114 protein-coding genes, 1 tRNA gene, 1 other RNA gene and 1 riboswitch (2 of these 117 running past the window's edge) are annotated in these 111,221 nt (G+C 61.8%); of the genes, 46 read left to right on the plus strand and 70 right to left on the minus strand.

Annotated features, from left to right (window positions below; translation table 11 throughout):
* Positions 1–1,084, minus strand: the 5' portion of a protein-coding gene (gene lepA, locus ABRA89_RS03790) for a translation elongation factor 4 (RefSeq protein WP_463671247.1). 737 nt of this gene lie to the left of the window's left edge; 1,084 of the gene's 1,821 nt are visible here — the first part of the coding sequence; it begins with the start codon at positions 1,082–1,084; its stop codon lies off the left edge, out of view.
* 125 nt (positions 1,085–1,209) lie between these two features.
* On the opposite strand from lepA, the gene ABRA89_RS03795 reads away from it, so the two are divergent.
* Entirely contained in the window at positions 1,210–1,686 is a 477-nt protein-coding gene (locus ABRA89_RS03795; protein ID WP_349940119.1) for a CYTH domain-containing protein, read from the plus strand.
* Positions 1,683–2,669 carry a CHAD domain-containing protein gene (locus ABRA89_RS03800; RefSeq protein ID WP_349940120.1) on the plus strand — a complete coding sequence of 329 codons (987 nt, stop codon included), beginning with the start codon at positions 1,683–1,685 and terminating at the stop codon, positions 2,667–2,669. The genes ABRA89_RS03795 and ABRA89_RS03800 overlap by 4 nt, the downstream gene beginning before the upstream one ends.
* A 37-nt stretch (positions 2,670–2,706) precedes the next feature.
* On the opposite strand, the gene ABRA89_RS03805 is transcribed toward ABRA89_RS03800, so the two are convergent.
* Positions 2,707–3,372 carry an outer membrane protein gene (locus ABRA89_RS03805; protein WP_349940121.1) on the minus strand — a complete coding sequence of 222 codons (666 nt, stop codon included), beginning with the start codon at positions 3,370–3,372 and terminating at the stop codon, positions 2,707–2,709.
* A gap of 407 nt (positions 3,373–3,779) precedes the next feature.
* On the opposite strand from ABRA89_RS03805, the gene uvrC reads away from it, so the two are divergent.
* Both uvrC and pgsA read left to right on the plus strand, forming a co-directional pair.
* Positions 3,780–5,831 (plus strand): excinuclease ABC subunit UvrC, encoded by a 2,052-nt coding sequence (uvrC, locus tag ABRA89_RS03810; protein WP_463671249.1) that lies wholly within the window; start codon positions 3,780–3,782, stop codon positions 5,829–5,831.
* 134 nt (positions 5,832–5,965) lie between these two features.
* Positions 5,966–6,547 carry a CDP-diacylglycerol--glycerol-3-phosphate 3-phosphatidyltransferase gene (gene pgsA, locus ABRA89_RS03815; RefSeq protein WP_349940123.1) on the plus strand — a complete coding sequence of 194 codons (582 nt, stop codon included), beginning with the start codon at positions 5,966–5,968 and terminating at the stop codon, positions 6,545–6,547.
* Between the two features lie 18 nt (positions 6,548–6,565).
* Here the strand turns inward: pgsA and ABRA89_RS03820 are convergent, their stop codons facing one another.
* The 3 genes from ABRA89_RS03820 to ABRA89_RS03830 form a co-directional block, all read right to left on the minus strand.
* Positions 6,566–7,141, minus strand: coding sequence for a copper chaperone PCu(A)C (locus tag ABRA89_RS03820; RefSeq protein ID WP_349940124.1), 576 nt, complete (start codon positions 7,139–7,141; stop codon positions 6,566–6,568).
* 229 nt (positions 7,142–7,370) lie between these two features.
* A complete protein-coding gene (locus ABRA89_RS03825) occupies positions 7,371–7,790 on the minus strand; it encodes a hypothetical protein (RefSeq protein ID WP_349940125.1) in 420 nt (139 codons plus the stop codon).
* Between the two features lie 97 nt (positions 7,791–7,887).
* Positions 7,888–8,373: an Lrp/AsnC family transcriptional regulator gene (locus ABRA89_RS03830; protein WP_349940126.1), complete on the minus strand. Its 486-nt coding sequence runs from the start codon at positions 8,371–8,373 to the stop codon at positions 7,888–7,890.
* Between the two features lie 146 nt (positions 8,374–8,519).
* Positions 8,520–8,747, plus strand: a riboswitch (cobalamin riboswitch).
* A gap of 35 nt (positions 8,748–8,782) precedes the next feature.
* Here ABRA89_RS03830 and ABRA89_RS03835 point away from each other — a divergent pair.
* Both ABRA89_RS03835 and ABRA89_RS03840 read left to right on the plus strand, forming a co-directional pair.
* The gene (locus tag ABRA89_RS03835; protein ID WP_349940127.1) at positions 8,783–8,965 is read left to right on the plus strand and encodes a CbtB domain-containing protein; all 183 of its coding nucleotides are present in this window, start codon (positions 8,783–8,785) and stop codon (positions 8,963–8,965) included.
* 15 nt (positions 8,966–8,980) lie between these two features.
* Entirely contained in the window at positions 8,981–9,682 is a 702-nt protein-coding gene (locus ABRA89_RS03840; protein WP_349940128.1) for a CbtA family protein, read from the plus strand.
* Here the strand turns inward: ABRA89_RS03840 and ABRA89_RS03845 are convergent.
* From ABRA89_RS03845 to folP, 3 genes are read right to left on the minus strand one after another with little or no spacing between them, the layout of a single operon-like run.
* Positions 9,679–10,050: a DUF1636 family protein gene (locus ABRA89_RS03845; protein ID WP_349940129.1), complete on the minus strand. Its 372-nt coding sequence runs from the start codon at positions 10,048–10,050 to the stop codon at positions 9,679–9,681. The genes ABRA89_RS03840 and ABRA89_RS03845 overlap by 4 nt on opposite strands.
* Positions 10,047–10,553, minus strand: coding sequence for a 2-amino-4-hydroxy-6-hydroxymethyldihydropteridine diphosphokinase (gene folK / locus ABRA89_RS03850; RefSeq protein WP_349940130.1), 507 nt, complete (start codon positions 10,551–10,553; stop codon positions 10,047–10,049). Before folK ends, ABRA89_RS03845 begins: the two co-directional genes overlap by 4 nt.
* Complete coding sequence (gene folP / locus ABRA89_RS03855) at positions 10,550–11,410, minus strand: dihydropteroate synthase (RefSeq protein ID WP_349940131.1); 861 nt, start codon at positions 11,408–11,410, stop codon at positions 10,550–10,552. The genes folK and folP overlap by 4 nt, the downstream gene beginning before the upstream one ends.
* Positions 11,411–11,597: 187 nt before the next feature.
* On the opposite strand from folP, the gene ABRA89_RS03860 reads away from it, so the two are divergent.
* The gene (locus ABRA89_RS03860; protein WP_349940132.1) at positions 11,598–12,218 is read left to right on the plus strand and encodes a DUF922 domain-containing Zn-dependent protease; all 621 of its coding nucleotides are present in this window, start codon (positions 11,598–11,600) and stop codon (positions 12,216–12,218) included.
* 177 nt (positions 12,219–12,395) lie between these two features.
* Here ABRA89_RS03860 and fdxA read toward each other — a convergent pair whose 3' ends face one another.
* The 7 genes from fdxA to ABRA89_RS03895 all read right to left on the minus strand — a co-directional run bounded on the left by fdxA (position 12,396) and on the right by ABRA89_RS03895 (position 24,493).
* Positions 12,396–12,734 (minus strand): ferredoxin FdxA, encoded by a 339-nt coding sequence (gene fdxA, locus ABRA89_RS03865; RefSeq protein WP_349940133.1) that lies wholly within the window; start codon positions 12,732–12,734, stop codon positions 12,396–12,398.
* 184 nt (positions 12,735–12,918) lie between these two features.
* Positions 12,919–13,395, minus strand: coding sequence for an RNA-binding S4 domain-containing protein (locus ABRA89_RS03870; RefSeq protein ID WP_349940134.1), 477 nt, complete (start codon positions 13,393–13,395; stop codon positions 12,919–12,921).
* A complete protein-coding gene (locus ABRA89_RS03875; protein ID WP_349940135.1) occupies positions 13,385–16,753 on the minus strand; it encodes a helicase-related protein in 3,369 nt (1,122 codons plus the stop codon). The genes ABRA89_RS03870 and ABRA89_RS03875 overlap by 11 nt, the downstream gene beginning before the upstream one ends.
* Positions 16,754–16,852: 99 nt before the next feature.
* Positions 16,853–18,487: a long-chain-fatty-acid--CoA ligase gene (locus tag ABRA89_RS03880; RefSeq protein WP_349940136.1), complete on the minus strand. Its 1,635-nt coding sequence runs from the start codon at positions 18,485–18,487 to the stop codon at positions 16,853–16,855.
* Positions 18,488–18,731: 244 nt separating this feature from the next.
* Positions 18,732–20,831: a 3-hydroxyacyl-CoA dehydrogenase NAD-binding domain-containing protein gene (locus ABRA89_RS03885; protein ID WP_349940137.1), complete on the minus strand. Its 2,100-nt coding sequence runs from the start codon at positions 20,829–20,831 to the stop codon at positions 18,732–18,734.
* A gap of 108 nt (positions 20,832–20,939) precedes the next feature.
* Positions 20,940–22,223, minus strand: a complete 1,284-nt coding sequence (locus ABRA89_RS03890; protein ID WP_349940138.1) for an acetyl-CoA C-acetyltransferase — start codon at positions 22,221–22,223, stop codon at positions 20,940–20,942.
* Positions 22,223–24,493 carry an acyl-CoA dehydrogenase gene (locus tag ABRA89_RS03895; protein WP_349940139.1) on the minus strand — a complete coding sequence of 757 codons (2,271 nt, stop codon included), beginning with the start codon at positions 24,491–24,493 and terminating at the stop codon, positions 22,223–22,225. The genes ABRA89_RS03890 and ABRA89_RS03895 overlap by 1 nt, the downstream gene beginning before the upstream one ends.
* 477 nt (positions 24,494–24,970) lie before the next feature.
* Between ABRA89_RS03895 and ABRA89_RS03900 the strand changes: the two genes are divergently transcribed.
* Positions 24,971–26,002, plus strand: a complete 1,032-nt coding sequence (locus ABRA89_RS03900; protein ID WP_349940140.1) for a sodium:calcium antiporter — start codon at positions 24,971–24,973, stop codon at positions 26,000–26,002.
* A gap of 12 nt (positions 26,003–26,014) precedes the next feature.
* Here the strand turns inward: ABRA89_RS03900 and xylB are convergent, their stop codons facing one another.
* Positions 26,015–27,478, minus strand: a complete 1,464-nt coding sequence (gene xylB / locus ABRA89_RS03905) for a xylulokinase (protein WP_349940141.1) — start codon at positions 27,476–27,478, stop codon at positions 26,015–26,017.
* A gap of 477 nt (positions 27,479–27,955) precedes the next feature.
* On the opposite strand from xylB, the gene ABRA89_RS03910 reads away from it, so the two are divergent.
* Positions 27,956–28,453 (plus strand): hypothetical protein, encoded by a 498-nt coding sequence (locus ABRA89_RS03910; protein ID WP_349940142.1) that lies wholly within the window; start codon positions 27,956–27,958, stop codon positions 28,451–28,453.
* 122 nt (positions 28,454–28,575) lie between these two features.
* Here ABRA89_RS03910 and ABRA89_RS03915 read toward each other — a convergent pair whose 3' ends face one another.
* Positions 28,576–29,541: a zinc ABC transporter substrate-binding protein gene (locus ABRA89_RS03915; RefSeq protein WP_349940143.1), complete on the minus strand. Its 966-nt coding sequence runs from the start codon at positions 29,539–29,541 to the stop codon at positions 28,576–28,578.
* An 87-nt stretch (positions 29,542–29,628) separates the two neighbouring features.
* Between ABRA89_RS03915 and ABRA89_RS03920 the strand changes: the two genes are divergently transcribed.
* The 12 genes from ABRA89_RS03920 to ABRA89_RS03975 all read left to right on the plus strand — a co-directional run bounded on the left by ABRA89_RS03920 (position 29,629) and on the right by ABRA89_RS03975 (position 41,391).
* Positions 29,629–30,576, plus strand: coding sequence for an ATP-binding cassette domain-containing protein (locus ABRA89_RS03920; protein WP_349940144.1), 948 nt, complete (start codon positions 29,629–29,631; stop codon positions 30,574–30,576).
* Complete coding sequence (locus ABRA89_RS03925; protein WP_349940145.1) at positions 30,566–31,387, plus strand: metal ABC transporter permease; 822 nt, start codon at positions 30,566–30,568, stop codon at positions 31,385–31,387. The genes ABRA89_RS03920 and ABRA89_RS03925 overlap by 11 nt, the downstream gene beginning before the upstream one ends.
* The gene (locus ABRA89_RS03930; RefSeq protein ID WP_349940146.1) at positions 31,384–31,812 is read left to right on the plus strand and encodes a Fur family transcriptional regulator; all 429 of its coding nucleotides are present in this window, start codon (positions 31,384–31,386) and stop codon (positions 31,810–31,812) included. Before ABRA89_RS03925 ends, ABRA89_RS03930 begins: the two co-directional genes overlap by 4 nt.
* A 189-nt stretch (positions 31,813–32,001) precedes the next feature.
* The gene (gene dps / locus ABRA89_RS03935) at positions 32,002–32,511 is read left to right on the plus strand and encodes a DNA starvation/stationary phase protection protein Dps (RefSeq protein ID WP_349940147.1); all 510 of its coding nucleotides are present in this window, start codon (positions 32,002–32,004) and stop codon (positions 32,509–32,511) included.
* A gap of 94 nt (positions 32,512–32,605) precedes the next feature.
* Entirely contained in the window at positions 32,606–34,834 is a 2,229-nt protein-coding gene (locus ABRA89_RS03940; RefSeq protein ID WP_349940148.1) for a primosomal protein N', read from the plus strand.
* A gap of 52 nt (positions 34,835–34,886) precedes the next feature.
* The gene (locus ABRA89_RS03945) at positions 34,887–35,495 is read left to right on the plus strand and encodes a hypothetical protein (RefSeq protein ID WP_349940149.1); all 609 of its coding nucleotides are present in this window, start codon (positions 34,887–34,889) and stop codon (positions 35,493–35,495) included.
* Between the two features lie 155 nt (positions 35,496–35,650).
* Positions 35,651–36,043, plus strand: a complete 393-nt coding sequence (locus tag ABRA89_RS03950) for an AGROH133_08824 family phage infection protein (RefSeq protein WP_349940150.1) — start codon at positions 35,651–35,653, stop codon at positions 36,041–36,043.
* 305 nt (positions 36,044–36,348) lie between these two features.
* Complete coding sequence (locus tag ABRA89_RS03955) at positions 36,349–36,909, plus strand: F0F1 ATP synthase subunit delta (protein ID WP_349940151.1); 561 nt, start codon at positions 36,349–36,351, stop codon at positions 36,907–36,909.
* Positions 36,909–38,438, plus strand: coding sequence for a F0F1 ATP synthase subunit alpha (gene atpA / locus ABRA89_RS03960; RefSeq protein WP_349940152.1), 1,530 nt, complete (start codon positions 36,909–36,911; stop codon positions 38,436–38,438). Before ABRA89_RS03955 ends, atpA begins: the two co-directional genes overlap by 1 nt.
* Before the next feature lie 94 nt (positions 38,439–38,532).
* Positions 38,533–39,420, plus strand: a complete 888-nt coding sequence (locus ABRA89_RS03965) for a F0F1 ATP synthase subunit gamma (protein ID WP_349940153.1) — start codon at positions 38,533–38,535, stop codon at positions 39,418–39,420.
* A 25-nt stretch (positions 39,421–39,445) separates the two neighbouring features.
* The gene (gene atpD / locus ABRA89_RS03970; RefSeq protein ID WP_349940154.1) at positions 39,446–40,900 is read left to right on the plus strand and encodes a F0F1 ATP synthase subunit beta; all 1,455 of its coding nucleotides are present in this window, start codon (positions 39,446–39,448) and stop codon (positions 40,898–40,900) included.
* Positions 40,901–40,986: 86 nt separating this feature from the next.
* On the plus strand, positions 40,987–41,391 hold the full coding sequence (locus tag ABRA89_RS03975; protein ID WP_349940155.1) for a F0F1 ATP synthase subunit epsilon: 405 nt from the start codon (positions 40,987–40,989) through the stop codon (positions 41,389–41,391).
* A gap of 88 nt (positions 41,392–41,479) precedes the next feature.
* Here the strand turns inward: ABRA89_RS03975 and ABRA89_RS03980 are convergent, their stop codons facing one another.
* The gene (locus ABRA89_RS03980; RefSeq protein WP_349940156.1) at positions 41,480–42,220 is read right to left on the minus strand and encodes an ABC transporter substrate-binding protein; all 741 of its coding nucleotides are present in this window, start codon (positions 42,218–42,220) and stop codon (positions 41,480–41,482) included.
* A gap of 157 nt (positions 42,221–42,377) precedes the next feature.
* On the opposite strand from ABRA89_RS03980, the gene ABRA89_RS03985 reads away from it, so the two are divergent.
* Complete coding sequence (locus tag ABRA89_RS03985; RefSeq protein WP_349940157.1) at positions 42,378–43,055, plus strand: haloacid dehalogenase type II; 678 nt, start codon at positions 42,378–42,380, stop codon at positions 43,053–43,055.
* A 21-nt stretch (positions 43,056–43,076) separates the two neighbouring features.
* Here the strand turns inward: ABRA89_RS03985 and ABRA89_RS03990 are convergent, their stop codons facing one another.
* The 7 genes from ABRA89_RS03990 to rsfS form a co-directional block, all read right to left on the minus strand.
* The gene (locus ABRA89_RS03990; protein WP_349940158.1) at positions 43,077–43,295 is read right to left on the minus strand and encodes a hypothetical protein; all 219 of its coding nucleotides are present in this window, start codon (positions 43,293–43,295) and stop codon (positions 43,077–43,079) included.
* Positions 43,296–43,513: 218 nt separating this feature from the next.
* Positions 43,514–44,026: an RNA pyrophosphohydrolase gene (locus ABRA89_RS03995; protein WP_349940159.1), complete on the minus strand. Its 513-nt coding sequence runs from the start codon at positions 44,024–44,026 to the stop codon at positions 43,514–43,516.
* A 147-nt stretch (positions 44,027–44,173) separates the two neighbouring features.
* On the minus strand, positions 44,174–45,244 hold the full coding sequence (locus ABRA89_RS04000; RefSeq protein WP_349940160.1) for a divergent polysaccharide deacetylase family protein: 1,071 nt from the start codon (positions 45,242–45,244) through the stop codon (positions 44,174–44,176).
* 238 nt (positions 45,245–45,482) lie between these two features.
* Entirely contained in the window at positions 45,483–46,850 is a 1,368-nt protein-coding gene (locus ABRA89_RS04005) for a S41 family peptidase (RefSeq protein ID WP_349940161.1), read from the minus strand.
* A gap of 20 nt (positions 46,851–46,870) precedes the next feature.
* Positions 46,871–48,664: a peptidoglycan DD-metalloendopeptidase family protein gene (locus ABRA89_RS04010; RefSeq protein ID WP_349940162.1), complete on the minus strand. Its 1,794-nt coding sequence runs from the start codon at positions 48,662–48,664 to the stop codon at positions 46,871–46,873.
* Positions 48,665–48,865: 201 nt separating this feature from the next.
* A complete protein-coding gene (gene rlmH, locus ABRA89_RS04015; protein ID WP_349940163.1) occupies positions 48,866–49,348 on the minus strand; it encodes a 23S rRNA (pseudouridine(1915)-N(3))-methyltransferase RlmH in 483 nt (160 codons plus the stop codon).
* Positions 49,349–49,466: 118 nt separating this feature from the next.
* Entirely contained in the window at positions 49,467–49,928 is a 462-nt protein-coding gene (gene rsfS, locus ABRA89_RS04020) for a ribosome silencing factor (RefSeq protein WP_463671248.1), read from the minus strand.
* A 498-nt stretch (positions 49,929–50,426) separates the two neighbouring features.
* Here rsfS and ABRA89_RS04025 point away from each other — a divergent pair, with 498 nt between their 5' ends.
* Complete coding sequence (locus ABRA89_RS04025) at positions 50,427–50,732, plus strand: hypothetical protein (RefSeq protein ID WP_349940165.1); 306 nt, start codon at positions 50,427–50,429, stop codon at positions 50,730–50,732.
* Between the two features lie 127 nt (positions 50,733–50,859).
* Positions 50,860–51,273, plus strand: coding sequence for a hypothetical protein (locus ABRA89_RS04030; protein WP_349940166.1), 414 nt, complete (start codon positions 50,860–50,862; stop codon positions 51,271–51,273).
* Here ABRA89_RS04030 and ABRA89_RS04035 read toward each other — a convergent pair.
* Positions 51,254–51,928, minus strand: a complete 675-nt coding sequence (locus tag ABRA89_RS04035; RefSeq protein ID WP_349940167.1) for a hypothetical protein — start codon at positions 51,926–51,928, stop codon at positions 51,254–51,256. The genes ABRA89_RS04030 and ABRA89_RS04035 overlap by 20 nt on opposite strands.
* A gap of 494 nt (positions 51,929–52,422) precedes the next feature.
* Here ABRA89_RS04035 and cysG point away from each other — a divergent pair, with 494 nt between their 5' ends.
* Entirely contained in the window at positions 52,423–53,868 is a 1,446-nt protein-coding gene (gene cysG / locus ABRA89_RS04040; RefSeq protein ID WP_349940314.1) for a siroheme synthase CysG, read from the plus strand.
* Positions 53,869–53,886: 18 nt separating this feature from the next.
* Here cysG and trhO read toward each other — a convergent pair whose 3' ends face one another.
* Positions 53,887–54,786, minus strand: a complete 900-nt coding sequence (trhO, locus tag ABRA89_RS04045; RefSeq protein WP_349940168.1) for an oxygen-dependent tRNA uridine(34) hydroxylase TrhO — start codon at positions 54,784–54,786, stop codon at positions 53,887–53,889.
* A gap of 96 nt (positions 54,787–54,882) precedes the next feature.
* On the opposite strand from trhO, the gene ABRA89_RS04050 reads away from it, so the two are divergent.
* On the plus strand, positions 54,883–56,319 hold the full coding sequence (locus ABRA89_RS04050; protein ID WP_349940169.1) for a hypothetical protein: 1,437 nt from the start codon (positions 54,883–54,885) through the stop codon (positions 56,317–56,319).
* Positions 56,320–56,368: 49 nt separating this feature from the next.
* On the opposite strand, the gene ABRA89_RS04055 is transcribed toward ABRA89_RS04050, so the two are convergent.
* Positions 56,369–56,854: a peroxiredoxin gene (locus ABRA89_RS04055; RefSeq protein WP_349940170.1), complete on the minus strand. Its 486-nt coding sequence runs from the start codon at positions 56,852–56,854 to the stop codon at positions 56,369–56,371.
* A 116-nt stretch (positions 56,855–56,970) separates the two neighbouring features.
* Entirely contained in the window at positions 56,971–57,909 is a 939-nt protein-coding gene (locus tag ABRA89_RS04060) for a sugar kinase (protein ID WP_349940171.1), read from the minus strand.
* 201 nt (positions 57,910–58,110) lie between these two features.
* On the opposite strand from ABRA89_RS04060, the gene ABRA89_RS04065 reads away from it, so the two are divergent.
* Both ABRA89_RS04065 and ABRA89_RS04070 read left to right on the plus strand, forming a co-directional pair.
* Positions 58,111–58,350 carry a type II toxin-antitoxin system Phd/YefM family antitoxin gene (locus ABRA89_RS04065; RefSeq protein WP_349940172.1) on the plus strand — a complete coding sequence of 80 codons (240 nt, stop codon included), beginning with the start codon at positions 58,111–58,113 and terminating at the stop codon, positions 58,348–58,350.
* Complete coding sequence (locus tag ABRA89_RS04070) at positions 58,347–58,775, plus strand: type II toxin-antitoxin system VapC family toxin (RefSeq protein ID WP_349940173.1); 429 nt, start codon at positions 58,347–58,349, stop codon at positions 58,773–58,775. Before ABRA89_RS04065 ends, ABRA89_RS04070 begins: the two co-directional genes overlap by 4 nt.
* Before the next feature lie 44 nt (positions 58,776–58,819).
* Here the strand turns inward: ABRA89_RS04070 and guaA are convergent, their stop codons facing one another.
* A complete protein-coding gene (gene guaA, locus ABRA89_RS04075) occupies positions 58,820–60,376 on the minus strand; it encodes a glutamine-hydrolyzing GMP synthase (RefSeq protein WP_349940174.1) in 1,557 nt (518 codons plus the stop codon).
* A gap of 101 nt (positions 60,377–60,477) precedes the next feature.
* Here guaA and ABRA89_RS04080 point away from each other — a divergent pair, with 101 nt between their 5' ends.
* A complete protein-coding gene (locus ABRA89_RS04080; RefSeq protein WP_349940175.1) occupies positions 60,478–61,140 on the plus strand; it encodes a hypothetical protein in 663 nt (220 codons plus the stop codon).
* Here ABRA89_RS04080 and ABRA89_RS04085 read toward each other — a convergent pair.
* The 14 genes from ABRA89_RS04085 to ABRA89_RS04150 form a co-directional block, all read right to left on the minus strand.
* Entirely contained in the window at positions 61,123–61,788 is a 666-nt protein-coding gene (locus ABRA89_RS04085) for a 5'-methylthioadenosine/S-adenosylhomocysteine nucleosidase (protein WP_349940176.1), read from the minus strand. The two genes, ABRA89_RS04080 and ABRA89_RS04085, sit on opposite strands and share 18 nt — an antisense overlap.
* Positions 61,785–62,234, minus strand: a complete 450-nt coding sequence (locus ABRA89_RS04090) for a TspO/MBR family protein (protein ID WP_349940177.1) — start codon at positions 62,232–62,234, stop codon at positions 61,785–61,787. The genes ABRA89_RS04085 and ABRA89_RS04090 overlap by 4 nt, the downstream gene beginning before the upstream one ends.
* Positions 62,234–63,535, minus strand: coding sequence for an RsmB/NOP family class I SAM-dependent RNA methyltransferase (locus tag ABRA89_RS04095; protein ID WP_349940178.1), 1,302 nt, complete (start codon positions 63,533–63,535; stop codon positions 62,234–62,236). Before ABRA89_RS04095 ends, ABRA89_RS04090 begins: the two co-directional genes overlap by 1 nt.
* 132 nt (positions 63,536–63,667) lie before the next feature.
* Entirely contained in the window at positions 63,668–64,780 is a 1,113-nt protein-coding gene (locus ABRA89_RS04100; RefSeq protein ID WP_349940179.1) for a YeeE/YedE family protein, read from the minus strand.
* 160 nt (positions 64,781–64,940) lie between these two features.
* Positions 64,941–65,459 (minus strand): DsrE family protein, encoded by a 519-nt coding sequence (locus ABRA89_RS04105; RefSeq protein WP_349940180.1) that lies wholly within the window; start codon positions 65,457–65,459, stop codon positions 64,941–64,943.
* Positions 65,460–65,590: 131 nt separating this feature from the next.
* Entirely contained in the window at positions 65,591–66,334 is a 744-nt protein-coding gene (locus ABRA89_RS04110; RefSeq protein WP_349940181.1) for a c-type cytochrome, read from the minus strand.
* The gene (soxC, locus tag ABRA89_RS04115; protein WP_349940182.1) at positions 66,318–67,607 is read right to left on the minus strand and encodes a sulfite dehydrogenase; all 1,290 of its coding nucleotides are present in this window, start codon (positions 67,605–67,607) and stop codon (positions 66,318–66,320) included. The genes ABRA89_RS04110 and soxC overlap by 17 nt, the downstream gene beginning before the upstream one ends.
* A 76-nt stretch (positions 67,608–67,683) precedes the next feature.
* Positions 67,684–69,378, minus strand: a complete 1,695-nt coding sequence (gene soxB, locus ABRA89_RS04120) for a thiosulfohydrolase SoxB (protein ID WP_349940183.1) — start codon at positions 69,376–69,378, stop codon at positions 67,684–67,686.
* A gap of 227 nt (positions 69,379–69,605) precedes the next feature.
* Positions 69,606–70,472, minus strand: a complete 867-nt coding sequence (gene soxA, locus ABRA89_RS04125; RefSeq protein WP_349940184.1) for a sulfur oxidation c-type cytochrome SoxA — start codon at positions 70,470–70,472, stop codon at positions 69,606–69,608.
* 110 nt (positions 70,473–70,582) lie between these two features.
* Positions 70,583–70,909: a thiosulfate oxidation carrier complex protein SoxZ gene (soxZ, locus tag ABRA89_RS04130; RefSeq protein WP_349940185.1), complete on the minus strand. Its 327-nt coding sequence runs from the start codon at positions 70,907–70,909 to the stop codon at positions 70,583–70,585.
* A 92-nt stretch (positions 70,910–71,001) separates the two neighbouring features.
* On the minus strand, positions 71,002–71,460 hold the full coding sequence (soxY, locus tag ABRA89_RS04135) for a thiosulfate oxidation carrier protein SoxY (protein ID WP_349940186.1): 459 nt from the start codon (positions 71,458–71,460) through the stop codon (positions 71,002–71,004).
* Positions 71,457–71,921 (minus strand): sulfur oxidation c-type cytochrome SoxX, encoded by a 465-nt coding sequence (soxX, locus tag ABRA89_RS04140; protein WP_349940187.1) that lies wholly within the window; start codon positions 71,919–71,921, stop codon positions 71,457–71,459. The genes soxY and soxX overlap by 4 nt, the downstream gene beginning before the upstream one ends.
* A 164-nt stretch (positions 71,922–72,085) precedes the next feature.
* The gene (locus ABRA89_RS04145; protein WP_349940188.1) at positions 72,086–72,673 is read right to left on the minus strand and encodes a thioredoxin family protein; all 588 of its coding nucleotides are present in this window, start codon (positions 72,671–72,673) and stop codon (positions 72,086–72,088) included.
* Between the two features lie 34 nt (positions 72,674–72,707).
* Positions 72,708–73,442, minus strand: coding sequence for a cytochrome c biogenesis CcdA family protein (locus ABRA89_RS04150; protein WP_349940189.1), 735 nt, complete (start codon positions 73,440–73,442; stop codon positions 72,708–72,710).
* A gap of 213 nt (positions 73,443–73,655) precedes the next feature.
* Between ABRA89_RS04150 and ABRA89_RS04155 the strand changes: the two genes are divergently transcribed.
* Positions 73,656–73,964 (plus strand): thioredoxin domain-containing protein, encoded by a 309-nt coding sequence (locus ABRA89_RS04155; RefSeq protein WP_349940190.1) that lies wholly within the window; start codon positions 73,656–73,658, stop codon positions 73,962–73,964.
* A 14-nt stretch (positions 73,965–73,978) separates the two neighbouring features.
* Positions 73,979–74,332, plus strand: a complete 354-nt coding sequence (locus ABRA89_RS04160) for an ArsR/SmtB family transcription factor (protein ID WP_349940315.1) — start codon at positions 73,979–73,981, stop codon at positions 74,330–74,332.
* A gap of 52 nt (positions 74,333–74,384) precedes the next feature.
* Here the strand turns inward: ABRA89_RS04160 and ABRA89_RS04165 are convergent, their stop codons facing one another.
* The gene (locus tag ABRA89_RS04165; protein WP_349940191.1) at positions 74,385–75,290 is read right to left on the minus strand and encodes a mechanosensitive ion channel family protein; all 906 of its coding nucleotides are present in this window, start codon (positions 75,288–75,290) and stop codon (positions 74,385–74,387) included.
* 201 nt (positions 75,291–75,491) lie between these two features.
* Here ABRA89_RS04165 and ABRA89_RS04170 point away from each other — a divergent pair, with 201 nt between their 5' ends.
* Positions 75,492–76,577: a YeeE/YedE family protein gene (locus tag ABRA89_RS04170; RefSeq protein WP_349940192.1), complete on the plus strand. Its 1,086-nt coding sequence runs from the start codon at positions 75,492–75,494 to the stop codon at positions 76,575–76,577.
* Between the two features lie 6 nt (positions 76,578–76,583).
* On the opposite strand, the gene ABRA89_RS04175 is transcribed toward ABRA89_RS04170, so the two are convergent.
* On the minus strand, positions 76,584–77,483 hold the full coding sequence (locus ABRA89_RS04175) for an MBL fold metallo-hydrolase (protein WP_349940193.1): 900 nt from the start codon (positions 77,481–77,483) through the stop codon (positions 76,584–76,586).
* Between the two features lie 88 nt (positions 77,484–77,571).
* On the minus strand, positions 77,572–78,366 hold the full coding sequence (pcaD, locus tag ABRA89_RS04180; RefSeq protein ID WP_349940316.1) for a 3-oxoadipate enol-lactonase: 795 nt from the start codon (positions 78,364–78,366) through the stop codon (positions 77,572–77,574).
* Between the two features lie 209 nt (positions 78,367–78,575).
* Here pcaD and tal point away from each other — a divergent pair, with 209 nt between their 5' ends.
* Positions 78,576–79,520 (plus strand): transaldolase, encoded by a 945-nt coding sequence (gene tal, locus ABRA89_RS04185; RefSeq protein ID WP_349940194.1) that lies wholly within the window; start codon positions 78,576–78,578, stop codon positions 79,518–79,520.
* 57 nt (positions 79,521–79,577) lie between these two features.
* Here tal and ABRA89_RS04190 read toward each other — a convergent pair whose 3' ends face one another.
* From ABRA89_RS04190 to ABRA89_RS04200, 3 genes are all read right to left on the minus strand, one after another.
* Positions 79,578–80,297 (minus strand): Crp/Fnr family transcriptional regulator, encoded by a 720-nt coding sequence (locus ABRA89_RS04190; protein ID WP_349940195.1) that lies wholly within the window; start codon positions 80,295–80,297, stop codon positions 79,578–79,580.
* 406 nt (positions 80,298–80,703) lie between these two features.
* On the minus strand, positions 80,704–81,525 hold the full coding sequence (locus ABRA89_RS04195) for a TIGR00282 family metallophosphoesterase (protein ID WP_349940196.1): 822 nt from the start codon (positions 81,523–81,525) through the stop codon (positions 80,704–80,706).
* 92 nt (positions 81,526–81,617) lie between these two features.
* A complete protein-coding gene (locus tag ABRA89_RS04200) occupies positions 81,618–82,259 on the minus strand; it encodes a glutathione S-transferase N-terminal domain-containing protein (protein ID WP_349940197.1) in 642 nt (213 codons plus the stop codon).
* A 130-nt stretch (positions 82,260–82,389) separates the two neighbouring features.
* Here ABRA89_RS04200 and ABRA89_RS04205 point away from each other — a divergent pair, with 130 nt between their 5' ends.
* Positions 82,390–82,893 carry a CAP domain-containing protein gene (locus ABRA89_RS04205; RefSeq protein ID WP_349940198.1) on the plus strand — a complete coding sequence of 168 codons (504 nt, stop codon included), beginning with the start codon at positions 82,390–82,392 and terminating at the stop codon, positions 82,891–82,893.
* Between the two features lie 12 nt (positions 82,894–82,905).
* Here ABRA89_RS04205 and ABRA89_RS04210 read toward each other — a convergent pair whose 3' ends face one another.
* Entirely contained in the window at positions 82,906–83,484 is a 579-nt protein-coding gene (locus tag ABRA89_RS04210; protein WP_349940199.1) for a 5-formyltetrahydrofolate cyclo-ligase, read from the minus strand.
* A 74-nt stretch (positions 83,485–83,558) separates the two neighbouring features.
* Positions 83,559–83,716: non-coding RNA, 6S RNA (gene ssrS / locus ABRA89_RS04215), on the minus strand.
* A 219-nt stretch (positions 83,717–83,935) separates the two neighbouring features.
* Between ssrS and hslV the strand changes: the two genes are divergently transcribed.
* Complete coding sequence (hslV, locus tag ABRA89_RS04220; RefSeq protein ID WP_349940317.1) at positions 83,936–84,490, plus strand: ATP-dependent protease subunit HslV; 555 nt, start codon at positions 83,936–83,938, stop codon at positions 84,488–84,490.
* Between the two features lie 55 nt (positions 84,491–84,545).
* On the opposite strand, the gene ABRA89_RS04225 is transcribed toward hslV, so the two are convergent.
* Positions 84,546–85,331, minus strand: coding sequence for a fatty acid desaturase (locus ABRA89_RS04225; protein ID WP_349940200.1), 786 nt, complete (start codon positions 85,329–85,331; stop codon positions 84,546–84,548).
* Positions 85,328–86,668 carry a glycosyltransferase gene (locus tag ABRA89_RS04230; protein ID WP_349940201.1) on the minus strand — a complete coding sequence of 447 codons (1,341 nt, stop codon included), beginning with the start codon at positions 86,666–86,668 and terminating at the stop codon, positions 85,328–85,330. Before ABRA89_RS04230 ends, ABRA89_RS04225 begins: the two co-directional genes overlap by 4 nt.
* A gap of 177 nt (positions 86,669–86,845) precedes the next feature.
* On the opposite strand from ABRA89_RS04230, the gene ABRA89_RS04235 reads away from it, so the two are divergent.
* Together ABRA89_RS04235 and ABRA89_RS04240 are read left to right on the plus strand one after the other, a co-directional pair.
* Positions 86,846–87,454, plus strand: a complete 609-nt coding sequence (locus ABRA89_RS04235) for a DUF2585 family protein (RefSeq protein WP_349940202.1) — start codon at positions 86,846–86,848, stop codon at positions 87,452–87,454.
* Between the two features lie 109 nt (positions 87,455–87,563).
* Positions 87,564–88,103 (plus strand): sterol desaturase family protein, encoded by a 540-nt coding sequence (locus ABRA89_RS04240; RefSeq protein WP_349940203.1) that lies wholly within the window; start codon positions 87,564–87,566, stop codon positions 88,101–88,103.
* 18 nt (positions 88,104–88,121) lie between these two features.
* On the opposite strand, the gene ABRA89_RS04245 is transcribed toward ABRA89_RS04240, so the two are convergent.
* The 4 genes from ABRA89_RS04245 to rpmE all read right to left on the minus strand — a co-directional run bounded on the left by ABRA89_RS04245 (position 88,122) and on the right by rpmE (position 91,842).
* Positions 88,122–89,054, minus strand: coding sequence for an HlyD family secretion protein (locus ABRA89_RS04245; RefSeq protein ID WP_349940204.1), 933 nt, complete (start codon positions 89,052–89,054; stop codon positions 88,122–88,124).
* Between the two features lie 6 nt (positions 89,055–89,060).
* Positions 89,061–89,264 (minus strand): DUF1656 domain-containing protein, encoded by a 204-nt coding sequence (locus ABRA89_RS04250; RefSeq protein WP_349940205.1) that lies wholly within the window; start codon positions 89,262–89,264, stop codon positions 89,061–89,063.
* Positions 89,254–91,386: an FUSC family protein gene (locus ABRA89_RS04255; protein WP_349940206.1), complete on the minus strand. Its 2,133-nt coding sequence runs from the start codon at positions 91,384–91,386 to the stop codon at positions 89,254–89,256. Before ABRA89_RS04255 ends, ABRA89_RS04250 begins: the two co-directional genes overlap by 11 nt.
* A 234-nt stretch (positions 91,387–91,620) precedes the next feature.
* A complete protein-coding gene (gene rpmE / locus ABRA89_RS04260) occupies positions 91,621–91,842 on the minus strand; it encodes a 50S ribosomal protein L31 (RefSeq protein WP_349940207.1) in 222 nt (73 codons plus the stop codon).
* Between the two features lie 243 nt (positions 91,843–92,085).
* Here rpmE and ABRA89_RS04265 point away from each other — a divergent pair, with 243 nt between their 5' ends.
* Complete coding sequence (locus ABRA89_RS04265) at positions 92,086–93,885, plus strand: ABC transporter transmembrane domain-containing protein (protein WP_349940318.1); 1,800 nt, start codon at positions 92,086–92,088, stop codon at positions 93,883–93,885.
* A gap of 134 nt (positions 93,886–94,019) precedes the next feature.
* Entirely contained in the window at positions 94,020–94,436 is a 417-nt protein-coding gene (locus ABRA89_RS04270) for a DUF7282 domain-containing protein (protein WP_349940208.1), read from the plus strand.
* A 76-nt stretch (positions 94,437–94,512) separates the two neighbouring features.
* Here ABRA89_RS04270 and ABRA89_RS04275 read toward each other — a convergent pair whose 3' ends face one another.
* The 4 genes from ABRA89_RS04275 to ABRA89_RS04290 form a co-directional block, all read right to left on the minus strand.
* Entirely contained in the window at positions 94,513–95,532 is a 1,020-nt protein-coding gene (locus ABRA89_RS04275; protein ID WP_349940209.1) for an MBL fold metallo-hydrolase, read from the minus strand.
* 118 nt (positions 95,533–95,650) lie between these two features.
* Entirely contained in the window at positions 95,651–95,986 is a 336-nt protein-coding gene (locus tag ABRA89_RS04280; protein WP_349940210.1) for a c-type cytochrome, read from the minus strand.
* Positions 95,987–96,121: 135 nt separating this feature from the next.
* Positions 96,122–97,381 (minus strand): PQQ-dependent sugar dehydrogenase, encoded by a 1,260-nt coding sequence (locus ABRA89_RS04285; protein WP_349940211.1) that lies wholly within the window; start codon positions 97,379–97,381, stop codon positions 96,122–96,124.
* Positions 97,382–97,512: 131 nt separating this feature from the next.
* Entirely contained in the window at positions 97,513–98,184 is a 672-nt protein-coding gene (locus ABRA89_RS04290) for a dimethylsulfonioproprionate lyase family protein (protein WP_349940212.1), read from the minus strand.
* A gap of 259 nt (positions 98,185–98,443) precedes the next feature.
* Between ABRA89_RS04290 and ABRA89_RS04295 the strand changes: the two genes are divergently transcribed.
* On the plus strand, positions 98,444–99,526 hold the full coding sequence (locus ABRA89_RS04295; protein ID WP_349940213.1) for an acyltransferase family protein: 1,083 nt from the start codon (positions 98,444–98,446) through the stop codon (positions 99,524–99,526).
* Positions 99,527–99,567: 41 nt separating this feature from the next.
* Here the strand turns inward: ABRA89_RS04295 and ABRA89_RS04300 are convergent, their stop codons facing one another.
* The 7 genes from ABRA89_RS04300 to ABRA89_RS04330 form a co-directional block, all read right to left on the minus strand.
* Positions 99,568–100,602 (minus strand): peptidoglycan -binding protein, encoded by a 1,035-nt coding sequence (locus ABRA89_RS04300; protein WP_349940214.1) that lies wholly within the window; start codon positions 100,600–100,602, stop codon positions 99,568–99,570.
* 3 nt (positions 100,603–100,605) lie between these two features.
* A complete protein-coding gene (locus tag ABRA89_RS04305; protein WP_349940215.1) occupies positions 100,606–101,652 on the minus strand; it encodes a MotA/TolQ/ExbB proton channel family protein in 1,047 nt (348 codons plus the stop codon).
* A gap of 170 nt (positions 101,653–101,822) precedes the next feature.
* Positions 101,823–102,686, minus strand: coding sequence for an inositol monophosphatase family protein (locus tag ABRA89_RS04310; RefSeq protein WP_349940216.1), 864 nt, complete (start codon positions 102,684–102,686; stop codon positions 101,823–101,825).
* Between the two features lie 101 nt (positions 102,687–102,787).
* The gene (efp, locus tag ABRA89_RS04315) at positions 102,788–103,351 is read right to left on the minus strand and encodes an elongation factor P (protein ID WP_349940217.1); all 564 of its coding nucleotides are present in this window, start codon (positions 103,349–103,351) and stop codon (positions 102,788–102,790) included.
* Positions 103,352–103,535: 184 nt separating this feature from the next.
* Positions 103,536–104,555, minus strand: coding sequence for a tetratricopeptide repeat protein (locus tag ABRA89_RS04320; protein WP_349940218.1), 1,020 nt, complete (start codon positions 104,553–104,555; stop codon positions 103,536–103,538).
* The gene (locus ABRA89_RS04325; RefSeq protein WP_349940219.1) at positions 104,552–105,232 is read right to left on the minus strand and encodes a thiamine phosphate synthase; all 681 of its coding nucleotides are present in this window, start codon (positions 105,230–105,232) and stop codon (positions 104,552–104,554) included. The genes ABRA89_RS04320 and ABRA89_RS04325 overlap by 4 nt, the downstream gene beginning before the upstream one ends.
* Positions 105,233–105,341: 109 nt before the next feature.
* Complete coding sequence (locus ABRA89_RS04330) at positions 105,342–106,481, minus strand: hypothetical protein (RefSeq protein WP_349940220.1); 1,140 nt, start codon at positions 106,479–106,481, stop codon at positions 105,342–105,344.
* A 240-nt stretch (positions 106,482–106,721) separates the two neighbouring features.
* Here ABRA89_RS04330 and ABRA89_RS04335 point away from each other — a divergent pair, with 240 nt between their 5' ends.
* The 3 genes from ABRA89_RS04335 (at position 106,722) to ABRA89_RS04345 (ending at position 109,191) form a co-directional block, all read left to right on the plus strand.
* Positions 106,722–107,300 (plus strand): nitroreductase family protein, encoded by a 579-nt coding sequence (locus ABRA89_RS04335; RefSeq protein ID WP_349940221.1) that lies wholly within the window; start codon positions 106,722–106,724, stop codon positions 107,298–107,300.
* Positions 107,300–107,917, plus strand: coding sequence for a flavin reductase family protein (locus ABRA89_RS04340; RefSeq protein WP_349940222.1), 618 nt, complete (start codon positions 107,300–107,302; stop codon positions 107,915–107,917). The genes ABRA89_RS04335 and ABRA89_RS04340 overlap by 1 nt, the downstream gene beginning before the upstream one ends.
* A 131-nt stretch (positions 107,918–108,048) precedes the next feature.
* Complete coding sequence (locus ABRA89_RS04345) at positions 108,049–109,191, plus strand: DUF2336 domain-containing protein (protein ID WP_349940223.1); 1,143 nt, start codon at positions 108,049–108,051, stop codon at positions 109,189–109,191.
* A gap of 13 nt (positions 109,192–109,204) precedes the next feature.
* On the opposite strand, the gene ABRA89_RS04350 is transcribed toward ABRA89_RS04345, so the two are convergent.
* Complete coding sequence (locus ABRA89_RS04350; RefSeq protein ID WP_349940224.1) at positions 109,205–109,978, minus strand: NAD kinase; 774 nt, start codon at positions 109,976–109,978, stop codon at positions 109,205–109,207.
* 271 nt (positions 109,979–110,249) lie between these two features.
* Here ABRA89_RS04350 and ABRA89_RS04355 point away from each other — a divergent pair.
* The 3 genes from ABRA89_RS04355 to ABRA89_RS04365 form a co-directional block, all read left to right on the plus strand.
* A tRNA-Thr gene (locus ABRA89_RS04355) sits at positions 110,250–110,325 on the plus strand.
* Positions 110,326–110,466: 141 nt separating this feature from the next.
* Entirely contained in the window at positions 110,467–110,862 is a 396-nt protein-coding gene (locus tag ABRA89_RS04360; RefSeq protein ID WP_349940225.1) for an acyl-CoA thioesterase, read from the plus strand.
* A gap of 79 nt (positions 110,863–110,941) precedes the next feature.
* A protein-coding gene (locus ABRA89_RS04365) for an MFS transporter (protein WP_349940226.1) crosses the window boundary here: on the plus strand, positions 110,942–111,221 show its 5' end (the start). The gene runs 956 nt beyond the window's last position; the window shows 280 of its 1,236 coding nt (coding positions 1–280); the start codon lies at positions 110,942–110,944; the stop codon falls past the right edge of the window.

Below are 111,221 nucleotides of genomic sequence, written 5' to 3' on the forward strand. Positions count from 1 at the left end.
GCACGATTTCGAGATGGAGGAGCCCGAGGAAGCCGCAGCGGAAACCGAAGCCGAGGGCGGCCGAGGACTCCATTTCATAGGAGAACGAAGCGTCATTCAGGCGAAGCTTGCCCATGGCGGCACGCAGATCATCGAAGTCCGCCGCGTCGACCGGGAAGAGGCCGCAGAAGACCACCGGCTGGGCCGGCTTGAAGCCCGGCAGCATCTTGTCCGTCGGGCGCTTTTCCTCGGTGATCGTATCGCCGACGCGGGTGTCCGCCACTTCCTTGATCGAGGCGGTGATGAAGCCGAGTTCACCGGGGCCGAGCGCATCGACCAGCACCATCTTGGGGGTGAAGACGCCGACCCGGTCCACCGGATATTTGGCGTCGGTGCCCATCATACGGATCTGCTGACCCTTCTTGAGCTCTCCGTCGATGATCCGCACGAGAACGACGACGCCGAGATAGACGTCGTACCACGAGTCAACGAGCATCGCCTTGAGCGGCGCATTGCGGTCACCCTCGGACGGGGGCGGCAGGCGCTTGACGATGGCTTCGAGCACATCCTCAATGCCGAGGCCGGATTTCGCGGAGATCATCACGGCGTCCGAGGCGTCGAGGCCGATCACGTCCTCGATCTGCTCCTTCACCTTGTCGGGCTCGGCGGCAGGCAGGTCGATCTTGTTGAGGACGGGGACGATTTCGAGATCGTTGTCGAGGGCGAGATAGACGTTCGCCAGCGTCTGCGCCTCGACGCCCTGCGCGGCGTCCACCACCAGAAGCGCGCCGTCGCAGGCAGCCAGCGACCGAGAGACCTCGTAGGCGAAGTCCACATGGCCGGGCGTGTCGATCAGGTTGAGGACGTAAGTCTCTCCGTCCTGCGCCTTATAGTGCAGGCGAACGGTCTGCGCCTTGATCGTGATACCGCGCTCGCGTTCGATATCCATGTTGTCGAGCACTTGCTCTTTCATGTCACGGATTTCGAGGCCGCCCGTATTCTGGATCAGACGGTCGGCGAGCGTCGATTTCCCATGGTCGATATGGGCGACGATCGAGAAGTTGCGGATGCGCGAAAGCGGCGTATTGGCGGGCATTGTGCTCATGGCGCCCGATATAGAAGTTCACGCAATTTTATGGAAGCGGGGATCGAAGCGGAAATTGCCGCGCTTTAAGGTGTTTACGAAGATATCGACGCGAAACCGGCGAGAGGGGCGAGACGTCTTTCGGCATGGCTGAGGAAATCGAACGCAAATTCCTGGTGAAAAGCGATGAATGGCGCGAAAAAGCCGATGAGGGCACGCGCCTCGAACAGTTCTATCTGTTCATCGCGGAAGACCGGACCTGCCGTGTGCGGATCAGGAATGGCGATACCGCACGGCTGACGATCAAGACCGGAACGGGCATGGCGCGCGGCGAATACGAGATCGATATTCCGATCGCAGAGGCGAAGACGCTGCGGGAGGCGCGAATCGGCAGAACGATCGAGAAGACGCGCTACCGGGTGCCGCTCGGCGAATTGACGGTAGAGGTTGACGTCTTTTCCGGTGCGCTCGATGGCTTCGTGCTGGCTGAGATCGAGATTCCGACGGTGGATCATGAGGTGGCGCTGCCTGCTTATCTTGGGCGAGAGGTGACGGACGATCCGGCCTACACGAATGCACGGATGGCATTGGACGGATGGCCGGCAGGAGGGGCCGAAGCATGAGCTATGCGATCGAGCCGGGCTGCCATCTCGGTGCGGAAATTCAGCGGATCGCCGTAGAGCAGATCGAAAAGGCAGAAAAATCGCTCAACGGGGCTGGTGAAGAGCCGCACGAGGCAATTCACGATGCGCGCAAGCGGCTGAAGAAGCTCCGCGGGCTGATCCGCCTCATCCGGCCGGAAATGGGAGATTTCTACAAGGCGCAGAACGCGCTCTTCCGCAATACGGCCAAGAAGCTCTCCGGCATGCGCGACAAGGCGGCGCTCGTCGAGGCGATTGAGAAGCTCGAAGAGCGGTTTTCAGGTGAGATCGAGACGGATGCACTCGGACAGGCGAAGACGAAGCTGGTCGCTGATCGGGACGCGGAGATCGAGAGCGGCGCCAAGGACGCGCCCCGGCAGATCGAAGAGACATTGCACGCGCTGGAGAAGGCGCGCCGCGCCTTCAGCCGGTGCCGGTTCGAGGGCACGAAGCCTAAGCCAAAGCGAGATTCGAAGATCGCGGCGGCGGGTCTGGAAAAAACCTATGGCCGGGCGCGCGAGGCGCTGAAGATCGCCCGCAAATCGCGCGAAGCGGAAGACCTCCACGAGCTGCGCAAGCGGGTGAAGTATCACTGGATGCATCTACGGCTGTTGAAGGAGCTCTGGCCGGAGGGCTTTACGCCGGCAATCGACGCCGCAAAGCAAATCGCCGACGATCTCGGCGATGATCACGATCTTGCGGTGATGCGCGCAGAGATGGAAGCCGATCCGAAGAGCTTCGGCGAGAAAGAGAATCTCTCGATCCTGCTCGCGCTCATCGATCGGCGGCAGGCTGAACTGCGCGAGCGGGCGCTGAACCTGGCCGCCATTCTGCTTGCAGAAAAGCCGGCTGCGATCGAGGCGCGAATAAGAAAGCTCTACAAACTGGCTGCGCGCCGTGCCAAGCGGCCATCGGCGCTGCCGCCCACGGAGCCGGCCGCACAGCTTCGTGTGGCGGAGGAATGATCCTTCCACCGCTTGCCTGTCCGCCAAATAATTGACGTCAGAAGTTCAGACTGACGCCGGCTCTGACCGAGTGCTCGTCGAAGCCCGAAGAGACGCTAGTCCGTCCGAGATCGTAGTCCGATGAGCCGAAGTCGGAATAGCGGTATTCCAGCCGGGTGCTGATCGAATCCGTGATCTTGGCCTCGACACCGGCGCCAAGCGTATAGCCGACGCTTGTCTCGCTGTCGGAGACGCCACCGAGTCTCAGCTCGGTCTCGGCGATCGCAAGACCGCCCGTGCCGTAGACAAGGAAGGGATCGACGTCGACACCCACGCGTCCGCGCAGAGAACCGAAGACGTTGCTCTCGCCCGAAAGATCGAGATTGCCGAGCGCGTTGCGCCGCGTCGCGTCGAAGCCCGCGCCGCCTATGTCGCCCTCGACGCCGTAGACCAGCGAACCATCCTGCAGGTTGAAACCGGCATAGGCACCGCCGGCAACGCCGTCACCCGAGATCGAGGCACCGCGAAGATCGTCGAAGCGCGACACGTTGTAGCCGACAAAGGTGCCTGCATACGGCCCGGACCAGATGGCGACCGGCGGTGCGGCATCTGGGATGCGCGAATCCGGGAAGACGGTTTCGTCTTGCGCGCTCTGCGCATGGGCCGAAACCGTTGCAAGAGGCATCGTGAGGGCGAGACTCGCCAGAACCGTCGTGGTCTTCAATCGCAAGGCCTCAGCCTCCGTTTGGTGGGAACCGGATCCCTACTTATGCGCCCGGTGACCGTTCGCGCAGTTATTCTGGGTGCATGTGTAGAGGCGGTATGTGGAGCGCCGCCAAAGCCACACCAAGAGGCAATCAAGCACATTTTCGCCACAATATCACATTGATTGCGACTGTTGCCGAAGCATCACAATGATCATGGGCGCAGAATGCTCAAGGTGCGACGAAGGGTACGCCGCCCATCGCCCTCCTGGAGGTTCGACTCTGAACAAAGCGCCGCCAATCGCCTATATTCCGGTGTGAATCGAAGGTGACCGCCACGCGCCGCATCCGCTCAAACTCCCGCCCGCAGCGCTTTTCCCGCCATTCCGGCCGCGGTCTCAAGCCACGCCAGTTCGACAAGGACGACATGCCCGACACCGATTTCGATCACGAGGATGAAACCGGAGAGCCCGAGTCGGCGGAAACGGAGAACGCGCCCGTCAGCGATGAGGCTGCCGCGCTCCTCGCCGAAATCGACTGGGCGGACGCAAAGAGCGAGAACGGCGATCTCGAAGGCGCGGAGCTCATAGCGGCGCTGGTGAAACGTCTGCCAAACCAGCCCGGCGTCTATCGGATGTTCGGCGCGGCGGGCGACGTTCTCTATGTTGGCAAGGCACGGTCGCTGAAGAAGCGGGTCGCGAGCTATGCGCGGCTCGGCGGCCATACCCAGCGGATCGCCCGGATGATCCGGCTGACGCGGCAGATGGAGTTCGTCACCACCCGCACCGAGACCGAGGCGCTGCTTCTCGAAGCCAATCTCATCAAGCGGTTGAAGCCGCGCTTCAACGTGCTGATGCGGGACGACAAGTCGTTTCCGTATATCCTCGTCACCGACGACCATCAGGCCCCGGCGATCGTGAAGCATCGCGGCGCGCGCAACCGGAAGGGCTCGTTCTTCGGCCCCTTCGCCTCGGCGGGCGCGGTGGATCGGACGATCAACTCGCTTCAGCGAGCCTTTTTGCTGCGCACCTGCACCGATTCGGTCTTCGAGAGCCGCTCGCGGCCCTGCCTTCTGCATCAGATCAAGCGCTGCGCAGGGCCCTGCACGGGCGAGATTTCGGAGGAGGATTACCGATCGCTGGTCAAGCAGGCAAAAGGATTCCTGTCCGGCCGCTCCGGTCAGGTTAAGGAGTCGATGGCCGAGCAGATGACATCCGCCTCGGATGATCTCGACTTCGAGCGCGCCGCCCTTTTTCGTGATCGCCTCGCCGCCCTCTCCCACGTTTCGAGCCATCAGGGCATCAATCCGCAGGGCGTCGAGGAGGCTGATGTCTTCGCGATCCATCAGGAGGGCGGGCTCACCTGCGTCCAGGTTTTCTTCTTCCGAACCGGCCAGAACTGGGGCAACCGCGCCTATTTCCCGAAAGCCGATCCAAGTCTGGAACCCGACGCCGTGCTCGGGGCCTTCATCGCCCAGTTCTACGACGACAAGCCCGCACCGCGCCTGATCCTCTCGCAAGTGAAGCTCGACGACGAAGCGCTCCTCGCCGAGGCGCTGGCGATCAAGGCCGAGCGCAAGGTGCGGATCGAAAAGCCCGCACGCGGAGCCAAGCGCGATCTCGTCGACCACGCCGCATCGAACGCGAAAGAGGCGCTTGGCCGGAAGCTCGCCGAGACTTCGTCGCAGGCGCGGCTGCTGGATGGGCTGCGCGACACGTTCTCGCTCGAAAAGACGCCGCGCCGGATCGAGGTCTTCGACAACTCCCACATCATGGGCACGAATGCCGTCGGCGCGATGATCGTCGCGGGACCAGAAGGCTTTGTGAAAAACCAGTACCGCAAGTTCAACATCAAGAGCACCGAGATCACGCCCGGCGACGACTTCGGGATGATGAAGGAGGTCATGACCCGCCGGTTCTCACGGCTGATCAAGGATCATGCGGACGAGATGCCGGGCGCAGAGCCGCAGCCCGCGCCGGAGACGGAGATCGACGAGACCGAGGACCTTGCCGATGCCCCCTTCCCCGCATGGCCGGACCTCGTGCTCATCGACGGCGGCAAGGGGCAGATGTCCGCCGTACGCTCGATCCTCGAAGAACTTGGAATCGCCGACAAGGTGAAGACGATCGGCGTTGCCAAGGGCGTCGATCGCGAGGCCGGCCGCGAACGCTTCATCCAGGGCACGAAGGATTTCTCCCTGCCGCCGCGCGATCCGGTTCTCTACTTCGTGCAGCGCCTGCGCGACGAGGCCCACCGCTTCGCCATCGGCACCCATCGCGCCAAGCGCAAGAAGGAGATGATCAAGAACCCGCTGGACGAGATCGCCGGCATCGGCCCGACCCGCAAACGCGCCCTCCTCCAGCATTTCGGCACGGCCAAAGCCGTCTCACGCGCCGGCCTGCCAGACCTGCGCGCCGTGGATGGCATCTCCGAGACGATCGCCAAGCTCGTCTACGATCATTTTCACGACAACGGCTGACCCTGGCAGGGCGATTGAGGGCGACCGGTCAAACCTAATCTTTTGGAAATAGTTGACCCCGCGCCTTTGAACGGCTTTGAGAGAACCTAGCTGAAGCCCGGCAGCCCGCACTGAGGACAAGTTCCGTTCGCTCCATGTCGTCGACCACATACAGCCTGCCGAATCTGCTCACCTATGCGCGCATCGTCTGCGTGCCGCTGGTCGTCGTCTGCTTCTTCGTCGAGGGCTCGCTGAAGAGCCCGGATTACGCCCGCTGGACTGCCCTCGGCATCTTCATCGCAGCCTCGATCACCGACTATTTCGACGGCTATCTGGCGCGGGCGTGGAAGCAGACTTCGACGATCGGACGCATGCTCGATCCGATCGCCGACAAGCTGCTCGTCGCCGCCGTGCTTCTTCTGCTTGCCGCCGACGGCACCATCGCCGGCTGGAGCCTGTGGGCTGCGATCGTCATCCTTTGCCGCGAAATCCTCGTCTCGGGCCTCCGCGAGTACCTCGCCGAGCTGAAGGTCTCGGTGCCAGTCACCCGCCTCGCCAAGTGGAAGACGACCTTCCAGATGGTGTCGATCGGCATCCTGTTGGCGGGGCCGGCCGGCGACAAGCTGATCCCCAACGTCACCGAGATCGGCATCGTCTGCCTCTGGATCGCGGCGGTCATCACGCTCATCACCGGCTACGACTATTTCCGCGCCGGCTTGCGGCACATCGAGGATTAAGAGCGCAGGAGCGACGCGCTACTGCGCGCCGTCCATTGACATGCCGTCCATCGATCCGTGATCGGCACTTCCGGACGAGCCGTGCTTCATTCCCGACATCCCGTGGGCTTCACCCGAAGATTTTGAACCGGACGGTCCCATCGACCGCATCCCGTCCGCCGCGAGCTCGACCTCGATCGTGCGGCCATCGGAAAATTCGAGCGTGAGCGGAACGGCCGTGCCCATTTCGATCGGCTCGGAAAGCCCTGTCAGCATCAGATGGATGCCGCCCGGGCTCAGCTCGACGCTTTCGCCGGGCTCGATCGTCAGCCCACCTTCGATGGGCATCATTCGCATCAGATCGCCATCCATTTCCATCTTGTGGATTTCGACGCTCTCGGCGATCGGCGACGAACCGCCGATCAGCGTCATCGGCGACGTGCCGTTGTTGGTGAAGGTCATGTAGCCACCACCGACGGGCTGGTTCGGCAATGTGGCGCGGGTCCAGGGATGACCGATGGCGACATCGCCGATCGTATAGTCATGGGCCGAGGCGCTCGATGCCATTCCGATCAGGATGGCAACGGTTAGAAGCTTGGAAACGAATGTTTTCATCGGATTTTCCGTAGGTCGTGAGAATGGCGCGAGGCGGGACGCATCGCTTCTTCGAAGGGATGATACCGGCAGCGCATCGGCCAGCGTGGTGTCGTAGTGAAAGAGCTCGCAGGATAATCGCATGTCGCGGCGGCGCTGGAGCCGCCGGGACGAACCGGCCGCAAGCGTCGAAAATGATCGAGCAAGAACGAGATCGCATTATCGTCCAAAAAGACGACGAAGAACGAGCTCAGCCGATCTTGTGGGCCTGCGCGATCGGAGGTGCTCGGGGAGCGACGGAAAGCGAACGTCTCTTGAGGATGCGGGTGTCAGTCGCGACCGTCCAGCCGAGCGCGTTGCTCTGTCGGCCGACTTTGCCAAAGCTCGTTTCGGGTCCGTCCAATGGCAACGGCGGCGTGATGCCGGACGCCTGGGCACAAAGCACCGCGCAGGTCAGTTCGCCGCAACAGTTGTGCGGCTCCTCGTCCTCGGCGGTCACGACGCCATCGCCCGAACAGAGTTCGATGATCGCCTGCGCCGACCCCGGTGGCAATTTCGCGATAGAGGCGTGGGCTTCGATCTGGCCGAACAGGATCAGCGCCTGCGCGAGGATCACCATGATCGCCGCGGCGCAGGACCGGTCTTTCAGGATCGCGCGAATGAGCTTCATCGGTAGATCATCAGCACGGCAGTGCGTTCGCTGCGCGCCGTGAATCTCCCGATCTCGCGGCTTTGCCCGGTGCTCGGCTTGGAGCGTCCCGCCGACATCAGACGTCCCGCGCCTCCTTGTCGAACACCATATAGTCGAGCGGGAGTTCGGTGGTCGACTTGATGCGTTCCATAGCAAACGCAGAAGAGACGTCACGAATCTCTATCTTCTCGATCAGCCGCTTATAGAACGCGTCATAGGCCGCAATGTCGGGCACGACGACGCGCAGGAGATAGTCCACGTCGCCGCTCATGCGGTAGAATTCGATGACCTCTGGAAAGGTCGTGACCACTTCGGAAAACCGCTTGAGCCATTCAGTCGAATGGGAGTTCGTGCGGATCGAGACGAAGACCGTGACCCGCGTGTTCACCTTTTCCGGATCGAGAATCGCGACCCGCCGCTGGATCACGCCCTCCTCCTCCAGCTTCTGGATGCGCCGCCAGCAGGGCGTCGTCGACAGTCCCACGCGCTTGGCGACATCGGCGACGGCCAGTGTCGAATCGGCCTGCAGGAGCCTCAGGATTTTCTTGTCGAGCCGGTCCATGCGTGCCTCGTTCGCGATTCCGATAGATCGAACCTATCGTTCTTGTCATCCTTACCGAAGCCCGCCGAAACGCGATAGGGAGCGCAATCGGCTCGCTTCGCTAGCCGGGAGCGCGAAAGAACGGTAGCGCTGGCGCAACTCGTCCTCTATGGTCGGCCCCGTTCGGTCCATTTCGCGCCAGACGGTGCGAAAGGATAATAGGGAACACGGAAGGAACGGACGCAGATCGCGCGTTCCCCACCGTGGCCGCCCCCGCGACTGTCAGCGGTGAGCGCTCGTCCGAAGACCACTGGTTTGCGAATGTGCAAGCCGGGAAGGTGGACGGGGCGCGACGACCCGCGAGCCAGGAGACCTGCCGAGCGTAAATGAATCGTCAGCTGCCGTCGGGTGGACGGCAAAGGAGTCAGTCATGAAGCTCAATTCTCCCAGCATTATCAGTGCGTCCGGCTCGAAGGCGAGCGAACTCGTCTCGATCGCGCTCGCCGCGATCCTCGGCATCGGCATCATCTGGACCGTCGGAATGGCGCAGGCCGCCAGCCTGCACGATGCGGCGCACGACGTGCGTCACACTACTGGCTTTCCCTGCCACTGATCTCCGAGAACATACATGCTGAAGAATATTCTCGCCGGCGCGATCCTCGCCGGCGCAGGGGCGGGTCTTGTCGCCAGCATCCTGCAGATTGTGTTCGTCCAACCGGTCCTCCTGCACGCCGAACTCTATGAGTCCGGCGTGCTTCAGCATTTCGGCTCGTCGTCGACCGTTTCCGCCGACCAACCCGTCGCACTCTTCGACTTATCGCGCGACGGGCTGACGGTTGCGTTCAACTTGCTGGTTTACACCGGCTATGCGCTCATCCTCACCGCAGGGATGGCGCTTGCCAATATGCGCGGCGCTTCGATCACGGCGAGACAAGGTCTCATCTGGGGAGCCTGCGGTTTTCTCGCCGTGCAGTTTGCGCCCGGCTTTTCGCTGGCGCCGGAGGTACCGGGAGTGGCGGTGATCGATGTCCAGACTCGACAGCTCTGGTGGACTCTGACGGTGTTTGCCGCAGCAATCGCGTTCTGGCTGGTCGCTTTCGGACGAAGCTGGGCCGGATGGGGAACGGCTGTCGTTCTCCTTCTCCTCCCGCATGTCATCGGTGCCCCGGAACCGGAGTTTTTCGCCGGTCCTGCGCCGACCGAACTCGGCGCACTCTTCGTCTCGCGCGCCTATGGCGTCGGATTGGCGTCGTGGGTCGCGCTCGGCGGATTTGCCGGGTATCTGTTCGCCCATAACCCCATCGGTGTGCGGCGGGCCGCCAGCGCCTAAACGTAAGGTATGCGGGCGGTCAGGCAGAAGCGGAGCCGCCCGCATACCCTTGCATCCTCGATATGCCCCTTGTCGCCGGCCAGCCATGCGCTGACGGTCGAGAGGATGTCCGGAGCATCGTTCTCAGGCTCGACGCGGTTGAAGATGTAGGTTGCCCGCCCGTCGCCCGACAGCGCCAGCGAGACCGGCGCACCACACGCATTGAGGCATTCGGTCGTGACGACGCGAACGCTTCCCTGAAGATTGCTTTCCCCCAGCACAAGATCGAGACTCTCGGCAAACGCTGCGCCGTCGCCGCCATCGCTCGCCCGGCAGGATGCGCAAATGATGATTGCCGGAAGCGGGGCATCAGCTGTTTCGGCCGTCACCCACGCCACCAATCGCCGGTTTCGGAGATCGGACGAATCCCATCGTCCGCAACACGGGCCTGATGCTCTGCGACCGTCCCATCGCCGAGCCGAAGCTGATCGTCGAGATCGGCCATCGGCCTGAGGACGAAGGCACGTTCCTTCGCGCGCGGATGGGGAAGCTCCAGCCGCTCATCCGCGATCGTCCGACCGTCATAGTCGATCAAGTCGAGATCGAGTGTGCGCGGCCCCCATCGTTCCCCGCGCTCGCGGCCGTGAAGACGCTCGGTCTCGAGGCAGAGATCGAGCAGAGCGAGCGGTTCGAGCGTCGTCTCGACGAGCGCGCAGGCGTTGATGAAATCAGGCTGGTCGGTCTTACCCCAGGGCGGCGTCGAATAGAGCTTCGAGACGCGAACGACGGTCAGATCCTCTCGGGCATCGAATGCCCTCAGCGTCGAGGCCATCGCCGCCGGCACATCGCCCACATTGCCGCCAAGCGCTATGATCGCCTTCGCGGTGGTCACCAGCGCTCGCCCTTCATGGCGCGGCGCATGGCATCGGCGATGAAGAGCGCGTCGCGATTGATCTCGACGTCGTGGACGCGGAAGATGTCGGCACCGCGTTCGCGCAGAAAAGCGGTCGTCGCAGCCGTCGCATAGTCGGGATTGGGCAGCCGGCCTTCGGGATCGGTCCGCACGAAACGCTTGCGGCTGGTGCCGACGAGAACGGGATAGCCGAGCGGCAGGACTTCGTCGAACCGCGCCATCAGGACCATGTTCTCCGACCCGTCCTTCTCGAAGCCAAAACCCGGATCGAGGACGATCGCTTCCCGCGGCACACCCGCCTCTTCGGCGATTTCGAGGCTCTTTTTCAGAAACTGGAACTGATCTTCGATCACATCGTCAAGACGGTCGCGCTCACGCCCCGTGTGCATGAGGCAAAGTCCCGAACCGGTCTCGGCCGCGACCTTGGCGATCTCCGGGTCCTTCTGAGCACCCCAGACGTCGTTCACGATATGCGCGCCGGCTTCCACGGCAAGTCGCGCGGTTTCGGAGCGGTAGGTATCCACGGAAATGAAGCACTCGGAGCGGCGCGCCAGTTCCTCGATCACCGGCATGATACGGCGCTGCTCTTCGCTCGCATCCACGGGCGTCGCACCCGGCCGGGTGGATTCCCCGCCAATATCGATGATCGCCGCCCCCTGCTCGACCATGCGCAAGGACTCGGCGACGGCCGCCTCGACGCTGGCATAGCGTCCGCCGTCAGAGAAACTATCAGGCGTCGCGTTCAGAACACCCATGATGCAGGCTCGTTCGCCGAGATCGATGTGCCGGCCATGGCCCACCTGCCAGCGCCCGCCCCGCGGTTCGATCACCTGCATTTTCAAAACCTCATGGCCGTCTTGCTCTTCACAAACGGGCTTAGACCGTCATGTGCGGCGGAGCAATCTGCCGACGAACGTCATGGCGGTCTTAGCGTTTCGTTAACCTATCTCATTTTTGCCATTGTTCTCGTAGGCTTCGCGGCATAGCATCCCTCCACGGCAACCCCTGGGAGGTTCGTGAACGATGACCAAACGTCTTGTTCGGGCATTGGCCATTTGCGCGGCAGCGAGCGCATTCGCGCTTTCGTCCGCACCATCGTCGGCAGGGCAGATCAGCGAGTCGACCCAATTCTTCGCGGTTCATGGCGGTTCGCTCGCGGAGATCGATCGCAGCCTCGCGCAGGCCGGCCCCGTCGTTCCTGGCTCGGGGCAGCGCCATCCCGGCGCAACCTCCGTTCAGTTCGACGGACGCGTCAGCTACAAGCGAGTGAACGGCGGCTGCGCTGTCGACAGGACCGACATCAAGCTGAAGCTCAAGACGACGCTTCCCAAGTGGTATCGGCCGAAACAGGTCGACTCCCGAACCGCGCTCGTCTGGCGCACGCTTGCCGCAGACATCCACCGACATGAGAAGCAGCACAGCGACATCGCCGTTTCATACCTGAAACGGCTCGAAAGCGCGCTCAAGAATCTCCGACCGGAGAGGACCTGCCGCCAGATGGAGGCAATGGCCAACAGGGTGATGTCCCGCTATCTCGCCGAACATGAACGCGCCCAACGGGAATTCGACGTCATCGAGGGCCGCGAGGTGGACCTGAGGCTTCACCGGGCCCTGCAACGATCAATGTACAACGCTGAACGTTGAGCTGTCGCACAGAGTCAGCGAACTCCGTTAGATCCTGAGAGATGGCCTCGATCTAACAGCCTTCGGTTACTGAGCCGAACGCGGCGTGTTCGAGACACTGTTTGAAGGCGCCACGGACGGATCCGGAAGTAGAATTGCCCGAGGTCATCGACTGAATGACCAAGGTTCGGCTTGAATTCAGTCGCCCGAGCCCGGCTCGGCGGAGAAGTACTTCTCGAACTTGCCATCTTCGCCGTCGAATTTCTCGGCGTCTTCCGGCTTGTCCTTGGCGATCGTGATGTTTGGCCACTTCTCGGCGTATTCGGTGTTGACCTTCAGCCAGTGATCGAGTCCCGGCTCGGTATCCGGCTTGATCGCCTCGGCCGGGCATTCCGGCTCGCAGACGCCGCAGTCGATGCATTCGTCGGGATGGATGACGAGCATGTTCTCGCCCTCGTAGAAGCAGTCGACGGGGCAGACCTCGACGCAATCGGTGTATTTGCACTTGATGCAATTGTCGGTCACCAGATAGGTCATTTCAAAATCCCTCGAGGTCTTCTCAAAAGTCCCGGCCCGATGCAGACATTTTCCGCATCACACCCTTCGTTCGGCGAACTACCGATTGCCCCTCGCGCTGGCAAGGAAAAACGATGCCGCAGGTGGGGCACTTCGCGCAAAGCCATTCGAAACGCTGGCAAAATGGCGATCTTTTCGGGGTCGGCTACCAGCTTTCCCGCCGCGCACGCTCCTTGCGGGCCTTGCGCCGATCCTTGTCTCGCTGAACCGGATCCTTCCGCTGGCGGCCGATCTCGTCGAATACACCTTCGAAGGCCGTCCTTGTCGGCTCACCCGGTGCGGCGGCCGTATCGCCATTATCCTGCACTTCGGCAGGCGCGTTCAGGTTTTCATAGAGCGCCTGCGCATCGCTCGCCGACCCGCGACGCTCGGCAAACCCTCTCACCTTCAGGACGTGCACCCGGCTGGAATAGCTGATCGTCAGGACGTCGCCCGCGCGGATGTTGCGCGCCGGGTTGTCGATCTTTTCCTTGTTGAGGCGGACCTTCTTGGTCTCGACCAGCTGCTGGGCGATGCTCCGGGTCTTCACGACGCGCGCGAAGACCAGCCATTTATCGATCCGCTGGGAAGAGACCTGACTGGTCTCTTCGTCCCCGGGACCGTTGCCGCGCCTACTTGCCAAGCTTGTCCTTCAAGGCAGCGAGCTTTGCGAAAGGCGAGTCGGGATCGGCCCGCTGATTGCGCTTATCCTGCTGGCGTTCGCCGCCGCCGCCGTGACCGCCACGCTCTCCACCCTTGGGCTTGTCGAAGCGCCGCTGTTTGCCGCCCTTGCCGCCGGGCTTGCCCTGGCCGCCGCGATTCTGACGTCCGTCCTCGCGCTCGCCGCCCTGACCGCGGCCTTGGCCCTGCTGACCGCCGGGCCGCTGGCGCGCGCCTCCAGCGGGACGCCGGTTGCGGTCGGGGCGGTGTTGGCGCCAGACGAGGACCGTGCGCGGCTCTTCCGGCTCGTCGGATGCCGCGGTGACGAGATCGGGCGTTGCTTCGGCGCCGCCGGTAGCGCCCTCGGCGTTCTCTTCGGATAGGGTTGCGCCAGCATCTTCCGAGGCGGCTTCGGCCGATGCGATCATCGTGTTCTCGCGATCGGCAGCTGCCGGCTCTCCAGACTGTTGGGCCGAGACGGCATCGCCTGTGCCAGGTTCGGCGGCAGCTTCCACCTCGATCGCCTCGCTCGCCGGACGTTCGGCATGAGCGACCGGGCGAGCCTCGTGACCAAGGGAATCGGCCTTGCTTTCCTGGGCGACGTCACCACCGGTCGAAGCCGTGGCGAAAGCCGCGCCCTCGGCGTTATTTTCAGGCGTTTCAAGCGGCGCGGCAGACGGCTTGGCTGTCTGCTCGTGCGATGCGATCTCGGATGCAGGCACATTCTCGCCGACAGAAGCCTGCGCATCATCAGCGCCGGCCTCCCGGCTTGCTGCAGCGGCGGCCTCTGCGGCCTTCGCGGCGTCTGCTTCCTTGGCAGCTGCAATTTTCGCTTCGGCCTCGGCGTCGAACTGATCGAGTTCGGCCTCGACCGCGTTGGCATCCTTCTGGTCGGCGCGGTAGCCGAGGCCTTTCAGGATTTCCTCCATATCGTCGGCCGTCGCGCCGAGAATCGACATCATGCCGGGCGTGATGAGAAACTGGTTGCCGGAATAGCCGCCATCGGGACGACGCCCCTCGCCCGGCTTCCAGGAGAGCGCCGGACGGATGATGTCCGCAAGACGCTCCAGAATATCGACGCGCACTGCGCGGCGGCCGAGCAGACGATATCCTGACAGCTCGTAGAATTTCGGATCATAGGTGGTGTCGGCGACGGCCGAAGTGCGGCCCGTCGCCAGAAGCTCAGGCACATCGCCATAGCCGGCCCGTTCGCGGGCATCGTGATGGATCGCCCAGAGCAGAGTGATGAGATTGGCCGGCGCAGGCTTCACCAGCAGCGGCACGAAGATGTGGTAGGCCCCAAAACGCACACCCAATCGGCGGAGCGCGGCACGGGAGGCCTGATCGAGCCCCCGCACGTCCTCGGAAATCTCCCGTCTTTGGACGAGACCGAAATTCTCGTAGAGACGATAAGCGATGCCCTTGGCTGCGCCATCCAGCCCATCGCCATCGCGAAGATCGATGAGTGGCTTCAGGATCGTCGTCACCTGATAGCCGAGAAAGCGCTCGATCCGCGCTACGACCTTGTCGCGCGCAGGGCCGGTCAGCTGGTCGTCGGCGAGAAGGACGAATTTCGGCTTCAGCGGGTCGTCGCTCGCGGAGAGCGCCGCCACCGGGGCGCCAAGCCAACGCACGATCGCATCGGAGCCGATCGCGAAATCGCCGTTCGGCGCGTTGGCGAAGCGCTCTGCGCGCTTGTCGAACTCACCGGCGAGCGCCTTCTGAGAAGCCGCTCGCACGGCTTTTCCATCCTGCCCTTCGGCAGTCGTATCGATGGAAAAGCGGAACCCCTGGAGTTCGCCGACAGCATGGCCCTCGACCATAACGGTGCCGTCGTTCGCGATCTCTGCTTCCATGAATGCGTTCTCTCTTAAGCGCCTCATCAAGACGCTTGTCCTGCGGTCTACGAAGCGTTTCGTCAACCTGTCGTGTAAAGCGTCGGAAAGACGATCTTCAATGCTTCGTGTCTTTTCGCGCCAGTGTGTCGGATCGGCCAACCAGCCCGGCCGGTGGGAAATATAGGTCCAGGTGCGAATCTCGGCGATACGCTGGGAAAGAGTATCGATCTCGCCATCGGTCCGGTCGGCGCGCGAAACCTGTGCAGCCATGTAATCCTCCGCGACACGGCCCTGTTTTGCAAGATCGCGGTAAACCGTGGCGATGATCTCGGCATGCTGGGCCGGCGCGATGCGCCGGTAATCAGGCAGTTTGCAGGCTTCCCAGAGAAGTTCGACCTGTTTGGGCGAAGTCGCCAGATCCATCACATCGTCGTCGCGCGAGAGATATTCCAGCGCTCTTCGGTCGACGGACGGCAGGGCCTTGGCGAGGTTGGAGTCCGGCTGCGGAGCGTCGAGACTGTCTTTCAGCGCCTCGACTGACGCAAAATCCACATTCGCCGAACGCCATTGCAGAACAGGAACCGACTGGAAACTGTGCGACTGAAGCGCCTCCACGAGATCGTCGGACAAGGGATCGACATGGCCGGTGACGCCAAACGTGCCGTCGCGCAGATGCCGGCCTGCGCGGCCCGCGATCTGACCGTATTCGGCAGGCGTCAGCTGTCGGTACTGGAAGCCGTCATATTTCCAGTCCTGGGCAAAGGCAACGTGATCGACATCGAGATTGAGGCCCATTCCGATGGCGTCCGTGGCGACGAGAAAATCCACTTCGCCGTTCTGGTAGAGTTCGACCTGGGCATTGCGCGTGCGCGGCGAAAGCGCGCCGAGAACGACGGCGGCCCCTCCCCGCTGGCGGCGGATCAGCTCCGCGATCGCGTAGACTTCGGCGGCCGAGAAGGCGACAATCGCGCTGCGGCGCGGCAGGCGCGTGATCTTCTTCTGGCCCGCATACATGAGGTTGGAGAGGCGCGGCCGGGTCGCCGTCTGCATGCCCGGCAGGAGCCGGTTGAGAACGCCTGCCATGGTGGATGAGCCGAGCAGCAGCGTTTCCTCGTAGCCCCGGCAATTCAGGATGCGGTCGGTGAAGACGTGGCCGCGCTCGAGGTCGGAGGCAAGCTGCACCTCGTCGATCGCGACGAAGGCCGTCCCGGGATTGCGGGGCATGGCTTCGACCGTGCAGACCGAATAGCGCGCATGGGGCGGCTTGATCTTCTCCTCGCCGGTGATCAGCGAGACATGGGCGGCACCCACGCGGTCGCAGACCTTCTGATAGACCTCGCGGGCGAGAAGCCGCAGCGGCAGGCCGATCGTGCCGCTCGAATGGGCCACCATCCGCTCGATCGCGAGAAATGTCTTGCCCGTATTGGTGGGGCCAAGGACGGCGGTCACCTGTCCGGTGTCAGCGCGCGACGGGGAACGGGCGGTGAGGACGGAAGCACTCATAAGGCCCCATATAACAAGTGACAGTCCGTTGCGCAGGGTGACGAGCGAAAGGTTATGCTCAGAACAATGCTGGCCACCCGGCCAAGGACACTGCCTGCTTCAATCGACGGCGAGGTTCAGGAAGTGATCGGCATAGACATCCCGCAGCTCGGTCTTCAGAATCTTGCCGGTCGCCGTGTGCGGGATCTCGTCGACGAAGACGATGTCGTCGGGAAGCTGCCAACGAGCGACGTGGTTGAGCAGGAAATCGCGGATCGACTGCGGATCAGGCTTGGATCCTTCCTTCAGGACGGCAATCAGCAGCGGGCGCTCGTCCCATTTGGGATGGGGAACGCCAACGACTGCGGCCTCTGCGACGGACGGATGGCCGACCGCCGCGTTTTCCAGATCGATCGAGGAAATCCACTCACCACCCGACTTTATCACGTCCTTGGAGCGATCGGTGATGCGCATGACGCCGTCGGGATCGATGGTGGACACATCGCCGGTGCGGAACCAGCCCTCGGCATCGGTCTCGCGCTCGTCGCGGCGGAAATAGCCGTCAGCCACCCACCAGCCGCGCACCATCAAATCGCCGAAGGTCTCGCCGTCATGTGGCAGCGGATCGCCCTCGTCGTCGACGATCTTGATCTCGACGCCATAAAGCGGTCGGCCCTGCCGTGAACGAACCTCGTCGAGCACGGCCTCGGGTGCGTTGGCATCCTCATGCGGCACGCGGGCAATGGTGCCGAGCGGGCTCAATTCCGTCATGCCCCAGAAATGGACGACACCGATATCGTGCCGCTTGCGGTAGTTCGTGATCAGCGAAGGCGGGCAGGCAGAACCGCTCACGACCAGCGTCCGCAGGGATTTCAGCGTCTGCTTCGTCTTTGACAAAAATTGTAGTACGCCGAGCCAGATCGTCGGGACGCCGCAGGAAATCGTCACCTTTTCTGCATCGATCAGTTCGGTGAGGTGCGGCCCGTCCAGCTGATTGCAGGGCAGAACGAGCTTGGCCCCGGCGAGCGTCGCAGCATAGGGCAGCCCCCAGGCATTGGCGTGATACATGGAGGAGCCCGGCATCACGCAGTCCCGCGCGGAGATGCCGAAGGCGTCTGGCATGACGGAGGCGTATGCGTGCAGGATCGTCGAGCGATGGCTGTAGAGAACACCCTTCGGATTGCCGGTCGTGCCGGAGGTGTAGCAGAGCGCGGCGGCGGTCTCTTCAGGAAAATCGGGCCAGTCGAAGCCGTCGCTCTCGGCTGCAAGCAGCTCCTCGTAGCAAAGCAGGTTATCGACCCTGATGTCAGACGGCATTTCCGTCTTGTCGCAAAGGGCGACGAAGACTTTCACCGAAGGGCAGGCCCTCGCGATCTCCTCGACGAGATCGCAGAAGGTCAGGTCGAAGAAGAGGATTTTATCTTCGGCATGATCGATGATGAACCGGATCTGCTCGAAGAAAAGGCGCGGATTGATGGTGTGGCAGATCGCGCCCGAGCCTGAGATCGCGTAGTAGAGTTCGAAATGGCGATGGGTGTTCCAGGCAAGCGTCGCGATCCGGTCACCGACGTCGACACCGAGCGATTCCAGCGCATTCGCCGCTCGCCGCGAGCGCCGCGCCGTCTCGGCATAGGTGCTGCGATGGATCGAGCCGTCGATCAGCCTGGACACGACTTCCGTCGATCCGTGGGTGCGGGCGGCATGCTCGATCAGCGACGAGATCAAGAGCTGCCTGTTCTGCATCAAGCCAAGCATATTGCATTGCACTCCATCTATCTCGCACTTGCGAGATGGGAGTGAGGCCTAGCGGATTTAAAGGCGCAATGCCAGCGGGTGGTAACAGCGTGCCTTACAAGCCGCCGTGCCCGGGGCCCAGCGCAATCCTTCGTCCTGGATCAGAAAGAATTGCAGGTCGTACCCCTCCCAAAACGTCGGTATCGACTGGATCCTCGGGATAGAGCCCGAGGATGGCGGCTGACCCAAAGACTGAAGAAAAGTACTACCCCTTCAGCCGATCCCATCCTGCATCCGGTGTGAACCGTTCGCCGTGCTTTTCCTTCAACGCGTTCATCTTGGCGACGATGTCGTCGACACCGCGCTTCTTGGCGTAGTTGATGGGACCACCGCGGAACGGCGCGAAGCCCGTGCCGAAGATCATCGCGCCGTCGGCGACCTCCTCGTCCGTAATCACGCCTTCGCGCAGGCAGGCGACGATGGCATTGAGCATGGGCAGGATGAGGCGGTCGATGAGGTCCGGATCGTCTTTCGAGCCGTCCTTCAGCGAATCGACGGGCTTCTTCTGCGGCTTGCCCTTGTCGTCGAACTCATAGAGGCCCTTGCCGGTCTTCCGGCCAAGCTTGCCCTCGTCGACCATCTTTTTGAGCCATTGGGGCGTTGCCGGGAAGGTGCCGCCCAGACGATCCCGCAGGGATTCGCTCACATCCAGCGCAACGTCGAGGCCGACCTGGTCGTTGAGCTCTACGGGCCCCATCGGCATGCCAAACTTTTCGGCGCGGTCGTCGATCCGCTCCTTCGGAATGCCCTCGTCGACCATGATCAGCGCTTCGGCCATGTACGGGAGCAGCGCGCGGTTCACAAGGAAGCCCGGCGCAGACTTCACCGGCGCCGGCAGACGCGAGAGTTCGACCGCGAAGTTCGTCGCTCGGCTCGTGGTTTCTTCACTCACCCTGTCATGGCTGACGATCTCGATCAGTTGCATGCGCGAGACGGGATTGAAGAAATGCAGACCGACGAAGCGCGAAGGATCGGACAGACCCTCGGCCAGATCGGGCAGCGGAAGCGCCGAGGTGTTCGTCGCGAGGATCGCGCCCGGCTTCAGTTTCGGCTCGACATCGGCGTAAATCTTGCGCTTCAGGTCGAGCTTCTCCGGCACTGCCTCGATGACGATATCGGCGCGCGAGATGCCGAGACCGTCGGTATCCGGTATCAGGCGGTCGAGCGCATCACGGACCTTCAACGGGTCCTTCAATACGCCCTGCAGCATCTTGGAGGCAGCCTTGATGGCCTTGCCCATCGGCTTCAGCGCGACATCACCAAGGGTGACACGAAATCCCTGCTTGGCGGCCCAGGCGGCAATCTCACCGCCCATTGCCCCTGCGCCGATGACGTGGACATGCTCTATGCCGGACTTGCCCGTGCGAAGACCACGCATCTTCTCGCGCAGGAAGAACACCCGAACCAGATTGCGCGAGGTCTCGGTTTCGATGAGTTCGGCGAAGCTCGTGAGTTCGCCGTCCTGCATCTTCTCCCGGGAGCCGCCATGCTCTTCCCAGAGATCGATCAGCGCATAGGGAGCGGGATAGGTTGCCTTGTCCGCCTTCTCCGCCGTCTTCTTCCGCATCTGCTTGGCGGCCAGCGTGCGGGCCGGCTTCAGAGAGAACGCCTGATGCTTCATGCCGTTGGAGGCCGGCTCGAGATCGTTGTGGAGGGCCGCATCGACCGCGGCGCCGACATGGCGCTCTTCGACGACGGCATCGACGAGACCGATCGACTTCGCCTTCTTGGCCGGGATCGACTTGCCGGTGAGCATCAGCGTCATCGCTTCCACCGGGTCGGCCTTCATGGTCGAGCGATAGGTGCCCCCAAGGCCTGGATGAAGGCCGAGCATCACCTCCGGAAAGCCCAGCGACGCATCTTTCACGGCGATCCGCATGTCACAGGCGAGCGCGAGTTCCAGACCGCCGCCGAGACAGTGGCCGTGGATCACGGCGATGGTCTTTGCCTGAAGATCGGCCAGCCGATCGAGGACCAGGTGGCCCTCCTTCAACATGCCGCGAATATCGCCTGTCGAGGCACCGACGAACTGGTTGATGTCCGCACCCGCCGCGAAACCGGCAGGCTTCGCCGAGCGGATCACGACGGCCGACGGCTTCTGATCGATGATATGGTCGATGTGATGGGAAAGTTCGGTAAGAACCTCACGGTTGATCGTGTTCACCGATTTTCCGGGGCAGTCGAGAACGAGCCAGTAGATGTAGTCGTCGTCGATCGCTGCGCGCCAATTGCCTTCCTGCTCGGCGAGCCGGGCGGGGCCCAATTCCAAGGCACGGTCTGCAAGCGCGGAAAGCATTCTGCCCATCGGTTCTCTCTCGTCTTTCGTCTCGTGTCGGTCCGGTCGTCTGGTCGCCGGAGCGCTATCGTATCGAGAGAGGCGGCCAGACCGCCTCATTCACGTGGTTCGAAAAAATCAGGCAGCTTCGAGCAGCATTGCGCCGCCCTGGCCGCCACCGATGCATTCGGTCGCAATGCCGCGTTTCTTGCCGAGGCGCTTCATGGCGTTGGCGAGATGGAGCGTGATGCGGTTGCCGCTGGTGCCGACCGGGTGGCCGAGAGAAATCGCGCCGCCATCGACATTGAGCCGGTCAAGCGGAATGCGCCCGCCGGCTCCGTTGAGCCCAAGCACCTCGTCGGCGATCGTCTTGTCGTCGAGTGCCTTCACGCAGGCGAGCACTTGGGCAGCAAAGGCTTCGTTGATCTCCCAGAGATCGACATCAGCAACCGCCATCTCCTGACGCCTCAGGATCGGCGCGGTCGAGACTACAGGGCCGAGGCCCATGATCGAAGGATCGAGAGCCCCCCATTCGGAATCGACGATGCGGGCGATCGGCGTCAGACCATGGCACTGAACCGCATCTTCCGAAGCGAGAATCGTCCAGGAAGCGCCGTCGGTAATCTGGGAAGCGTTGCCCGGCGTCACCTTGCCGTAAGGACGCTCGAAGACCGGCTTCAGCTTGCCGAGCGATTTGACGTCCGAATCCGGGCGAACGCCGTCGTCCTTCTCGTAGACCGAGCCATCCCGCGCGACGGTTGGCAGCATCTCATGCTTGAACCAGCCCTCTTCGGTCGCCTTGGCGAGGCGATGATGGCTTTCCACCGCGAATGTATCGGCATCGCGCCGGGAGACATCGAAAAGATGGGCCAGGATTTCCGCGGTCTGGCCCATGTTCAGTTCTGTGATGGGATCGGTGAGGCCCCGCTCGAGGCCGATGACCGGCTTGAAATAATCCGCTTTCAGGCCGCCCACAGCCTTCAGCTTCTGGCCGGCCGTCTTCGCGCCGGCCATCTGGGCGAACCAGTCGACCGCGCCGCGACGAAGGACGAGCGGTGAGTGGCTCAGCGCTTCCGCGCCACCTGCCAGAACGATATCGGCTGTACCGCGCTCGATGTAGCGGAAGGCCGTATCGATCGACTGCATTCCCGAGCCGCAGTTGATCTGCACCGAAAAAGCCGGCGTCTCGTCGGAAATGCCGAGGCGAAGCGAGGCCACGCGCGCCGGGTTCATCTCGTCGGCGATGACATTGACGCAGCCGAGAATGACGAGGTCGATCGCCGACTGCGGGAAGGGCTGGCGCATCAGAAGTGGCCGCCCACACTGGACGGCCAGATCGACAGGCGTGAAGGGTCCCGGTTTCCCACGCGCCTTGATAAAGGGCGTGCGGGAACCGTCTACGATGTAGACCGACTTCGGCATTACTCGGCAGCCTCGCGATGGATTTCAGGGGAATTGTCGCCGGTGCCGCGCGCATCGTCCGCCGTGAAGCGCGAAACCTCGGACATCTTGAAGGCATCGACTTCGACGACCTTGCGCTGTGCGGCTTTAAATGCGGAGAACGTTTCGAATTCCTCGGCCGTGATGACGCCGTCGCCGCGCGCCTTTTCGGCGTTGGAAAGCTTCGCTCCGCGCATCTTCTTCTCGATCGGCTCGCATTCGTGGGCGAGAATGAACGCCCGTTCCAGATCCGCGATCGGATGATCATCACGATGCTCGCCGAGATAGAGATCCGGCGTGAGACGGTCACGCTGCGAGGACGGACGCAGCAGAATATCGGCGACTTCGCGGACGAGATCGTCAGCCGGCTGCTGGTAGGGTACGCCCAGCGGGAAGGCTACGAAGCGCGTCAGTGATGCCGCCCAACGGGCAGGCAGGTTGTCGAGAACGCCGTTGAACGCGAGCGCGATCCGGTTGATGCCCTTCTGCATGATGAGTTCGATGATGGGCCGATCGGCTTCCGGACGGCCTTCGGTCTCGAAGCGCTTGAGGCAGGCCGCAAGGAGATAGAGCTCGGACAGGATGTCGCCGAGACGCGCGGAAATCATCTCGCGGCGTTTCAGATTGCCTCCGAGTGTGAGGAGCGCCAAGTCCGACAACATCGCGAAGGCCGACGAGAGGCGCGACAGCTGGCGCCAATGGCTCGTCATCGCCGCCTTGGGTGCGGGCGCCGCGAGCCCACCCGTCCAGCCACGCCAGAAGGCGCGGAAGGTGTTTTTCACGGAATGACCGACATGAGCCCAGAAGGCCTTGTCGAACTCCTTGAGCCCTTCCTTCTCGTCCTTGTTGGAAAGGGCGAGCAGCTCCTTCAGCATATAGGGATGGGCGCGAATGGCGCCCTGACCGAAGATCATCAGGCTGCGCGTCAGAATATTTGCGCCTTCGACCGTGATCCCGATCGGAACGCCGCGATAGGCGGGCGCCATATAGTTCTTCGGGCCCTCGATGATCGCCTTGCCGCCATGGATATCCATGGAGCGCTCGATCGACTCGCGCATCCTATAGGTGGCGTTGGCCTTCATGATTGCGGAGATGACGGACGGCTTGTGCCCTTCGTCGAGCGCGGCGACCGTAAGCCGGCGCGCGGCATCGATGAGATAGGCGTTCGCCGCGATATCGGCGAGCGGCTCCTGAATGCCCTCGAACTTGCCGATCGGCACGCCGAACTGGGTGCGGACGCGCGAATAGGCACCCGATACGCGGGCGCACATAGCAGCCGAAGCACCGGATTGCGACGGAAGCGAAATGCCGCGACCAGCCGCGAGCGCTGTCATCAGCATGGTCCAGCCCTGGCCAATCTGCTTCTCACCGCCGAGGATCCAGTCCATCGGGATAAAGACATCCTTGCCGTAGAGCGGGCCGTTCTGGAAATAGGTGTTGAGCGGAACGTGACGTTCACTCTGGTCGACGCCCGGCGTCGAGGTCGGGATCAGGGCGACAGTAATGCCGAGATTTTCGCCGCGACCGAGATGGTTCTCGGGATCGCGCATCTTGAAGGCAAGGCCCATGACGGTGGCGACCGGGGCCAGCGTGATGTAGCGCTTTTCGAAGTTGAGGCGGATGCCGAGAACTTCCTTGCCCTCATGCTGGCCATATTCGACAACGCCGGTATCCGTCATCGCGGCCGCGTCTGAACCGGCTTCAGGCGACGTGAGGCCGAAGCACGGAATTTCGCGGCCGTCCGCAAGACGGGGCAGCCAATAGTCGCGCTGTTCCTGCGTACCGAAGTGAAGCATCAGCTCGCCCGGTCCGAGCGAGTTCGGCACCATGACGGTGACGCCGGCCGCTACCGAGCAGGACGAGACTTTGCGGACGACTTCCGAATGGGCGGTGTTGGAAAAGCCGAGCCCGCCATACTCCTTGGGGATGATCATGCCGAAAAACTTGTTTTCGCGCATGTAAGCCCAGGCTTCCGGCGGCAGATCGTGATCCTCGCTGATGATTTTCCAGTCGTCGATCATCGCGCAGAGTTCGGATGCCGGCCCGTCGAGGAAATTCTGTTCTTCCTCGGTCAGCTTGGCCGGAGGCATGTCGACGAGGCTCTGCCAGTTCGGATTGCCGGTGAAGAGTTCGCGATCGAACCAAACCGTGCCGGCGTCAATCGCCTCTTTCTCGGTCTCGGAAATCGCGGGCATCACGCCCTTCGCCCACTTATAGATCGGACGGGTCAGCTTCTCGGCTCGCCAAGACATGCAGATGCACTCCTCGTTGCTTCACCCCGTCCAATGCAAACTAACGTAGGCGAATAGGTTTTGTTTCCAGTCCCCACGACGGAATTCGGCGAGTCCGGCCGCTGGCATGAAGGCCGAGCGTGCAGTCGCCCGAATACCGACGTCAAAGATTACGTTCTATACATTTACGTAAACGGAAGCCGATTGAAAAGAGGGGCGGCTTGTCGCTGGTTAACCGAATTGATGCTTTTTGCGACTGCTACCAATGAGGGCAAACGCCTTGCATCCAGGTATCATTCCTGTCGACCCCGCGCATCGGTGGCTAATCGCGCAGGCGGCGATCACCAGCAAAGCTATGCCTGACGGGATCGGGTTCTCGACTCCGGCGAAGTGCTGCTAGAGACAACGGAGGCCCGGTCGGGTCCCGGAACCGGGCTTGCCGGGCTCGCGCAAGCGCTAGTTTCGAGCGCTTAACGCGAAGCGACAGTGGTTGAGCCCTTGACGATACTGATCTGGATCGCGGTTGCAGCCGCCTCGATCGCCATCGTCTGGAAGGCGAGCGGCGCACTCGAAGGATCGAGCGAGAAACTGTCCCAGCACTACGGATTGCCGCCGGTCGTGCAGGGCACGATCGTGGTCGCCGTCGGATCGAGCTTTCCGGAGCTGGCGACGACTGTGATCTCGGCGCTCATCCACGGTGAATTCCAGCTCGGCGTCGCCGCGATCGTCGGCTCGGCGATCTTCAATATCCTCGTGATCCCTGCCCTCTCCGGACTTTTTGCCAAGGAGGGCCGACTTGAGAGCAATCGCGAGCTCGTTTTCAAGGAAGCCCAGTTCTACATGATCTCGGTAGCGGTGCTGCTGCTCACCTTCTGTTTCGCCGTGATCTATTTCCCGGTCGACACGGGCAATGGGACCGTGGACGGCGAGGTCAATCGTCTCCTCGCCCTGATCCCGATCGGGCTCTATGGCCTCTATGTCTTCGTTCAGTATCTTGAGACCGTCGACAGCGAAGACGACGAGGAGAAGCCGGCCATCGCGGTCGGCAAACAATTGCTGATCTTCGGGGCCTCGCTTCTCGCTATCGTCGCAGGCGTCGAAGGTCTGGTTCGCGCCGCGATCAGCTTCGGCGAGATCTTCGACACGCCGAGCTTTCTCTGGGGCTTCACGGTGATCGCGGCAGGGACCTCGATCCCGGACGCCTTCATCTCGGTGCGCGCGGCCTCCAGAGGCAATGGGGTGATTTCGATCGGCAACGTCCTCGGCTCGAACATTTTCGATCTGCTCGTCGCCATCCCCGCCGGCGTGATGGTCGCCGGCACGACTGTCATCGTGTTCTCCGTCGCCGCGCCCATGATGGGCCTGCTGACACTTGCGACGATCGCTCTCTTCGTGGCGCTTCGCACCTCCATGGTGCTGAAGCGCGGCGAATGCGTCATGCTGCTCGCCCTCTACGGCGCGATCGTCGGCTGGGTCGTCCTCGAAAGCTTCGGTGTCACAACGCTGATGCGCGGTCTCCTCGCCAACTGATCGAGGCGGCCGTCAGCCATTTTGGGTACTCAAAGCCGCGATCGCCGGGTAGAGCGCCCGGTAGTGACCGTAGGCTTCTTCGAACGCGTCTTCCATATCCGCTTGAGGTTCGAAGCTTTTCGCGATCGGCGGAATGGTCATGACGGAGGACGGGTCCTCGCCCGTTGCTGCGCATCGGCCGAGACGGGCGGCACCAAGGGCCGCGCCGAAATCGCCCGCCTCAGGCAATACGATCTCGGTCTTCAGAACCGTCGCCATAAGTTGCAGCCAGTAGGCCGAGCGCGCCCCGGCACCGACGGCGACAAGCCGTTTCGGACGGGAAGAGGCAGCGCCGGCCTCCAGACAGTCGCGCATGGAGAAGGCGACACCCTCCATCACAGCCCGTGTCATCGCTTCACGACCTGTATCGGCTTCCAGTCCGGCGAAGACGCCGCGAATCTCGGCGTCGTTATGCGGCGTGCGCTCGCCGGAGAGATACGGGAGGAAGGTGAGCCGGCCCGGTGCCGACACGTGCTCGCCGAGGGCGCCGGTCAGGTCGCCCGGCTTTTCGTGGAGCAGCTTGGAGAGCCATTCGATCGAGCCCGCTGCCGAAAGCGTCACGCCCATCTGATGCCAGAGGCCGGGAAGGGCGTGGCAGAAGGTGTGGATCGCAGTTTCGGGCGCCGGTTCGTACCCGGCCGCCGGCGTGAAGAGGACGCCGGACGTGCCGAGGGAGAGGAAACCGCTGCCGGGTTCCGACACGCCGACACCGCAGGCCGAGGCTGCATTATCGCCCGCCCCGCCGGCGACCTTTACACCCTTCTTCAGACCGAAGCGCTCGGCAAGTTCGGCGCGCAATTCGCCTGAAACCTCCGTGCCTTCGACGAGACGTGGCATGTTGGAGCGGGAGAGATGTGTGCGTTCCAGCATCCGGTCCGACCAGTCCCGGGCGCCGGTATCGAGCCAGGAGGTTCCGGCGGCATCGGACATTTCCGAGACCCGCTCGCCGGTGAGCCAGAGTCGCAGATAGTCCTTCGGCAGTAGGACGGCTCCCACCTTTTCGAAAACCTCCGGCTCATTTGCGCGAACCCAGTCGAGCTTCGGTGCGGTAAAGCCCGGAAAGACGATATTGCCGGTGATCTTTCGCGATTCGTCGTCATCGAGATTAGCCGCCTCGCTCGCCGCCCGCGTATCGTTCCAGAGAATGCAGGGGCGCAGCGGATTGTCGTCCGCATCGATTAGGGTGGCGCCATGCATATGACCGGAGAGACCGATGCCTTCGACGGCGGCAAGCGCGTCGGCATGGTCGCGCTTGAGATGGGACAGAACGGCCTCGCAGGCGACGATCCAGCTCTCCGGGTTCTGCTCGGACCATCCGAAGGCCGGCCGCTCTACGGTGAGATGCTCGGTCGCAGAGGCGATCGGCTTGCCGTCGTCTCCGACGAGAAGCGCTTTCAGGGAGGAGGTCCCGAGATCGAGGCCGAGCGTGACGGTCATGATGTCATCCGAGATTGGGTATAAGGCTGGAGTCACGCCGGCAGTCTGCCGTCGAACTTCGTTCCTCCGCAACCCTTCATGCGAAGCTTGGGCTGTTCGCATTCGCGCCCGAAGCCGTGCGGATCGTTTACATGATCATCGGTCGGACTGACCATTCGCTGCTGAAGTAAATATGCAGCCAGGCAACTGGCTTAGAAATGAATACATTCCGCAACGCCAAGTCGATTTCCGGCAACGTTTTGTGAACCGCGCATTTCCAAAGATTAATGCAAATTTCCGCTAAACAATTTGAACGCTCTCGCCTCCCATGCATTGTGCCCCCCAGAAGCGACAACACAACGTTTCGCACACCAAGGACGGCCAAGAGAGCCATTTTGGATCAGAATGTTAGCGCTTTTGATCCGCGCAGCTCTCATGCCGAATTCCAATCATGATCGGCCAAGGGCCAATCATGAAAAAACAAGAGGACACTTCGCTATGAAGAAGCTCATTCTCGCAACGTCCGTGATCGCACTCAGCATGGGCCCGGCTCTTGCCCAGTCCAGCGACTCATCAAGCGACATGACGAACGGCAGCACCGGTGCCGCCACAACGTCAGAGTCCAGCACTAGCTCGAGCTCCGCGAGCACCACGAGCAACACTCCGATGTCGACCGAAGACATGGTCGCCTCGCAAGAAAAGGTGCTGAAAGCGCTTGAGGACGCCGGCTACGAAGACGCAGAGATCATGGATGCCGCGTACATGGTCCAGGCCCAGACGCCCGATGGCGAACAGGTCCTCATGATGATCGATACGAGCGGCCGCGTCATGGGTGCCCAGCGCGCACCTGAAGCTGGCGCGGCGGCCACCGGCAGTTCGTCGACGTCGGACTCGATGGACAGCTCGTCCGGGTCCAGCTCGATGGACAGCTCCTCGGGTTCGAGCAGCATGGATGGCTCGTCTGAAACCGAAGAACTGGACGGCGCCTCCAACTAAGTCGAACAGACCGATAGCCGCTTAGCGGTTCATCTCGGCCGGCGTGCTCACATCGAGCGCGCCGGCTTTTTTCTTTTACGCGAGAACATGACCTCGGCGCTAAGAACCGGCGCAGGAAGAGATCAGCTCTCCCCGCCGAGGCAATCGCGCAGCGAGCCGGCGAGATTGCGCATGAGTTCGAAGTAGAGATCAGGGCCGTCGGTGAGATCGGCGCCCAACGGATCGAGCACGGCCTTTCGCGTCGATGTTCCCTCGATCAGCACATCCACAAGTTTCGGCTCGAACTGCGGCTCTGCGAAGATGCAGGCAGCCTGTGTTTCCTGCAGAATGCCCTGAACCTCGGCGATATGCGCGGCGCTTGGCGTGCGATCGGGGCTGAGCGTGACGCTGGCTTCAGGTTCGATGCCGAAGCGCTCCGAAAAATGCTCATACGCATCGTGGAAAACGACGAACGGCGTGTCCTTGACCGGCGCGACCGTCGTCTCGATTTCGCCGGTCAGTTCGGTCAGGCGCGTTTCGAGCTTCTCGGCGTTCGCCTCATAGGCCGCAGCGTTCTCGGGATCAGCTTCGGCGAGCGCTTCTTCGATGCGATGAACCATTTCTCCAGCCTCGACCGGATCAAGCCAGATATGCGGATCGGCGCCTTCATGGTGATGATGACCGTCTTCGTCTTCGGCCCCCTCCTCTTCATGGGCCACATGATCATGTCCGTCGCCGTGCTCGCCGGCGTGGTCGTCATCGGCATCTGCATCCATCAACGTCACCGATTTGCCGTCCCCAAGGGTTTCGACCGGCTTGACCAGAAAGCTCTCCAGCGATGGGCCGACCCAGAAAACGAGATCGGCATCCTGCAATGTCGCAGCCTGAGACGGGCGCATCGCATAGGCATGGGGCGAGCCGGCTCCGTCGACCACAAGGTCGGGCGATCCGACCCCATCCATCACAGCTGCGACAAGTGAATGGACCGGCTTGATCGAGGCGACGACCTTCGGTGCGGCCTGCGCCTGGCCGGCGGTCAGACCCAAGACCGACAAACCGAGAAACAGCGACTTGGACAGCCGGATATGAGTGAGGATCAGTTGGGACATCGTCGTTTTCTCCGCGACATGTGCATCAGAATGTTATAACGTTACTCTCATGACCGTTATATTATAACATCGCTCAAGCCAAGCCGTATGACCCTCAGCCCACCAAAATTTTTCGGAAACACCCTGACGCAGCCGCTGAAAGGTACGAGCCCGAATACACCCCTTCTTGCACTGAAGGGTGTCGGCATCGCCCGTTCGGGACGCTGGCTCATCAGGGGCGTCAATCTCGAAATCGCCAGAGGCGAGATCGTGACGTTGATCGGCCCGAATGGTGCGGGCAAGTCGACCACGGCCAAGCTCGCGCTCGGCATCCTCCCGGCCGACGAAGGCGTCGTCGAAAGGCAGGCCTCGATCCGCGTCGGCTATGTGCCACAGAAGCTTTCCGTCGATCGGACGCTACCGCTCAGCGTCGACCGGTTCATGCGCCTGACAGCGCCGCTGAAGCCCTCAGAAGTCGACGCGGCGCTTGAACGCACCGGCGTCGCTCATCTGGCGAAGACGCAACTGGCCGATCTCTCTGGCGGAGAGTTCCAGCGGGTTGCACTCGCACGAGCGATTGCCCGGCGCCCTGACCTTCTGGTGCTCGACGAACCGGCCCAGGGCGTCGATCTCGGCGGTGAGGTGGCGCTCTACGAACTGATCCAGGCGATCCGCAAGGAGATCGGCTGCGCGGTGCTCCTCGTCTCGCACGATCTGCATCTGGTGATGGCCGCGACCGACCGGGTGCTCTGCCTCAATGGCCATGTCTGCTGCCACGGCGCGCCGCGCGCGGTGGCGGCCATGCCAGAATATCGCCAGCTGTTTGGGGCACGGGCAGCCGAAACACTGGCGGTCTACGAACACGACCACGATCACGTCCACCTGCCGGACGGCCGAATCGCCTATGGCGAGGATGGAGTGTCACACGACCATGGCGACGGTTGCGGCCATGGCCATCATCACCACCACGGCGAAGAGCATCACGGGCACGCCTCGGCTAAGGGCATCATGACGTTTGACGACAAGTCCATGGAGGAAACCGGCAATGCTCGATGATTTCTTCACCAGAGCTTTAATTGCGGGTGTCGGCGTTGCCCTTGTCGCCGGGCCGCTCGGCTGCTTCGTCGTCTGGCGCCGGCTCGCCTATTTCGGCGATACGCTCTCCCATGCCGCACTTCTGGGCGTTGCGATCGCTTTTCTGTTCGAGGCGAATATGACGGTGGCGGTGTTCGCCGTCTCCGTTCTCGTCGCCCTGTCGCTTCTCGGGCTCCGCCGTTCCGGCTCAATTGCCTCCGATACGCTGCTCGGACTTCTGTCCCATTCGGCGCTGGCGATCGGTCTTGTCGCGCTCTCCTTCCTCGGCAGCGTGCGGGTCGACCTGATGGGCTATCTTTTCGGTGACATCCTCGCCGTCTCCCAACTCGACATTCTCCAGATATGGCTCGGCGGCGCGCTGGTGCTTGCAGTCCTCGCCTTCATCTGGCGCCCGCTCTTTGCCGCGACGGTAAGCCCTGAGATCGCGCAGGCCGAGGGCCATTCGCCCGGCCGGGTCGATATCGTCTTCTTCCTTCTCATGGCCGGGGTCGTTGCTATGGCGCTCAAGATCGTCGGCGCGCTTCTCGTCACCGCCCTCCTCCTCATCCCGGCAGCGACCGCACGGCGCTTTGCGGCAACGCCCGAGCTGATGGCCGGCCTCGCAGCCCTGTTCGGCGCGGCTTCGGTTATCTTCGGCCTCTACGGATCGCTCAATTTCGACACGCCGTCCGGTCCGTCAATCGTCGTAGCGGCTCTGGCGCTGTTTCTGATCGCTCAGTTCAAACTACCGGACTTGCGGAAAACTCCTGCTCGGGAGATCGACGCACGATGAGCAATCACCCCGTCCATCACCATCAAGAAGCACAGCCCGCAAAGCTGACGCGCAACCAGTCGCTCGTCCTCGGCGAATTACGCGCAGCGGAACGCCCCATGAGTGCCTATGCGATCCTCGATCGACTGCGCGGCGAGGGTCTCAAGGCGCCGCTTCAGGTCTATCGCGCGCTCGACAAGCTGGTTGCGATTGGCAGCGCCCATCGGCTCGAAAGCCTCAACGCCTTTGTCGCCTGCAGTCATGGCGGCTGCACAGCCCATTCGGCGACCGGATTCATGATCTGCGAGACCTGCGGGAGCGTGACGGAATTCGAGGATGCGGATCTCACCGGAGATCTCACCCGTCGCGGCGAGGATCGCGGCTTTGCCGTCCGCCGCGCCAATATCGAACTCATCGGCTCCTGCGCGGACTGCCGCGCGGCCTAGGCTCTTCCGAAACGCTTATCCAGCTACAGAAGAAGTGAACGGTGCGGCCATCCTGCCGTGATGGAACTGACATGCGCGGGAGCTATTAAACATTTCGAAACGCCCAACGGCATCCGGCCGCAAAATGGTTGGCACTGGAAAGCTGGGTCGGGCGACAACGTTATTATTGCATTTCAAAGGTACGACATCATGGCAACCAAAGGCCAGGCGTCCCTGCACGCCACCAAGCATCCCCTCTCCGAGAACACGCGCGGCGCGATGGTGCAGCTTCTGCAGACCCATCTCGCGACGGCACTCGACCTCACTTACCAAACGAAGCAGGCCCACTGGAACGTGAAGGGTCTCAACTTCATCGCGGTCCACAAGCTCTTCGACGAGCTACACGAAACCACCGAAGAATTCGTGGACGACATCGCCGAACGCCTGACCGCGCTGGGCGGGCAGGCACACGGCACGGTTCAGGCCGCGACCGAGAACACGCTGCTTGATCCCTATCCGCTTGATCTCGTGGATTCCGAAGCGCATCTGCGACGCCTGTCGGATTCCTACGCGAAGTGGTCGGCCGGTCTGATGAAAGGCATCGATGAAGCCGGCGAAGCCGGTGACGACCTTACCGAAGACCTCCTGACCGAAGTCGGGCGGGGCGTCGACGAAGGTCTCTATTTCCTCGAAAGCCATTTCCAGGCCGTCGAGACCTAATTCGCATCGAGACAACATCTCGATCCATAAAGCGCCGTGGCTTCCCCGCGGCGCTTTTGTTATGTGCCGCAGCCGATTCCTATATCCTCGCCCAATGGCGAAACCCATCGAATCAGGATCCGGCGTGACGGCGAGTGGCGACCTCTTTCCGCAGACGACCGTACCCGTCCTCGTGCCGCTTCCGGTAGGCCGGCCATATTCCTACGCCGTACCGGAAGGTATGACGGTCGAGCCGGGTGCGATCGTGCAGGTGCCCCTCGGTCCGCGTCAGGTGGCCGGCGTCGTCTGGGACGCGGAAGCCGACAAAAACGAATCAATCGATCCGAAGAAGCTGCGGCCAATCACCCATTCTTTCGATTGCCCGCCCCTTGGGGCAGAAATGCGCCGCTTCATCGACTGGGTGGCGGACTATACGCTTTCCCCGCCGGGCCTCGTCGCGCGTATGGCGCTACGTGCGCCGGCGGCGTTCGATCCCGAACCGTGGATCGAGGGGCTCGAAGCAACCGAATCTCGCCCCGAACGGATGACGGATGCGCGCCGGCGCATCTTCGAAGCGGCGGAAGAGGCTGCGGTTTGGACGAAGTCCGGGCTTGCGCATGCCGCCGGGGTGACGCCCTCGGTGGTCGACGGTTTGATGAAGGCCGGCGCTTTCAGAACGGTGAAGTTTCCGCCACCGCCTGCCGTCGCCGAACCCGATACGAGCTATGGACGCGCCGCGCTGAGCGACGAGCAGAGCGAGGTCGCGGGCGAACTCGCCGAGACCGGCCGGGCGCACGAATTCTCGGTCACGCTTCTCGAAGGCGTCACCGGTTCCGGCAAGACGGAGGTCTATTTCGAGGCCGTCGCGGCGGCACTCGATGCCGGCAAGCAGGTGCTGATTCTCCTTCCTGAAATTGCCCTCACCCAGAGCTTTCTCGACCGCTTCCACGATCGCTTCGGCGCGCCGCCCGCCGAATGGCATTCCGACATCGCGCCCAAGATGCGCGAGAAGATCTGGCGGCAGGTCACCGAGGGCCGCGTCCGCGTCGTCGCCGGCGCGCGTTCAGCGCTCTTCCTGCCGTTCAAGGAGCTCGGCCTCGTCATCGTCGACGAGGAGCATGACCCGGCCTACAAACAGGAAGACCGCACCTTTTATCATGCCCGCGACATGGCGGTTGTGCGCGGTCGCGTCGGCGGTTTCCCGGTCATCCTCGCCTCCGCGACGCCCTCGGTCGAAACGCGGGTGAACGCCGATCTCGGCCGCTACCGGCATCTGCGGCTCGAAGCCCGCTATGCCGAAGCTTCGATGCCGGATTTATCGCTCGTCGACATGCGACGAGTTCCACCACCGCGCGGACGGTTCGTCTCGCCGCTTCTCCTCACCGCGATCAAGGAAACCGTTGGTCGGGGCGAGCAGGCGCTGCTCTTCCTCAATCGCCGCGGCTATGCCCCCCTCACCCTCTGCCGGGTCTGCGGCCATCGCTTCCAGTGCTCGTCCTGCTCCACCTGGCTCGTCGACCATCGGCTTCGCGGCATCCTGCAATGCCACCATTGCGGCTTTCAGGTTGCCCGGCCGGAAGCCTGCCCGGAATGCGGTACTCTGGATCATCTCGTCGCCTGTGGGCCCGGCGTCGAGCGGATCGCAGAGGAGATGCTGACCGATCTCCCCGAAGCGCGCACGATTCTCCTGTCATCCGATCTACCCGGCGGCGCTCGGCGTCTGCGCCGGGAGCTTGACGCGATTGCCGAGGGTGAGGCGGACATCGTGATCGGCACACAGCTGGTCGCCAAGGGTCACCACTTTCCGATGATGACGCTGGTCGGCGCGATCGACGCCGATCTCGGCCTTGCGAACGGCGATCCCCGCGCGGCCGAGCGCACATTTCAGCTGCTTCATCAGGTGACCGGGCGAGCAGGCCGAACCGGCAAGGCGAGTCGGGGGCTGATCCAGACCTATCAAAGCGAACATCCGGTGATGCAGGCGATCGCGTCGGGCGATGCGGAGGCATTTTACACGCGGGAAATCGCCGAGCGGGAGCGCTCCCAGCTTCCGCCGTTTGGCCGCCTCGCCGCAATCGTCGTCTCGGCCAATTCGAAGAAAGAAGCCGAGGATCATGCCCGCCAGCTGCGCCAGGCCGCGCCCGACGATCCCGACCTCGAAATTCTCGGTCCAGCCGAAGCGCCGCTCGCGGTATTGCGCGGCCGCCATCGCTTCCGCCTTCTCATTCAGGGCTCGCGCCGTGCCCCGCTTCAGTCCTATTTGCGTGCGACGCTTCAACGCGCTGCACCGCCACGGGGGTCGGTCCAGATGCAGATCGACATTGACCCTCAGAGCTTTTTGTGACGTTTCGCGCCAAAGCTGACGCAGCGAGAGAAATGCGAGGGAGGATAGACCGGTGAGAGTTCAGGGACCGAAAACGTTTCGCCTTTTTGGGCTGATCCTTATCGCGATGACCTCGTTCTCCGCCCTCATCATGTCCGCCGATGCTCAGGGTGATTCTGGCGAGGTGAGCGAGCCACCGCCCTTCGAAAGCACGGAGCCGGGGCAAACTGCCTTGCCGAATGTCGGCGATCCAGCACAGGCTCTGCGTCTCGGCGAACTCCATTGGGCGCCGATTGAAAGCCAATGCGGCTTTACCGGCGGCACGGATGCCGTGCCGACGATGGAGACAAAGGAAGCCCAACCCCTGGTTTTCGTCACCATGGCTTCCCCGGGCGAAAGCAGAGCCACGCTTCTCGAACGCGGTTACATCATGGCCAATGGCATTGTCCGCGAACTCGAACGCGGCAAGTCGGCGCCGAATCGCGAAGGCACGGTCACGACCGTCTGGCGGTCGGCCGGCGAGCCCCGGATCAACGTCTCCGTTTCGATCGACGAAACGAAGAAGACATCGAGCGGCATCGAATACGACGGAACCATGACGGTGCACTGGGGCGACAAGAAAGAAAAGGTCGAAATTCAGGGCCGCTGCATCAGCGCGGTCGCGAATTCCGGGACGCATTGACAAGGGCGGCATTGCCGCCACAGCCAGCCTCTGCACGTGATGCCGTCCCGCTTACACCGGCAACGATCAGTATTTGAACACTCGGACCGCTTTCGCCGGCTTGTCGCCATGGTCTATAGGTCGGAAGTCTTTCTCTCCAGCACGTCCGATCCTCCATGCAATTTGCCGTTCCCACCGAATTCCGCGACCTTTTGCCGTTCATTGCGGCTTGCGTAACGATCCTCCTCGGATTGATCGCGCTTTTCGCACCGCGCCTCACGCTTCGCGCTCTCAGGCTTCAGGCACGTGAGACGCGGCCCGAAGCAGCGGGCGAGCCACGCTCCATCATCGCCGGCTTCTGGCTCGGCGTCGGGATCGTGGCCCTGTTTTTCTTTGATCAGATGTTCATCCAGCTCTGCCTGGGAGCGGGGTGGCTGATGAGCGGATTCGGCCGCTTCGTATCGATTCTCTCCGATGACGGCGTGACGCTTCTGAACTGGCTCGTTCTGCTGATCATGCTTGCCCTTGCCTTTGCCGCTCTCGCACCCGCTCTTGGATTTATCACCTGACGCAATGGTGATCCGCACGGTGTTCGCCCTAACTCAATCACCTGAAACCGTTTGAAATCCGGGGTTTTTCGGATCATCCTTCGCCCCCTGCGCGACCGTTCGCCATTCGGCGCCGAAACCGGCCTTGAGCATGTTGTCGCGCCAAAAACCCTATGCTAGAGGGTCCGCTGTCTTCACGAAGGGTGATGTGGATGCGATCGTGTGCGCCTCTTCCTTCTTGATATTTTTGGTGGACGGCTCACCTTCTCGTGTGACCTCAAGCTGAAAATCTAAGAACAACCAACGCGAAAGAGAAACGGTCGTCCGTGGCAAAATCATCCTCTCCCGTTTCGGAAGTTGCTGACCGCTACGCCCAATCCCTCTTCGATCTTGCGCGCGAGTACGGCTCCATCGAGACCGTCGAATCCGAATTGGATGGCTTCCGCGACCTGATCGATGAGAACGCGGATGTCAGGCGTCTGGTCGAAAGCCCTGCCTTCACTGCCGATGAGCAGACGAAGGGAGTGGAAGCGATCGTGAACAGCGCCCAGCCCAGCGCGTTGACGGGCAATTTTCTCAAGGTTGTCGCGAAAAATCGCCGGCTGTTCGTTCTTCCCGGTATGATTCGGCGCTTCAAGCAACTCGCCACCGCCCATCGCGGTGAGATCGAGGCAGAAGTGACCACCGCCACGGAAATGAGCGACGCCGAACGCAACGAACTCAAGGACGTTCTCGGCAATTATGCCGGCAAGACCGTCACCCTTCGCGAGCGGGTCGATCCCTCGATCCTCGGTGGACTGATCGTGCAGATCGGTTCGCGCATGGTCGATACCTCGATCCGCACCAAACTCAATTCGCTCAAGCTTGCACTGAAAGAGGTCGGCTGATGGACATCCGCCCCGCGGAAATTTCCGATATCCTGAAAAACCAGATCAAGAACTTCGGTGCCGAAGCCGAAGTTTCCGAGGTCGGTCAGGTTCTCTCGATCGGCGATGGTATCGCCCGCGTCTACGGCCTCGATAACTGCCAGGCCGGTGAGATGGTCGAGTTCTCCGACGGCATTCAGGGCATGGTCCTGAATCTCGAAGCCGACAATGTCGGCGTCGTCGTGTTCGGCTCGGACCGAAACATTAAAGAAGGCGATACGGTCAAGCGGACCGGTAACATCGTGGAAGTGCCGGTCGGCAAGGGCCTTCTCGGCCGCGTCGTCGACGGTCTCGGCAACCCGATCGACGGCAAGGGCCCGATCGAAAGCTCGGAAAATCGCCGCGTCGACGTGAAGGCACCGGGCATCATCCCGCGCAAGTCGGTGCATGAGCCGATGTCGACTGGCCTCAAGGCCATCGATGCCCTCATCCCGATCGGCCGTGGCCAGCGCGAGCTCGTCATCGGTGACCGTCAGACCGGCAAGTCGGCCATTCTTCTGGACACGATCCTGAACCAGAAGCCGGCCCATGACGAAGGCCGCGACAACGACAAGCTGTTCTGTATCTATGTCGCTGTCGGCCAGAAGCGTTCCACTGTCGCTCAGTTCGTCCGCACGCTCGAAGAGCGCGGCGCGATGCAGTATTCGATCGTTGTCGCCGCGACCGCATCCGACCCGGCTCCGATGCAGTACATCGCGCCCTTCGTCGGCTGCACGATCGGCGAATATTTCCGCGACAACGGCATGCACGCCATGATCGGCTACGACGATCTGTCCAAGCAGGCCGTCGCCTACCGCCAGATTTCCCTGCTGCTTCGTCGTCCTCCGGGACGCGAGGCTTATCCGGGCGACGTCTTCTATCTGCACTCCCGTCTTCTCGAGCGCGCTGCGAAGCTCTCCGACGATCACGGTGCAGGTTCGCTCACCGCGCTGCCGGTCATCGAGACCCAGGCGGGCGACGTCTCGGCCTACATCCCGACCAACGTGATCTCGATTACCGATGGCCAGATCTTCCTCGAGACGACGCTGTTCTACCAGGGCGTCCGTCCGGCCGTGAACGTCGGTCTGTCGGTCAGCCGCGTGGGTTCGTCCGCACAGATCAAGGCGATGAAGCAGGTTGCCGGCTCGATCAAGGGCGAGCTCGCCCAGTATCGCGAGATGGAAGCCTTCGCCCAGTTCGGCTCGGATCTCGACGCTTCGACCCAGCGACTCCTCAAGCGCGGTCAACGCCTGACCGAGCTTCTGAAGCAGCCGCAGTTCTCGCCGCTGAAGACGGAAGAGCAGGTCGTTGTGATCTATGCCGGCACGAACGGCTATCTCGACGATCTCAAGGTCGATCAGGTCGGCGAGTTCGAGGAGGGTCTCCTGAACGCGATGCGGAACGAACATAAGGACGTTCTCGACGCGATCGCGGAGAAGAAGACCTTGAACGACGAGATCAAGGACAAGCTCAAATCGGCGGTCGACAAGTTCAAGAAGAACTTCGCCTGATCGATCGGCGCAAGCGACCGACATCAAACGGAACCGCCCGGCCCCTGAATTAAAGGCGGCCGGGCCGCGACATCCCGGAGACGCGCGAAACCCAATGGCATCCCTGAAGGATCTTCGAAATCGTATCTCCTCGGTCAAGTCGACCAAGAAGATCACCAAGGCCATGCAGATGGTGGCCGCGTCGAAGCTGCGCAAAGCTGAAGAAGCGGCGCAGAATGCGCGCCCCTATGCCGAGCGCATGCATTCGGTTCTCACCAATCTTGCCGGCGTTAATCAGAACGAAGCCCCCAAGCTGATGACCGGCACGGGCAAGGACGACGTGCATCTGCTCGTTGTCTTCACCGCTGATCGCGGCCTGTGCGGCGGCTTCAACGCCTCTATCGTGAAGAAGGCCCGAGCCAAGCAGCGTGAACTCGAAGCCAACGGCAAGTCGGTCAAGTTCTATGCGGTCGGCAAAAAGGGCTTCGACCTGATGCGCCGCGATCTGTCCGAAAAGATCGTCGACTCGATCAGCTTCCGCGAAACAGGCCGCGTTGGCTTCGACGAGGCAGCGCAGGTCGGCGACAAGGTCATCGACATGTTCGAGGCCGGCGAATTCGACGTCTGCCACCTCTTCTACGCCGAATTCCAGAACGTGATGACCCAGGTCCCGACCGGCCAGCAGGTCATTCCGGCTTCGGTCGAAGCGGACGAGGAAGAGAGCGAAGACAAGGGTTCGAAGGCGGGCACGACCTACGAATACGAGCCCGATCCGGCCGGGATCCTCGACGAGCTGATCCCGCGCAACATCAAGATCCAGATCCTTCGGGCTCTTCTCGAAAACGCTGCGTCCGAGCAGGGTGCGCGCATGACCGCCATGGACAATGCAACACGCAATGCCGGCGACATGATCGAGGACCTCGAGATTTCCTACAACCGGCAGCGCCAGGCCCAGATCACGACCGAGCTGACCGAAATCATTTCGGGCGCCGAGGCGCTCTAGTACACTCTTATGGAAGGAGGCCACGATGGCTGACACCGACAATCAGAACCGGCCGACAGGCCGCGTTGCCCAGGTCATCGGCCCGGTCGTCGACGTTGAGTTCGACGACCATCTCCCGGCGATCCTGAATTCGCTCGAATGCGACAACAACGGCAACCGCCTGGTTCTCGAAGTTGCCCAGCACCTCGGCGAGAACACGGTTCGCACCATCGCGATGGACCTGACCGAGGGCCTCGTTCGTGGCCAGCCGGTCAGCGACACCGGCAACCCTATTCAGGTTCCCGTCGGCGACGCGACGCTCGGCCGTATTCTCAACGTGATCGGTGAGCCGATCGACGAGGTCGGCCCGGTCAACTCGAACGAGACCCGCGCGATTCACCAGTCGGCTCCCGAATATATCGAGCAGTCGCCGGAATCGCAGATCCTTGTCACCGGCATCAAGGTCATCGACCTTCTGACGCCTTATGCCCGCGGCGGTAAGATCGGCCTCTTCGGCGGTGCCGGCGTCGGCAAGACGGTTCTCATTCAGGAGCTGATCAACAACGTCGCGAAGGCGCACGGTGGTTACTCGGTGTTCGCCGGCGTCGGCGAGCGTACGCGCGAGGGCAACGATCTCTACCACGAGATGATCGAGTCCGGCGTGAACGTCGATCCGCACAAGAACAATGGCTCAGCCGAAGGTTCGAAGGCAGCGCTTGTCTTCGGTCAGATGAACGAGCCCCCGGGAGCCCGCGCCCGCGTCGCGCTCACCGGTCTGACGATTGCCGAGCACTTCCGCGATGCCGGCCAGGACGTTCTGTTCTTCGTCGACAACATCTTCCGCTTCACCCAGGCAGGCTCCGAGGTTTCGGCGCTTCTCGGACGTATTCCTTCGGCTGTGGGCTATCAGCCGACGCTAGCGACCGACATGGGCCAGATGCAGGAACGCATCACCACGACGAACAAGGGTTCGATTACCTCGGTTCAGGCGATTTACGTTCCTGCCGACGACTTGACCGACCCGGCGCCTGCGACGACCTTCACCCACTTGGACGCGACGACGGTTCTCAATCGCTCGATCTCGGAAAAGGGCATTTACCCGGCGGTCGATCCTCTCGACTCCACCTCGCGTATGCTTCAGCCGATGATCGTCGGCGAAGAGCACTATCAGGTGGCGCGCGAAGTCCAGGAGATCCTGCAGAAGTACAAGTCCCTGCAGGACATCATCGCCATTCTCGGCATGGACGAGCTGTCCGAAGAGGACAAGCTCACGGTGCAGCGCGCCCGTAAGATCGAGCGCTTCTTCTCGCAGCCCTTTGCGGTTGCCGAGATCTTCACCAACACGCCCGGCGAACTGGTCGCGCTCGAAGACACGATCCGCTCTTTCAAGGGTCTCGTCGAAGGCGAGTACGATCATCTGCCGGAATCGGCTTTCTATATGGTCGGCTCCATCGATCAGGCCATCGAGAAGGCCCAGAAGCAGGCTTCGCAGGCGGCCTGATACAATGAGAAGCGCGTCTTTCTTCGGAAAGGCGCCTTCCCCGACCGCTTTCGGGCGGACCGTCAACGCCACAGAAGACAGGCGACATGGCTGACAGTTTCAAATTCGAGCTCGTTTCACCCGAAAAGCTTCTCCTTTCCGAAGACGCCGACTCCGTCGTCGTTCCGGGAAACGAAGGTGAGTTCACCGTGATGGGCAATCACGCGCCGTTCATGACGACGCTGAAGCCGGGTCTCGTCACTGCAAAGCTTTCAGGCGGCGAGGAAAAGAAGCTGTTCGTGCGCGGCGGTTTTGCCGACGTCAACGAGAGTGGTCTTACGCTACTTGCCGAACATGCCGAGCCGGCGGACAACATGACCGCCGATCAGCTCGACCAGCATATCGAAGCGGCCCGAAAGCGCCTGGAAGAAGCAGAGCAGGACGACGCCCGCTTCAAGGCGGAGGAGTACCTCTCCCAGCTGCTGCACGCGAAGACGCTACTGCCGGCCTGAGCGGAAGACGAGTTCAGAGAAGCTTTTGAACGCCATCCCTCGGGGTGGCGTTTTTTGTTGTCAGGCGCGGCGTGCCGGATGAGCCGACCTATTCCGCTGGCGGGGCGACCTTGAGCGAGTTCTGGCCGGATCTGTCGAGCTCGCGTCGCACATATCCGTCGGCTTTCGCTTCCTCTATGAAGCGCGTGAGTTCGTCCGACAGATGCGCAAAGCGGCGCGGCAGCGCCATCGCCTGCCCAATCGCGGTGATCGTGCCATCAAGCCACCGATAGGTGGGATCGTCCCCGAAAGCCTTTTCGAGTGATTGAGTGACGCCTGCGACGGCATTGGCGGAGTTCTCATCGGCTTTGAAGGCCGCGAACGAAGCGCCGGGGTCGGCCTCGCGCACCAACTCCATTTGTTTCGCGTTTTCCGAAAGATGGAGGTCGTAGGCCGAGCCCTTCGCGACCATCAGCCTGACGCCGTCCCGGTCCAGCTCTTCGACGCTGCGTAATGGCGAATCGGCGCGGACCAGAGCCTTCGCCTCGATCAGAACATAGGGCGACGAGTAGGCGACGTACTGCTCTCGCTCCGGATCGATCGCGCAGAAGGCGATTCGCCAGACATCGTCAGGGGCTGCATCCACCACCTTGCCGGCGCCGGAGAACTCGATGAGTTCCGGTTGGGCGCCAAGTGCTGCGCAGAGCCGCTTGGCAAGGGCGACCGTAACGCCGCCGAGTTCGCCGGTTGTCTCATCACGCGATGCGAGCGCCGCATTCCCGAGATTGATCGCAACGCGCAGCTTTTCATCCTCGACCAGCTCATCGCGCATTTGCTCATATGTTGTCATCCGCCCTCACCTCTTCTCGCCAGCATGCTCGTACGATCTGGTGCCGACGAGCATGATTTCGAGGATTGGAGAACAGTCCGATTTGCCGGATTGGACCGGCGGCCCAGTTCTTCTTGAGCGGTGCCGGGAGTGCCCGCGACCAGAGCGAGACAAGCGAATGCCGAACGAGAAACCCAAAGCGATCATCTTCGACATCATCGAGACAGTCTTTGCGCTCGATGCGGTGCGGCCCGCTCTGGCCGAGCTCGGCCTTCAGCCGGGCGACCTCGACACGTGGTTCGCCTTCGGCCTGCGCGATGCCTTCACGCTCAATGCGACCCGAACGATCAAGCCGTTTCCGGAAATTTTGAAAGGCGCCCTTGCCCAGTTGCTGGCAAAGCGCGGCCTCAACCCGCCGAAAGAAGCTCAGGAAAACGTCTTCGAGGCCGTGCGAAACATGCCTGCACACGAGGACGCGGCCGAAGCGCTGGCGATCCTGAAAGATGCGGGGCTACCACTCTACGCGCTCTCGAACGGAGCGCGCGCCTCTACGAAGAGCCTGCTCGATCAGGCGGGTCTCACGGAGTTCTTCACCGACATCTTGTCGGTCGAGACGATCGACCATTTCAAGCCGAGCAAGCCCGTCTACGACCACGGCGTTTCCGCGACCGGAGAAGCTGCCGGGTCTGTGATGATGGTCGCGACCCACGCATGGGACTGTCACGGCGCGAAGGCGGCCGGAATGCAAGCCGCCTTTGTCGCACGGGGGCAGGTTTATCCTGATGTCATGCTCTCGCCGGATCTGACCGGAGAGGAGCTGACCAACGTCGCCCGAGCCATCGCCGCGCTGGAATAGGCGACGACGCAAAGCGGGTAATTACTCAGCGGCTGGGAGGGAAGCACTGTTGCCGCGCCAGTCGGTGATCGCACTGGTCTGGCTCATGCGCGCTACCGCCGATCCGGTCCAGTCACCCGCGACCTGGCCGACAATGCCGACGGCAAGAATGATGCCGAGAGCCGCGGCTACAGTGATCAAAGCGTTGCCCGAGGGAGCGTTCTGTCGCACCGTGTTCGAGGTATGATCGTAATAAGCCATCACACTGTCTCCGTTCACTTTCCGTGATGCTGATGGCTCCATACATAATCAACGCGAATAATTACACAAATGAATGTTGGGTATGTCTGACATCATCGAAATTGATCGACCGGGGCGCGCACATTCCACGTCAACCGGCATAAGCAAGCTATGCCGATCACGGTTCTCATACGGAGCTTGTTTTCAACGATTCATACTGCCAACCGAAAGCGCAGGCTTCACGCCTTGAGATGGGCGAATGCCGCGACGACCTTCTCATAGACCTCGCGCTTGAACGGCACGATGAGATCGACAAGTTCATCCATCGGCTTCCAGGCCCATTCCTCGAACTCGGCCTTCTCGTCGCCCGGCGGCGGGTCGATCCGGATTTCGGACTCCTCGCCTTCGAAGCGGAATGCGAACCAGCGCTGTGTCTGCCCCCGGAAACGCCCCTTGAGCGCGACGCCGACCAGATGATCGGGGAGTTCGTAGTCGATCCAGTCCGGCGCCTCATGGAGCAATGAGACCGTCTCCATGCCGGTCTCTTCCCAGAGTTCGCGCCGCGCGGCTTCGAGCGGATCCTCGCCTTTGTCTATCCCGCCTTGCGGCATCTGCCAGAGCTTGGTCGCGCCCGACATCTCGCCTTTGTCCTCCACCTTACGACGCCCGGCCCAGACGAGGTTGTCGGAGTTGAGAACCATGATCCCGACACAGGGACGCAAGGGGAGTGGATCGTATTCGACCGGCTTCATGGGCAATATCGTCTCGTCGCGATGGATGGTCCGGCCGCAAAGGGCCTGCTCAGTCGATGAGATCGCACTGCATTGGAAAAGAGCAAGGGGGAATTGCAAGACGAACGCGCCGAGGCTCACGTTCACATCAGAGGATGAATGAGCGCGTCAGCGTCTCTCCGGATCACGCACGACCGACGATACCGGCGCCACCGTGATGCCGCGCCGTTCGGCCTCTCGCATCCAGCCGCCGATCGCCGAAGTTGTCGTCTCGAAGGCCGAGGCGACACCGATCGCGCTGCCCCTGGTTCGGGCGATCTGCTCCAGCTGATCCAGCCGCCGGCTGATCTCGCCGGCATCCTGGACATCGTCGAGCACGAGATCGGCGGCGCCAGCGGGAGTCGACGTCATCTCGGCGAGATCGATCGCGATTGAACGGGAGGAAGAACCATCGTCAAGATACATGAGCCCGCGCTTGGCAAGCTCGCTCATGAACGGATGAAGGGCGCTGGCATCGGCCGTCAGCTGTCCGCCCAGATAGTTCATGACGCCGACATAGTTCGTCATCCGGCTCATGGACGCGTAGACGCTGGAGAAGTCCTCCGCAGTCATCTGTTCGGTCGTGATCGTGTTCTCACCAGGGTCGTTCGTCGGATAGCCGACGGGCTCCATCGGCATCTGGAGGAGCAGTTCATGGCCAGTGCGCCGCGCTTCCTGCATCCAGCGCGCAAGGCTGTTTCCGTTGGCGGCGAAAGCGAGCGTCACCTCGGGCGGCAGATTCTGGATGGCGCTCTGGGTGCCGGACTGGCTTATCCCCAGCCCGCCGACGATGATCGCGACCTTCGGCCCCATGCGCGAAGGCGCAGCGGCTCGATAGACGTCGAAGGGCCGGCGTCCATCCGCGGCACGGGCTGGAAGCGGACCGTATTCGGAATCTTCGACCAGCTCGTATTCCGGCGTATGAGCCACTGAAATCGCCTGCCGCATATCGCCGAGATCTCGAATCTCGATACTCGCCGGCTGGTAGGGAATGTCGGCCGCCTTTTGCCGGGCCCGCTCTGCGAGAGCCGCATCGATATCGATATGCTTGGCCGTGCCTCGAACGCTTGAAATGCCGCCTGTCGCCAGGGGATCGAGATTGCCTTCCGCTTCGGCGGTTTGGACGGCTTCCGGGGGGCTCCGATCGATCCTGTCGAACCAGGCCGGGTAAAGCGATAGCGCGACCAGTCCGGCAGCCACCGTGCCGAGCCCCAAATCAGCCCGTGTCGGCCGCAGGCCGTGTCGGCTTGAACGGGCTTTCGCCTTCAAAGGTTGAGAGAATAGGGCGTCCATGGCCCAAGAAATTAGCCGTCAAGGCTGGCGCGGGGCTCGCCGGCTCGCAGCTTCGGCCAGTCGAGGGCCAAGCACAGACAGGACATACAAAAACGGCCCGGACGAGGTGTCCGAGCCGTTCTGGAATTTCGTTTTTACGGTGCGATCAGTTCGCAGCGGAATCCGAGGAGGAATTCGTGTTGGCCTTCGCCTGTTCCTTGGGCGGGAACATCGCGTTGGTCTCGACGCCGTTCAGAAGATCGAGCGCGTATTTCAGCTGAAGATCTTCTTCGCGTTCCTGTGGCACATAGCTCGACGAACCGGAGCCCTCTTCGGTCTCCTCATTGCCGGTGATGTGGCCGCGCAGCGAAGATTCGCCCCGGCTGATGTCCTCTTCGGGATCCAGACCCATCTGAATCTTGATCTCGTCGGGGAGCGGCTGCTCGACCATGATGTCCGGATCGATGCCACGGCCCTGGATCGAGCGACCCGACGGCGTGTAGTAGAGCGCCGTCGTCAAGCGCATCGCACCAGCCGAACCGAGCGGGATGATCGTCTGCACCGAACCCTTGCCGAAGGACCGCGAGCCGACAACCGTCGCACGGCGTTGATCCTGAAGGGCACCCGCCACGATCTCAGACGCCGAGGCCGAGCCGCCGTTCACGAGTACGACGAGAGGCTTGCCGTCGATGTCGTCGCCGGCACGAGCGTTGTAGCGGCGGGTCTCGTCGGCGTTGCGGCCGCGCGTGGAGACGATTTCCCCCTTCTGGAGGAAGGCATCCGACACCGAAACGGCTTCATCGAGAAGACCGCCCGGATTGGAGCGAAGATCGAGCACATAGCCCTTCAGATCGTCGCCGACCTTTTCGCTGATGTCCTCGACAGCTTCTTCGAGCCCGACCGTGGTCTGTTCGTTGAAGCTATTGACCTTGATATACCCGACATTGTCGATGGCTTCGTGCTTCACCGACTGGACGGTGATGAGATCGCGCGTCAGGGTCATGCGAAGCGGCTTCTCGGCGCCCTCGCGGACGACCGTGAGCTTCACATCGGTCCCGATCTCGCCCTTCATCTTTTCGACGGCTTCGGAAAGCGTCAGGCCGCGCACCTGATCTCCATCAATCTCGACGATGAGGTCGCCCGAGAGAATGCCAGCCTTTTCAGCAGGAGATTCGGCGAAGGGCGAACCTTCGACGAGGACCACTTCGTCCTTCATGGTCACCTGAATGCCCAGACCGCCAAACTGGCCGCGGGTCTGGGAACGCATGTCCTGCGCTTCCTTGGCGTTCATATAGCTGGAATGCGGATCCAGCGAAGTGAGCATGCCGTTGATGGCGCTCTCGACCAGTTCCTGATCGTTCGGCTCTTCGACATACTGGGCGCGAACCCGCTCGAAGACATCGCCGAAAATCGCCAGCTGCCGGTACGTGTCGGAGCCTGCCGCGTTCGCGACACCGGAACTCTGACCGGCGACGGTGACGGCCGCCGCTCCCATCAACGCTCCGGCAAAGAGTATCGAAAGCTTACGAAACATTCCCCGTCCTTCCCATGGCCTCAATCCGCCCACCATGCGGATGGATCGACCGGTCTTCCGTTTTTGCGGAACTCGACGTAAAGGGCGGGCCCCTCCGTTCCGAAATCCGTCGCGTTGACGCTCGCAAGGCGCCGTGAACCCATTGCGGCGATCGGCTCGCCTGCAGACACAAACTGGCCGGTCTCGACATCGATCCGATCCATGCCTGCGAGAACGACATGATATCCGTCGCCAGCGTCCAGGATCAAGACCTCACCATAAGACCGGAACGGCCCGGAATACAAGACTTTGGCGTCGGCAGGCGCGGTCACGACATCGCCGGAACGTGAGGCGTAGGATGCACCCGTCGTCTGGCGTCCAATGTCGTCGCGCTCGCCGAAACCGATGAGATTCCGCCCTGCAACGGGGCGAATCAAACGCCCCTTCATTGTCGAAAATGGGGCGGACGGCTCCAGGAAGCGAACGCTGCGGCGGAGGGCCTCGATATCGTAAGCATCTGTCTGCGTTTGGCTTTGCGGGCTTTCGTCAGGGTCGAGGCTTGCGATTTCGTAGGGCTCTTCGGTTGCGGCTACCGCAGAGAGGGCGTCGGTTACCCGAGGTCCCGTTTCCGCAACTTTGGTTTCAGCTATTCGCTGATTCTCCTCGGCGGCTTCGGTTTCGACGTCAGCGAATTTCTGTGCCTCTGTGGCTTTTGCGGCCTCTGCCAATCGCCGTGCTTCCGCCTCTCGCGCTAGTTGGGCAGCTTCGGCGGCGCGATTTGATTCGGCAAGCTTCAGGGCTTCCACTTCCGCGGCTTGCTTGTCCGCCTCCAGCTGAGCCAGCCTCTCGGCCTTGAGCCTTTCCTTACGCTCGGCGATCTCGCGTTCGCGCTCAACTCGCTCCGCTTCGCGCGCCTTCTCCGCCGCCTCGGCGCGCGCCTTCTCGGCAGCTTCCCGTTCGGCTTCCTCGACCAGACGCGCGGTCTTCACATCCTCGTCCAGCGAGGCGATCAGGCCCTTCAGATCTTCCGCTTTTCCTGCCAGCTCGTCGGCACGGCGTTTGGCCGCGTTTCGCCGCTCCAGATTTTCTTCCGCGAGCGATGCCTTCTTGGCGGCGAGGCGTTTCAGCCGCTCTTCCTCGCGGCGGTGGGCCGAGAGCTCGTCGCCGAAGCTGCGCATCCGGGCCGAAAGTTCGCTCTGAACCTCGTTGAGCTTTTCCAGATCGGCGAGAAGAACCCTGGTTTCGTCGCGCAGGCTGGGCACGACCGAGCCAAGAAGGATCGAACTGCGGACAGAGCCCAACGCATCCTCCGGCTTGACCAGCAAGGCCGGCGGGGGCTTGCGGCCGAGGCGCTGAAGCGCGGCGAGCACCTCCGCCAGAAGTCCGCGACGTTCGGCCAGTGAAGCCTTGAGCGCGCCCTCTTCGGAAGACAGATCTTCGATCTGCGCCTCAAGCTCGGTCAGCTTGGCGCTGGCCTCCTTCTGACGAAGCGCCGCATCGATCATCGCCTGACGGATTTCATCCCGGTCATTGCGGAGGGTTTCGATCTCCCTGTCGAGCCGTGAGAGCACCTCTTCGGTGACTTCGACATTGGACGAGATCGCGCTCAGTTCCTCAAGGGTCTGGAGACGCTGGCGTTCGAGAACGACCGATTTCGCCGGCTCGAGAGCAGCGGTCTGTATCGGGTCTTCTTTGCCGGTAGAGCCGGTTGCCAGACCAGCCTCAGCCCGGACGCTCGACGGCAGGAAGAACGGCAGCAGACAGACGAGCGCCAGCCCCGCCAGCCCGAACGAACGGGCGCGGCACGGCTCGCGAAATGTCGACCATCCCTTCAACCCGTTCCGTGCTCCCCTTCCCCGAGCCTGCAACCTGTTCAAGCATTTCGGCCTCGCTCGAGGCGTTCGCCGATCCTGCTCGAATTGAAACGATGAAAACTTAACAACGCATCAACCATGCGCCGACAATGACGCGCGGCTCGATTTGGCACAAAAATTGAGCCGCGTTGCGCGCGGGGCACGCAAGATTGAAGGGAGTGGTCAGGCGCGGTGATACGGATGGCCGGACAGGATAGTGACGGCCCGATAAAGCTGCTCGGCGAGAAGGATGCGGGCGATCTGGTGTGGAAATGTCAGCCGACCGAGCGAAAGGGCGAGGTCGGCGCTGCGACGCAATTCGGCCTCATGTCCGTCGGGACCTCCTATAACCAGCGTGCAGTCGCGGATACCGGCGTCGCGCCAGGCGGCCAGGGCCTCGGCGAATTCTTCCGAAGACAGCGTCTTGCCGCGCTCGTCGAGCGTGACGAGAACCGAACCATCGGTCGTAGCCGCCTTCAGCTTCGCAGCCTCTTCAGCCTTGCGGGCGTCCGCATCGTCCGCTCTGGACTCGGGAAATTCAGAGAGAGTACGCCAGTCGAGGCCGGTCTGTGGTCCGGCTTTCCTGAACCGATCGATATAGCGATCAAATAGCTCCTGCTCGGGGCCGCGCTTGAGGCGCCCGATCGCGGCGATCGATATCCGCATCAGCCGCACCGTCGCGGCTGGTGATCAAACATGCGGCACGCCACCATCCGCGCCCGCAAAAGATCATCGCGGGCACAAAATCCGGATTGAACGCACACCGCTGTTACAGATCGGTTCGTCAGTGAACCGTCGCTGCCGCAGCGTCTCCGCCGACCGTCCACATCTTTTCCAGATTGTAGAATTCGCGGACTTCCGGCCTGAAGATGTGGAAGATCACATCGCCGGTGTCGATCAGAACCCAGTCGCCATTCTGAAGGCCTTCGACCTTCGGCGTCTTCACACCGACAACCTTGAGGTCCTTGAGGAGATGATCCGCAAGAGCCCCGACATGACGATGCGACCGTCCCGAGACGATCACCATGTGATCGGCCAGCGCGGACTTGCCTCTCATGTCAATGGAAACGATGTTTTCGCCCTTGGAGTCTTCGAGGCTCCGCAGCGCGTGTTCTAGAACGGCCGGTCCGTCGGTTGTCTCGGCGGCGGGCGTTTCGGAAGCAGCCGGATAAAATCCGCTCTTCGCTTCAGCCATTGGTCTCAGCGTCGTTTTCCCTTTCTCGGAAGACCGTCGAGCCGAACGCATACACGCTTCGGCTAAGCCGGAAAGTGGCAGTATTTTGCGACAGTTTCAAGATGATGAGACCGTGGACCTCGCGGCGAAGTCCTGGATGGTGCGATATCGACATCAGGCACGTACGCGGTGGCGCAACATCCTTGCTGGGTCTGGTTGCCGATCGCGGAGAAGACAACGCCGGCGGCGACCGCACCAGCCGGAATTTCCGCTAGGACACAGAAAATTCCGCAGAGAAATGCCGCGGTGATATTGATTCTTCGAAGCAAAAACCGGCACCAACGACAGCGGCGTCACAAGCTGAGTGCGCAATAGCCGATTCAAAACGACACCCCTTATGTTCCAATATTGGACAATGCGCCAATTCGGGGCAAAAAATGGACTATTATCGCACACCGAGAAAAATGTGCCGAAAAATCGGCATCTTCATGGCAAGTGTCTGTTGCTATTTTGCGAAACTCCTCACATCCTTCCCTTGCGCTATTTAACAACAACGGAGGCGTCTTTTCCATGCGCAAGGTCCTGCTTAAGATGTCTTCCTTTGCGGCAGCTGTTTCCTTCTCGGCTATCGCAGAAGCCAAAACGTATAAGAAGCATGTCGATGAGCGTAGCAGTAAATGCTATCTGGTCGAATACATCCCCTCGACTTACAAATACAACACCCGCGGCAAACTCGTCTCTTCCGAGAGCACGAGTTGGACCGGAGACATTGCGGATGGCGCCATCGTCAAGCACACACGCAATCCGGCTGTTTATATGACTACGAGCAAGCGGATCGAACAAGACCATTACACGATGGTTAAGACACCCTGCTGAAAACGGCACCATTGCAGAGGGAGGGGAGCGATCGCTCCCCTCCCCTTCAACGTTGATGTTCGCACTTTTTATCACGAATCGATGATCGACGGCCCGTTTAGGCCCGTATACCGCTGGGGAGATTCCGATGCTTGCAGCTCTTGCATTCGCCGCCTCGTCGATGGCCATTCCGTTCGAAAGCGCTCCGGCGCCAGGATTGGACGCGGCACCGTCCGGCCGGTTTCAGAACTACGAAATGAGTTTTGAATTCGATGAACGACAAACGGGCTATCAGCTGAATGCCGTCGTTTTCGATCTGATCGCAGGTTCGCAGGAAAAGACGGCAGTCTCTTCGTGTCGAACCATCGACATCGACTCTTTCAGCGAAAGTGATTTCGGAACGCCCGTCCTTTGTAACGGCGTGACCTACGACTTCGACATACAGCGTGGCTCAATCGTCGCGGTCCCAATGGGCGGAGGCAAACCGGTCGAGGTCAAGCGGCTCTCGCCCGGCCGGGCGGTGGTCAACGGCATGCCGTTGCTTATAAAAGCAGATCGCTAGAAATCGGAAAAGACCGAAGCTCAGCAGCAAACGGCTTCTCGAAAGAGACTTCGCCGTCGATCCGAGACGTGGGTTTCAGCCGACGTGCGCCGCCCGGGACGGTGATTTTTTCTTCACGCTGACTGGTCCCGCGAGGATGCGTTTGCCAGCGCGGTACTGCGGCGTGGGATTGCCCGTCGAACAGCGGCCATTCGATTTCCAAGCTACTCGCAGCATCTTGAGGACTGGCAATTCCGATCTGCGACCTCGCCTCTTTTCCCCTGATTGTGGTCGCTCGATGATTGTCGTCGGGAGCGAGGGCTACCGCGCTTCCTATATTGGACATGGTCCGATCCGAGCGATCGGCACTATCGAAGCCCGGTGCCGTTAGGTCGTCACTGGCAGACGGCTCCTCAAGATTGCCCATGTCGATATAGCCTTCGTACTGAAGAGCACCGATCACATAAGGCGGCACATAATAGACGGCATTGGTCTCAGTGATCGGCCTTACGATGAGCTTTGGACCGGTTTCACAGGCTTCTGCTGTGGGAGCGCCTGCGGAGTTCAGGGTCACGTAACATTGTGTCTTGGGTGCCATGCAGCCGGACAGAGCACCCATCATAATGAATGCGGTGAGGGGAACGGCTTTCGAAAGCAGGCATGGAGTGATGGACATCGCGTGTCTCCGTGATGTCATCCTTCTCTCAATTTCATGGTTAACATTACGTAAAGTCGGCTCTAGGCCGTTAAGCTCCGATTAAGATACGCAATCGGGCTGGCAACACGATCTGAGATCGCCGGGCGAATGAATTGACCCCGCTGGCCAATTCTCTCCAGGCAGAGGCTCAGGCAGTGCTCGGGCCACCAGCGGATTTCTAGGAGCGATGCTTTCAAGTGTCCGCTGGTATGAGATCGTAGAAGCTCTGCGAAACACGGGCATTCAATGCGGGAGCGTACGTCCGGCCTTTTTGCTCAAGACACTTGGGATTTGAGCCAAACAGTCTATCCGATGGGCAGACTGGCGAAATTTGCGCCTAGCCGCTCCGGGCGATCGGTCTTATTCAGGAGATGATGCCATTGCCGCGATCGAGGACCTCGATGACCGAACAAAAGAGCGCGCCACAGGGCCTGACGGTCCATGACCGGACCGAATCCGAGCGGCCGGACCGGATGGGACCGCTCGCCGTTCTCCCGGTCTTCTACGATCTGAAGGGCAAGATCGTAGTCATGACGGGCGGTGGGGCCGGTGCGGCCTGGAAGGCCGAGCTCCTCGCGGCGTCGGGTGCGCAGGTCGACCTCTATGTACCATCCGACGAGATCGGCGACGAGATGGCCGAACTGATCACCTCGAAGATCGGCCGCGAGCGAATCCGCCACCACGACCGGCCCTGGGGCATCGACATCTTCGAGGGCGCGGCGATGGCCGTCGGCGATGTCGAGACAGGAGCGGAGGCGCAGGCCTTCCGCTGTGCCGCGAAGGCAGCCGGCGTGACGGTCAACCTCGTCGACAAACCGGCCTATTGCGACTTCAGCTTTGGCTCCATTGTCAATCGCTCGCCGCTCGTCGTCGGCATCTCGACGGCTGGCGCGGCGCCGATCCTCGGGCAGGCGGCGAGACGCCGGATCGAAACCCTGCTGCCGCCGAGCCTCCAGGATTGGGCGCAGGCAGCAGCGCGGATGCGCGACCGCGTGATCTCTCGCCTTTCTCCCGGCGCCGAACGTCGTTCCTTCTGGGAGCGTTTTTCGGATGCGGCCTTTAAAACCGCGGCGCCGCGCGACGAGACAGAACTGGACGAGTCGATCCGTACGATCGCCGCGAATCCTTCCAGGGTCGGCAAGGTGACCCTCGTCGGTGCCGGACCGGGCGAAGCCGAACTTCTGACGCTGAAGGCAGTGCGCGCGCTTCAGGCGGCCGACGTCATCCTGTTCGACGATCTCGTCTCCTCGGATATTCTCGAACTCGCGCGCCGGGAGGCCAAGCGCATGCTCGTCGGCAAGCGAGCTGCCCGTGAGAGCTGCAAGCAGGAAGACATAAACCGGATGATGGTCGAGTTCGCCGAGGCCGGCAAATCGGTCGTGCGGCTGAAATCCGGCGACGTCTCGATCTTCGGCCGAGCCGGCGAGGAACTGGCCGAACTGAAGCGCCGCAACATTCCCCACGCGATCGTGCCGGGGATCACTGCCGCTTCGGCGCTCGCCAGCACCTTCGGCATCTCGCTCACCCATCGCGACCACGCCCAGCAGCTGCGCTTCGTCACGGGCCATTCCAAGAAGGGCGGACTTCCGGACGACGTCGACTGGACAGCGCTGGCCGGCCCGCGCGCGACGACGATCTTCTATATGGGCGGTCGCATGTCCGGGAAGATCGCCGATCGGCTGATGCAGGAAGGCCTGCCGCCCGAGACGCCGGTTGCGGTCGCCGCCAATCTCAGCCGGGACGACGAGACCCGCGCTGTCGGGCGCATCGATCGGCTCGGCGAGATCGTTGAACGGATCGGCGTCGATCGGCCGATCCTCATCGGCGTCGGCAATGTCTTTTCGGAGGTCAGCGCGGACGCGATCGACCACGGACAGCCGGAAACTTCGGCGCCGGAAGCGCGATCGGCTGCTGGCTAAGGTCCGGCCAACGTTGCGCTAGTCAAGCGCTTTCGCGGCCAGATTCTGCTTGTGACGGGCACGAAGATCGCGCGCGCGCTCTTCCGTCAGCGTCTCGATACAGTGGGGACAGGAAACACCGGGCTCGTAGGCGTCGGACCTCGCCTCTTCCTTGGAAAGCGGCTCGCCGCAGGCATAACAGGCGGTCCATGATCCAGCTTCGAGACCGTGACCGATGGCGACGCGATCGTCGAAGACGTAGCACTCGCCGTTCCAGCGCGAATGCTCCGGTTCGACCTCTTCAAGATATTTCAGGATGCCGCCCTTGAGGTGGAAAACCTCCTCAAACCCTTGGGACAGCATGTAACTCGAGGCCTTCTCGCAGCGGATGCCGCCGGTACAGAACATCGCCACCTTACGGTGTTTGGCCGGATCGAGTTTGGTTTCGACATAGGCCTTGAACTCGGTGAAGCTATCGATGCCGGGATCGACCGCGCCCTCGAATGTGCCGACCTTGGTTTCGTAGCGGTTGCGGGTATCGACGAGCAGCACCTCAGCATCGCCGATCAGCGCGTTCCACTCGGCAGGTTTCACATAGGTGCCCGCCTTGACGGAAGGATCGGCTTCGGGCGCGCGCATGGTGATGATTTCGGGGCGAATACGCACCTTCATCCGCATGAACGGCCAGGCATCGGCACCGGAATGCTTCACTTCGCCCTTGGATATTCCGCATATCGCTTCGAGCCGGGCGAGAAGCGCCTGTATCCCATTCGCGGGCCCAGCCACGGTACCGTTGATGCCTTCGGATGCGATGAGAATCGTCCCGCGAAGCCCCTCGCCCCGGCAGAATTCGAGGAGAGTTGCTCGCAGGGCTTCGAGATCACCCAGATGGACGAACCGGTAGAAGGCGACGACGTTCAGCATCATGATCGGGCTCATAGCGCCGGCCCACGATCAGCGCAAACCAACTGACGTTGCAGCAGCTCGCTGGATGTGCCCGCACTGTTTTGCTTCCCCCGTCGAATGGTCCGCGCTATGTCGACCGTAAAACCGCAGATACATCCTGAAAGACCTCCCATCGCAGTCCCCAACCGCATTCTCGGGGTGACGCTTCTCGTCACGGCCCTCTCGACCATCCTTCGCGACTGGTTCGCCGTTCCGGGCAGCGCGATCGTGGCGGCGCTTGGCGTAATCGTCTTTCTAGCCATCGCATTCCCCGTGGCGACATGGTCGCGCCGCATGTTTGTTGCCATCGGTCTGGTCCTTGCAGTGATCGCCTTCGCGACACGCGCCGAATGGTATGGGCTTGTCTTCGACGCGCTCGGACAAGGCGCTTTCATCGCGACATTCTTCGTGGCTCTCGCGACACTGCGGGCGCCAGCCGGAATCTCTCCCGCCATCATCCGGTGCGGCGAGTTTCTGGCGAGCCAGCCGCCCGGAAAGCGCTATCTCGCGCTTACCAGCGGTGGTCACCTTTTCGCGCTAGTCCTCAACTATGGTGCGATCCAGCTGCTCGGCGGGTTGACGGAGAGCATTGCCGGACGGGAGCCGAACGAAGAACTGCGCGAAATCCGCAACAAGCGCATGCTTCTGGCCGTCCAGCGCGGCTTCTGCGCCTCTCTCCTCTGGTCGCCTCTGGCCTTTGCGATGGCCATCACGACGTCGATCATTCCCGGCGCGAGCTGGTCGTCAGCGGTCGGTTTCGCGATCGTGAATTCGATGATTTTCACCGCCATTGGTTGGGCGCTCGATACCATCGTGAAACCAAAATATTCGGGCCCGCGCCCGGAGCCGCTGAAATCGGGCGGCACGATCCGCGATTTGAAACCGCTTTTCCTGCTTCTCTCCGTGATCTTTCTCGGCGTTGGCGTTCTGGAGCTTGCGACCGGGTTGCGGGTCGTAGCGGTCGTCATGCTCTTTATTCCGCTGGTCGCGCTCGGCTGGCTCATCATTGAGGCGCAGAGAGAAGCTGAGCCTGGAAAAACAGTGCGATCCCACATCCAAAGCTTCGCCCTGAAGGAAATTCCATCCTATCGCTCGGAGGTGGTGCTTCTGATAATGGCCGGGTTCATCGGCTCGCTCGGCGCGGCGCTTGCGGTTCCGGTGCTTCGGCACTCCGGCCTCGATCTCTCAGCGCTGCCGGCATGGATGATCGTCGTGGCGCCGGTCTGGCTCATTCCGCTTTTCGGTCAGTTCGGGATGAACCCGATCCTATCGGTGTCGCTCTTTGCGCCAATCCTGCCGAGCCCGGACGTGATCGGCGTCGCACCGGAAGCGATCGTCTGCGCGATCACCGCCGGCTGGGCGCTGGCCGGTGCCACGTCGCCCTTCACGGCGACGACGATGCTGATCGGCCGCTTGGGCCACACGACGGCGTTCCGCGTCGGCGCCTACTGGAACCGCACCTTCTTTCTCGTGGCAGCAATGGTGTTGAGCGGAACCAGTCTGCTCATCGCGGCAATCGGCAGCTGAATTGAAAATCGGCGGGCCATATGAGACCCGCCGATGTAAAAGGTACGCCTCAGAGCTGGGCCAGAATTTCGCGCGCGGAGGTCTTCTCGGCTTCACCCGGTGAGTCCTCGATCGCCAGCGAAGAGACAACGCCATCCTTCACGATCATCGAGAAACGCTTGGACCGCGTCCCGAGCCCGGCGGCGGACAGATCGATGTCGAGGCCGGCAGCGCGGATGAATTCGCCGTTTCCATCCGACAGGAAAAGGATCTTGCCGGAGGCGTCCTTCGTGTCTTCCCAAGCCGCCATGACGAAGGGATCGTTCACCGAGACGACGGCGATTTCGTCGACGCCTTTCGCACGGATTTCCTCGTTTTCGTCGAGAAAGCCCGGCAGATGGTTCATGGAACAGGTCGGCGTGAAGGCGCCAGGGACGCCGAACAGAACCACGGTCTTGCCCTTGAAGACGTCGTCGACCGAAAGGTCGTTCATGCCCTCTGCGGTCTTGGTTCGGAATGTCGCGTTGGGCAGCGGATCGCCAACGGCTATGGTCATGGTTTTCCCCTCATCTTTAATGTCGGATCGAGCCGGTTGAATCCGGGCGTTCGGTCGTATCGACCAAGGTAGTGGAAACCGGCCGGGCGGCGAGTCTTCCGGTGCGGCCGATTGCTCTAACCGCGCTTCGTGTTCCAGCGGCCCGATGGATCGGCGAACTCGGCGAGAGCGCCGTGGACGCCGACCACCTTGGCCGCCGTGTCGCGGCCGACCTCGACCGCTTCCCGCGCGGTGGCACCCTTAAGGCGCGCGCAGAGATAGGCGCCGTTGAAGGAGTCGCCAGCCCCCGTCGCATCGACGGGCTGTATGTCTGGCAGTGCCTCGACCATTCCTTCCTCGTCTTCAGAACGAAACGCGATGGTATGGGCGCCGTTCTTAACGGCAATCTCGGCGACACCAACCGACCGGTAGCGCTCGATCGTCGTCTGCGGATCGGCATCACCGAACACCGCCGTCTCGTCATCGAAACTCGGAAGAACGATCGTCACAGCCTCGGCAAGCCGCATGACGCTCTGCCGCGCCTCTTCAAGGCCGGCCCAGAGCGAGGGGCGGATATTGGGATCGAAGGCGACCGTCTTGCCCGCCGCCTTGGCTTCGGCGCAAAGATCGACCAGCAGCGCGCGCCCCGCCGCTGGCAGGATCGCGAGCGTAATGCCCGAAAGATAGATACAATCGGCAGCCGAAATCGCCTCTCTCAGCGCGTTCTCGTCATCGGCAAGCTGCCGCGCGGCGGAGGTATCGCGCCAATAAGTGAAGCGACGGTCGCCGTCCTTCTGCTCAATGAGATAGAGCCCCGGCCGCTTGCCGGGAATCCGGCGGATCGCGCAGGTTCCGATGCCATTCGCATTCAGGAAGTCCGCAATCCGATCCGAAAAGCCATCGTCGCCGAGGGCGGTGAAATAGGAGACCTCGTCGCGCTCCGGATCGAGCCCGGCGCGCACATACCAGAGCGTGTTCAGCGTATCGCCCGCAAATCCAAGCCGCCAAGCCTCGTCCCGCGCCTGCCCGCCACCGGACATCTCGATCATCACTTCGCCGATGGAGAGAAAACGCATGGGTCGTATCCAATACAAAAAAGATAGCTTCTCTCGTACCGAGATCGCGCTGCCCTGCACAGAGCACTCAGGCCATCTTAGCCGACTGAGAAACACCGATCGCCGTACAGGTTTCGAACGCCAAAATCCAAGCCTTCTTTGAAAAGTAGTCTGCCCATGGCCATAGTGATATATGACTAGAAATGTAGTCGGGAGGCGCGTGTGAGCACGGTCAATTTGGCGGACGCTAAGGCTCGTTTGAGTGAACTATTGGATCGCGTCGAAGCCGGAGAGACGATCGATATCACGCGGCGAGGTAAACCCGTTGCTCGCCTGATTGCAGCGGCCAAACCACGCAATAAGATCGATGCAGCACGCTTAGCGGCCGTTACCGATGGCATGATGCCCCAGCAAAATTCAGCCGATCTTGTGCGATCGATGCGAGACGACGAGCGCTATTGACGATCTATCTCGATACCTCGCTCGTCGTAGCGTCGCTCAGCCGGGAACCGATGACGCATCGGGTGCAGGCCTGGCTATCTGAGCAGGATCCGAATGTCCTAGCGATCAGCGACTGGTCGATAACCGAGTTCTCATCCGCCTTGTCGATCAAGGTTCGAACTGACCAGATCACGCTGGAACAGCGTGCTCTTGCTCAATCGACATTCCAGGCCTTGTTGGAAGAGAGTTTTACCGTGCTTCCGATCACCGGCCTGCACTTTCGGACAGCGGCGAAATTCACGGACAACCACCAGACGGGACTGCGCGCCGGTGACGCCCTTCATCTCGCCATTGCCGCAGAGCACGGGGCCATCCTGCTTACCTTGGACAAGCGATTGGCGGACGCGGGAAATGCGCTTGGAGTTCCCACACAGCTTCTAACCTGAACTTGGAAGCTCGCTGAGATTGGCGCCGGCCTGCCTGAACGCGCTCACTCCCACTCGATCGTTCCCGGCGGCTTCGACGTCACGTCGTAGACCACGCGGTTGATACCCTTCACCTCGTTGATGATACGGGTCGCGGCGTTGCCGAGGAATTCCATGTCGAAGTGGTAGAAATCCGCCGTCATACCGTCGACAGATGTGACGGCCCGGAGCGCGCAGACGAACTCGTAGGTGCGCCCGTCGCCCATCACGCCGACCGTCTGGACCGGTAGCAGCACGGCGAAGGCCTGCCAGATCGCGTCGTAAAGGCCGGCCTTGCGGATTTCGTCGAGATAGATCGCGTCGGCTTCGCGCAGGATGCGCAGCTTGTCGCGCGTGATGCCGCCAGGACAACGGATTGCGAGCCCTGGCCCTGGAAAGGGTTGACGGCCGACGAAGCTCTCGGGAAGTCCGAGTTCCTTGCCGAGAACGCGGACCTCGTCCTTGAAGAGTTCGCGCAGTGGCTCGACGAGCTGCATGTTCATGCGCTCGGGCAGCCCGCCCACATTGTGGTGCGACTTGATCGTCACCGACGGACCGCCGGTGAAGGATACGCTCTCGATCACATCCGGATAGAGCGTTCCCTGGGCGAGGAAATCGGCGCCGCCGAGCTTCTTGGCCTCGGTCTCGAAAGTCTCGATGAAGAGCCGGCCGATCGTCTTGCGCTTCACCTCCGGGTCCATCTCTCCCTCGAGAGCGTCGACGAAGGTGTCCTCGGCCTGAACGTGGACAAGCGGAATGTTGTAGTGATCGCGGAACATCGAGACCACTTCCTCGGCCTCGTTCATGCGCAGAAGGCCGTGGTCTACGAAGATGCAGGTGAGCTGATCGCCGATCGCCTCGTGGATCAGCACGGCCGCGACCGAGGAGTCGACGCCGCCCGAAAGGCCGCAGATCACCTTGCCGTCGCCGACTTTTTCGCGGATTTCCGATATCGCCTTTTCGCGGAAGGCAGCCATCGTCCAGTCGCCCTTCAGCCCTGCGACCTTATGGACGAAATTGGCGATCAGATGCGCGCCATCGGTCGTGTGGACGACTTCCGGATGGAACATGAGCCCATACATCTTGCGCTCTTCGTTACCGAAGACCGCATAAGGCGCGCCGGGCGACTTGGCGAAGATCTCGAAGCCTGGCGGCATCTCTATGACGCGGTCGCCATGGCTCATCCACACCTGATGGCGCGTGCCGGCCGGCCAGAGATCCTTGAAGAGCGCGCAGTCCTTCTCGATGTTGAGAAAGGCTCGGCCATATTCGCGGTGGTCGGACGGCTCGGCCTTGCCACCCATCTGCACGCACATCGTCATCTGGCCGTAGCAGATGCCGAGCACCGGCAGGCCGGAATCGAAGATCACCTGCGGCGCCTTCGGCGAGTCGATATCGCCCGTCGATGCGGGCGAGCCCGACAGGATGACCGCCTTCGGCTTCAGCCGATGGAAGCTTTCCTCGGCCGATTGAAAAGGCACGATTTCGGAATAGACTCCCGCTTCACGCACACGGCGAGCGATCAACTGTGTGACCTGAGAGCCAAAATCGACGATAAGGACGGTATCGGGGAGCGCTGTCATGGATCATGCCATAGTGTTTCCACGAATGCGGTGCAACACGCGCGAGATCGCCCGGCGTCACGCCGGTGGAAAATCGTAAATCTGCTGGGGAATTTCCGCTTTTGTCGTCGCGTCTTACCGCCACTCTCGCGCTTTCCGCGCTTCTGCCGTTCGTCCTCGCCGGCTGCGAGACCGGCGGCACAGGCGAGGTGCTGAAGGACGCTGCCACCTCGATCCAGGGTGCCTCGGCACCCGAGCAATTCCAGTACACCTCGGCGAGTCAGACGAAATACAACCCGTTCACCGTCGATATCTGGAGCCAACCCGGTGCCGGTGCGGGTCCGCAGAAATCCTTCGTACGCGTCGCGTCGCCCGGAATTTCCATTGGCTCCCCGCAGCACGAGGCCGTGGCCCGCGCCGTTGTGGTCGAGGTCGCGAGCGAGCGTCTCTGCCAGCAAGGCACCTCGCCACAATTCCAGCAGCAATACGGCCACGACGTCTACCTGAACGAGCGCGTCCAGAAATGGGGAGCCATCGTCTATTGCGACACGGCTCCGGCTTTCCCGCAGACGTCAGCTCCGGCCGTCGCAGGCGCGATGCCGCCTGCACCAAACCAGAGCCAGAGCGCCTATAGCGGCAATGCTGTCAGTGGGCCGCAGGGCCAGATGTCGTCGGCCCCCATGCCGCCGGCCCCGGTAAATACGGCTCAGGACACGATCACCCCGCTGCCGGAGACGAACTCTCCTCTACCGCTCTCGATGATGAGTTCAGACAACTTCCAGTAAGGACGCCAGCCGGCCGGATTCGATTTCTGCTTCCAGCCGGTGCACGGCGTGGGCAAGCTTCTCGTCGATGACGTGAAGCAGCACGGTCCAGTCGTCGAAATGATGCAGATCGGCGGCGCCGTCCGAGACGCCGCGAAGTCCGATTAGGGGCACACCGTAGCGCTGGCATGCGCGTAGAACGGCAAAGGTCTCCATGTCCACGAGGTCGGCGTCGATTTCATCATAGGCCGCGCCCGAGACGATATCGCTGCCGGTTGAAAGGCGCGCCGACGGGAAAGCCGGTATTGGCGTCGGCATATCCGTATGGACCGGATGATCGAGGAAGGGCGTCACGCCCTTGGTGAAGCCGAGCGGCGAGGCATCGATATCGCGCCAGGCGACCGACGATACCTGATAGATTTCGCCCTGTTCCAGAACCCGCGAGCCCGCCGAGCCGAGTGAGACGACAAGCTTCGGCAGCCGGTTCTCCGCCCGCAGCCGCTCCAGAGCGATGCCGGTTCCGAGCGCGGATTCAATCGGGCCGACGCCTGTCATCAGCGGCGCGATCCGCTTCTTCAGATGCTCGCCATATTCGGCATCCGCCGCCATTACGAAGAGAACCGGGAACCCGGCAAGGTCGGTCAGAGGCACGACGTCGTCGGTCGTCATGAATTCATCCACCAGAGCGTTGCGTTGAGAAGTGTCGCATAGCCGGTCCAAAGCGCGTAAGGCAGAAACAGTAAGCCTGCGACCCGCTCGTCTCTCCAAGCCTGAACGATAAAGAGAACGATGAAAGCGTCGAGCGCGAGGATGATGCCGAGCGCAACAAGCAGTTGCTGCGCCGAGAAGAAGACCGGTGGCCAGACGAAATTCAGGAAAAGCTGGGTCCACCAGAGGCTTTGCAGCCGCTTATCCCCAGCACGCCAGACCCGCCAGCCGGAAAAACCGATGAGGACATAGAGCGTCGTCCAGACGGGTCCGAACACCCAGTCGGGCGGGTTGAAGATTGGCTTTTCAAGGGACGCGTACCAGCCGCCCGTCTCGACGGCGAGCCCGATCAGGCCGCCGCCGCCGAGAGAGATAAGGACGAAGAGCGGAAGCGCGAGGCGCACCATCAGGGCTGTTTTCTCATGGCGCAGACGAAGAAGCCGTCGGTGCCGGTCGTGGCCGGTGTCATCATCAGTGCGATCCCATCGGCGATAGACACATGGTGAATCCGATCGGTTTGATCTTCAGGCACCAGTTTATTCCAGACTTCGCCGAGATCGCCCACTGTGAAGCCTTCTGCACGAGCGAGAAAAGCCGTGATCCGCTCGCCGTTCTCATCGGGCAAAACCGAACAGGTGACATAGACCAGTCGTCCACCCGGCTTCACGAAACGCGCTGCCTGATCGAGTACCGCGTCCTGTTCGGCCATCCGCTTTTCCAGCGCACCCTCGGACAGACGCCATTTTGCATCCGGGCGCCGCCGCCATGTGCCGGTTCCGGTGCAGGGCGCATCGACGAAGACGATATCCATCGCGCTTTCAAGTGCGGAGAGATCGTCGCGCGGATCATGAACCTGCACATTCCGCACGCCGGCGCGCTTCAGCCGGTCGTAGATTGGCGCGAGACGCTGACGGTCGCCGTCATAAGCGTGGATCTGGCCAGTGTTTTCCATCGCAGCGGCGAGCGCGAGGGTCTTGCCGCCGGCCCCGGCGCAAAGATCCAGCACCTGGCTACCCGGCTCGGCACCTGAAAGGGCAGCGGCGAGCTGCGAGCCCTCGTCCTGAACTTCGAACCAACCCTTCTGGAAGCCGGCTTCCACCTGAACATTCGGATGTCGGCCATCGCCCGCAATCGGCGCAATTCGGATACCGGTCAGCGAGAGATCGGAAGCCTCCGCCGCGAACGGCTTCAGCGCATCGAGCGCCTTCGCCCTGTCGGCCTTCAGCGTGTTGGCGCGCAGATCGAGCGGCGGACGATCGGACAGCGCGGCGGCTTCCGCGACCCAATTTGCACCGAAGAGCGCTTCGAATTTCTGCGCCAGCCAATCCGGCACGTCAGCGGCAACGGCGCCCGGCGCATCGGAGGCATCGTTTGAGAGAAAACGCGCCATGACATTTTCATCCGGCAGGTCCGGCGCAAACTTGTCACCCTCGAGAGACGCGCTCAGCCCGGCGGCATCGAGATCAAGACTTTCGAGGAGTGCCGCCACCGCGATGCCGCGCGGCGTATCCTCGCCCATCCGGTAGCCATAGGAACGTTTCCGCCGAAGCGCATCGTAGACGAGATTGCCGATCGCCGAACGGTCCTTCGAGCCGGCGAAGCGATGGCTGACGCCCCAGTCCTTCAGGGCCTGCGCGACCGGCCGATGGCGCACCTCGATATCGGTCAGAATGTCGATGGCTGCCGAAAGTCGTCCGCCAAGCCGCATGGGATGCCCCGTTTCACGCTGCGCTAATGGTCCGGCAAATGAGCCGGTATCGGCGTGACGTGACGGGCTTGTGCGGGAAGGTCAAGCATTATCGACGCTGTCAAGACTTTCGATGGTGTCCGATCGCTCGCCTTATTCTGCGACTGAGACTGCCTCGCCGGATCGTGAATAGGTCTTGTCTTCGACCGCCGCGGTCTGCGGCCGGTCGACGAACCGATCGGCGATCGCTGCGCCGGATACCATCGAGGCAAGGCCAACCAGTGAGGAGACCGCGAGGACCGAACCTCCCGTGAAGCCGGCACCGATCGTGCAGCCGACGGCTAGGATGCCGCCAAATCCCATCAGCACGCCGCCTATCGTGTAGCGCAGGAATGAAGGGGTGCCTTCTTCTCCGAAGGTCTGGATGCGGAAACCGCCGAAGAGGACCGAGGCGAGGAAGGCGGCGACAAGCGCGCCGATGAGAACACCCTGATCGAGCCCAGCGGTATCGCCGGCCTTCGCGACCATCGCACTTGTCGTTGCAAGCGGGCGGATGAAGGAGAGGCTTTCGGCCTGGATCGGATCGAAGACCTGTAGCGACAGGGTATAGGTGAAATACCAGCCCAGGATGATGCTGAGGCCAACGCCGGCTCCGCCGATCAGTCTCCACAGCGAGATGCCCGCCTTGATCGCAAGCGCAAAGGCAAAGACGAGAAGCACCGCGCCGATGATCATGCCGGTTTCCTGCGAGGTGCCGAAATGGGCGAGCAGATCATTACCCCCGATCGCGCTCGTGCTCCAGAAGCTGCCCACGAAATCGCGTAGCGGCACGAGGATGCCGGCATAGGTCGCAAAGCCGACCGCTGCGACGACGAGCGAAACGTAGATCGCCCTCAGATTGCCGGATGCGGAGAGGACGAGCAGGCGCGAGACGCAGCCGCGCGTCAGCACCATGCCGACGCCAAAGGCAAGACCGCCGACGAGCGCGCCGGACAGCGATTGCGCCGTCGAGAAGAAGCGCGTCTCTCGTGCATCGACATATCCGTAGCTGAGCATGAGCTGGACACCGAACAGGGCGACGGAGAAGCCGATCGCCCAGGTTGCGAGCGCCTTCAGATCACGGCCCCGCGTTACGTCGAGCACGGCCGCACGGGTGCAGAAGGCGCTGCGCTGGGCGGCAAAACCGAACAGGGCGCCGACGATGGCGCCGCCGAGAATGATCGTGTTGGGTTCACCGACCGCGTCGATGATAGGGACGAAATCCATGTGCTCGCGCCTTTTCGAGATGTGGCGCGAACATATGCGGAAATCGACATTTTTTCAGGCGATAAAAATGCTTCTGGTTCCGCCGGAAGGGCATGAAGTTGCGGGGAATGCGATCAGGGACGATTCGTTTTCCGGCGCGGGATCAAAGCGAAGCTTTCCCTTACGGTTTGACGATCGTGTAGCCGTCTTCGTCGAGGCGAATGAGCTCGGCGACACCGGCCTCTACCTCAGTGGCGAAGGAGAGGATTTCGGGCCGCTCGCCCTCCTCTCGCTCCAGCGAGTCGAGCGTGTTGCCGCAGGCGACGAAGCTGACATTGGGCATGGACTGGTCGAACGAGGTCAGCCGTTCCATCACCGGCGTTTTGTCCGGAAGCAGCATCTCGATGCCGGGTCCATAGGCAACGATGCTGATCTGCACCTCTTCGGCCTTGCCCGTGTAAAAGCGCGAGACATTTGCAGCGATATCCAGCGCCGAGCGCATGGTCGCTTCGTCGCCATCGGAGACCTGAAGCGCGAGCTTGTGGGTGGCGAAGGCGAGATCCTCGTCGATCGACTGCGCCGACGCCGGAGTAAGAAGGCTTGCGACAAGCATCGTAACAAGCACCATAGCGGATCGGAGTGTCCGCAGCCGTTCAAGCGAGGCAACCAACCGAAACACCGAATATCGAACAGCCGTCATGAGAGGTCCTCCGATCCGCCAGTGACCGCGGCAGCTTAGCCCAGAAGATGGCGATCAGACCAGTTCACCCGGCCGACCATTCCTTCGATCGCCTTTCGGGGCCGGCCGAACGGCCTATGCTCAACACTTGCTCAATCGACGTTCGCTTCGGCAGCAACTTCGTCGTCGCCGGAGTCGGGCGTCACGTCCAGCACCTGGGCGCGCATGGTGATCGTCACCGGCTCCGGCTTGCAATCGGACATGCATGGATTCGCATCGGCGCGGTAGTACTCTTCCTCGATCCGGTCGTCCGGTTGGAAACCGTCGGCATTCGGCATCTCGATCTCAGTGAAGTTCGCCTTCGAAAGCTCGAAATCCTCGTCTTCAACGATGAAGTTGAGATAGAGGATATAGGCCGTCAGGGCATAGACATCGTCATCCGACAGCGACTGCGCATTGCCGAACGGCATGGCGCGATGGACGTAGTCGTAGACCGTCGAGAGATAGGGCCAGTAGGAGCCGATGGTCTTTTCCGGGCGCATGTCTGTCAGCGTATCCTCTCCGCCAGCGAGCGCCGGCCAGCGGCCGCGCCCTTCCCCGAAGTCGCCGTGGCAGACGGCGCATTGCTCGCTGAAGATCTTCTCACCCTCTGCGACCGTGCCGCGGCCTTCGGGCAGACCTTCGCCATCCGGGCGGACGTCGATGTCCCAGGAAGCGATTTCCTCTTCGGTCGCGGATCGACCGAGGTCGATTGTCGGTTCGGCGGCAATCGCTTCGGTCTCACTCGTCGTCGCATTTTCATCCACGCCATCGGAAGCCGCATGGGCGCCGAAACCGAAGCCGGCGGCAAGAAGGAGGGCGAGGCCCGTCGAGGCGCGCTTAAGAGACTTCGACATTTTCGAGCCCTCCGTCGGATTTCAGGACCCAGGTCTGGATGCCATTGTTGTGGTAGATCGAATTCTCGCCGCGCGTGGCGCGCAGATCGTTCTTGGTGGGCTGGACGAAGCCTTCCGAATCGATCGCGCGGGACTGGAGGAGAAGCTCCGAGCCGTCCCAATCGAAATCGTAGTAGAAACGGTGGACCGCCTTGTCGAAGCTCGGCCCGTCGATCCGCGCCTCGACCCAATTGCGGCCACCGTCGAACGAAACGTCGACCCGTTTGATCGTGCCGTTGCCGGACCAGGCGAGGCCCGTCAGCACCGTGCGGCCCTTGCCGTGGGTGATTGGGGCCTGCGGGCTCGGATTGGTGATGACCGACTTCACATCCATCGCCCAGGTGAACTTGCGGGCAACGCCGCTCGCCAGAAGGTCGGTGTATTTCGAGGTTTCCTCGCGCTGCTCCCAGGGGGCATCGCCGACTTCCAGGCGGCGCAGCCACTTGATCCACATATTGCCTTCCCAGCCGGGCACGACGAGGCGGAGCGGATAGCCCTGCTCGGGCCGCAGGGCCTCACCGTTCATCTTCCAAGCGACGAGGCAGTCGTCGAGGGCCTTTTCCATCGGGATCGAGCGGGTCATCGCGGAAGCGTCCGCGCCCTCGGCGAGCAGCCATTTGCCGGTTGTCTTCACGCCGGCGGCGTTTAGGACGTTGCGCAGCGGCGTGCCGGTATACATCACGCAGTGCACCATGCCGTGGGTGTACTGGCAGCCGTTCAGCTGCGCGCCGCGCCATTCCATGCCGGAATTCGCCGCACATTCGAGAAAGTAGACCCGGTTCTCGCGCGGAAAGCGCTTGAGATCCTGCATGGTGAAGACAAGCGGCTCGTCCACCATGCCGTGAACCATGAGGCGATGATCCTGCGGCGGAATTTCCGCGACGCCGCCATGGTGACGCTCGAAACAGAGGCCGTTCGGGGTGATGATGCCATCGAGTTCGTGCAGTGGCGTGAAGTTGACGGAGCTCGTCGCATCGGCCGTCAGCCAGGGCACGTCGCGCCGGACGACATCCTTCTCAAACTGCGAGGGCATCCCATAAGGAGAGGCATCGACACCGACGCCGAGATACTGGTTCCAGTCCTGAAGCTCGGTGATCTTGGGGTCGCTCGTCTGAGCGCCGGCGGGCCGAGAGGCCGCAAGACCGGTCAGCGCCGCACCGCCCAGCGTCAGTCCGCCCTTCAGGACCGCGCGGCGCGATCTCGCAATCTCCTTCTCCTCCGGCCGGTCTGTCATCGCTCCACCCTTATAGATATAATCATTTATTTGAATGTATCAGGTCGAACGGGGTTTGGGAACGCCTTTTCGCGGATTATCCGGCGACTTTCACGCTTCTGTTTTCAGTGGGTTCGACGGTTGAATGGGCCGCGAGATATTCCTCGCAGACCTCCCAGACCGGTGGGCCTTCCGTGCCTTCGTTGACCGACGCCCAGCCGGCGACGACATATTCGCGGGACGGATCGATGGCCTCACCGGTTTCGAGGACGGTCATGTTCGAAATGCGCTGGCCGATCTCCTTGGTGGGATCGATGCCGTATCCCATGCCGCCGACGCGCACCATGTCGCCGCCCTGCTGGTAATAGGGATCGACGTTGAAGAGATTGTCGGCGACGTCTTCCAGGATCAGCTTCAGCGTCTCGCCGGTCATCGTCGAGCGATAGGCGGCCGGATAGGTCATCGCCGTCGCGTTGTGGAGATCCTCCACCGTGATGTCCGAGCCGGCCGGCAGGGAAGTGCCCCATCTGAAGCCCGGCGAGAGCGCGATCTCGGCATCCCGCTGTTCGAGAAGCGCGTCGAGAATGAGATCGTCCCAGGTGCCGTTGAAGTTGCCACGCCGATAGAGCAGACCCTCGGTCCGCCCGAGAACGCGTTGGAGCTCATCCTCGAAGGGTGCCCTCACCTCGTCGATCTTCGCCGCCATCTCTTGATCCGGCGTGATGACGTCGGAAAACACCGGGATGAGACGGTAGCGGAAATCCTTCAGCGCGCCGCCGGAGACGTTGAGATCGAGCCGGCTGACGAACTTGCCGTTGGAGCCCGACGCAATCAGAAGTGTGTTTCCTACCTTCACCGGCTCCGGTAACGCATCATGGGTGTGGCCGGTGAGGATGATGTCGATGCCGTCCACCTTGGCGGCAAGGCTGCGGTCGACGTCGAACCCGTTGTGCGACAGGAGGACGACCAGATCGGCCCCGGCCTTGCGGGCCTCCTCCACATGGGTCGCGATCTCTTCGTCGCGAATACCGAACGACCAGTCCGGGATAAGCCAGGAGGGGTTGGCGATTGGCGTATAAGGGAAAGCCTGACCGATGACGGCGATCTTCGCACCACCACGCTCGAACATTTTCCAGGCTTCGAAAGCCGGCTCATCCCATGTGTTGTCGAAGATGTTGGAGCCTAGGAACGGGAAGCCGAGACTTTCGATCGCCTCGTTGACCCGGTCGGTGCCGTAGGTGAATTCCCAATGACCCGTCATCGCGTCGGGCTTCAGGAGCGCCATCGTCGAGATCATGTCCTGACCGGCGGTCCGGTTCGCCGTGTAGCTGCCCTGCCAGGTGTCGCCGCCGTCGAGCAGAAGCACATTGGCGTCGCCGCGCTCGGCACGAGCGCGCTTGATGACCGTCGCGACACGGTCGAGCCCGCCCATCTTGCCGTATTGATTGGCGAGCGCCGAGAAATCCTGAGAGGTCAGCGCGTAGGCTTCCGGCGTGCCCGGCTCGATGTCGTAGAGCTTGAGAAAATCCTGTCCCGTGACATGCGGCGGCAGGCCGGCAACCTCGCCAACGCCGATATTCACCGCCGGTTCGCGGAAAAAGACCGGCTTCAGCTGGGCGTGGATATCGGTGACGTGGAAGAGCGTCAGGTTCCCGAAATCGGCCGTGCCGAGAAGATCGTCCTCGCTCATCATCTGCTGGGCGCTCGCGCGGGACCAGCGGCCTGCGAGCGAGGCTCCGGTGATCGCCGAGAGCGCGACGGTCGCGGTCAGGAATTCGCGGCGGGAGAACATGGCAGTTCCTCGAAGCTGGCTAAGAACACACCCCGGCTGTTATCTTCGGCTCCGTCCCGAAGATCCAGGGATTTCGCGGGTTGAATACGGTCTGAGCCCCGCTTCGCCGGGACTGACGACCAGATGCACCGTTGCCGGATCCTCGGGACGGAACCCGAGGATGACGAAGGACGAGAGTTACGGCGCCAGAGAAGCAACCATGGGTCGGCCGGCGGTGCGAGTACGCCCTACTGCCGAACCGCCGGCGTCTCGACCGAAAGGCCGCCGCCGCGCCAGGCCGTGTAGACCTCGAGCGCCATCAGCTCGTCTGAAAAGGCGTCCGGGAACTCGGCGCGGGTATCGCGGATGCAACCCCTGAAACGGTTGTGCAGCGAGACGAGATTGCCTTGCTTCAGACGGTAGGTCGGGAAGCCGTTGGTGTTGCCCTGGCTCAGATGGTCGGCACGGATATAGCGGCCGTTGTTCTGCTCGTGGCAGGTCGCGCAGGAGAGGTTGAGCTGGCCGGTTCGCAGATAGTAGCGCTCCTTGCCCTGCTCCCACCAGCTCATCATGTCGCCAGCCTTGAGATCGATCTCGACGGGCATGCCGAGCGACTGATGTTTGATGAATGCGGTCAGGTCCTTCTGATCCTGTTCATCGAACTTGTACGGCTCGGCTCCCATCTGCTCTTCGCGATGCTGGTTGATGAACACTTCGATATTGATCGGCTTGCCGGAAGCTTCGTCCCATTTCGGGTAGCTCGCGCCGACGCCCTTCAGGAATTCCGAAGCGTCTTCGTGACAGGAGGCGCAGGACTTGCCCGCTTCGCCCTCTGCCGTTTCCCAGATCTCCGCGCCGTTCTCGACGTTCAGCATGCCCGGATTTTCGAAGCTGTCGGCTTCCATCGCGCGCGTCCCGGGCTCGCGGTACAGCCAGCCGGACCGCACTTCCTCGAACGGATGGCCCTCCGGCTCGGTCGGCGCCGGCGCAGTCGTCACGATTTTCTCGCCGTCGATCGTGAGTTCGTCGGTCGTCGGATCGGCGAGAACGCGCGATGCCAACGCGATGCTCGCCAGCGTCAACACGCCGGATAACAGGATTGCGGTCTTCTTCATGGCGTCCTCCCGATTGTTTTTGTTCGCAGCGTTCCGCTTCTCCCGCCAAACGCCGCATTGCGGTGCCGTTCGGACAAGGCGCCGGATGAGCCGGCTCCTGCGGACCGGCCTCAGCCGACCTCGATCTCTTTTTCTTCCGTGTAGATCTCGCCGTTATCGTCGGTCCACGTGAACTTGAAGGTGCCGCTCTCGGGAACCTTGGCGTAGAATTCGAAATACGGATTGGACGAGATCGCCGGGTCGAGCTCGCACTCGAACACCTTGGTCCCGTTGAACTCACAGGTGAAGTTGTTGATGATCTCGCGCGGGATGGTGTTGCCATCCTTGTCCTTGCGCTGACCGGATTCCATCTCGTGGCTGATCAGCGTCTTGATCGTGATCACCTCGCCGGCGGAGGCGGAGCTCGGGACTTTGACGCGGGGTCTGGGCGCTGCCATGTCGGTTATCTCCTAAGGGTGGTCGCTTCGAGCCGGCATATGGGCCGGCGAGCGTTGCATCGGGTTGAAAAGAGGTCGGCCGGACCGGCGGATCAGCCGCCGCAGCCGCCGATCGTGACCTTGACTTCCTTGCTGTCGGAATAGACCGAACCGTCACTCATCTTCGCGACCGCCACGACGTTCTGCGTCTTGGCAAGGCGGATGCGCGTCGTCGCCTCGGCGCGGCCGCTCATCGGCGTGAAGAGGAAGGTCGCGACCTCCGGATTCGGGTTGCCCTCGGCCATCAGCGTGACGGACTCGACGAAATCGCCTTCGGTCATTTCGCTTTCGACCGAAATCGAGATCGGTACGGTGTTGCCATTTTCGGCAATTTCCGGCGCGGTCAGGGTGATCTTACCGGACTGCGGTTCTTTGCCGCCGGTGAATTCGCTGATCGCCTTCTGAGCCTCTTCCGGCGTCGCGTTCGCCGTACGCGGCAGGTTGGCCGCGACAGCGAGCGTTCCGGCGCCAGCGGCGAGCGTAAAGAGCTTGCGTCTTGTCAAATGCGTCACTGTGCTGACTCCTCTTTGAGCGTTCCGAGATAGGCGACGACATCCTCGACCTGCTGGGCCGAGAGGATAGTCTCGCCCTTGCGGTCCTCGGCGACGTCGACGCCGACATCCAATGTGTAGAAACCCGGCATGATGGTGTCGGGACCGAAGACTTCCTTCGCGTTGACGATGATCGCGCGGAGCTGTTCGGGCTCCCAGCGGCTCGCGACACCGTCCATCGACGGACCGACATTGCCGGGGAACTGCGCGTTCTCGATCTCCGAATTCTGGTGACAGGCGAGGCAGTTTCCAAGACCCCGGTCGACGAACACTTCGCGTCCGGCCTCGGGATCACCCGAAGATTCGGCGACCGGTTCACCAACGGCCATGCCATCGAAGCTGACATCGCCGGGCGCGACATTGGCTGCGAGAGCCATGGTGGGGATCGCCAGAATGAGTGCGAGCGCGCTCAAGCGTTTCATGAAGAACCTCTCCTCCCTGCGCCGGCATTGACAGCCGGTCTTGTCGTGATTTGTCGTCAGCCTAGCGGAAAGCGCCGCAAAAAAGCAAGTATTCTATTTTTCGCATATATTTTCTGCCTTCGCCACGGCTTGCGTTTCCGCCTAAGCATTAACCGCTGCCAAAGTCACTGCGTCGGCGCGTCCAGCTGACCGCTCTCTTCCAGCTTCCGGGCGTGATATTTCTGGAAGTGCTCGTCCGTCTCGTAGCCCTTCTCGTTTACCCATTGGAACATGTGAAGAAAGGTGTTCTTGCCGAAGAGGCCCGGCATCGTTGCCACTGCCGCATCCGCGAGAGCGACATCATCGGCGGGGACTTCCTCCGGCATGAACAGAAAGGTCGGGGTAAAAACAACGCGCCATTTCCGCGCGGCGGTCTTTTCGGTCAGGGTCTCTCCGTCGAGATCCGTCACCTCCTCGTCGCCGAACATATTGTACTGAACGACAGAGAAGTTCTCCTTGATGTAATCGGAGATTTCCGGATCGGCGAGCAGTTCCTCGTGCATCTTGCTGCAGTAGATGCAGCCGCGCTGTTCGAAGACGATGGCGAGCCTCTTGCCGTTCTCCCGCGCGGTTTCGATGTCCTCGGCGACGTCCTTGAAGGTCAGCAAGAACCAGTCCTGTTTATGCAGCCCGTCATCGCCCATTTCGGCGGCGAAAGCGCCGGTCGTCAGCGCCAGCGTGACGAGGCATGCGGATATCAGGGTCTTCAGCATCTTCGTTTCCTCCTCTTTGCCGTTTGGTCTGAGTCTATCCGATCGTCGCGAAAACCGGGAACGTCTCCAGAAGCCAGTAGGAGATCGTCGCCATCTGGCCCGTCGCGAACAGGATGCCTGTGAAGACCAGCGCACCGCCCATCACCTTTTCGACCGTCGCCATATGCTTTCGGAAGCGCGATGCCCAGTCGAGAAAGCGCGTCGCGAAGATGGCCGCCAGCATGAACGGGATGCCGATCCCAAGCGAGTAGGTCGCAAGCAGGCCAGCGCCGCGCATCGCGGTATCCTGGCTTCCCGCAATGAACAGGATCGCCGCCAGCACAGGCCCGACGCAGGGCGTCCAGCCGAAGGCGAAAGCCAGGCCCATGACATACGCGCCGAAGGGCCCCGCCGGTTTCGTCCCGACAGTGAAACGTGCCTCGCGATAGAGCAGAGAGAGCCGAAAGACGCCTAGAAAATGCAGGCCCATGATGATGATGAGAACGCCCGCGATGATCGACAGCGTGTCGAACCATTCGGCAATGGCCTGACCGATGACGCTCGCCGTCGCACCGAGCGCGACGAAGACGGTCGTGAACCCGATGACGAAGGCCAAGGACGAGAATATGATTCGCCGCGCAACCGCCGGATCGGCGCCCTGCTCGCGCACCTGATCGAAGCTGATTCCGGCAAGATAGGCGAGATAGGGCGGCACCAGCGGCAGCACGCAGGGCGACACGAAAGACAGAAGCCCCGCGAGGAACGCCGCGCCAAATCCCACATCGAGCATTGTTATTCGATCTCCCCGCCGACGAACTTCGCCTCTTGTGCTCCCAGAGGGTAAGCGCGATATCCGCTTTCAAGCCCATCAGCCATTGATATAAGAATGCATATGTTTCGATGCATTGTAAACGCGCCGTGGAAAGCCGCCTTGACTCGGCTGGCTCTCCTCCTCTGTCTCGCAGGCTTTGTCCCTGCGCAAGGCGCAGCCGCCGAGCTTTTGATGCTCGAGCAGCCCGGCTGCCCATGGTGCAAACGCTTCAACGAGGAGATCGCACCCGGCTATGCCAAGACCGAGGAGGGTGAGATTGCCCCGCTCCGCCGTGTCGACATTACCGAAGACTGGCCGGAAGACCTTGCAAACATCCGCAAGGAGCGTTTGACGCCCACCTTCGTCCTCGTCGATAATGGCACGGAAATCGACCGGCTCCGCGGTTATCCGGGGGACAATTTCTTTTACAGCATGCTCGGCGAGATGCTGGCGAAGCTGCCCGACGATGAGAATGTGAGCGACCGAAAGGCAGAACGTTGAGTCAGACTGCAAAGCTGTCGCTTCCGAAATTCGACGAAACCGCATCCGAGGCAGAGGTCAAAGCGTTCTTCGATCAGGCGCGCAAGGCGAGCGACCTTTTGAAGGCGATGTCGCACGAGACCCGTCTCGTCATTCTCTGCCTGTTGTCGGAGAAGGAACGCTCGGTCGGCGAGATCGAGACGATCCTCTCGATGCCCCAAGCCGCGATCTCGCAGCAGCTGGCTCGCCTGCGCTTCGACCGGCTGGTGAAGACGCGCCGCGAAGGCCGCACGATCTACTATTCGCTGGCAAGCGAAGAGGTGACGAGCCTCATCGGCACCCTCTACGATCTGTTCTGCGAACCCGTGCGTGGCGACGGCGTCAGCTGAGCCGCAAAACCGGTGTTCCCCACCACAACACTCAACACTCCGGAAACTTTCATCAGCCGTTGCTGCCCGCCCAGTTCGTCATGGTGACTGTCCGGTGCGGATAAGGGATTTCGATGCCGGCTTCGTCCAGTGCTTCCTTCACCGCGCGCTTCATGTCGGCCTGATAGCCGAAGTAGTCATCCGACGAGACCCAGGCGCGCACCAGAAAATCCACCGAGCTGTCGCCGAGATTGTTCACCTTCACCATGATGTCCGAATCGCTCCGGGTGCGGCCGTCGGCCAGGAGCGTATTCCGGATCACCTCTTCGGTCTTGGCGAGCGAAGCATCGTAGCTGACGCCGAATGTCCATTCGGCCTGCCGGTGCGGATAGACCGAGTAATTGTGGATCGTGTTGCCCCAGACATCCGAATTCGGAATGATGATCTGCACGTTCCCAATGCTCGCGATTTCCGTGTAGTTGATAGAGATTTCCTTGACCGTTCCCATCTCGCCATTGGCGATCGAGACGAAATCGCCCTCCCGAAACGGCCGAAAGATGATGATCATCACGCCGGCGGCCATGTTCGACAGCGTGCCCTGAAGAGCGAGCCCGACCGCGAGGCCGGCGGCACCAACAGCCGCGACGATCGACGTCGTCTGAATACCGAAGGTGTTCAGTATGAAGAGGAACGTGAAGCCGAGAATGACGTAACGCGCGATCGATCCGAGGAACTTGAACAGCGTGTTGTCCAGATCCTTCCGCTTTTCCGCGCTCAAGCGAATCTTCCGGCTCACCCAACGGGCGATCGAGAGGCCGATCATCAGGATGATGAACGCAAGCACCACATTCCCGATGACGCCGAGGATCGATTCCAGCGTCACATAGTCCGAGATGCTCTGATCGCCGACAAGGTTCATCGTGAAGAGATTGTCGAGGAAGGACATAAAGCCGTCCCAGATCGATCCCAGCTGATCCATCGCCTGAAGTTTCCTTTCGTTTACCCGGTCCGCGACACTTCGCCGTTCGAACACTTGGGTTTTCAACCGAGCTAAGTGAGCAAGCCTGCCGAAAAGGGAAGGCACCACCGGCATGAGCGCCGGAGAGCCGCTTGTCAGCGCGATGCCTCAAGCGTAACCTTCCGTCAAAGCGCCCTGACAAGAGGCGCTGCGGGAGGCATAATGATCATCGAGAGCGGCTATGCGCCGTTGCTCGCGGGTGGCTTGGCCGGTCTCGTCATGGGCTATGCTGCGCGGCGGCACCATTTCTGCACCCTATCTGCGCTGGAGAGGCGCTGGTATGCGGCCGACGACAGCGGCGTCCGCAGCTGGGGTCTCGCCATTCTCGTCGCGATCGTGCTGACACAGCTTCTCGTCTGGACCGGGCTCTTCAATCCGGCCGCCAGCTTCTATCTCACATCATCCTTCGGATGGATGGGCGCGATCCTCGGCGGCATCATCTTTGGCTTCGGCATGGCGCTGGTCGGCACCTGCGGGTTCGGCGCCCTCGTCCGGCTCGGCGGCGGCTCGCTGCGCGGGCTTGTCGTCGTCATCGTACTCGGCATCTCGGCGCTTGCGACCCAACGCGGCATCTTCGCGGCGACACGCCAGTCTGTCGTCGATGGCAGCGCGATCCAGTTCGGACGGCTCGGTTCGCCGGATCAGTCGCTCGGCTCCCTGACGAGCGCCATTCTCGGGATCGATGTTTCGATGGTGGTCGCGATTGTCGTAGCGCTCGCCCTCGCCTACTGGATTTTCAGGGACGCGAACTTTCGAGCCGACACGGGCCGCATCGTCGCCGGGAGCGCCATCGGCGCAACGATAGCCTTCGGCTGGTTCGCGACCAGCTACATCAAGGCGCATTCTTTCTGGCCGACCCAGATTGAAAGCGCCTCCTTCGTGATGCCGCCGGGCGACCTGATCCTCTCCATTGTCGCCGTCACAGGCACGTTCCCGGATTACGGGGTTGGCCTCGTCATCGGCGTCATCGGGGGTGCGGCGCTCGCTGCTTGGTGGCACGACGACATCCGATGGGAAGCCTGCGACGATGCCCGCGAACTTTCTCGGCACCTTGCCGGCGCGGTACTCATGGGCGTCGGCGGCGTCTTCTCGCTCGGCTGCACGATCGGTCAGGGCATTTCCGCCGCCTCGCTGCTGACGATCTCAGCGCCAATTGTTCTCGCCTCGATCGCGATCGGCGCGCGACTGGGCCTCGCCTATATCCTCGAAGGCTCGATCCGAAACGCCTTCATGCTGCGGGCCCGCTGACCCCTCTCAGCTTTCGGCCACGAACCGATAGGCCTCATTCTTCTTCTCGACCCGACCCATACCGCCATCCGGCAGATGGAAGCCGACGAAGCGCATCTGTTCGGTCGCAAGGCGATCGAGCAGCATCGTGCGGGTCTCCGCCCCGGCAGCCGGGTCCATGTCGGCGCCCCAGGCAAGATCGGGCCTCAGGAAGGAGATCGGATCATTCGAGATTGCATCGCCGACGACCATGGTCGGTTCGTCACCATGGACCACGAAGGCTGAATGGCCGGGCGTATGGCCCTTCGCGCCCACCGCCTCGATGCCCGGCAGCACTTCCGCACCCGGGTTGAAGAAGCTGAGGCGATCCCCGATCGCGTCGAAGCGGTTCTGAGCACCGACGACGAAACTCTGGCGCTCCTCGCCAACCTGACTGAGCGCCTCGTCCGAACTCCAGAAGTCGAACTCTTCCCGCCCGATGTGGTAGTTCGCCTGCGGAAAGAGCAGTTCGTCGAAATCGTCGACGACACCCCAGAGATGATCCGGATGGGCATGGGTGAAGATCACATCCGTCACCTCCTCCGGATCGATGCCGGCCGCCGTCAAGTTCTGGGAAAGATCCCCTGCGCTCGGCATGAAATTCGGCCCCGCGCCGCAGTCGAAGACGACGAGACCATCAGGTCGCCGGAAGGCGGTGACGTTGCAGGACACCTTGAACGTTCCCTCGGCCGCAATCTCTTCGAGACTCATGCCTGGGATGTTGTCCGGTAGACCATTCGGCAGCAGGAAATTGGTCGGCAGCTCCAGAAACCCGTCGCTGATCGTTTCGATCGTGCCACCTTCCGCCGCGAGGGCGCGTCGAGAAAGAGTTGTTGTCCCCAAGAGGCCCATTGCGGCAGCGGACATCACGAATTCACGCCGGTTCATCTCTTTCCCTCCCAGTTTCGTTCGCTCTAGAAGCCGAAACATACGATTTTCATTATATTTTACCAACCGGCCCGCGCTCACGGTTCGCTTACCCGAGGCCAGCGATGAAGCGTTCGAGCCGGTCGGCATAGGCTTCCGGCTGCTCGACGCAGGGAATGTGCGCGGCGTTTTGGATCAAGTGAAACTCGGAGCCGTCGATCTTCTCGGCAAGGGATTTGACGAGGTCCGGCGGCGTCGAACCGTCACCATCGCCAGCAATGCAAAGCGTGGGAGCTTTTACACCGCCGATCGTCTCGGTGTAATCCGCCTTCGAAAGTGCATGGCAGGTGGCGATATAGCCTTCGAGCGGCGCGCGAAGGAACATGTTGCGATTGAGCTGGTAGACCGGGTTGTCCGCACGCCGGAAGCCCGGCGTGAACCATTTCTCCATGGTCGCTTCGGCTATGGCGGAGAGCCCCTCCTTGCTGATCGTTTCGATCCGCTGGTTCCAGCTCGCCGCATCGCCGATCTTGTGCGCGGTGTTGGAAAGTACGAGGCCGCGCACGAGGTCAGGCCGCGTGATGGCGAGATCCTGAGCGATCATCCCACCGACCGAGAGGCCGACGACGATCGCTGCGGAAATTCCGAATTCATCCATCAGCGCCGCGAGATCGGCCGAGAGTCCCGGCATATCGTAGGGCGTTTCTCCGGTATCGGTCAGACCATGGCCGCGGCTGTCATAGCGCAGGATCGTGTATCGCCCGGCGAGCGCGGCGACGACATCGTCCCAGATGCGGAAATCCGTCCCGAGCGAATTCGAAAACACGATTGCCTGCGCTCTGGAGCCGGCCCCTACGGTGAGATCCACGTGGACAGAAAGTCCCTTGATCGTCGCGCTTTGCATCGCGTTCTCCGAAAATTCCGATACTGGCGAAGCACCGCCAGCGGTGACGGCGCCTCTGGCTACCTCCATCTGGAACGGCATGATCAAAATATCCAGCGATCGAATTCAAGCTGATGCTGCAAAGCACGAAAGGAAGACAAGCCGAATTGCGATTGCTATAGCGTGCGTAAGACCGAACGAACCGGCGAAACGACGAGGAAGGATGCCCGATGGCCAGCGCGCTCGACCAATTGAGAGACATGACAACGGTCGTCGCCGATACAGGCGACTTCGAAGCGATCAAGGCGCTGAAGCCGATCGACTGTACGACCAATCCGAGCATCCTTTTGAAGGTGATCCAGTCGCCCGCCTCGGAAGAGATGGTCGCCCGCGAGATCGAGAGCGGGAAAGCCAACGGCAAGTCGCCGCTTCAGATTGCCGATGCCCTCACCATTGCCGTCGGAACGGAACTGACGAAGATCGTGCCGGGCCGCGTCTCGACCGAGGTCGACGCCGAACTCTCCTTCGACAGGGAGCGGTCCATCGAAAAGGCACACAACATCATTGCCGCCTATGACGAACAGGGCGTCTCGCGCGACCGCATCCTCATCAAGCTCGCGTCAACCTGGGAAGGCATCCGAGCCGCAGAGGTTCTGGAAGGCGAGGGTATCCAGTGCAACCTCACCCTGCTCTTCTGCCTCGAACAGGCCGTCGCCTGCGCCGATGCGGGCGTCTTTCTGATCTCGCCTTTCGTCGGCCGGATCACCGACTGGTATTCCAAGCGCGATGAGAAAAGCTTCGAAGCCAACGAGGACCCGGGCGTGAAATCGGTGCGCCGCATCTACGACTACTACAAGAGCAACGGCGTCAGCACCGTCGTCATGGGTGCCTCGTTCCGTAACACCGGACAGATCAAGGCGCTCGCCGGCTGCGACCGGCTGACGATTTCGCCGAACCTTCTGCAGGAACTCGCCGATGATCAGACCGATCTGCCGCGCCAGCTTTCCGAGGATCAGGCCAAGGCGATGGAGAAGATGCCAATGGGAGAGAGCGAATTCCGCTGGGGCCTCAATGGCGACCCGATGGCGACGGAAAAGCTCGCGGAAGGCATCCGAAACTTCGATGCCGATCACAAGAAGCTTCTGAAGCTGATCGCCGAGAAGCTTGCGGCGTAACACACCTAGCTATTTCGGGGAGCGGCCCCGCTCGGCGCGTGCCGAGCAGGACTGCACTCAGACCTTGAGCGGGCCCATGATGCGCTCGTATTCCTCTTCCGGCATGCCGTAGGAGCCGGCGGCCATCACTGCCAATTCCTTGCGCTGAAGAACGGTGATCCGACCGCGCTGGGCACGGATCATGCCAGCACCTTCGAGATTGTGGGTCGCGAGCGTTACGGTGGAGCGCCGGACGGACAGCATCGTGCTCAGGAAGTCGTGTGTCAGTTCGATCTCGTTGCCGCCGAGCCGATCCTGGCACATCAGCAGCCAGCGCGCGAGGCGCTCCTCCACCGTATAATGCGCATTGGCAAGCGCCGTCTGGATCGACTGCATCGCGAGGACATGGCGATAGCGCGACAGCACGTGCGCAATCTCCTGCCGCTCATTGACGATCTCGGTCAGGAGCTCGGCGGAAATCGTCAGCGCTTTGCCCTGGGCCTGCATGAAGCTCGAATGCGGGACGGAGTCGACGCCGATGGTAACCGCTGCGCCCACGACACCTTCCGGACCGACGATCCCGATCTCGGCGATACGCCCGTCCGCCGAAGTAAGCACAAGCGAACAGACACCGCTTTCGATGAAGTAGGTCGTATCAATCGGCGCGTTGGCGGGGATCAGGCTGTCGCCCCGGTTGAAGTCCATTTCGCTCAGATGCGGCGCCAAGGCTTGGAAGTCTTCCTCCGAAAGCCGTCGAAGCAGCATGTTACGGCACATTTTCTGCGTGATCTCGGACATCGCCGTCGCTTCCCCCTATGCGAGGCGGAGTCGCTGCCAAAGACGGCGGCGGACACCCGATATGCTCCCCGTTTCCAGTCAAATTGTGTGTAGGCAGAGCCGTAGCGAAATCAAAGCAAGTGTTCGATAGCCGACAATAGGAGACCGAGACCGCATCAATCGTGTCGGAAAGACGGCAAACCTTGAAACTGAGAAAAGATCCAATCTAAATAAACTTTAGGCGGGAAACTATTTCGACGAGAAGTAATTTTATGCCACTCAAAACCCAGCGGAAGATCGCGCTTTGATTTCATCTTTGAGTCAAAGGCTAAGCGGCATTACCTTTATTCAGGCATCCTCTGCATGAAAATGACCTCAATCGAAATGACCAGCGCATCCAGCCGCACCCGTTTTTCTTTAGTCACACTTACCAGAAATGCGGCAAGCTCTCGCTGAGGCGACCGCCCAGCCGTATTGGCGCGATTTTCTCTGCAAGACCGGTCCGATCGGAGATGTCGACGGCAAGTCCGCAGATGGTCGACGGTCCCTGTGCGGCCTCGAAGCGGCCTTTCGGTATTTTCGTGACGAATCGGTTGAGCGGCTCCTCCTTGTCCATGCCGAGGGAGGAGTCGTAGTCGCCGCACATCCCTGCATCGGACTGATAGGCGGTGCCGTTGGCGAGGATCTGATGATCGGCGGTGGGCACATGGGTGTGGGTGCCGACGACAACACTCACCTGACCGTCTAGAAAGTGTCCCATGGACTGCTTCTCGCTGGTCGCCTCGGCGTGGAAATCGAGGATGATCGCATCCACAGCGTCGCCCAGCGGACAGGAACCGACGAGATCGCTGGCGCAGGCAAAGGGATCATCGAGTTCCGGCGACATGAAAACGCGGCCCATGATGTTCGCCACCAGCACTCGCGCACCGTTCCGAGCTTCGAAAATGCCAGAGCCATTGCCCGGCGCACCAGTCGGATAGTTGAGCGGCCTTAAGAATTGTGGCTCGCTCGGAGCGAATTGCAACGCCTCGCGCTGGTCCCAGACATGATTTCCCGTAGTGACGACGTTGGCGCCGGCATCGATCGTATCGAGGAAAATCTGCCGCGTGATGCCGAAGCCGCCAGCTGCGTTCTCGCCGTTCACGACGACAAAATCGAGCGCATAATCCGAGACCAGGCCGGGCAGTCGTTCGAACACGGCATTTCGTCCGGACCGACCAACCATGTCGCCGAGAAAAAGAAACCGCATAGGACGTCCAGACTGGAGATTGAGGGCAGGCCAAAGCCGGGCCTTCCTTCACGCGGAAAGAATCGGCCCGGCACTATGATCGAGAGAGGCTTTTAGCTCTTTTGAGCCTTGGCGTCTTGCAGCTTGTCGAGAGCCCGTCTCACGGCCGGACGCTCGCCGATGCGCTGCACCCAGTCGGCAAGCGCGTCGTACTTGTCTGCGCCGTGAGCGGACAATTCTTTCATGCCCGCCTTGGCCCAGCTCCAGTTCATCATGTCCGCGATGGAGTAGTCGCCGGCAAGCCAGTGGTTCGATTGCAGCTGCTTGTCGAGCACACCGAGAAGACGCACGGATTCGTCGCGATAGCGTTTGATCGCGTAGTCGATCTTCTCGTCGGCGGCGTCGTTGAAATGGTGGTATTGGCCGATCATGGGCCCGGTATTGCCGACCTGGAAGAAAGTCCAGGACATACACTTTGCGCGCTGCGGCGAGGAACGCGGCAGAAACTGGCCCTTCAATTCGGCCAGATAGAAAAGGATCGCGCCGGATTCGAAGACGGCTTCAGAATATCCGCCGCGCGAACGCTCGACGATCGCCGGAATCTTGGAATTGGGATTGATTGCGACAAATTCGTCGGAGAACTGCTCGTTCGATCCGATGTTCACCATGTGCAAGTCATAGTCCATGCCGCATTCTTCCAGCATGATCACCGGCTTCTCACCGTTCGGCGTCGTCCACGTATACAGTTCGATCATAGATTTGCCCTTAAATTGCCGCGTGCGAATGACCTCGAAATTAGAATATTAGGGCGACAAGGTCACGAGGGAAAAGGTCGGGCGTTAGCCGGCCTTGCTGGGGCAAATGAAAATGGCGGCAATTTCGAAAATGGTACGATCCTTATTCTTCGGCATGCTCTGCATCGCCGGTCTGGCGCTTGCCGGATGCAGCGGTGGCACACCGGGATCCATCGACGTCTCAGGCACACGTTCGATGCAGGTCGATCGGGGATATGCGCTTTCGAGCGTGAATGCCCTCAGGGCACGAAACGGTCTGGGGCCGCTGCGCTATTCCGCAACGCTCGACAAGGCTTCCGAGCGCCAGGCGAAGGCGATGGCCGCGCGCAACAAGATGAGCCATTCGCTGGAAGGCAAGCTCTCGGCGCGCGTTTCGCAATACGGCTATAGCTGGGGCTCGATCGCCGAGAATATCGGCTACGGTTATCGCGATACCCCCGCTGCGATGCAGGGCTGGATCAATTCCTCTGGCCATAAGAAGAACATTCTCAATCCGCGCGTCACCGAGATGGGCTTCGGCATGGCGATGGGACCGAACAACATCCCTTACTGGGCGATGATCTTCGGCACTGAAAACAAGAGACGGCTTCGCTGAGCTTCGGAAGCATCAGCCTGGCCGGATAACGCCCTCTTCGGTCACGATCGCATCGAGAAAGCGGTCGTGCTCGGCCATCGGGACAGTGTCGATCTCCTGTGTCGCGAACCCTGTGCCGATGAGGCGCGGCGTGATGCCCTTGTCGATCAGGCGCTGGATGGCGCGGTCGTAGAAACCACCGCCATAGCCGATGCGTCCACCTTTCCTGTCGAAGGCCGAGAGCGGCACCAGCATCAAGGTCGGGTCGAGAACAGCGGCATCCTCGCCGGGCGAGACCGTGCCGAACCCCTGTTCGACCAGTTCGGCACCGCGTGTCAGTTCGCGAAACTGAAGCTCGTTGTCTACGATCGCCGGCACGCAGAGCTTGGCACCGCGATCGGCAAGATTCGTCATCAGCGGCCTCAGATCGACCTCTGACCGGATAGGCAGGAAGCCGGAAACGATCGTTCCGGGCTCAAGATCGGAGAGCAGCCTGTCGCCGTGTTCGGCGACCATGAGCGAAGCCTCGATCCGGTCGGCCTCATCCATGGCGTCACGGCGGGCAAGCGCTGCCTTGCGCAGTTCGCGCTTGCGTTCCTTAAATTCGGACATGGTCCCTCCCACTTCGGCGCAGGCCTTGAAACCGCGACGTAACACGAATGGACATCTGTTGTGATGGGGAGAATTGGCGAGCCACCCAGCCGATGGTCGAAGTCGATCCCGGGAACCTACAAAGTAGGTGGGCGCCATGTGCACAAGCCCACGGGCAAGAGCAGGGACAGCTCCCAAAGGAATGACTAAGGCCCCGGGGAATAGTTACGCCTGTCGAACCGGCCAGCCCGCCGTTGTCAGATATAGGCTGGAATGATCCCGGGCGAAAGAGCCGGTCGGAACGATTTCCGTCTTGCCCGATCAAGGCTTTCCGAATTGCTCCACCAACGCGGCGGTTCCATCGCTCGACATGACTTCATAAACGCTGCTCTCCTCCCCACATCTGCCGGGACATCAAGGCGCGCGACGCAATATTCTCGCGCGGAAAGACAGAATGGAACGACAAGACATGATGGACAGCCACAAGCCCGATCAGATGTACGGAACGACGATCGTCACGGTCCGCAAGAACGGATCGGTGGTGGTCGCCGGCGACGGACAGGTCTCCCTCGGCAATACGATGATCAAGGGCAATGCCCGCAAGGTGCGCCGCATCGGCAAGGAGGGTCAGGTGATCGCAGGCTTTGCAGGCGCGACCGCCGACGCCTTCACCCTGCTCGAGCGTCTGGAAGCCAAGCTCGAACAATATCCCGATCAGCTGATGCGCGCTTGCGTGGAGCTCGCCAAGGACTGGCGCACGGACCGCTATCTGCGCCGGCTCGAAGCGATGATGATCGTCGCGGACAAGTCCGTCACCCTGACACTAACCGGCAACGGCGACGTGCTTGAGCCCGAGGAAGGCGTGATGGCGATCGGCTCGGGCGGCAATTACGCGCTCGCGGCGGCCAAGGCCCTTCACGAGACGGATTATTCGGCCGAAGAGATTGCGCGGCGCGCCATGAAGATCGCGGCGGAAATCTGCATCTACACCAATGACAGTGTGATCGTCGAAAAGCTGGAGAGCTGATCCACGTTCGAGGTGCTTCCCGCTGGCCGCAGGAAGCACCCGGAAATCCGCGAACTCAGGTCTCGCGGATGTGCGGCAGCGCCCACCACGGCGTCCAGGGCGCCACATGATGCTCGTGGTGATAGCCAAAGTGGAAGCAGGTCGCGAGGGAGGCGAAATAGCCGAATTCGTTCGAGCGCGAGTTGTGCTCGTCGGCGAAAGCGCCCGCCTCCTCGTGCCGATGGGGTCTATAGGTTCCGAAATAGAAGAGCTGAAGCGAGGAAAGCAGCGAGGGCAGGCCGTAGAAGAGGACGACGTTCGTCACCGGCGCGCCGAGGACGACGAGATAGGTCGTCACCACGGTCGAGACGAAAAGCACGGACCTCAAGCCGAAATAGCGTGAGAAGAAAGTCCGGAACCAGGGCCAGAAATTCTCTGGATCGTCGGCATAGAAATCAGGATCCGCCTCGGTCCCCGGCGCATCGTGGTGGGCGAAATGCGCGTCCCTGATCTTTTTCCAGGCAAACCCTGCATAGACGAACAGGATGAAGCCACCGATGGCCGAGTTGATCTTCGCGCGGCCGGGCACGAGCGAACCGTGCATCGCATCATGGGCCAGAATGAAGAGCCCGACCGTCAGCCAGCACTGTAAGGCGGCGATCAGCGGCACCAGCGGCAGCGTCGCCCAGGTGATATCGAAGAAAAACACCGCCGTGATGTGAACCGCGAACCACGAGACGATGACGGCAGCGCAGAGAGAAAGGCCGATAAGAGCCTGATAGGGTCGGACTTTCGGGCTGTCGGGTATCAGCGAACGGGTCGACGCTTCGCGCGTGGCTTCGATGGATGGGCTCGATGTCATACTCTTGCAGATAGGCTTGAGCGCACCGCGACGATATCGTTGGCGGGCGTCTGTGGCGCGGCAAAACGTCTCTCGCCACTACTCGTCGCGGCTTTGACGAGGAAATTGTCGACCAGATCGGCGGCCGCCCGCACGCCTCCAGCGCTCGCGATTTCCTGGCGGATCGGAGCGATCCGCTCTTCGTATGCGGCCCGATCGGCGATCAATCTCGAGAGCGCTTCGGCGACATTTTTGGGCTTCGCGCGCTTTGCCGCGATGGTTTCTCCGACACCGTGATGCCGGATGCGGGCCCCGACACCCGGCTGATCGTAGCCGATTGGAAGCGCCAGCAGCGGCGTGCCGCTCGCCAGACAGTCGAGCACCGTGTTCAGTCCGCCATGGGTGACGCAGATATCGGCGCGCGCGAGCATGGCCGGCTGATCGGCGAAATCGACGACCCAGTCTGCCGGGAGGCTTGCGGCCTGCTTCGAATCGAGCCCGCCGCAATGGGCAATCATTAACTGAGCGTCGAGTTCTCGGCAGGCGGTCGCGATCGTCTTGAATAGATCGAACCGATGGCCCTGCATCGTGCCGAGGGAAGCGAAGACGAAAGGCCGTTCGGGATCGATCGAAAATCGAGGATCGGCCCTTAAATGCATGACGGGCGCTGCGCGGATCGGGCCGACCGGCCGCAAGACCGTGCTCGTTTCCCTCGGAAAATCGAAGCCTTCGACTGTCTGCGCAAGGCGAAGTGCCGGGGAAAGGCACGAAACATCGTCCTTTCGTCCGGCAATTTTGAAACGCCGCGCCCAGGTTTCGATAGTCCTGCGCTGTTTGCGCAGAAAGAGACCGCCGACGAGCTCGCCGCCCCGATTGCGGGCAAGCCCGGCTTCGCTCGGATCGTAAGGCCAGTCGAGGAAGGGGAGAGGCATGGCCGGATCGCGCTCGATCGGCAGGGCCGCCGCGAGCGAGATATGCGGCAGGCCGAGATAGGCCGCGACGAGACCGGCACCCGGTTCGAACTCGTCGGAGAGTACGGCATCGATCCTGTGTTCTCGCATGATGTCCGGCGCGACACGGCAGAACCGGTCCGTTGCCGCCGCGCGGTCAGACACCGCGCGCAGGATACCGAAGACCCCTGCCCCACCATCGTCCCGGCGCAGCTTTCCTCTCAGCTTGGATGAAGCGGAGGATCCGATCGTGATGCTCTCAGCGCCAGCCCGCTGTAACATCGTCTGGGCGCCATCCGGCAGCATGAAGACGATGTCGTGGCCGCGGGCCTCAAGCGCCGCCCCCAGAACCTCGAAGGCTCTGATATGGCTGAAATAGGCCGGACAGACGAGGGCTATGCGCGCCAATGGAACCAATCCCGGTAGCCGAAGCGAATCGACGCAGACAGGCGCCACTCGAACATTTGAAACTTAACTAGCATGAATTGAAGCGCGGCTGGGCTAGGTATCATTTTGGCTCTCGCTTGCCGCGTGTTCGGGTTGCCTGGCCCAGCCAAGCGGCCTGCTGCGATGGAAAGAAGACGAATGGCGACGGCACAGGGTTCCCAGCTCGATCATGAGGCGGCAACGCTCAGCTGGCCGCGCTCGGTCTCGGCCGTCTGGCCCGTCGCCTCCACGCTCGCCTGTCTGCTGCTCACGAACGGTCTCGTCGTCCTCTATCTCTGGGCGATCGGTAGACCCTTCGTCGCCCCGGACGAGCCGCTGAAACTGTTCAGCGTCGATCTGACCGCGAGCGCGAACTCCCTCCACCTCGCCGATCCCTATACCTTTCTCCATGCCATCTTCGGGATCGGCCTCTTCCTGTTCCTCGACTGGATCAAGCCCCATTGGCCTTTAAGGGAAAAGCTCATCGTCGCAATCCTCGGCAGTGCGGTGTGGGAGATCGTCGAAAACACGCCGTTCGTGGTGGCCCTCTTCAACGATACCAGCGATCCGGCCGCCTATAACGGCGACAGCGTGATCAATTCGGTGAGCGACACCCTCTTTGCCGCCGCGGGTTTTCTTTTCGCGAGCCGCGCCCCGTTCTGGACGTCTGTGCTCGTCGCTTTGGCGCTGGAGCTCCTGGTTTCGCTCTGGATCGCCGACGGGCTGATTCTCGGAACGCTCAAGCTCTTCGGCCTCTCTCCGGTCTGATGCGCGCGGCGTATCCGCCCGCTCCCGATCCAAGGACGTGCCATATCCTCGCCTAATGCTTATAATGGACGGAAACCAGCGCCCGACCTGAAATGCCGACAGAGACCCCATGACGATCTGGACCCTCTACTATGTCAGCCTGACCCTCATTACCGTTGCCCTGATGGAGGTTTACGCGTGGTGGGCCCACAAATTCATCATGCACGGGAAATTCGGCTGGGGCTGGCACAAGTCCCATCATGAGGAGACGGAAGGCTGGTTTGAGAAGAACGATCTCTACGCCGTCGTGTTCGCCTGCTTCGCGATCGGGCTCTTCACCATCGGCCACTATCTCTCGCCGACGCTGCTCGCCATCGGCTGGGGCATAACGATCTACGGGCTTCTCTACTTCGTCGCCCATGATGGCCTCGTGCATCAGCGCTGGCCGTTCAACTATGTGCCCCATCGCGGCTATGCCAAACGCCTCGTCCAGGCCCACCGGCTGCACCATGCCGTCGAAGGGCGGGAGCATTGCGTGTCCTTCGGCTTTCTCTACGCTCCGCCCATCGACAAGCTGAAGCGCGATCTGCGCGAGTCCGGCGTGCTTGAACGCGAGCGCATCGAGCGCTCGGTGACCGAGCAGGGCTCGGCCCACGCGCCGGTGCGCTGAGAGCTTTCTTTTTTCCCGTTAGTGCAGGCTGGCGAAAAGACTGGTCAGCCGCGAGCCGATCCAGTCGAAAAAGCCCTCGCCCTCTTCTCCTGAAGCAGGCTCGATGATGACGGAAACCGTCTGGCCTGCAACCAGCGGCACATCCTCCGGCCGGTCCAGAATGTCGATCTGGACGGGGATTCGCTGGGCAAGCCTGATCCACTGGAAGGAGGGCTGAGGCGATTCCAGAAGCTCGCTCGATGAGGACTCATCGCGGTAGATACCGCGCGAGATACCCTGAACGCGCCCTTTCAGCACCGCATCGCTCGCCATCAATCGAATGCGCGCATCCGCGCCCACTTCGATGCCCGGCAGTTTCGTTTCCATGAAATAGGCGTCCACACGAAACGAGCTTTCGTCGATGAGGGCGAGGAACGGATTGCCTGCCGAAACGAAATCCCCGGTATCGGCGGTCAGGTTCGCCACATAGCCGTTGGCCGGAGCGGTGATGGTAGTGCGTTCGAGATCGAGTTCCGCCGACCGCAGCTGCTGCTGGGCGGCCGCGAGTGCTGCCTTCGCCGCGGCAGCCTCCAGCTGCGCGTTGGCGACTTCCACATTTGCGACAGCGGCGTCATCCCGGTCTTCGAGGCTGGTTAGCCGCTCGGCCTGTTGCTGGCGAAGTTCGAACTGCGCCTCGGCCTGCGCCACCTCGGCCTTCGCCTGCTCCACAGCCGTCTCGTAGCCGGTGCGGTCCACCTGAAGGAGGACATCGCCCTTCGCGACCTCCTGATTGTTGAGGACGTTCAGCTCTGTGATGATGCCCGGCACATAGCTCGCGACCTCGATCACGTCTGCGCGCACATACGCGTCCCTCGTCCACGGGTCCTCGAAATAGGTCGTCCAGACATAGACGATGCCGAAGATTGCGGCGATCACGATGGCGGCGGTGGTGAGCAGGCGAAGGATGATCATCGGCGGTCAGAAATCTGGATAGAGCGCCGAGGTGGCACCGAAGAGAACGAAATAGAGCGCAAGACGCGCCAGCGGTGGATGCCAGAAGAAGCCCCAGACCGAGAATTTCAGCATGAGGTAGTCCACGAGAAACCAGAGCCCGGCCGCGAGAATGGCGCAGAGGACCAGTGATGGCGCATAGACGCCGAAGATCGAGAGCTCATGCCGCATGGGCACCCTCGCGCGGAAGACAGACCCGGCCCTGGACGATGAGGATGGCAAGCAATTCCATGGCGAGCGCGTAGCGGAGGGTCGCGGTTCGCATCAGCGAGGGGCCGTCGAGTTCGGAAAGCTTTTGCGCCGCGCGATCGCGCGAGGTGTCCAGCACCGACACCGTTTCGGTGGTATCCTCACCCTGTTTCTTTGTCACGACGTCCATCATTCTCTCACGAATTTTCGGCAGGTCCGCGACCAGCTCATCCGGCAGACGCCCGTGGCGTGCAAACCGGTCGATCTCGATCATCTCGCGGCCGGCATGGGTGATCGCCTTCGCGCGATTGACGAGATGGGCATCGCCCGCGTTCTCCATGTCGAGGTCCTTGCCGTAATCGGCGACGACATCGATCGCCTGGGCGATGAAGCTGTCCTCGTTCTTGACCTGTCCATGGGCAGCCGACTTCATCAGCTTCGTGCCCGCCCGCCCAAGATGCCGGCGCAGCCATGCTGTGTTTTCCGGCAGGATGACCAGCATCGCCGAGATGAAGGCCGCAGGCATGATGGCGAGCGTCGTCACCACATTGAACAGCCGAACGGGATCGTAGCTCTGCTCGTTGGCTGGCTGTAGCGCGATGGCGAGCATAATCGTGCTGCCGAGCGCAATTGCCCGGTTCGGTCCCGAGCAGACGTAGAAGATCACGAAAATCGTCGGCAGGAAGAGCGCGAGAAAGCCGGAAAAATCCGTCATGAACGGCAGAAGCAGCATCAGCATGAAGGCAAGCACCCCGCCGGACATGAAGCCGAGGAAGATTTTGATGCCGGCGGTGGCAAAGAGGGATCGCGGCAGGATGGTGGGGATCAGAAGCGAAAGTGCGCCGGTAATGAGCGCGAGGATCGCGCCGTTCTCAGAGCCGGAGAAAATCCAGTACATGGCGACCGCGACGAACGCTCCCGCCGACCGGAGCCCCCGCTGCACGGCGGCGCTGCGATCAGGATATCGCGTCGCGAAGGCACTGTCCGGCAGCGCCTCTCGGGATGGATCAGTGAGCGCGAGCGAGGCCTCGAGAAAGCCCGCGACGCCGAGCGCCGTCTCACGAAGGCGGTAGATCACCAGGCCTTCGAGCCGCTCGTTTTCCGATCTCCCGAAAGCTGCCTTCTCCATGGCCTCGCTCCGCTCCAACGCGTCCGCGAATTCGCGCAGTGCCTCGGCTCTTTTGGCGGCGGCAGTGAGATCGTCGCCGGGGTTCGGCAGATCGGCGACCAAAGCTTCGAGACGGGCCCGTTTCTCCTCGAGCTCTCCTTTCAGGACGTCGTTCTCCATTGCGCGCGCGATCGTTGCAGAGAGCGCGCCCGAATCGATGAAGAGGCGATCGAGCCGCGCCGTCGCGGCCCTCAGGCGCGAAAAATCGGGGCCGGCATGGTTGCGCTCCAGCTTCTGCGCCCGAAGCAGGGTGAAGAGCCCGTCGAGACCGCCGGCGGTGGCGAGCCTGTCCTTCGCGGTCTGCTCGCGGTTGCGGATGACGGCGTCCCGCACGAGGTCGAACACCTTGCCGGTCGCGTTCCGGAAGTTGGCGAGCAGATCGTCGCCCACAGAATGGGGAAAGACCGTGAGCAGCACCATGAAGCTCGCGATCACCGCGATGATAGTTTCGGTGGACCGCCAATAGGCGAAGGAAAACGCCATATCCGCGTTCGCGCCGGTATCGATCGCGACAACGAGTGCGGTGAGGCCTGCCGTGCCGTAGGCATAGCCGTCGAGGCCCACCTGGGAGCGCGCATTGTAACCGCAGCCGAAAATCCAAAGCGCGAGGCAGGCGATCATCACGAGGCCGTTCTGGGCGAAGAGGCCGATGAAGAAGAGGACGACGGTCGCACCGATCAGCGTGCCGCCCACACGCGCGGCGCTGCGCCAGACGGTCATTCCCGACTGCTGGGTAACGACAAGCGGCAGCGTCAAAAGCGCCCAATAGGTGTAGGGAAGGTCAACCAGAAAAGCGAGAAACATGGTGATGCCCGCCGCGAGCATCACCTTGAAGGCGTAAAGGGCCTGCGCGCCATCGAGCCCGATCGCCGAGAGCGCGCCGGTTATGCGCTTTTCCCAGCTCACGCTGCCCGATGAAATCGCGGCGTCACTCATTCACGATGGTCCTGACGGTCAGACGAAAAGCTCGGTCATGACTGCCGGGCTCGGCAAGAAATTAGGGCGCCGCAGCGCCATTTCAGCCGAAGTGGGTGACAATGCAGCGAGACGGAGCGCCCAATATCGCACCCCATGGATGCTTGACGGCCACGAAACGGCAAAAACCCGGCAGGCGCTGAGCCTGCCGGGCAAGAGCTGTCAGCGATGGCGCGAAGAGCGCCGGTCGGCGAATTAGATGCCGAGGCCTTCGTAGCGCTTCTTGAAGCGCGAGACGCGGCCGCCGCGGTCCATCAGCTGCTGGTTGCCGCCCGTCCATGCCGGATGGCTGGTCGGGTCGATGTCGAGATTCATCTTGTCGCCTTCCGAACCCCAGGTCGAACGGGTCTGGTATTCGGTGCCGTTCGTCATGACCACGGTGATCATGTGGTAGTCGGGATGCAGATCTTGTTTCATAACCATCGTCCTTGGCTTCGGCAGAACCCCAAGAGACCAGCGCTCCCAGCTTGATGCTGGCCTAAAGCTCAGGTTGTCGCGGGGACAAGAAGCCGATCAAAGCTTCCAAATTCAGGGGCGAGCCTATACACAAGCCGCGCACTTGCCGCAAGGCCGCACGGCACGCGATGTCGCACCGAACTTGAAACGCCCATGCGAAGGGCGGACCTGTAACCCCGAACGGGGAAGGCGTAACGCTTGAGTTTGACGAGCAGCAAGAAGACCGAAGACGCGAAGAAGCGGCGCAATCTCCGCCCGCTGGCACGGCTGGTTCCCTATGTGAAGCGCCACAAGGGGCTCGCCATCGGCGCGGTGATATTCCTGACGGTCGCGGCCCTCGTCACGCTCTCCCTACCGCTGGCAGTGCGCAGGGTGATCGACGAAGGCTTCACCCAGTCGAGCACCTACATCATCAATGCCTATTTCGGCATGCTCTTCGTACTGGCCGGGCTCCTCGCGATCTCCAGTGCCTGCCGCTATTTCTTCGTCGTCACACTCGGTGAACGTGTCGTCGCCGAGCTGCGCAAGGATGTCTTCGCCCATGTGACGAAGCTCTCACCCGCCTTCTACGATCGCTCCCTGTCGGGCGAAATCGTCTCTCGGCTTTCGGCCGACACCACGCAGATCAAGTCCGCCGTCGGCTCCACCACGTCGGTCTTCCTGCGCAATGCGATCCTCTTTGTTGGCGCGCTCGCGATGATGATCGTCACGAGCCCCAGCCTCTCGCTCATCGTCATCGCCGCGATTCCGCTGATCGTCCTGCCGCTCGTCGCCTTCGGCCGCGGCGTGCGTCGGCGCTCCCGCGAGGCACAGGATACGCTCGCCGAGGCGACGGCCTATGCCTCGGAAGCGATCGGGGCGATGCGCACGGTCCAGGCCTTCACCAGCGAGGGAGCAGTGTCGGGCCGCTACGGCAACGCCGTCGATCGGGCCTTCGGCGCGGCCCGCGCCTCTATCAAGGCCCGCGCGATGCTGACCGCCGTCGCGATCTTCCTGATATTCTCCTCGATCGTCGGGGTACTCTGGATCGGCGCAAGCCGCGTGGCGCTCGACACGCTCTCGCCCGGCACGCTTGGCCAGTTCCTGCTTTATGCTGTCTTCGCGGCGGGCGCGCTCGGCCAGCTCTCCGAGGTCTGGGGCGAACTCTCGCTCGCCTCCGGTGCCGCCGAGCGCCTCAGCGAACTCCTGATGGAAGAGCCACAGATCGAGGCGCCCATCCAGCCGATCGCCCTCCCCTCGCCCGCGACGGGCAAGATCGTTTTCGATCACGTCACCTTCGCCTATCCGAGCCGTCCCGATCTCCCGACGATCGAAGACCTGAGCTTCACTATCGCGCCCGGGGAGACGGTCGCCATCGTCGGCGCATCGGGTGCGGGGAAATCGACGATCTTCGGTCTGATCGAGCGGTTCTACGACCCGGTCTCGGGCACGATCGCCATCGACGGCGTGGATATCGCGCGGGCCGATCCGGCGGATTTGCGCTCGCGCATCGCCTTTGTGCCGCAGGACACGACGATTTTTGCGGCCTCGGTGATCGACAACATTGCCTTCGGCCAACCGGGGGCGAGCGAAGCCGACATCCGCTCCGCCGCACAATCCGCCCTCGCTACGAACTTCATCGAGGCGCTCGACGAAAACTACGCGACGCTTCTTGGCGAGCGCGGTGTGACCCTTTCGGGTGGCCAGCGCCAGCGCATCGCGATCGCACGCGCGATCCTTCGGGATGCGCCGATTCTCCTCCTCGACGAAGCGACCTCGGCGCTCGACGCGGAAAGCGAGGTTTTGGTGCAGAAGGCGCTTGACGAACTGATGGTCGGCCGCACCACGCTGGTGATCGCGCACCGTCTGGCGACCGTCCTCAAGGCCGATCGCATCCTCGTTCTCGATGGCGGCCGGATCGTCGAGGAAGGCACCCACCAAAGCCTGATCGAGAAGGACGGCCTCTACGCCCGCCTCGCGCGGCTTCAATTCGAGGCCGGGCAAATCCGGCAGGCAGCAGAGTAACTCCATCCTGACAGGCACGTGATCATCTTTGGGCCTTCAATAACGAAAAAGATAATTTGAAGCCTTTCCTTCACTGGTCCGTATCTTCCCCGAACATCCACTTCAGGGTGTGCAATCAAACGGAAGGACTTTTTATGACCCGCACGATGATCGCACTTCTCGCATCCGTCGGCTTCGCTACGGCAGCTTTCGCTCAGTCCGACGACATGACCCCCGGCGTCATGGCCTCCGATCAGGACGTTTCCGGTGGCTCCGTGATGGCCGAGTCCGTGACTGCGCCTGAGGCCGGCTGGCTCGTCGTTCACCGCACCGATGCCGACATGAAGCCCGGCCCCGTCGTCGGTCACACCGCGCTCGAAGCCGGTATGAACGAGAGCGTCACGGCTGAGCTCGACGAAGAAGTCGCGTCCGGCGACATGCTGATGCTGATGGTTCATTCCGAGGCCGGCGGCGAGGAAGAAGGCGTGTTCGAATACACGCTCGGCGCCACCGAAGACGGACCGATCAAGGTCGATGGCGAACTCGTCCAGACCACGGTCACCGCACAGTAATCAGCTGACCACCACGTGATGATTTTGAAAAGGGCCCGCGCGGCCCTTTTCTTTTGTCCAATGTCTTGTCGGCCGCTTATTCGCAGCCGTCAGTGCAGGCACCCTCGCCGTCGAAGGTCATCGTCCGACCGCTGAGCGGTAGATAGGCGTCGGCCTCGACCGCGTTCATGAAGGCTTCCGTTTTAGAGCCCGAGACGATCTCGCCATTCTCCGTCGCCTTCTCGTTGGCGTGAGACGGGATGACGCTGGCCGGCTTGATCAGGTCGTCGATCACGAATGCCGCCTCGGTCGGGCCGGTCGTGTAGGTGTCGCCGATATTGATGACCACGAGCTGCGCGCCGTATTGCTGCGCGACCACCGTCTCCTGCTCGGCGGTCACGCCGGTATCGCCGGATAGATAGACAGACAGCCCATTCGAGAAGGTAAGCACGTAGCCCGTGGGCGGCCCTACATAAGCGTTGAGGCCGGCAGTGTTCAGGTACTCGCCGAGCGGACCTTCGATGAAGTCGCCCGAGAGCCCGTTGGAGTGGACCGCCGGAACGGTGGTGATCTTTACGCCGCCGACATCGACGGATGCGCCGAAGCGTACCAGTTGCGACGCCTTCGGATCGCCGCCGGCCGCTTCCATCTTCTTACCGAGGAAGGACGCCATCTCCGAGCCCGTCACCATCTGAGCATTCTTGCCGACAGCGATCTCGGCACTGTTGGAGTTCGGCGTGGTCGACACATTCGTGTCTGGCGCATCGCATGTCCCGGCGTTGACGCTTTCGATGCGCTGATCGCCCAGATGATCACCATGGACGTGGCTCACCAGGACAACGTCGATCTCGCCGAGGCGCTCATCGTCCGCGCCGGCGACGGTGCGGCCCGCATCATAGAGGATACGCGTGCCGTTCGGGTCCTCGAAGACCACGGCACGGTCGCGGGCGCAAAATTCGCCATCATGGCTACCGAGCGGCGTAACCTTCACGCCGGCGTTCGAGCCGCCTTCCTCTGTGGATGTGGTGGCGGCAGGTTCATCGGTCTGCGTCTCGGTCTGGGCTGCGGCTGGCACGGTCATAGCCGTCACGGCCAGAGCTGCGATCAAATGTCTCATGAAAATGGCTCCCTTTATCGCGTCGTCACTCCCGATCAGGGAAGACGCTCGTCGGAGGCCACATAGGCCGGTGAAGGGCGGAACATACCGGTTGAACGACACCCCGCGTCGGCTTGCCTCATTCAGCCGGCAGCGTCGCCGTCACTTCGATCGTCTCATACCAAGCCGCGAGATCGGCGATGTCGTCCTCGCTCAGGGATTGGGCGATGATCGACATCTGCTGGTGCTGGCGCTCGCCGGCTTTGAAGGCCTTCAACTGGGCGCTCGTATAGATCGCGCTCATCCCCGCGAGATTGGGCGCATCGGGCGCCGTCGCGATCCCGTCCTTTCCGTGGCAGGTGGCGCATTGACCGGCCTTTTCACGTCCGGCAGCCGGATCGGCAGCAATCGAGGGCGTTGAAACAAAGGCACAGGCGAAGAGCGCAGAAAGGGCGCAGCGAAGAAAAGCGCTCATTGAGAATTGGTCCTCGATATCGTGAAGATCGCCATAGGGGTGAAAGAGGTGACTGGCGCGCGGGGCCACCGCACGCCGATCTCATTTTGGCCTACTGCGCAACGACTTTGACGCGGCGCAGCAGGAGCGCGACGCCTAGTCTTCGTAGGAGATGCGGTAGAGCGCACCTGCCAGATCGTCCGAGACGAGCAGCGAGCCGTCCTTCATCACCGAGACGTCGACCGGCCGGCCGATATATTCGCCGCTATCGGTCAGCCAGCCTTCTGCAAAAGGTTCGGGCTCGCCGGCCGTGCCGTCCTCGTTGAGCGAGGTGAACATGATGCGCGCGCCGACGGGCTCCGTCCGGTTCCAGGACCCGTGCTGGGCCGAAAAGATTCCGCCGCGATATTTCTGAGGAAAGCTGTTCCCGTCATAGAATTCGAGACCCAGATCAGCTGCGTGAGCAGTCATCTCGACCTGCGGCATCACGACATCCGCGGGGATCTCCTCGTCCTTGTATTCGTTGGTGCGCACGCTGCCGCCACCATACCAGGGGAAGCCGAAATTCTGGCCCTTCTGGCTCGCCATATTGATCTCGCCCGGCGGGATTTCGTCCCCCATGCCGTCGACCTGGTTGTCCGTGAACCAGAGATTTCCGCTTTCCGGATCGAAATCGATTCCGACAGAATTGCGAACGCCGGTGGCGAAGACCTGACGGTCCGAACCGTCGCGGTTCATCGAGATGATGCCACCGATGCCCTCCTTCTTGTAGAGGTCCATCTTCTCCTTCGGAGGTACATTGTAGGGCTGGCCGAGCGAGATATAGAGGCGATCGTCCGGACCGATCCGGCAGACGCGAGCGGTGTGGTTGAAGCTCTCCTCGGATTCCGGCACCAGTTCACCTTGCGGCGTCACGACGCCGACGGCGACATCCGGGCTTTCATAGAAGAATTCGGCTGCCGGCAGCACGAGAACCCGGTTCTGCTCGGCGATGTAAAGGAAGCCGTCATCGGAGAAGCAGACGCCGTTCGGGATCGCGAAGTTGATCGATGGCGCGAACTCCTTCACCTCGTCCGCGACACGGTTCTTGTCGCGATCGGTGACCACCCAGACATTCTGCTTGCGCGTGCCGACAAAGGTGGCGACGCCCTGCGGACCATTCGCGATATGACGCGCATCCGGCACGACGGCATAGAGTTCGATCTTGAAGCCGTCCGGTAGTTCGACCTGTTCGAGATTCTTCTTCAACTGATCGGCATATTCGCCGGTCTGTTCGATGGTCTGGAAGTCCATCGACGTGCCGGTCGACTGCATGCCCTGCAGCTTTTCCATATTGTCCGGAATGTCCTGCGTCTGCGCGCCGGACGTCATTGTCAGGGCGAGCACCGCCACCGAGGCCAAAAGCCAAGTCTTCATCAATTCCTCCCTTGCCGCTTTTCGCGGCGTTGCGAGCGGTCCTCCACCACTCGCGCCCGATGCTGCCGTCAAGTGTTCCAAAGGTCAATCGCCCGCCCTGCGACACCTATTCTGGGTCAAATGGAGACACTTCAGGATCTGGAAGGCGGGTTGCGACGCCCTGCGGAGAACTTCATTCCGGGCGCAGAGAGCCGCTCCGGCGGACCGGTCCAGGCATAGACAAGAAGGCATGGATCGACGGCGCCGGTGGTGATGCGATGTTGTTCGCCGGACCGGTTGAGGATCAGCGAGCCGGGCGCATAGACCGCCGCATCGTTCTCCGACCAGGCACCGGCGATCGAGACGTAGCTCTCCTCGATGTCCTGATGATTGTGCTGCGGATAGGTCGTGTTCGGCGCAAAGAGAACCGCTCCGAGGATCAGCCGGTCGGTCGGTATCGGGCCGCGAGGCCCGAGAAACTCGGTGTAGGCGAAGCGTTTCGCGAGGCCTTTCGGAACGCTCTCATAGCCGTATTCCCAAGTCAGCATCGGCGCGATCCGGGTGAGGATGCGCGCAAAACCGTGCATCGGGCCAGTGACGCCGAGATCGAGAGCGCGGGCGAGATGATCGACCACGGGCTTCGTCTGCGGCTCGCGTTCCAGCATCTCGGGATTTTCGTCGACGATCGACGACAAAAGATCGCGCACGCGTCGGCGATGGCTCCTGATCACCTTGCTTCCGCCCGCCGACCCGTATCGATAGACGGTATCGAATTCCTGGCAGAGATAGGTCCAGTCGGCGGCATCGGTCAAAAGCTGCGTCATGTTTAGAGAAATAGGCTGAGCCGGATGAGCAGCCAGACTACCACATCACCTCAGAAGTAAAATTATGCAGCCAATAACGAAAAAATCATCTCCGAACGAGGAACATAAATTCTGTTATTAATTGTCCGAATTTTTATATCTGACCTTAAATCGGAAACTTAATCAGGAATTCACGGAAGCAGTGTACTGACCTCTATCGACATTGCGCAAAGCTCCATCGCGCCCGCGATGTCGTGACGAGGTCGAGTTTCGAGCACCCATGCTAAACAACATCCAGTATTTGCGTGGAATTGCTGCCGTGATGGTGGTGGCATTCCATGTCTTGGCACCGTCGGCGCGGCTCGATAACAGCGACGCGATACCCCTGTTCTTTGCGGGTCAAGGCGGCGTGGACCTTTTCTTCGTGATCTCCGGTTTCATCATCTGGTACACAACGCGCGGTGGCGATGCCGAGCCCGGGCGGTTTCTCGTTCGCCGGCTGAAGCGGATCGTTCCGCTCTACTGGGCGCTGACGCTTCTGCTTGCAGGGATTGCGATTGCTCTACCGAGTGTCATGGTAACGACCGTCTTCGATCCGCAGCATTTCATTGCCTCCCTCCTCTTCCTACCCTGGCCGCATCCGCAACTGGGCGAGATGAATCCGGTCCTGTTCGTCGGCTGGTCGCTCAATTACGAGATGGCGTTCTATCTCGTCTTTGCTCTGATGATCCCGTTCGCGCCGTATGTGCGTGGTTTTCTCGCGGTCTTGTTCGGCATGGTTATCGTTGGCCTTGGTTTCGCGATCGACGACGGCGGCATTATGGATTTCTACACCTCGTCGATCATCCTCGAATTCCTGTTTGGCATTCTTATCGCGATGGCCTTTTCCACTCAGCTGCGACTTCCCGTTCCGGTCAGTATCGGACTCGTCGCAGGTGGCTTCATAGCCTTGTTCTATCTCGGCTCGCCCGACCTGAATCGCGTGTATTGGGCCGGTCTCCCGTCGCTTGCCATCGTCACCGGCGCGGTGTTCTGGGAAAAAGAGCGACAGTCGCACCCGCTGCTCTTGCCGATGCTTCTGGGTGCGGCGTCCTATGCGATCTATCTCAGCCACGTCTTCGTATTGCCACTCTGCCAGACGCTCTGGAATCTGTTTCTGCCAGAGATTGCCGGACTGTGGATCGTCATCTATGCGGCGGGCGTGAGCGCGGCGTGCCTGGTCGCCGGCATAGCCACTTATCTCATGCTGGAAATTCCGCTCTCGCATCTTGCAGACGCGATCGACGACAGGCTCGCGCCGACTGCTCGGAAGCGTCCACCGAAGCGCCTGACGACGCGCTACCTGCAGGCTTTGCGGCCGTAGAGAGGAAAAGGAAAGGCTTCGAGCGGGCGGCTCTCTTTTTTTTACCGCTCTGTCAGCTTGAACTCGATCCGGCGGTTGCGGCGGCGAACCTCCGGGGTGCTGCCCTCCTCGATCGGCTGGAACTCGCCGAAGCCTGTGGCCGCGAGATGCTCGGCCGGCACCCCCTGACTGACCAGATATTTGACGACCGAACTCGCGCGGGCGACCGAGAGCTCCCAGTTGTCGTCAAATTGCCCGGTGCCGGAAAGCGGGACATTGTCGGTATGGCCGTCCACCCGGACGATCCAGTTGATATCCGATGGAATCTCGCGCGAGAGATCGCGGATGGCGCTCGCCATCTGGTCGAGTTCGTCGGTGCCCGCCACCTGAAGATCGGCGCTTCCCGAAGGAAACAGCACTTCGGATTGGAAGACGAAGCGATCGCCGACGATGCGGATATTGTCCCGGTCGGCGAGAATTTCCCGCAGGCGGCCAAAGAAATCGGAGCGATATCTGTTCAGCTCTTGAACCCGTTGAGCAAGAGCCACATTCAGCCGCCGACCGAGATCGGCAATCTTCGTCTGGCTCTCGCGGTCACGGGTCTCCGAGGCCTCAAGAGCGGACTCGAGGGCGGCAATCTGCTGGCGGAGCGCTGTAAGCTGCTGGTTGAGAAGCTCGACCTGAGAACGTGCCCGCTGGGAAATCGACGCTTCCTGTTCGAGATCGTCCTCGAGGGCGCTGATCGTAGCATTGGCGGCCGCAGTGGAGCCGCTTCCGGAATCGAGCGCTTCCTGAAGCCGGGAGCGTTCGTCCTGGAGTGCGCCAAGAGAGGCTCTAAGAGATGCGATCTCGTCTTCGCTGTCTTGGGCATTCGAGCGTTCGAGCGCGAGGAGCTGGGTGAGTTCGGCAATCTGCCCGTTCAGGCGGTCGAGCGCCTCGTCCTGGCCGGAAATCTCGCGGCTGAGAAGGAATTGCGCCAGCACGAATACCGAAAGCAGGAACATGATCGCGAGGAGCAGCGTCGAAAGCGCATCGACGAAGCCAGGCCAGTAATCCGCACTCCCGCCACCACCTCGTCTGTTACGCGAGAGCGCCATCGATCAGTCTCCCCCGCTCTTACCGTCGTTCGAGCGCGCAAGACGATCGAGAACCTGCCGCAATTCGCGTTGCTCGTCGGCCTGCTTTTCCACGAAATCGCGCATGATCTGCTGCTCGGACCGCATATGCTGAACGAGGCCCTGGATGCTTTCGGCGAGATTGGCCATCGCCGCGCTCGTCTTCGGATAGGTCGACTGATCCTGCACGAGGCGGTCCAGCCGCTCGGTGAGCCGTTTGAATTCCTCGTTTCCGTCCGCCGCGACGGCGCCCTGCTGGTTCGGAGGCAGCACCATGTCCGAGCCTACGTCGGTTACGGAGGAGAGCCAGTTTTCGAGTTCGGTGTAGAAGCGGTTCTGAGCGCGGCCGATTTGCAAATCGAGAAAGCCGAGAACCAGCGAGCCCGACAGGCCGAAGAGCGAGGACGAGAACGCCGTTCCCATACCCGCCAGCGGCGCCGCAAGCCCCGCCTTCAAAGCGTCGAGTACGCTTGCCGTATCGCCGCCTGTCGGATCGAGACCTTGAATGGTCGCACCGATCGAGCCGATGGTACGCAATAGGCCCCAGAACGTGCCGAGCAGACCGAGAAAGACGAGGAGGCCGATGAGATAGCGCGCGATGTCGCGCGTCTCGTCGAGGCGGGTCGCGATCGAATCAAGAATCGAGCGCATCGAGGTCGTCGAAAGCGAAATCGAGCGGCGGCTGCCGATCAGCGCGCGCATGGGCGCGAGCAGGACCGGATCCTTCATTCTGTTGAAGTTCTTGTCGCCGTCGCGATAGGCATTCACCCAGCGCACTTCGCGCGAAAGGCGCCAGACCTGAAGAAGCGCCAGAATGATGCCGACGAACAGTACGCCGACGATGAGGCCGTTAAGGCCGGGATTGGTCGCAAAAGCCTGCGAAACCTGCCGCCCGAGGATCAGAACGACAAAGCCGACAAGCGCCAGAAACACCAGCATCGACCACAGGAAGACCATCGGGCTTGAAAGCCGCGTCGGATCGTATGCCCGCGGTCTGGCATCCGTTTCGGTCTTCGAACTGAAGAATTTCATCCTGCCCCGCTGTATTGCCGGCTGCGCCGCTTGATCGAGCGACAGTCGAACGAATGGCCCGGGCGCACGGCGTCGTAGCCCAGACAATAGGGAATTACGGCAACATTTGAAACACGTGCCGCCTTTCCGGGGCCTTGCAGCGTTAAATTATGGTCAGCTTCGAAACGGGTTCAGGCCGGAGCGTTCGGATCGACTTCGCCGGTCTCGCGGGATTCTCCCGCGCGACGCGCGGCCTGACGCTTGGACGAAGCCTGTTTCAGCTGTCCAATCAGGGCCTTGTGGATGAATTCGTTGCCACAGGCGATATCGCCGCGGATATGATCGAAAGATTCGCCTTGAAGGCCCGTAACGATACCACCGGCTTCTTTCACCAGCAGAACACCCGCCGCGATATCCCACGGATTGAGCGCCCGCTCCCAGAAACCGTCCAACCGGCCGGCCGCGACGAAGGCGAGATCGAGCGAAGCCGCGCCATAGCGACGGATGCCCGCGCTCTCGCCCATGATCTGGCGGAGTTCGTAAAGGAAGCCAGGGTGATCGCCCATGCCCAGGAAGGGAATACCCGTTCCGAACAGCGCTTCGGGCATTGTCTTGCGCGAGGCAACGCGAATGCGCCGGTCGTTGAGATAGGCGCCGCCCCCCTTTTCGGCGGTGTACATCTCGTCCATCGCCGGGTTGAACACGACCGCCGCAACAATCTCGCCGTCGCGCTCGAGGGCTATCGAGACCGCGAACATCGGCAGGCCGTGCAGGAAGTTCGTGGTGCCGTCGAGCGGATCAACGATCCAGCGATGCTGCGGGTCCTTCCCCTCGATCGCGCCGCGTTCTTCCATCAGGAAGCCCCAGTCGGGCCGCACCCGCGAAAGTTCCTTGAATACGACCTCTTCGGCCTTGCGGTCGGCCGACGAGACGAAGTCGGCCGGTCCCTTCATGGAAACCTGAAGGTGCTGCACCTCGCCGAAGTCGCGCGCCAGCACGCGCCCGGCCTTGGTGGCGGCCTGGGTCATGACGTTGAGTAGCGCGGAACGGGCCATGGATGTCCTGTCGAAGTCGAATGCAAAGCGGCGCGCTCATCGCGCCATCTCAGTTAATGGGCAGACCCTGAAGGGCCAATCGCGAAAAACCGCGTTGCGATCTACTCGGCGCGCCGCAGGTAGGTGATCTCGTTGGTATCGACCAGTATCTTCTCGCCTGCGGAAATGAACGGCGGGACCATGACCTTGATGCCGTTTTCCATCAACGCCGGCTTGTAGGAAGAGGAGACCGTCTGCCCCTTCACCACCGGATCGGCCTCGGTGATCTCGAGCACCACTTGATCGGGAAGCTGCACGCCGATCGCCTTTTCTTCATAAAGTTCGACGGTGACCGTCATGCCGTCCTGGAGGAAGGCGGCGCGGTCGCCGACGAAATCCTTCATCAGTTCGAGCTGCTCGAAGGTTTCGGAGTCCATAAAGACCAGCATCTCGCCTTCGGCGTAGAGATACTGGTATTCCTTCTGCTCCAATCGGACGCGCTCGACCGTTTCGGCGGCGCGGAAGCGTTCGTTCAGCTTGGTGCCGTCGATCAGGTTCTTCAGCTCCACCTGCGCGAAGGCGCCGCCCTTGCCCGGCTTGACGTGCTGGGTTTTCACGGCTGCCCAGAGCCCGCCCTTGTGCTCGATGACGTTACCGGCGCGGATTTCGTTTCCGTTGATCTTCATGTCTGTCTCGAAACCATTTCGTTTGATCGTCCGGTGGCGCGCAATCGGAACCTCGCAGCTCGAACCGGCAGGTATCGCGGCAGGCGCATTTCGAAATGCGCGCCGCAAGCCGAGTGCTCAACACCACAAATCGGGTTCTGCTTCAAGCGCCGTTGCGGGAGCCGGCGAGCAAAGCGGACTGGAATCACCCCGCAGTGAACCGGTTTGCCTCTTCGAGAGCCATCTTACGCGCCTCGTCGCTCAACCCGTTGAAAAAGGCATCCAGAGTTGGATCGCTGTTGTCGAGCCGTTTGGCGATAACCGCCCATTTGGCGGCCTCTTCTGGATTCGGCTCCGTACCGAGGCCTTCCTTGTAGAGATGCGCGACCCGGTTGGCTGCGATTGGATTGCCGCGCAGAGCCACCGATCTCAGAAAATCGAAGCCTTCCTTTGGCCTCGCCTGGCCACCCCGGCCGTTGATCAGCCAGATCCCGTATTCGATCTGCGCGATCGAGAAGCCGTTGATAGCGGCCCGCCTAAGCCATCTACGCGCCGCGACTTCGTCCTTCTCGGTACCCTGCCCGGCGGCCAGCAGCTGCGACATGGCATATTGCGCATCGGCGATTCCTGCATCGGCAGCAGACCGGAAATACGGAACCGCCTCGGCGAAACCACTCGTCGGCGAGGTCCGGACTAGAAGCTGGGCATAATTGAATTCGGCGAGCGGCAGCTTGGCGTCCGCCGCTTCCTTCAGCAGCTTCAACGCACGCTCTTCGTCCCGCGCGATCCCGGTTCCTGCGAGCAGAAGCATTGCGAATTCGAACTGCGCGGCACGATCGCCGCCATTCGCCGCGGCCTCGAACCAGCGCGCCGCCTCGTCGACATCCATCGGGACACCGAGTCCCTGGCTGTAGATTTCCCCGAGAAGCGCCTGTGCCTTTACATCGCCAAGCTTTGCGAGCGGTTCGGCGATCGCCTTTGCCGTGAGGTAATTCCCGATCTGATATTCGGCGTAGGCACGTGTGCTTGAATTCGGTCCGCTCGTCGCGTCGGCAGCGGCGTTCGGAGCGTCTGAGAGACGAAGATCGGGCAGCGGCAGGAGTTCGCTTTCGTCCGCTTGGCCTGGCGTCTCGGGAAGGTCTTGTCCTTGCGCCGTAGCCATCGAGCCGAAAAGGATACCGAGAGAGGCCAGCAGGGCCACCCTCGATGAAACGGGCCGCTTCATGCGAGCGCCCTTTCCTCGGCCTCGGCCTTTTCTACCTCGAACTTCTCCTGCAGCAGGCGATTGGCCTCCGCAACCTTGTCACCCTCCTGCCCCTTCTCGTCGAAGACGAAGGAGGCAAGACCGATGAACTCCGCGCCGGTCTCAGCGATGGCACGGACACTATCGAGTGTGCGCGCACCGAGCGCGATGCAGGGCAGCTCGACCACTGCAGCCCACCATTCGGCCATCGACAGCGTCTTGGGATGGGGCGTCTCTGATGCATCCTGGCCGAGGCGCCCGAACAGGAGGTAGTCCGGCATAGCTTCGCCGGCTTCCAAAGCCGCATGCCGGGTCTCGAACCCCGATCCGCCCACGATCATCTTCGGAGCATGCGTCTCGATCGCATCGCCAAGCGCTTCGATGTCACCAGCCGTCAGATGCACGCCGTCGGCACGGATGCGCCCCGCGATCCGAGTATCGTCGATGACGATCGCCGCCGCCCCGGCCTCCTGGATGATCGGCACGAGCTTTTCGGCAAACATCTGGAATGCGGCATGCTCGCGGCCGGCCGGATCGATCAGGACCGATGCGACATCGCCTCCGGACAGCGCGCGTCGCAGGGCGTCTTCGGCTTCGTCGTCCGTAAGCGGGGTCGTGAGCAGCACGAGGCGCTGGCGAAAGGGATCATCGGAGGTCATTCGAATTTTTTCGGTCCTGACAGGAATCGGCGGTGCCCGCACTCAGCACCAGAGTGTGGCGAAACTCATGCCGATTCAAGCGGGAAATCAGTACCCCAAAGCCCTGGGATCAGTCGCCGGATGTCGTCTCAACCAGATCGCTGAGAAGAATCTCGACATCGGAGTCCTCGCCGGCCTTCACGCTGAAGCTGCGTTGATAGGTGGTATCCCGGTTGCGGGCGACCGCCATGTAGTCCCCTTCCGCAAGAACCATCGAGGCGAAGGCCCCGGCGCTCTTTCGCAGGATGTCGCCCGACATGCTGGTCACCGTCCAGGCCGTGCCGGCGATCGCCTCGCCGCCATGTTCGCGCACGAGCTTGAGGGTCTGCTGGGCCGCGCGGTGCTGGAGTGTCGCCTCTGTCAGCTTGCCGGCTTCCACGCGAATATCGGCCTGGGTGCGCGCGTTGATCGAGCCGTAGGTGGAGACCACGCGATAGAGCCCCGCATTGAGCCGAACAACCTGACCGGGTGCGACACCGCTAGCAATGAGCTCCCGATCGCTGTCGCGTTCTGCGTCGGCGTAGATGTCGAATTGCAGACGCGAGCCCGTCGCGACCTGACCCTCGCTGGAAACGGTGGCATCGAGCTTCAGCCCGCCGGCGCCGAGCACAACGACCTCCTTTACGCTGACGCCGTTGAAATCGATCCGTTTGACGATGCCTGCCCGCCCGAATGTCGCGTGGACGATGTAGGCGCCCGGCGGCACGTTGAAGCTCGGCTTGGCCTCTTTCGAAGTCGCGATCAGCGAGGAGCGCCCCTGCAACTGGGGTACCGCCGAAAAGAGGCGCCATACGATACCGCCCGGTACGATCTCACCATTCTCCGAGAGGCGGGCTTCGAGCACGAGCTCCGCATTCGGACGAAACGCGTTCTGGTCCATATTGAATTGCGGCGCGTATGCGGGAAGGTTCGGCATGTCGAGGGCCGACAAGCCCGGCTTGCCTGCGGACTCTGGCAGCGCGATCGGATTGAATTTGCGCAAGGATTTCATCTGGGGCACGCCAACTTCCGCCGAATTGGGCAAAAGATCACTGGCGGAAGGCGAGGCGTAGACGTTCGGCCTTTTCTCGGAGCCTCCGTTCAGAAACCCCTCGATGCCGCGATCGATGAAATCAGTCTGCGAAAAAGAGGGCGTCGCGCCCCCGAGCGTCATGGCGAGAGCGAGAAGCAGGGCATGGGCAATCTTTGGAAGGAAAGAGCAGGCACGCATGACTGAACTTCAAATCTCCTCTGGTCCCGATATTCACAGGCGACGATGGCCGCGATCCCGGCAACGGCGCTCGAAACACCCCTCATGGCCGCGGATCATGGCGAAGTCGCGCCGACGCAAGCAGGCCTTTGCCTTGAATCCTTGGTTGGACACCTTATAGCCAGAGCCGTGTCTATCAGAACACAGAATGCGTCGCTTTTCAGGGCGCACCAATTCCGACTTCTGATCGAAAGCCGTCCTTTGTCCGATCTCCTCGACTACCTCTCCTCGCGCCGCTCCCGCCCGCTTCCTGCGCTCGGCGAACCAGGACCTTCCGCAAACGAACTCACCGATATCCTCACCATCGCAGCTCGCGTGCCCGATCATGGCAAGCTGGCGCCGTGGCGTTTCATCGTCTTCCACGGCGAGGGCGCAGAAGCCGCCGGTGCCTCCCTTGCCGGGCTCATCGCCGAACGGGAAGGACCGCTGAGCGAAATCAGGGATCGGGTCGAACGCACGCGCTTTACCCGTGCGCCTCTCGTGGTGGCGGTCGTCTCGACCGCAGCGGAACACGTGAAGATCCCCGTCTGGGAGCAGCAGATGTCGGCGGGCGCCGTCTGCATGAACCTGATCCATGCAGCGAACGGCAGTGGCTTTGCGGCAACCTGGCTCACCGAATGGCCCGCCTATGACGAAGACGCCAAGCGGCTTCTCGGCATCGCGCCCGAGGAGAACGTCGCCGGCTTCATTCATATCGGAACGCCGGGTGAGGCACCGTCCGAACGCCTGCGGCCTGTGCTTTCCGACATCGTCACCACCTTCGAAGGACCGGCAGCATAATGTTCTACACGACCGACACCAACGATCACGGCCTGCCGCACGACCCGTTCAAGGCGATCGTCTCACCACGCCCGATCGGTTGGATTTCGACGATCGATTCGAAGGGTATCGCCAATCTCTCGCCCTACAGCTTCTTCAACGCGATCGGCGACCATCCGAAGCTGGTGATGGTCTCTTCGTCCGGCATCAAGGACATGGTCCGTACGGCGATCGAGACCGGCGAGTTCGTCTGCAATCTCGCAACAGGCAACCTTGCCCGGCAGGTCGTGAAGACATCCGCCGCCGCGCCGCCGGACGTCGACGAATTCGAGATCGCCGGCCTGACGAAAGCGCCCTCCCGGCTGATCAAGGCACCGCGCGTTGCTGAAAGCCCGGCCGCGCTCGAATGCGTTGTGACCCAAAGCTTTCGCCCGCGCGGCCGAAACGGCGAATCAGCAAATGTCGTCGTGATCGGCGAGGTGGTCGGCATCCATATCGACGAAAGCATCCTCTCCGAAGGCCGCATCGACATGGCGCGCGCGGCACCGCTCGCACGTCTCGGCTATCTGGACTATTCCGTTGCCGACGAAGTCTTCGCCATGAAACGTCCGCAACGGCCTGATGGAAGCGACGTCTGATTGCTCTACCGGCCAGTTTAAGTGGCAGGTCAGGAAGCTGCTAAAAATTTGTCGGTATAGTGAACCGAAGCTTAAGTCTTTTCCGGAAGACTGCGAAACACGTTAATTGTTCGCGTCCGGAATTGAAGATCATGGCTCACGATACGTCCGCTACCTGGTGCGAGCCCGCAGCGCCGAGCCAACGCGCTGAATGGGCGGAACTTCTCGCGCAGGCCCATATCGACGGCTTCACGCCCGAGGCAGAGCGCGCGGAAATCGACGGTATCTTGTCGGGCATTGCCGCCGATCCGGCGGTATCTGTCCGACGCGCCCTTGCCGTCACGATTGCCGATGCAGAGGTCATTTCGCCAAGCCTTATCAGGCAACTTGCCCGCGATAGCGACAGCGTCGCAGCGCCCGTGATCCGGTCCTCGCCGCATCTTTCGGACGACGATCTCATCGAACTCTTCGCCACCGAACGCCCGAAGCTTCGTGAGGCGATTCTCGCGCGGCGGTCTCTCTCGCAATCCCTCACCAGCGTGATCATCCGCATGGCGGATGCGCACGAAGCGCAATTGCTGCTCGGCCATCACGGTGCGATGCTTTCGGCGGAAACGCTGCGCTGGCTCGCCGAAACCTTCGGGGATGAAGCGAGCCTGCGCGGCGCGCTCATTGATCGACCAGACCTGCCGGCCGACATCCGGCAGTTCCTCATGCGCAAGACGAGCGAGGCCGTTGCGACCTCGCCTCTCGTCACGCTCGCACTCGGGGAAAAGCTTGGCCGGACGATCGGCGAAGAAGCCTGCCATCGTGGCACCGCCACCATTCTCGGATCAGCCCGCAAGACCGAACTGCCTCCGCTTGTCGATCGGCTTGTTTCTGACGAGCAACTCTCGCCTGCCGTCATGCTGCGGCTGGCCTGCTCCGGTTCGCTCGAAGGCCTGAGCGAGGCGCTCGCGCGGCTTGCTGGCGTGAAGTCTGCCCGGGTGCGCTCGATCCTTGTCGAAGGCCGCCGCAAACCGTTTGCCGCACTCTGCGACCGGGCAGGACTTCCGTCCGCCTCCGGCGCGATCCTGTTTCACGCAGTCGATGTCTGGCGCAAAGCAGACGAAGAGGGCGAGATGCTTAGCGACGGCGAGGTTGCCGCGCGAATCATGCAGAAGATGGCGAATGATCTCGGCAATGGCGATCCGGACGCGATGGCTCCAGCGCTCGCCTTCCTTCGGGGGCTTGCCCGCGAAGCCGTCGGCCGCCGCGCAATGTCTTCCTCGCCAAAAGAGATCGTCGCGGCATAAGCAGCTCGGCACTTCAGTACCGGAACTGTTCCGCAAGAATGCGTTCGTCCCAGGAATGGGTCTCGTCGAACAGGATGAGGCACTTGTCCTTGCCGCTTTCGCGGATCGTCACCTTGCGAACCGATTTCACCTCCTGGGCGTCGGCGACGGCGTTGACCGGCCGCTTGCCTGATTCCAGCACGCTGATTTCCACGGTTTGATGATTGGCAAGGAGCGCGCCGCGCCAACGACGCGGCCGGAATGGGCTGACCGGCGTCAGGGCCAGGAGCGGCGCCTCGATCGGAATGATCGGCCCCTGCGCGGAAAGGTTGTAGGCGGTCGAGCCGGTCGGCGTCGCCACCATCACCCCGTCGCAGACCAGCTCTTCTAGACGCACCGTGCCGCCAACTGCGATCCTCAACCGCGCTGCCTGATAGGACTGGCGGAAGATCGACACCTCGTTGATTGCGAGCTCCTCGCGGATTTCACCGGCCTCGTCCTCGGCCGTCATCGCGAGCGGATGGATCCAGTTCTCGACGGCCGCTTCGAGGCGTTCGCGCAGATTCTCCTCGCGATATTCGTTCATCAGGAAGCCGACCGTGCCGCGATTCATACCGTAGATCGGCTTTCCCGTATTCATGAAGCGGTGGAGCGTCTGCAGCATGAAGCCGTCGCCGCCGAGCGTGACGATGACGTCTGCATGGACCGGATCATCGTTTCCGTAGATCGCCTTCAGCCGGTTGGCAGCTTCCAGCGCCCCCGGCGCTTCGCTCGCCATGAAACTGATCGACATGCTTTTGGTGGACATAAAGGATCGGCTCGCGGGCTGCTTGGCGTGTGAACGTCGGTCGCGGCCAAGATGTCGCCGGTTTCGAACCGCGATACAAGTCGCGTGGCGAACTGAACTCCGCAATGCCGAAGCATGAGCGTTTCAATCATACCGAGCCTTAAATACCCGGTCGTCGCCGGCTTCATGTGGCATATCGGCCTTCATGGGCGAATATCCGAAGCGCCATTTATTTTCACGTCGCGCCAAGCGTTGCGAGGCCGCGAGGCCTGATGTAGAGACGGTGCTACAGGCCGGCTTAGCTCAGTTGGTAGAGCAATGGTTTTGTAAACCGGAGGTCGGGGGTTCGAGTCCCTCAGCCGGCACCAGCACCCAAATTCCCAGCCCGGTAATATCGGCAGCAGATCGTTCTCTAGACATCGCGGACGAGCGCGGCGAGCGCTTGCCCTTTGGTTCGTTTCCCTCGTAGACCTGTCTTCGAGAAACATCTGGAAGGACTATACGCCGCGATGGATCAGAGCGACGAGGTGCCGAGCGGCGAGCTGACAGTTCGCATTCCGGCAATGCCGGGCGACGCCAATGCGAACGGCGACATCTTCGGCGGCTGGGTCGTCGCCCATATGGACATGGCGGCGGGTATTCGCGCCGCCGAACGTGCCCGCGGCCGCGTCGCGACCGTTGCCATCAACACGCTCACCTTCAAGAAGCCGGTGAAGATCGGCGACACGCTCTGCGTCTACACCTCGATCAAAAAGGTGGGCCGTACTTCGGTCACGCTGTCGATCGAGGCCTGGACCCAGAGCCGAACCTCGCGGGCCGAAACCAAGGTGACCGAAGGCATTTTCGTGATGGTTTCGATCGACGATAAGGGCAAAGCGACAGCACTGCCGCCGGAAAGCGACTGATCCGCCGCATTCGCTGCCTGGCTTCGCGGGGCGTGCGGGCGACAATCCAGACAATTGCAAGATTTCCTCCCGGAGCATCATGACCGTTCGCCTGCCAGCCAAAACGAAGTCGCCGTTTGTCTGGACGATCACGCTCCTGTCGGTGTCCGTGACGCTTTTCTGGAGCGCTATCTACTACTCCTTCGCGACCATGCTGCCGCTCTGGGAAAGTGAAGAGGGCTGGGATCGGACGGCGCTGACCGCCCTCTTTGCGGGAAGCGTGCTCCTTTCCGCCGTCATCGCACCGCGTATCGGCCGTCTGATCGATGCCGGGCGCGGACCTGTCCTGGTTGCATCCGGCGCAGCCTGGGCCGTCTTCG

Source organism: Fulvimarina thalattae, from assembly GCF_040239565.1.
Classification (GTDB): Bacteria; Pseudomonadota; Alphaproteobacteria; order Rhizobiales; family Rhizobiaceae; genus Fulvimarina.

Coding starts and splice junctions, on each gene's coding strand:
- ABRA89_RS03795 (WP_349940119.1), top strand. CDS start 1,210: ATGGCTGAGGAAATCGAACGCAAATTCCTGGTGAAAAGCGATGAATGG.
- ABRA89_RS03800 (WP_349940120.1), top strand. CDS start 1,683: ATGAGCTATGCGATCGAGCCGGGCTGCCATCTCGGTGCGGAAATTCAG.
- uvrC (WP_463671249.1), top strand. CDS start 3,780: ATGCCCGACACCGATTTCGATCACGAGGATGAAACCGGAGAGCCCGAG.
- pgsA (WP_349940123.1), top strand. CDS start 5,966: ATGTCGTCGACCACATACAGCCTGCCGAATCTGCTCACCTATGCGCGC.
- ABRA89_RS03820 (WP_349940124.1), bottom strand. CDS start 7,141: ATGAAAACATTCGTTTCCAAGCTTCTAACCGTTGCCATCCTGATCGGA.
- ABRA89_RS03825 (WP_349940125.1), bottom strand. CDS start 7,790: ATGAAGCTCATTCGCGCGATCCTGAAAGACCGGTCCTGCGCCGCGGCG.
- ABRA89_RS03830 (WP_349940126.1), bottom strand. CDS start 8,373: ATGGACCGGCTCGACAAGAAAATCCTGAGGCTCCTGCAGGCCGATTCG.
- ABRA89_RS03835 (WP_349940127.1), top strand. CDS start 8,783: ATGAAGCTCAATTCTCCCAGCATTATCAGTGCGTCCGGCTCGAAGGCG.
- ABRA89_RS03840 (WP_349940128.1), top strand. CDS start 8,981: ATGCTGAAGAATATTCTCGCCGGCGCGATCCTCGCCGGCGCAGGGGCG.
- folP (WP_349940131.1), bottom strand. CDS start 11,410: ATGCAGGTGATCGAACCGCGGGGCGGGCGCTGGCAGGTGGGCCATGGC.
- ABRA89_RS03860 (WP_349940132.1), top strand. CDS start 11,598: ATGACCAAACGTCTTGTTCGGGCATTGGCCATTTGCGCGGCAGCGAGC.
- fdxA (WP_349940133.1), bottom strand. CDS start 12,734: ATGACCTATCTGGTGACCGACAATTGCATCAAGTGCAAATACACCGAT.
- ABRA89_RS03875 (WP_349940135.1), bottom strand. CDS start 16,753: ATGAGTGCTTCCGTCCTCACCGCCCGTTCCCCGTCGCGCGCTGACACC.
- ABRA89_RS03880 (WP_349940136.1), bottom strand. CDS start 18,487: ATGCTTGGCTTGATGCAGAACAGGCAGCTCTTGATCTCGTCGCTGATC.
- ABRA89_RS03885 (WP_349940137.1), bottom strand. CDS start 20,831: ATGGGCAGAATGCTTTCCGCGCTTGCAGACCGTGCCTTGGAATTGGGC.
- ABRA89_RS03890 (WP_349940138.1), bottom strand. CDS start 22,223: ATGCCGAAGTCGGTCTACATCGTAGACGGTTCCCGCACGCCCTTTATC.
- ABRA89_RS03895 (WP_349940139.1), bottom strand. CDS start 24,493: ATGTCTTGGCGAGCCGAGAAGCTGACCCGTCCGATCTATAAGTGGGCG.
- xylB (WP_349940141.1), bottom strand. CDS start 27,478: ATGACCGTCACGCTCGGCCTCGATCTCGGGACCTCCTCCCTGAAAGCG.
- ABRA89_RS03910 (WP_349940142.1), top strand. CDS start 27,956: ATGAAGAAGCTCATTCTCGCAACGTCCGTGATCGCACTCAGCATGGGC.
- ABRA89_RS03915 (WP_349940143.1), bottom strand. CDS start 29,541: ATGTCCCAACTGATCCTCACTCATATCCGGCTGTCCAAGTCGCTGTTT.
- ABRA89_RS03920 (WP_349940144.1), top strand. CDS start 29,629: ATGACCCTCAGCCCACCAAAATTTTTCGGAAACACCCTGACGCAGCCG.
- ABRA89_RS03925 (WP_349940145.1), top strand. CDS start 30,566: ATGCTCGATGATTTCTTCACCAGAGCTTTAATTGCGGGTGTCGGCGTT.
- ABRA89_RS03930 (WP_349940146.1), top strand. CDS start 31,384: ATGAGCAATCACCCCGTCCATCACCATCAAGAAGCACAGCCCGCAAAG.
- dps (WP_349940147.1), top strand. CDS start 32,002: ATGGCAACCAAAGGCCAGGCGTCCCTGCACGCCACCAAGCATCCCCTC.
- ABRA89_RS03940 (WP_349940148.1), top strand. CDS start 32,606: ATGGCGAAACCCATCGAATCAGGATCCGGCGTGACGGCGAGTGGCGAC.
- ABRA89_RS03950 (WP_349940150.1), top strand. CDS start 35,651: ATGCAATTTGCCGTTCCCACCGAATTCCGCGACCTTTTGCCGTTCATT.
- atpA (WP_349940152.1), top strand. CDS start 36,909: ATGGACATCCGCCCCGCGGAAATTTCCGATATCCTGAAAAACCAGATC.
- ABRA89_RS03965 (WP_349940153.1), top strand. CDS start 38,533: ATGGCATCCCTGAAGGATCTTCGAAATCGTATCTCCTCGGTCAAGTCG.
- atpD (WP_349940154.1), top strand. CDS start 39,446: ATGGCTGACACCGACAATCAGAACCGGCCGACAGGCCGCGTTGCCCAG.
- ABRA89_RS03975 (WP_349940155.1), top strand. CDS start 40,987: ATGGCTGACAGTTTCAAATTCGAGCTCGTTTCACCCGAAAAGCTTCTC.
- ABRA89_RS03980 (WP_349940156.1), bottom strand. CDS start 42,220: ATGACAACATATGAGCAAATGCGCGATGAGCTGGTCGAGGATGAAAAG.
- ABRA89_RS03985 (WP_349940157.1), top strand. CDS start 42,378: ATGCCGAACGAGAAACCCAAAGCGATCATCTTCGACATCATCGAGACA.
- ABRA89_RS03990 (WP_349940158.1), bottom strand. CDS start 43,295: ATGGCTTATTACGATCATACCTCGAACACGGTGCGACAGAACGCTCCC.
- ABRA89_RS03995 (WP_349940159.1), bottom strand. CDS start 44,026: ATGAAGCCGGTCGAATACGATCCACTCCCCTTGCGTCCCTGTGTCGGG.
- ABRA89_RS04005 (WP_349940161.1), bottom strand. CDS start 46,850: ATGTTTCGTAAGCTTTCGATACTCTTTGCCGGAGCGTTGATGGGAGCG.
- rlmH (WP_349940163.1), bottom strand. CDS start 49,348: ATGCGGATATCGATCGCCGCGATCGGGCGCCTCAAGCGCGGCCCCGAG.
- rsfS (WP_463671248.1), bottom strand. CDS start 49,928: ATGCGTTCGGCTCGACGGTCTTCCGAGAAAGGGAAAACGACGCTGAGA.
- ABRA89_RS04025 (WP_349940165.1), top strand. CDS start 50,427: ATGCGCAAGGTCCTGCTTAAGATGTCTTCCTTTGCGGCAGCTGTTTCC.
- ABRA89_RS04030 (WP_349940166.1), top strand. CDS start 50,860: ATGCTTGCAGCTCTTGCATTCGCCGCCTCGTCGATGGCCATTCCGTTC.
- ABRA89_RS04035 (WP_349940167.1), bottom strand. CDS start 51,928: ATGTCCATCACTCCATGCCTGCTTTCGAAAGCCGTTCCCCTCACCGCA.
- cysG (WP_349940314.1), top strand. CDS start 52,423: ATGGGACCGCTCGCCGTTCTCCCGGTCTTCTACGATCTGAAGGGCAAG.
- trhO (WP_349940168.1), bottom strand. CDS start 54,786: ATGAGCCCGATCATGATGCTGAACGTCGTCGCCTTCTACCGGTTCGTC.
- ABRA89_RS04050 (WP_349940169.1), top strand. CDS start 54,883: ATGTCGACCGTAAAACCGCAGATACATCCTGAAAGACCTCCCATCGCA.
- ABRA89_RS04055 (WP_349940170.1), bottom strand. CDS start 56,854: ATGACCATAGCCGTTGGCGATCCGCTGCCCAACGCGACATTCCGAACC.
- ABRA89_RS04060 (WP_349940171.1), bottom strand. CDS start 57,909: ATGCGTTTTCTCTCCATCGGCGAAGTGATGATCGAGATGTCCGGTGGC.
- guaA (WP_349940174.1), bottom strand. CDS start 60,376: ATGACAGCGCTCCCCGATACCGTCCTTATCGTCGATTTTGGCTCTCAG.
- ABRA89_RS04085 (WP_349940176.1), bottom strand. CDS start 61,788: ATGACGACCGACGACGTCGTGCCTCTGACCGACCTTGCCGGGTTCCCG.
- ABRA89_RS04090 (WP_349940177.1), bottom strand. CDS start 62,234: ATGGTGCGCCTCGCGCTTCCGCTCTTCGTCCTTATCTCTCTCGGCGGC.
- ABRA89_RS04095 (WP_349940178.1), bottom strand. CDS start 63,535: ATGCGGCTTGGCGGACGACTTTCGGCAGCCATCGACATTCTGACCGAT.
- ABRA89_RS04100 (WP_349940179.1), bottom strand. CDS start 64,780: ATGGATTTCGTCCCTATCATCGACGCGGTCGGTGAACCCAACACGATC.
- ABRA89_RS04105 (WP_349940180.1), bottom strand. CDS start 65,459: ATGACGGCTGTTCGATATTCGGTGTTTCGGTTGGTTGCCTCGCTTGAA.
- ABRA89_RS04110 (WP_349940181.1), bottom strand. CDS start 66,334: ATGTCGAAGTCTCTTAAGCGCGCCTCGACGGGCCTCGCCCTCCTTCTT.
- soxC (WP_349940182.1), bottom strand. CDS start 67,607: ATGACAGACCGGCCGGAGGAGAAGGAGATTGCGAGATCGCGCCGCGCG.
- soxB (WP_349940183.1), bottom strand. CDS start 69,378: ATGTTCTCCCGCCGCGAATTCCTGACCGCGACCGTCGCGCTCTCGGCG.
- soxA (WP_349940184.1), bottom strand. CDS start 70,472: ATGAAGAAGACCGCAATCCTGTTATCCGGCGTGTTGACGCTGGCGAGC.
- soxZ (WP_349940185.1), bottom strand. CDS start 70,909: ATGGCAGCGCCCAGACCCCGCGTCAAAGTCCCGAGCTCCGCCTCCGCC.
- soxX (WP_349940187.1), bottom strand. CDS start 71,921: ATGAAACGCTTGAGCGCGCTCGCACTCATTCTGGCGATCCCCACCATG.
- ABRA89_RS04145 (WP_349940188.1), bottom strand. CDS start 72,673: ATGCTGAAGACCCTGATATCCGCATGCCTCGTCACGCTGGCGCTGACG.
- ABRA89_RS04150 (WP_349940189.1), bottom strand. CDS start 73,442: ATGCTCGATGTGGGATTTGGCGCGGCGTTCCTCGCGGGGCTTCTGTCT.
- ABRA89_RS04155 (WP_349940190.1), top strand. CDS start 73,656: ATGCTCGAGCAGCCCGGCTGCCCATGGTGCAAACGCTTCAACGAGGAG.
- ABRA89_RS04165 (WP_349940191.1), bottom strand. CDS start 75,290: ATGGATCAGCTGGGATCGATCTGGGACGGCTTTATGTCCTTCCTCGAC.
- ABRA89_RS04170 (WP_349940192.1), top strand. CDS start 75,492: ATGATCATCGAGAGCGGCTATGCGCCGTTGCTCGCGGGTGGCTTGGCC.
- ABRA89_RS04175 (WP_349940193.1), bottom strand. CDS start 77,483: ATGAACCGGCGTGAATTCGTGATGTCCGCTGCCGCAATGGGCCTCTTG.
- pcaD (WP_349940316.1), bottom strand. CDS start 78,366: ATGCAAAGCGCGACGATCAAGGGACTTTCTGTCCACGTGGATCTCACC.
- tal (WP_349940194.1), top strand. CDS start 78,576: ATGGCCAGCGCGCTCGACCAATTGAGAGACATGACAACGGTCGTCGCC.
- ABRA89_RS04190 (WP_349940195.1), bottom strand. CDS start 80,297: ATGTCCGAGATCACGCAGAAAATGTGCCGTAACATGCTGCTTCGACGG.
- ABRA89_RS04195 (WP_349940196.1), bottom strand. CDS start 81,525: ATGCGGTTTCTTTTTCTCGGCGACATGGTTGGTCGGTCCGGACGAAAT.
- ABRA89_RS04200 (WP_349940197.1), bottom strand. CDS start 82,259: ATGATCGAACTGTATACGTGGACGACGCCGAACGGTGAGAAGCCGGTG.
- ABRA89_RS04205 (WP_349940198.1), top strand. CDS start 82,390: ATGGTACGATCCTTATTCTTCGGCATGCTCTGCATCGCCGGTCTGGCG.
- ABRA89_RS04210 (WP_349940199.1), bottom strand. CDS start 83,484: ATGTCCGAATTTAAGGAACGCAAGCGCGAACTGCGCAAGGCAGCGCTT.
- hslV (WP_349940317.1), top strand. CDS start 83,936: ATGGACAGCCACAAGCCCGATCAGATGTACGGAACGACGATCGTCACG.
- ABRA89_RS04225 (WP_349940200.1), bottom strand. CDS start 85,331: ATGACATCGAGCCCATCCATCGAAGCCACGCGCGAAGCGTCGACCCGT.
- ABRA89_RS04235 (WP_349940202.1), top strand. CDS start 86,846: ATGGCGACGGCACAGGGTTCCCAGCTCGATCATGAGGCGGCAACGCTC.
- ABRA89_RS04240 (WP_349940203.1), top strand. CDS start 87,564: ATGACGATCTGGACCCTCTACTATGTCAGCCTGACCCTCATTACCGTT.
- ABRA89_RS04245 (WP_349940204.1), bottom strand. CDS start 89,054: ATGATCATCCTTCGCCTGCTCACCACCGCCGCCATCGTGATCGCCGCA.
- ABRA89_RS04250 (WP_349940205.1), bottom strand. CDS start 89,264: ATGCGGCATGAGCTCTCGATCTTCGGCGTCTATGCGCCATCACTGGTC.
- ABRA89_RS04255 (WP_349940206.1), bottom strand. CDS start 91,386: ATGAGTGACGCCGCGATTTCATCGGGCAGCGTGAGCTGGGAAAAGCGC.
- rpmE (WP_349940207.1), bottom strand. CDS start 91,842: ATGAAACAAGATCTGCATCCCGACTACCACATGATCACCGTGGTCATG.
- ABRA89_RS04270 (WP_349940208.1), top strand. CDS start 94,020: ATGACCCGCACGATGATCGCACTTCTCGCATCCGTCGGCTTCGCTACG.
- ABRA89_RS04275 (WP_349940209.1), bottom strand. CDS start 95,532: ATGAGACATTTGATCGCAGCTCTGGCCGTGACGGCTATGACCGTGCCA.
- ABRA89_RS04280 (WP_349940210.1), bottom strand. CDS start 95,986: ATGAGCGCTTTTCTTCGCTGCGCCCTTTCTGCGCTCTTCGCCTGTGCC.
- ABRA89_RS04285 (WP_349940211.1), bottom strand. CDS start 97,381: ATGAAGACTTGGCTTTTGGCCTCGGTGGCGGTGCTCGCCCTGACAATG.
- ABRA89_RS04290 (WP_349940212.1), bottom strand. CDS start 98,184: ATGACGCAGCTTTTGACCGATGCCGCCGACTGGACCTATCTCTGCCAG.
- ABRA89_RS04295 (WP_349940213.1), top strand. CDS start 98,444: ATGCTAAACAACATCCAGTATTTGCGTGGAATTGCTGCCGTGATGGTG.
- ABRA89_RS04300 (WP_349940214.1), bottom strand. CDS start 100,602: ATGGCGCTCTCGCGTAACAGACGAGGTGGTGGCGGGAGTGCGGATTAC.
- ABRA89_RS04305 (WP_349940215.1), bottom strand. CDS start 101,652: ATGAAATTCTTCAGTTCGAAGACCGAAACGGATGCCAGACCGCGGGCA.
- ABRA89_RS04310 (WP_349940216.1), bottom strand. CDS start 102,686: ATGGCCCGTTCCGCGCTACTCAACGTCATGACCCAGGCCGCCACCAAG.
- efp (WP_349940217.1), bottom strand. CDS start 103,351: ATGAAGATCAACGGAAACGAAATCCGCGCCGGTAACGTCATCGAGCAC.
- ABRA89_RS04320 (WP_349940218.1), bottom strand. CDS start 104,555: ATGAAGCGGCCCGTTTCATCGAGGGTGGCCCTGCTGGCCTCTCTCGGT.
- ABRA89_RS04325 (WP_349940219.1), bottom strand. CDS start 105,232: ATGACCTCCGATGATCCCTTTCGCCAGCGCCTCGTGCTGCTCACGACC.
- ABRA89_RS04330 (WP_349940220.1), bottom strand. CDS start 106,481: ATGCGTGCCTGCTCTTTCCTTCCAAAGATTGCCCATGCCCTGCTTCTC.
- ABRA89_RS04340 (WP_349940222.1), top strand. CDS start 107,300: ATGTTCTACACGACCGACACCAACGATCACGGCCTGCCGCACGACCCG.
- ABRA89_RS04345 (WP_349940223.1), top strand. CDS start 108,049: ATGGCTCACGATACGTCCGCTACCTGGTGCGAGCCCGCAGCGCCGAGC.
- ABRA89_RS04350 (WP_349940224.1), bottom strand. CDS start 109,978: ATGTCCACCAAAAGCATGTCGATCAGTTTCATGGCGAGCGAAGCGCCG.
- ABRA89_RS04360 (WP_349940225.1), top strand. CDS start 110,467: ATGGATCAGAGCGACGAGGTGCCGAGCGGCGAGCTGACAGTTCGCATT.